Origin of the sequence: Candidatus Photodesmus blepharonis, from assembly GCF_000731795.2 — a bacterium.
GTDB classification, from domain to species: Bacteria; Pseudomonadota; Gammaproteobacteria; order Enterobacterales; family Vibrionaceae; genus Vibrio; species Vibrio blepharonis.
The window spans coordinates 1-112,242 of sequence record NZ_JGVK01000001.1 but is presented as its reverse complement, the minus strand read 5'-3'; the positions used below and the strand labels follow the sequence as shown (position 1 = coordinate 112,242).

91 protein-coding genes, 1 other RNA gene and 3 pseudogenes are annotated in these 112,242 nt (G+C 35.6%); 53 read left to right on the top strand and 42 right to left on the bottom strand.

Annotation, left to right across the window (positions count from 1 at the left end; all coding sequences use genetic code 11):
* Positions 1-203 precede the first annotated feature (203 nt).
* Positions 204-791, top strand: a complete 588-nt coding sequence (locus CF67_RS00475) for a TfoX/Sxy family DNA transformation protein (protein ID WP_034412976.1) — start codon at positions 204-206, stop codon at positions 789-791.
* Positions 792-849: 58 nt separating this feature from the next.
* Here the strand turns inward: CF67_RS00475 and glgA are convergent, their stop codons facing one another.
* Together glgA and lpxH are read right to left on the bottom strand one after the other, a co-directional pair.
* On the bottom strand, positions 850-2,316 hold the full coding sequence (gene glgA, locus CF67_RS00470) for a glycogen synthase GlgA (protein ID WP_034413002.1): 1,467 nt from the start codon (positions 2,314-2,316) through the stop codon (positions 850-852).
* Between the two features lie 44 nt (positions 2,317-2,360).
* Positions 2,361-3,092, bottom strand: coding sequence for a UDP-2,3-diacylglucosamine diphosphatase (gene lpxH, locus CF67_RS00465; RefSeq protein ID WP_034412974.1), 732 nt, complete (start codon positions 3,090-3,092; stop codon positions 2,361-2,363).
* A gap of 223 nt (positions 3,093-3,315) precedes the next feature.
* Here lpxH and cysS point away from each other — a divergent pair, with 223 nt between their 5' ends.
* Positions 3,316-4,713 carry a cysteine--tRNA ligase gene (cysS, locus tag CF67_RS00460; protein ID WP_034412973.1) on the top strand — a complete coding sequence of 466 codons (1,398 nt, stop codon included), beginning with the start codon at positions 3,316-3,318 and terminating at the stop codon, positions 4,711-4,713.
* A gap of 80 nt (positions 4,714-4,793) precedes the next feature.
* Here cysS and infA read toward each other — a convergent pair whose 3' ends face one another.
* Positions 4,794-5,012, bottom strand: a complete 219-nt coding sequence (gene infA, locus CF67_RS00455; RefSeq protein ID WP_034412971.1) for a translation initiation factor IF-1 — start codon at positions 5,010-5,012, stop codon at positions 4,794-4,796.
* A gap of 212 nt (positions 5,013-5,224) precedes the next feature.
* Between infA and aroA the strand changes: the two genes are divergently transcribed.
* Positions 5,225-6,505 (top strand): 3-phosphoshikimate 1-carboxyvinyltransferase, encoded by a 1,281-nt coding sequence (aroA, locus tag CF67_RS00450; RefSeq protein WP_034412970.1) that lies wholly within the window; start codon positions 5,225-5,227, stop codon positions 6,503-6,505.
* Positions 6,506-6,691: 186 nt separating this feature from the next.
* Entirely contained in the window at positions 6,692-9,316 is a 2,625-nt protein-coding gene (gene topA / locus CF67_RS00445; RefSeq protein ID WP_034412968.1) for a type I DNA topoisomerase, read from the top strand.
* 106 nt (positions 9,317-9,422) lie between these two features.
* On the opposite strand, the gene CF67_RS00440 is transcribed toward topA, so the two are convergent.
* Positions 9,423-10,034 (bottom strand): riboflavin synthase, encoded by a 612-nt coding sequence (locus CF67_RS00440; RefSeq protein WP_034412965.1) that lies wholly within the window; start codon positions 10,032-10,034, stop codon positions 9,423-9,425.
* Between the two features lie 381 nt (positions 10,035-10,415).
* Here CF67_RS00440 and CF67_RS00435 point away from each other — a divergent pair, with 381 nt between their 5' ends.
* The 18 genes from CF67_RS00435 (at position 10,416) to CF67_RS00350 (ending at position 30,159) form a co-directional block, all read left to right on the top strand.
* Positions 10,416-10,730, top strand: coding sequence for an STAS domain-containing protein (locus CF67_RS00435; protein ID WP_034412963.1), 315 nt, complete (start codon positions 10,416-10,418; stop codon positions 10,728-10,730).
* A 24-nt stretch (positions 10,731-10,754) separates the two neighbouring features.
* On the top strand, positions 10,755-11,597 hold the full coding sequence (locus tag CF67_RS00430; protein WP_034412960.1) for an OmpA family protein: 843 nt from the start codon (positions 10,755-10,757) through the stop codon (positions 11,595-11,597).
* Entirely contained in the window at positions 11,584-13,680 is a 2,097-nt protein-coding gene (locus CF67_RS00425) for an SLBB domain-containing protein (protein WP_034412958.1), read from the top strand. The genes CF67_RS00430 and CF67_RS00425 overlap by 14 nt, the downstream gene beginning before the upstream one ends.
* Positions 13,680-14,369 (top strand): AAA family ATPase, encoded by a 690-nt coding sequence (locus CF67_RS00420; RefSeq protein WP_034412956.1) that lies wholly within the window; start codon positions 13,680-13,682, stop codon positions 14,367-14,369. Before CF67_RS00425 ends, CF67_RS00420 begins: the two co-directional genes overlap by 1 nt.
* 175 nt (positions 14,370-14,544) lie before the next feature.
* Positions 14,545-14,970, top strand: coding sequence for an Hpt domain-containing protein (locus CF67_RS00415; protein ID WP_034412955.1), 426 nt, complete (start codon positions 14,545-14,547; stop codon positions 14,968-14,970).
* Positions 14,971-15,056: 86 nt separating this feature from the next.
* On the top strand, positions 15,057-16,511 hold the full coding sequence (locus CF67_RS00410) for a sigma-54-dependent transcriptional regulator (RefSeq protein ID WP_034412954.1): 1,455 nt from the start codon (positions 15,057-15,059) through the stop codon (positions 16,509-16,511).
* A complete protein-coding gene (locus CF67_RS00405; RefSeq protein WP_034412953.1) occupies positions 16,492-17,544 on the top strand; it encodes a glycosyltransferase family 4 protein in 1,053 nt (350 codons plus the stop codon). Before CF67_RS00410 ends, CF67_RS00405 begins: the two co-directional genes overlap by 20 nt.
* Positions 17,545-17,684: 140 nt before the next feature.
* On the top strand, positions 17,685-18,878 hold the full coding sequence (locus CF67_RS00400; RefSeq protein ID WP_034412952.1) for a glycosyltransferase: 1,194 nt from the start codon (positions 17,685-17,687) through the stop codon (positions 18,876-18,878).
* A gap of 10 nt (positions 18,879-18,888) precedes the next feature.
* Positions 18,889-20,043, top strand: a complete 1,155-nt coding sequence (locus CF67_RS00395; RefSeq protein ID WP_034412950.1) for a glycosyltransferase family 4 protein — start codon at positions 18,889-18,891, stop codon at positions 20,041-20,043.
* Between the two features lie 41 nt (positions 20,044-20,084).
* On the top strand, positions 20,085-21,527 hold the full coding sequence (locus tag CF67_RS00390) for a lipopolysaccharide biosynthesis protein (RefSeq protein WP_052538005.1): 1,443 nt from the start codon (positions 20,085-20,087) through the stop codon (positions 21,525-21,527).
* Positions 21,517-22,902 carry an O-antigen ligase family protein gene (locus tag CF67_RS00385; protein ID WP_420887584.1) on the top strand — a complete coding sequence of 462 codons (1,386 nt, stop codon included), beginning with the start codon at positions 21,517-21,519 and terminating at the stop codon, positions 22,900-22,902. Before CF67_RS00390 ends, CF67_RS00385 begins: the two co-directional genes overlap by 11 nt.
* Positions 22,903-22,999: 97 nt before the next feature.
* Positions 23,000-23,746 carry an acyltransferase gene (locus tag CF67_RS00380; protein WP_034412948.1) on the top strand — a complete coding sequence of 249 codons (747 nt, stop codon included), beginning with the start codon at positions 23,000-23,002 and terminating at the stop codon, positions 23,744-23,746.
* Positions 23,731-24,849, top strand: a complete 1,119-nt coding sequence (locus CF67_RS00375; protein ID WP_034412947.1) for a glycosyltransferase family protein — start codon at positions 23,731-23,733, stop codon at positions 24,847-24,849. Before CF67_RS00380 ends, CF67_RS00375 begins: the two co-directional genes overlap by 16 nt.
* On the top strand, positions 24,846-26,273 hold the full coding sequence (locus CF67_RS00370) for a GumC family protein (RefSeq protein ID WP_034412945.1): 1,428 nt from the start codon (positions 24,846-24,848) through the stop codon (positions 26,271-26,273). The genes CF67_RS00375 and CF67_RS00370 overlap by 4 nt, the downstream gene beginning before the upstream one ends.
* A 219-nt stretch (positions 26,274-26,492) precedes the next feature.
* Positions 26,493-27,602: a glycosyltransferase gene (locus tag CF67_RS00365; RefSeq protein WP_155994528.1), complete on the top strand. Its 1,110-nt coding sequence runs from the start codon at positions 26,493-26,495 to the stop codon at positions 27,600-27,602.
* Positions 27,599-28,786, top strand: coding sequence for a glycosyltransferase family 2 protein (locus CF67_RS00360; protein WP_034412942.1), 1,188 nt, complete (start codon positions 27,599-27,601; stop codon positions 28,784-28,786). The genes CF67_RS00365 and CF67_RS00360 overlap by 4 nt, the downstream gene beginning before the upstream one ends.
* 10 nt (positions 28,787-28,796) lie before the next feature.
* Positions 28,797-29,438, top strand: coding sequence for a sugar transferase (locus CF67_RS00355; RefSeq protein ID WP_034412940.1), 642 nt, complete (start codon positions 28,797-28,799; stop codon positions 29,436-29,438).
* Positions 29,439-29,580: 142 nt separating this feature from the next.
* Positions 29,581-30,159, top strand: coding sequence for a nucleoside triphosphate pyrophosphohydrolase family protein (locus CF67_RS00350; RefSeq protein ID WP_034412938.1), 579 nt, complete (start codon positions 29,581-29,583; stop codon positions 30,157-30,159).
* A gap of 309 nt (positions 30,160-30,468) precedes the next feature.
* Here CF67_RS00350 and asd read toward each other — a convergent pair whose 3' ends face one another.
* Both asd and rluC read right to left on the bottom strand, forming a co-directional pair.
* Positions 30,469-31,578 (bottom strand): aspartate-semialdehyde dehydrogenase, encoded by a 1,110-nt coding sequence (asd, locus tag CF67_RS00345; RefSeq protein WP_034412936.1) that lies wholly within the window; start codon positions 31,576-31,578, stop codon positions 30,469-30,471.
* A gap of 201 nt (positions 31,579-31,779) precedes the next feature.
* Positions 31,780-32,763, bottom strand: a complete 984-nt coding sequence (rluC, locus tag CF67_RS00340) for a 23S rRNA pseudouridine(955/2504/2580) synthase RluC (protein WP_034412935.1) — start codon at positions 32,761-32,763, stop codon at positions 31,780-31,782.
* 451 nt (positions 32,764-33,214) lie between these two features.
* On the opposite strand from rluC, the gene rne reads away from it, so the two are divergent.
* Positions 33,215-35,722, top strand: a complete 2,508-nt coding sequence (rne, locus tag CF67_RS00335; protein WP_034412933.1) for a ribonuclease E — start codon at positions 33,215-33,217, stop codon at positions 35,720-35,722.
* Positions 35,723-36,005: 283 nt separating this feature from the next.
* On the opposite strand, the gene CF67_RS00330 is transcribed toward rne, so the two are convergent.
* Positions 36,006-36,590 carry a Fe-Mn family superoxide dismutase gene (locus CF67_RS00330; RefSeq protein ID WP_034412931.1) on the bottom strand — a complete coding sequence of 195 codons (585 nt, stop codon included), beginning with the start codon at positions 36,588-36,590 and terminating at the stop codon, positions 36,006-36,008.
* Between the two features lie 249 nt (positions 36,591-36,839).
* Here CF67_RS00330 and grxD point away from each other — a divergent pair, with 249 nt between their 5' ends.
* Positions 36,840-37,160, top strand: coding sequence for a Grx4 family monothiol glutaredoxin (grxD, locus tag CF67_RS00325; protein ID WP_034412930.1), 321 nt, complete (start codon positions 36,840-36,842; stop codon positions 37,158-37,160).
* A 24-nt stretch (positions 37,161-37,184) separates the two neighbouring features.
* On the opposite strand, the gene ligA is transcribed toward grxD, so the two are convergent.
* Together ligA and zipA are read right to left on the bottom strand one after the other, a co-directional pair.
* Positions 37,185-39,191, bottom strand: coding sequence for an NAD-dependent DNA ligase LigA (ligA, locus tag CF67_RS00320; protein WP_034412928.1), 2,007 nt, complete (start codon positions 39,189-39,191; stop codon positions 37,185-37,187).
* A gap of 51 nt (positions 39,192-39,242) precedes the next feature.
* Positions 39,243-40,073, bottom strand: coding sequence for a cell division protein ZipA (gene zipA / locus CF67_RS00315; RefSeq protein ID WP_034412927.1), 831 nt, complete (start codon positions 40,071-40,073; stop codon positions 39,243-39,245).
* Between the two features lie 816 nt (positions 40,074-40,889).
* Here zipA and CF67_RS00310 point away from each other — a divergent pair.
* The 3 genes from CF67_RS00310 (at position 40,890) to crr (ending at position 43,616) form a co-directional block, all read left to right on the top strand.
* Positions 40,890-41,147, top strand: a complete 258-nt coding sequence (locus CF67_RS00310) for an HPr family phosphocarrier protein (protein ID WP_034412925.1) — start codon at positions 40,890-40,892, stop codon at positions 41,145-41,147.
* A gap of 129 nt (positions 41,148-41,276) precedes the next feature.
* Positions 41,277-42,998, top strand: a complete 1,722-nt coding sequence (gene ptsI / locus CF67_RS00305) for a phosphoenolpyruvate-protein phosphotransferase PtsI (protein ID WP_034412923.1) — start codon at positions 41,277-41,279, stop codon at positions 42,996-42,998.
* 108 nt (positions 42,999-43,106) lie between these two features.
* Positions 43,107-43,616 carry a PTS glucose transporter subunit IIA gene (crr, locus tag CF67_RS00300; protein WP_034412921.1) on the top strand — a complete coding sequence of 170 codons (510 nt, stop codon included), beginning with the start codon at positions 43,107-43,109 and terminating at the stop codon, positions 43,614-43,616.
* A 59-nt stretch (positions 43,617-43,675) separates the two neighbouring features.
* Here the strand turns inward: crr and CF67_RS00295 are convergent, their stop codons facing one another.
* Positions 43,676-44,827 carry a 2-octaprenyl-3-methyl-6-methoxy-1,4-benzoquinol hydroxylase gene (locus CF67_RS00295; protein WP_034412919.1) on the bottom strand — a complete coding sequence of 384 codons (1,152 nt, stop codon included), beginning with the start codon at positions 44,825-44,827 and terminating at the stop codon, positions 43,676-43,678.
* 217 nt (positions 44,828-45,044) lie between these two features.
* Here CF67_RS00295 and miaB point away from each other — a divergent pair.
* The 14 genes and pseudogenes from miaB to lipA form a co-directional block, all read left to right on the top strand.
* Positions 45,045-46,373 (top strand): annotated as a pseudogene (gene miaB / locus CF67_RS00290) (tRNA (N6-isopentenyl adenosine(37)-C2)-methylthiotransferase MiaB); the annotation flags it as partial.
* 236 nt (positions 46,374-46,609) lie between these two features.
* The gene (gene ybeY / locus CF67_RS00285) at positions 46,610-47,074 is read left to right on the top strand and encodes an rRNA maturation RNase YbeY (protein ID WP_034412917.1); all 465 of its coding nucleotides are present in this window, start codon (positions 46,610-46,612) and stop codon (positions 47,072-47,074) included.
* Positions 47,075-47,155: 81 nt separating this feature from the next.
* Entirely contained in the window at positions 47,156-48,055 is a 900-nt protein-coding gene (gene corC / locus CF67_RS00280) for a CNNM family magnesium/cobalt transport protein CorC (protein WP_034412915.1), read from the top strand.
* Positions 48,056-48,094: 39 nt separating this feature from the next.
* Positions 48,095-49,377 (top strand): annotated as a pseudogene (gene lnt / locus CF67_RS00275) (apolipoprotein N-acyltransferase).
* Between the two features lie 208 nt (positions 49,378-49,585).
* Positions 49,586-52,153 (top strand): leucine--tRNA ligase, encoded by a 2,568-nt coding sequence (gene leuS / locus CF67_RS00270; protein WP_034412913.1) that lies wholly within the window; start codon positions 49,586-49,588, stop codon positions 52,151-52,153.
* A gap of 68 nt (positions 52,154-52,221) precedes the next feature.
* On the top strand, positions 52,222-52,719 hold the full coding sequence (locus CF67_RS00265) for an LPS-assembly lipoprotein LptE (RefSeq protein WP_052538003.1): 498 nt from the start codon (positions 52,222-52,224) through the stop codon (positions 52,717-52,719).
* A gap of 86 nt (positions 52,720-52,805) precedes the next feature.
* Complete coding sequence (gene holA, locus CF67_RS00260; protein ID WP_034412912.1) at positions 52,806-53,825, top strand: DNA polymerase III subunit delta; 1,020 nt, start codon at positions 52,806-52,808, stop codon at positions 53,823-53,825.
* 345 nt (positions 53,826-54,170) lie between these two features.
* Positions 54,171-56,039 carry a penicillin-binding protein 2 gene (mrdA, locus tag CF67_RS00255; RefSeq protein WP_034412911.1) on the top strand — a complete coding sequence of 623 codons (1,869 nt, stop codon included), beginning with the start codon at positions 54,171-54,173 and terminating at the stop codon, positions 56,037-56,039.
* A 19-nt stretch (positions 56,040-56,058) separates the two neighbouring features.
* A complete protein-coding gene (gene rodA, locus CF67_RS00250) occupies positions 56,059-57,183 on the top strand; it encodes a rod shape-determining protein RodA (protein WP_034412910.1) in 1,125 nt (374 codons plus the stop codon).
* A gap of 3 nt (positions 57,184-57,186) precedes the next feature.
* Complete coding sequence (locus tag CF67_RS00245; protein ID WP_034412908.1) at positions 57,187-57,960, top strand: septal ring lytic transglycosylase RlpA family protein; 774 nt, start codon at positions 57,187-57,189, stop codon at positions 57,958-57,960.
* A 78-nt stretch (positions 57,961-58,038) separates the two neighbouring features.
* Positions 58,039-59,223, top strand: coding sequence for a serine hydrolase (locus CF67_RS00240; protein WP_034412907.1), 1,185 nt, complete (start codon positions 58,039-58,041; stop codon positions 59,221-59,223).
* 97 nt (positions 59,224-59,320) lie between these two features.
* Entirely contained in the window at positions 59,321-59,578 is a 258-nt protein-coding gene (gene ybeD, locus CF67_RS00235; RefSeq protein WP_034412905.1) for a DUF493 family protein YbeD, read from the top strand.
* A gap of 88 nt (positions 59,579-59,666) precedes the next feature.
* Entirely contained in the window at positions 59,667-60,302 is a 636-nt protein-coding gene (gene lipB, locus CF67_RS00230; protein ID WP_034412992.1) for a lipoyl(octanoyl) transferase LipB, read from the top strand.
* A 38-nt stretch (positions 60,303-60,340) separates the two neighbouring features.
* A complete protein-coding gene (gene lipA / locus CF67_RS00225; RefSeq protein WP_034412903.1) occupies positions 60,341-61,282 on the top strand; it encodes a lipoyl synthase in 942 nt (313 codons plus the stop codon).
* Between the two features lie 30 nt (positions 61,283-61,312).
* On the opposite strand, the gene glyA is transcribed toward lipA, so the two are convergent.
* The 3 genes from glyA to CF67_RS00210 form a co-directional block, all read right to left on the bottom strand.
* Positions 61,313-62,563: a serine hydroxymethyltransferase gene (gene glyA, locus CF67_RS00220; protein ID WP_034412901.1), complete on the bottom strand. Its 1,251-nt coding sequence runs from the start codon at positions 62,561-62,563 to the stop codon at positions 61,313-61,315.
* Positions 62,564-62,668: 105 nt separating this feature from the next.
* On the bottom strand, positions 62,669-65,782 hold the full coding sequence (locus CF67_RS00215; protein WP_034412899.1) for an efflux RND transporter permease subunit: 3,114 nt from the start codon (positions 65,780-65,782) through the stop codon (positions 62,669-62,671).
* Positions 65,783-65,784: 2 nt separating this feature from the next.
* Positions 65,785-66,846 (bottom strand): efflux RND transporter periplasmic adaptor subunit, encoded by a 1,062-nt coding sequence (locus CF67_RS00210; RefSeq protein ID WP_034412897.1) that lies wholly within the window; start codon positions 66,844-66,846, stop codon positions 65,785-65,787.
* A gap of 435 nt (positions 66,847-67,281) precedes the next feature.
* Between CF67_RS00210 and gmhB the strand changes: the two genes are divergently transcribed.
* Entirely contained in the window at positions 67,282-67,830 is a 549-nt protein-coding gene (gmhB, locus tag CF67_RS00205; protein WP_034412894.1) for a D-glycero-beta-D-manno-heptose 1,7-bisphosphate 7-phosphatase, read from the top strand.
* 58 nt (positions 67,831-67,888) lie between these two features.
* Here gmhB and thiI read toward each other — a convergent pair whose 3' ends face one another.
* The 3 genes from thiI to pomA are packed head-to-tail and all read right to left on the bottom strand — an operon-like array spanning position 67,889 to position 71,022.
* Entirely contained in the window at positions 67,889-69,337 is a 1,449-nt protein-coding gene (thiI, locus tag CF67_RS00200; protein WP_034412892.1) for a tRNA uracil 4-sulfurtransferase ThiI, read from the bottom strand.
* Positions 69,338-69,360: 23 nt separating this feature from the next.
* Complete coding sequence (locus CF67_RS00195; RefSeq protein WP_034412890.1) at positions 69,361-70,245, bottom strand: flagellar motor protein MotB; 885 nt, start codon at positions 70,243-70,245, stop codon at positions 69,361-69,363.
* A gap of 12 nt (positions 70,246-70,257) precedes the next feature.
* Complete coding sequence (pomA, locus tag CF67_RS00190) at positions 70,258-71,022, bottom strand: flagellar motor protein PomA (RefSeq protein WP_034412888.1); 765 nt, start codon at positions 71,020-71,022, stop codon at positions 70,258-70,260.
* Positions 71,023-71,320: 298 nt separating this feature from the next.
* Between pomA and CF67_RS00185 the strand changes: the two genes are divergently transcribed.
* From CF67_RS00185 to CF67_RS00170, 4 genes are all read left to right on the top strand, one after another.
* Positions 71,321-71,566: an exodeoxyribonuclease VII small subunit gene (locus CF67_RS00185; RefSeq protein ID WP_034412886.1), complete on the top strand. Its 246-nt coding sequence runs from the start codon at positions 71,321-71,323 to the stop codon at positions 71,564-71,566.
* A 3-nt stretch (positions 71,567-71,569) separates the two neighbouring features.
* On the top strand, positions 71,570-72,463 hold the full coding sequence (gene ispA, locus CF67_RS00180; protein ID WP_034412884.1) for a (2E,6E)-farnesyl diphosphate synthase: 894 nt from the start codon (positions 71,570-71,572) through the stop codon (positions 72,461-72,463).
* A 24-nt stretch (positions 72,464-72,487) separates the two neighbouring features.
* Positions 72,488-74,353: a 1-deoxy-D-xylulose-5-phosphate synthase gene (dxs, locus tag CF67_RS00175; RefSeq protein WP_034412882.1), complete on the top strand. Its 1,866-nt coding sequence runs from the start codon at positions 72,488-72,490 to the stop codon at positions 74,351-74,353.
* Between the two features lie 164 nt (positions 74,354-74,517).
* Entirely contained in the window at positions 74,518-76,236 is a 1,719-nt protein-coding gene (locus CF67_RS00170) for a proline--tRNA ligase (RefSeq protein ID WP_034412880.1), read from the top strand.
* Positions 76,237-76,335: 99 nt separating this feature from the next.
* Here CF67_RS00170 and purL read toward each other — a convergent pair whose 3' ends face one another.
* Entirely contained in the window at positions 76,336-80,226 is a 3,891-nt protein-coding gene (gene purL, locus CF67_RS00165) for a phosphoribosylformylglycinamidine synthase (RefSeq protein WP_034412877.1), read from the bottom strand.
* 331 nt (positions 80,227-80,557) lie between these two features.
* Between purL and tadA the strand changes: the two genes are divergently transcribed.
* Positions 80,558-81,034, top strand: coding sequence for a tRNA adenosine(34) deaminase TadA (tadA, locus tag CF67_RS00160; protein ID WP_034412875.1), 477 nt, complete (start codon positions 80,558-80,560; stop codon positions 81,032-81,034).
* 83 nt (positions 81,035-81,117) lie between these two features.
* On the opposite strand, the gene dnaJ is transcribed toward tadA, so the two are convergent.
* The 3 genes from dnaJ to grpE form a co-directional block, all read right to left on the bottom strand.
* A complete protein-coding gene (dnaJ, locus tag CF67_RS00155) occupies positions 81,118-82,254 on the bottom strand; it encodes a molecular chaperone DnaJ (protein ID WP_034412873.1) in 1,137 nt (378 codons plus the stop codon).
* Positions 82,255-82,479: 225 nt separating this feature from the next.
* Positions 82,480-84,402: a molecular chaperone DnaK gene (gene dnaK / locus CF67_RS00150; RefSeq protein WP_034412872.1), complete on the bottom strand. Its 1,923-nt coding sequence runs from the start codon at positions 84,400-84,402 to the stop codon at positions 82,480-82,482.
* A 306-nt stretch (positions 84,403-84,708) separates the two neighbouring features.
* Positions 84,709-85,299: a nucleotide exchange factor GrpE gene (gene grpE / locus CF67_RS00145; RefSeq protein ID WP_155994526.1), complete on the bottom strand. Its 591-nt coding sequence runs from the start codon at positions 85,297-85,299 to the stop codon at positions 84,709-84,711.
* Between the two features lie 135 nt (positions 85,300-85,434).
* Between grpE and nadK the strand changes: the two genes are divergently transcribed.
* Positions 85,435-86,319: an NAD(+) kinase gene (nadK, locus tag CF67_RS00140; RefSeq protein WP_034412870.1), complete on the top strand. Its 885-nt coding sequence runs from the start codon at positions 85,435-85,437 to the stop codon at positions 86,317-86,319.
* A 357-nt stretch (positions 86,320-86,676) separates the two neighbouring features.
* Positions 86,677-87,051, top strand: a complete 375-nt coding sequence (locus CF67_RS00135) for an outer membrane protein assembly factor BamE (protein ID WP_034412868.1) — start codon at positions 86,677-86,679, stop codon at positions 87,049-87,051.
* Here the strand turns inward: CF67_RS00135 and CF67_RS00130 are convergent, their stop codons facing one another.
* Both CF67_RS00130 and CF67_RS00125 read right to left on the bottom strand, forming a co-directional pair.
* Positions 87,052-87,363 (bottom strand): RnfH family protein, encoded by a 312-nt coding sequence (locus CF67_RS00130; protein WP_034412867.1) that lies wholly within the window; start codon positions 87,361-87,363, stop codon positions 87,052-87,054.
* Between the two features lies 1 nt (position 87,364).
* Positions 87,365-87,796, bottom strand: coding sequence for an SRPBCC family protein (locus CF67_RS00125; protein ID WP_034412866.1), 432 nt, complete (start codon positions 87,794-87,796; stop codon positions 87,365-87,367).
* Positions 87,797-87,912: 116 nt separating this feature from the next.
* Here CF67_RS00125 and smpB point away from each other — a divergent pair, with 116 nt between their 5' ends.
* A complete protein-coding gene (gene smpB / locus CF67_RS00120; RefSeq protein WP_034412990.1) occupies positions 87,913-88,398 on the top strand; it encodes an SsrA-binding protein SmpB in 486 nt (161 codons plus the stop codon).
* A gap of 55 nt (positions 88,399-88,453) precedes the next feature.
* Positions 88,454-88,820: a transfer-messenger RNA gene (gene ssrA / locus CF67_RS00115) on the top strand.
* 48 nt (positions 88,821-88,868) lie between these two features.
* Here the strand turns inward: ssrA and CF67_RS00110 are convergent.
* From CF67_RS00110 to guaB, 3 genes and pseudogenes are all read right to left on the bottom strand, one after another.
* Positions 88,869-90,350 (bottom strand): annotated as a pseudogene (locus CF67_RS00110) (alanine/glycine:cation symporter family protein); the annotation flags it as partial.
* Positions 90,351-90,703: 353 nt separating this feature from the next.
* On the bottom strand, positions 90,704-92,260 hold the full coding sequence (gene guaA, locus CF67_RS00105) for a glutamine-hydrolyzing GMP synthase (protein ID WP_034412865.1): 1,557 nt from the start codon (positions 92,258-92,260) through the stop codon (positions 90,704-90,706).
* Between the two features lie 177 nt (positions 92,261-92,437).
* Positions 92,438-93,901 carry an IMP dehydrogenase gene (gene guaB / locus CF67_RS00100; protein ID WP_034412864.1) on the bottom strand — a complete coding sequence of 488 codons (1,464 nt, stop codon included), beginning with the start codon at positions 93,899-93,901 and terminating at the stop codon, positions 92,438-92,440.
* A gap of 167 nt (positions 93,902-94,068) precedes the next feature.
* Between guaB and xseA the strand changes: the two genes are divergently transcribed.
* On the top strand, positions 94,069-95,397 hold the full coding sequence (gene xseA, locus CF67_RS00095) for an exodeoxyribonuclease VII large subunit (RefSeq protein ID WP_034412986.1): 1,329 nt from the start codon (positions 94,069-94,071) through the stop codon (positions 95,395-95,397).
* A 110-nt stretch (positions 95,398-95,507) separates the two neighbouring features.
* On the opposite strand, the gene der is transcribed toward xseA, so the two are convergent.
* The 17 genes from der to CF67_RS00010 form a co-directional block, all read right to left on the bottom strand.
* A complete protein-coding gene (der, locus tag CF67_RS00090; protein ID WP_034412984.1) occupies positions 95,508-96,848 on the bottom strand; it encodes a ribosome biogenesis GTPase Der in 1,341 nt (446 codons plus the stop codon).
* A 125-nt stretch (positions 96,849-96,973) separates the two neighbouring features.
* Entirely contained in the window at positions 96,974-98,119 is a 1,146-nt protein-coding gene (bamB, locus tag CF67_RS00085; RefSeq protein WP_034412862.1) for an outer membrane protein assembly factor BamB, read from the bottom strand.
* A 12-nt stretch (positions 98,120-98,131) separates the two neighbouring features.
* Positions 98,132-98,746, bottom strand: a complete 615-nt coding sequence (locus CF67_RS00080) for a YfgM family protein (RefSeq protein WP_034412860.1) — start codon at positions 98,744-98,746, stop codon at positions 98,132-98,134.
* Positions 98,747-98,787: 41 nt separating this feature from the next.
* Entirely contained in the window at positions 98,788-100,059 is a 1,272-nt protein-coding gene (gene hisS, locus CF67_RS00075; protein WP_034412858.1) for a histidine--tRNA ligase, read from the bottom strand.
* Between the two features lie 24 nt (positions 100,060-100,083).
* Positions 100,084-101,208 (bottom strand): flavodoxin-dependent (E)-4-hydroxy-3-methylbut-2-enyl-diphosphate synthase, encoded by a 1,125-nt coding sequence (gene ispG, locus CF67_RS00070; protein ID WP_034412982.1) that lies wholly within the window; start codon positions 101,206-101,208, stop codon positions 100,084-100,086.
* 14 nt (positions 101,209-101,222) lie between these two features.
* Positions 101,223-102,059 (bottom strand): RodZ domain-containing protein, encoded by an 837-nt coding sequence (locus tag CF67_RS00065; protein WP_034412856.1) that lies wholly within the window; start codon positions 102,057-102,059, stop codon positions 101,223-101,225.
* A 323-nt stretch (positions 102,060-102,382) separates the two neighbouring features.
* A complete protein-coding gene (gene rlmN, locus CF67_RS00060) occupies positions 102,383-103,459 on the bottom strand; it encodes a dual-specificity RNA methyltransferase RlmN (RefSeq protein ID WP_034412980.1) in 1,077 nt (358 codons plus the stop codon).
* A gap of 65 nt (positions 103,460-103,524) precedes the next feature.
* Entirely contained in the window at positions 103,525-103,950 is a 426-nt protein-coding gene (gene ndk, locus CF67_RS00055; protein WP_034412854.1) for a nucleoside-diphosphate kinase, read from the bottom strand.
* 51 nt (positions 103,951-104,001) lie between these two features.
* Positions 104,002-105,291: an aminopeptidase PepB gene (gene pepB / locus CF67_RS00050; RefSeq protein WP_034412978.1), complete on the bottom strand. Its 1,290-nt coding sequence runs from the start codon at positions 105,289-105,291 to the stop codon at positions 104,002-104,004.
* A gap of 142 nt (positions 105,292-105,433) precedes the next feature.
* Positions 105,434-105,637, bottom strand: coding sequence for a Fe-S cluster assembly protein IscX (iscX, locus tag CF67_RS00045; RefSeq protein ID WP_034412852.1), 204 nt, complete (start codon positions 105,635-105,637; stop codon positions 105,434-105,436).
* 67 nt (positions 105,638-105,704) lie between these two features.
* Positions 105,705-106,043, bottom strand: coding sequence for an ISC system 2Fe-2S type ferredoxin (fdx, locus tag CF67_RS00040; protein WP_034412849.1), 339 nt, complete (start codon positions 106,041-106,043; stop codon positions 105,705-105,707).
* Between the two features lie 9 nt (positions 106,044-106,052).
* Positions 106,053-107,906, bottom strand: coding sequence for a Fe-S protein assembly chaperone HscA (hscA, locus tag CF67_RS00035; protein ID WP_034412847.1), 1,854 nt, complete (start codon positions 107,904-107,906; stop codon positions 106,053-106,055).
* Between the two features lie 17 nt (positions 107,907-107,923).
* Positions 107,924-108,442 (bottom strand): Fe-S protein assembly co-chaperone HscB, encoded by a 519-nt coding sequence (gene hscB / locus CF67_RS00030; protein ID WP_034412845.1) that lies wholly within the window; start codon positions 108,440-108,442, stop codon positions 107,924-107,926.
* Between the two features lie 69 nt (positions 108,443-108,511).
* Entirely contained in the window at positions 108,512-108,835 is a 324-nt protein-coding gene (gene iscA / locus CF67_RS00025; protein ID WP_034412843.1) for an iron-sulfur cluster assembly protein IscA, read from the bottom strand.
* Between the two features lie 44 nt (positions 108,836-108,879).
* Entirely contained in the window at positions 108,880-109,269 is a 390-nt protein-coding gene (iscU, locus tag CF67_RS00020) for a Fe-S cluster assembly scaffold IscU (RefSeq protein WP_034412841.1), read from the bottom strand.
* Positions 109,270-109,301: 32 nt separating this feature from the next.
* Complete coding sequence (locus CF67_RS00015; RefSeq protein ID WP_034412839.1) at positions 109,302-110,516, bottom strand: IscS subfamily cysteine desulfurase; 1,215 nt, start codon at positions 110,514-110,516, stop codon at positions 109,302-109,304.
* A gap of 61 nt (positions 110,517-110,577) precedes the next feature.
* Positions 110,578-111,051: an Rrf2 family transcriptional regulator gene (locus CF67_RS00010; RefSeq protein ID WP_034412837.1), complete on the bottom strand. Its 474-nt coding sequence runs from the start codon at positions 111,049-111,051 to the stop codon at positions 110,578-110,580.
* 336 nt (positions 111,052-111,387) lie between these two features.
* Between CF67_RS00010 and CF67_RS00005 the strand changes: the two genes are divergently transcribed.
* Positions 111,388-112,185, top strand: coding sequence for an inositol monophosphatase family protein (locus CF67_RS00005; RefSeq protein WP_034412834.1), 798 nt, complete (start codon positions 111,388-111,390; stop codon positions 112,183-112,185).
* Positions 112,186-112,242 lie beyond the last annotated feature (57 nt).

Sequence of the window (112,242 nt, the reverse complement as noted above, 5' to 3'; positions counted from 1 at the left end):
TTTTTTTTTTTTTTTTTTGATGTCTATTTAGATTTCCAATTATTTTTATTTCATTGATGGCTTACTCGTAGTAGTTGTGTTTTGGGTACGAATGGAGATTATAGCCTATAATCCCGTCAATATTAGACGCCCTTACAAGATATAGATTCGCTGGTTCACTTAACCAATTCAACACATGTCGCTGAAAGAAAGAAGACACTAAAATGAAAAAATCACTAGAAGATTCGATACAACTATTCAAACAACTTGGTACAGTCAGATCTCGTTCAATGTTCGGTGGTTATGGTATTTTTATCGATGACACAATGTTTGCTCTATTTGTAAATGAAAAACTGCACATCCGTGCTGATAATGTGTTATCAAGACAATATCAAAAAAAAGGGTATAAGCCCTACATATACAAAAAACGAGGATTTCCTGTAATAACTAAGTATTTCGCTCCACCCAGTGATTGGCATAGTGATGTTAGCTCGATATTGCTTGAAGCAAAAAACGCCTTGCAAGCAGCTAAACTAGAAAAGAAATCTCAGATGAAATCGAAACCTGATCGTCTTAAAGATCTCCCAAACTTAAGATTAGCAACTGAACGAATGCTCAAAAAAGCAGGAGTTTTCTCTGTAAAGAAACTAGAAGAAACAGGCTCTGTCGAAGCTTTTAAAGCAATTCGAAAAACTCACACTACAGATGTTAATCTTGAACTGCTTTGGGCACTTGAAGGAGCTATCAAAGGGACCCATTGGTCCGTTATTCCAAAATCTCGACGAGAAGAATTAGTCAATCATCTAAACTAAAAAACACTATTTGATTTTACAGACTTATTCTATTACGACAACACAAGGTGCTGCTTTGTTAAGCGGACTCTGACAAAGCACTCCGATACATAGCTATATATTTTCTGGCCGAATCACTCCAAAAGAATCTTTGTTTCATAGCGTTTAACTTAAGTCTATCAATCTCTTTCGGATTTTGAATATACAAAATTAAAGAACGCGATATTGTGACTAACAAAGCTTCGCTAGAGGGTTTATCGAAAACAAATCCAGTCGCTTCAATGCTGTCTGAATCATAGTTTTTAACACTGTCTTTAAGTCCACCCACTCCTCTTACTATCGGCAATGTGCCATAAGCCATACTGTACATTTGATTTAAACCACATGGCTCAAATTCTGATGGCATTAAAAAAAAATCGGAACCTGCTTCTATCAAATGTGCAAGTCTATCATCATAAATCTCTAAAAAAGCGAATTTTGTGCAATGCAGGGTGGAAATAGTTCTTAACTGATCCACCCAAAATGGATCACCAACCCCTATAATTACTAATTGAACGTCGAATTCTAGAAAATTATCTAAAATTGGTAACAAATAATGTAACCCTTTTTGATTAGTTAGTCGACAAACCATACCATACATAGCAACATTTTTGACAGGTAAGCCCATCTCACATTGAAGTGCTTGCTTACATACTTTTTTCCCAAAACTCATACTTTGATAGGTAGCTCGATAATTTTTCGGTAAATATTTATCAATTTCTGGATTCCATACTGAATAATCGCATCCATTTAAAATCCCAATGAAATCTTTACTACGACTCCTAAACTCATTTTGCATACCATGGCTTCCAAGTTCAGTCTTAAGTTCTTCTGCATAAGTCGGACTCACCGCATTTATCTTATCAGCACACACAATCCCAGCTTTCAACATCGTAACATGTGTAGAGCTTATTTCTGCTTCAGGTACACAACGAAGACGAAATTCAGGCAAATATTGCAACTCCTCATAAGTAAACATTCCTTTAAATGCAGCATTATGAATAGAAATCACACAACGCATTGACTGAAAATACTCAGTCTCTGCATACCTCTTTTTTAAGAAATAGGCTACAAAGCCTGTTTGCCAATCATTGGCGTGCACGATATTAGGACAAAAGGCAAGTTTTGGCAAAATATCCAAGCAAGCAGCACTAAAAAATGCAAAACGCTCACCGTTATCCGTATAAGCTTCATTATTTTCTTCGTACATGTCAGAACGATCGAAATACTTAGAACAACGGATACAGTAAATAGGTACACCCTGCATCGACAGCTTAGCTACTGAATAAGCCGTATGAGGCCAATGCTCTAAGCGTGTGCTCAATACCACTTCTCGATTAAAATTATCTACAATTTTCCTGTAATCTGGAAGGACTAAACGGACATCTTGCCCAAGTTTTACAAGTGACTCAGTCAATGATTTAGCAAAATCAGCTAAACCACCGCTCTTAGCTAATCCATTTACTTCTGATACTGCAAATAGAATAGATAAATTTTTCTTAGACAATTTTGTTTTTTCCCCATCTTCTAGACCGAAGAGTTTGAAAAACATCACTTTTCATTAAATGGTCGAACTTGCAATTCGTACCCATGTTCAGTATAAGCTAAAACAGATCCCTGAGTATACCAATCTCCAAGAACTATTCTAATTCTATTACCTTGTTCTGTATTTAGTTCATGAATACCTGGATTATGAGTATGACCATGAATCATCAAGTTGACGCTATGAAAATTCAAAACTTTTTCAACCTCAGATAAAGTGACATCCATAACATCTAGTGGCTTGTTTTCTTTATGCTTTTTAAGGTTAGATTGGATCTTGGTAGCAATTATCCTCCTAATATACAAAGGAATATGAGTAAACATCCACTTTAACCAAGGCTTACGAACTTTTTTTCGATATTCAAGGTATTCTTCATCATGAATACATAAAGTATCACCATGCATAATCAAAACCTGACAACCATACAAATCTATAACCGTCTCATCCTCTAACAACTGCATTCCAGTATGCTTTAAAAAATGCTTACCAAGCAAAAAATCCCGGTTACCTTGAATAAAAAAACAAGGTACCCCCAATTCCGTCAGTTTCTTCAGTTCATATTGAATGAGTTTAGAGAAATCAGAGTTATCATCATCACCAATCCAAAAATCGAATAAGTCACCCAGCACGTAAAGAGCATCTGCTATAGACGCTTCTTCACGTATAAACCTAATGAAACGATCAGTAACCCTAGGTCTACAAGACGTTAAATGAAGATCCGAAATAAACAGAGTAGTCATAATAAAAACTGATGCGTCGAACACCCTCTTTCAGCACTGTCAAAAGCACTAATCCTACCAAAAGAATCAAGATGGTAAAATATTTCTTTGAATTAAATTTCAATTAAAACACGTCAATAGCAAATTACAATATTTTTATATTTTTTATTCCTCCTATCATTAACTATCAAAAGATTAATTGATAAACTTAAATGAATTTTTCAATATTCCGGTGATAGAGTGCATGCTTAAAATATATAATACGCTAACGAAGAAAAAAGAGGAGTTTAAGCCAATCTTTGCCAACAAAGTTGGTCTTTATGTCTGTGGAGTAACTATTTACGATCTTTGCCATATTGGCCATGGTCGTACATTTGCTTCCTTTGATGTAATTTCACGTTACTTACGCTACTTAGGCTATAAGCTAACATTTGTACGCAATATCACCGATATTGATGACAAAATTATCAAACGTGCATTAGAAAACAATGAATCCTGTAGTTCTCTAACCGAACGCCTAATTATTGAGATGCACACTGATTTTGATTCTCTAAATATACAACGCCCAGACTTTGAGCCGCGTGCAACTGACTATATTGCTGAAATCATTAAATTAATAAAAAAACTAATTGAAGGTGGTTTCGCTTATATCGCAAATAATGGAGATGTAGTCTTTGAAGTACGTAAGTACAAACAAAACCAATATGGCCAATTATCTAAACAAAATCTTGATCAGCTAAAAATCAGTAATCGTGCTAATATCAAAGCAATAAAGCATAGTGAACTAGATTTCGTATTGTGGAAAATGTTTAAACCTGGTGAACCTAGTTGGGAGTCACCATGGGGATTAGGACGTCCGGGTTGGCATATCGAATGTTCAGCAATGAGTTCTTCAATTTTAGGTCATCACTTTGATATTCATGGTGGTGGTTCTGACCTCAAATTTCCTCACCATGAAAATGAAATAGCACAGTCATGTTCTGCAAATAGTACTGATTACGTTAATGTTTGGATGCATAGTGGAATGCTCATCGTCAAAGAAGAAAAGATGTCTAAATCACTAGGCAACTTCTTTACTATCCGTGATATACTAAAGCATTATAATCCTGAGACTGTACGTTATTTTTTGACATATAAGAACTACCGCAGCCAACTTAAATACGATATAACAAAATTAAACCAGGCGCATGCTTCACTAGAACGTCTATATACTTCTCTAAGAAATTTAGATTTAACTGTGCCACCCGCAAACAATGAAGAATATAAATCTCGATTCATTACTGCAATGAATGATGATTTCAACACATCAGAGGCTTACTCAGTATTGTTTGATATAGCTCGTGAGATTAATCGTATTAAAACAAACAATATTCAGAAAGCTAGCGAATTAGGAAGTTTAATGCGTGAACTTGCGAATATAATAGGAATTCTTTACCAGGAACCAGAAACTTTTTTCAAAGGAAAAGACAGTAATAAGAATAAAATTAAGCAAATTGAAGCCTTGATTGAGCTACGTAACAACGCGCGTATTTCTAGAGATTGGAAAAATGCAGATATGGCTCGAAAAAAATTAAATGAGATGGATATTAAAGTGGAAGATGGTCCAAACGGAACTACTTGGCGTCGTTGTAAGCAGCCATGATTTACAAAATTAAGAAGACTAAACTACGAATAAAACAAAGGCAAACGGCTTCATTTTATTCGTGGTTAGAGCATCAAACATTAACGGGCACGAAAAACAATACGACCTTTTGATAGATCATATGGAGTCATTTCCACGGTTACTTTATCACCAGTCAATATACGAATATAGTTCTTCCGCATTTTGCCAGATATATGCGCAGTAACAATATGAGCATTTTCCAATTCAACACGAAACATTGTGTTTGGCAAGGTATCCAAAACAGTGCCTTGCATCTCAATCACATCTTCTTTAGCCATTTAATCGCCTTTAATTTAAGATAACAAATAGAATCCCAAGAACAAAACCGTTCTATATAAAATTCTAATATATAAAATTGTGGCACATTCTACTCTTGCTAGTAGTAATTTGCTAGCTTTTGGTATCAATCAAAACAGACTTTAAAATTTATGACTGCAACAATCCATCTGTTGAAACTATTTTACAAAAACCAAGAAACTTCGGGTTCTCAATGAAAAATCTTACATTACAAAGTATCACAAAAGTAAACGGTGAAATCACTTTACCAGGTTCAAAAAGTATATCTAGCCGAGTTTTGCTGATTGCTGCGTTATCTGAAGGAACCACTCGTCTAATTAATCTCTTAGATAGTAATGATATTACCTATATGCTCAATGCGTTATCTAAACTAGGTATTAAATATCAATTTTCTAAAGATAAAAAAACTTGTGAAGTTAAAGGCTTAGGCAAGCCATTCCAAACATTTAAAAAATCAGAATTATTTTTAGGTAACTCAGGTATAGCAATAAGATTGCTAACAGCAGTGCTATGTTTAAGCGAAGGTGAATACATTTTAACCGGTGAATCTCGTATGAAAGAACGACCAATTGGGCATTTAGTTCAAGCATTGCTTGAAGCAGGAGCACGAATTGAATATTTAGAAAATAGCCATTTTCCACCTTTGAAAATTGTAGGAACTTCTCTAAAAAAGAATTTTTTCTTACTAAACAGTTCAATTTCCAGTCAATTTTTAAGTGCACTTTTGATATCAGCACCTCTTCTGCAAAGCCACACAACCATCAAAATTAAGTGCAAATTAGTATCAAAAACCTACATTGATACTACTCTACATGTTATGAAACACTTTGGTATTAAAATAATTAATAACAATTACAAAGAATTTTTGATCCCAAAAGGGCAATATTACGTTACTCCTGGCGATTTTATGGCAGAAGGTGATGCTTCATCAGCGTCTTACTTTCTTGCCGCAGGAGCAATTAAAGGTGGTGAAATTAAAGTAAAAGGTGTAGATAAAAACAGTATTCAAGGAGATATCCAATTTGCTAACGTGCTCGAAAAAATGGGAGCTAAGATTGAATGGGGAGAAAATTATATTATTTCTCGCGTCGGTCCGCTTCAAGGAATCGATATAGACTGTAACCACATTCCAGATTCAGCAATGACTCTTGCCATTACTGCACTGTTCGCTAAAGGCAAAACAAAAGTTCGTAACATATACAATTGGCGGGTAAAAGAAACAGACCGGCTTTCTGCTATGACGAAAGAATTACGTAAGCTAGGAGCAAAAATTGAGGAAGGAAGAGATTACATTACTATTACTCCCGTGAACCAACTAAAGCATGCTACCATAAATACTTACAACGACCATCGCATGGCTATGTGTTTTTCTTTAGTCGCATTGAGTGATGCTGGTGTCACTATTAACGGTTTCCAGTGTATATCTAAAACTTTTCCAAATTACTTTGATAATCTAGCAAAACTAAGCAAGTGAACTAGAAAATAAGATTGCTATCCAATATCTGTAATCTATAAAGCAAGTTTATTGCGTTTGTAAAATACTTGAATTTATTTTTTTAAAAAAATGTTGATCTTCTTCAAATTTAGCTTGATATTCAAAGAAGCAGTAATATTTTAAGTGTGTAATATCCTATAACAATTAAGGACATTTGAATTAATTATGAGTAAATCACTTGTTGTGGTGGAGTCGCCTGCCAAAGCAAAAACTATCAATAAATATTTAGGAAAAGGCTTCATTGTCAAATCCAGTGTTGGTCATATTCGTGATCTTATAAAACAAGGAGTAAATAAAAACATAGCTAGCACTTCGACAAAAGGAATGAGTATTGAAGAAAAAACGCTAGTTAAAAAAGAGAAAGAACGAAGATCATTGATTCAAAAAATGGGTATCGATCCGTTTAGTGACTGGAAAGCTAACTATCAAATACTTCCAGGAAAAGAAAAGGTTGTTACTGAATTAAAAAAGTTAGCGGAAAACGTAGATAATATTTATCTGGCAACTGATCTAGATCGCGAAGGAGAAGCAATCGCTTGGCATCTTCGTAAAATCATTGGCGGTGATGAAAGACGGTACAAACGTGTAGTATTTAATGAAATCACAAAAAATGCTATCGAACAAGCTTTTCAGAATCCTGGAAAGGTTAATATGAATAGCGTTAACGCCCAGCAAGCCCGCCGATTTATGGACCGCGTAGTTGGCTTTATGGTTTCGCCACTTTTATGGAAAAAAGTTGCTCGTGGTTTGTCTGCAGGTCGAGTTCAATCCGTTGCTGTCAAACTTTTAGTTGAACGAGAACGTAAAATAAAAGAGTTCATTTCTGAAGAATTTTGGGAAATTTATGTAAATACAATCACTAAAAACAACGTTGGTTTACGTTTACAAGTCACGAAAGAAAATAACTCACCGTTTAAAGCTACCAACAAGCTTGAAACTCAATTGGTTGTTGCTAAGTTAAACAGCGTGGAATATAAGATATATAAGCGTGAAGATCGCCCAACTATAAGTAAACCATCTGCTCCGTATACTACCTCAACATTGCAGCAAGCAGCTAGTACACGCTTGGGATATAGTGTTAAAAAAACCATGATGCTTGCTCAAAAACTTTACGAAGCTGGTCACATTACTTACATGCGTACTGACTCAACCAACTTAAGCGCTGAAAGTCTAGAAATAGTTCGTAGGTATATCAATAGTAAATTTGGAGAAATATACCTACCAGATCAAGCTAATGTATACTGTAACAAAGAAAATGCGCAAAAAGCACATGAAGCAATTCGTCCTTCAAGAGTTACAGTACAAGCTGAAAGCTTACCAGGTATGAACCAAGATTCAATTAAACTTTACTCACTCATCTGGAACCAATTTGTTGCTTGTCAAATGACACCTGCTCGGTACAATCTGACGAAAATCACTGTTAAGGTAGCAGATTATACCCTAAATGCAAAAGGTCGCATTCTTAAGTTTGATGGTTGGACACGTGTTCAACATACACTTAGCAAAAATGAAGACAAAATACTTCCTGAAGTACAAATTGGTGACAAAATTAGTCTGAGCAATGTGGAACCAAAACAATGTTTTACCAAGCCACCTATCCGTTTTAGTGAAGCAGCTCTTGTTAAAGAACTGGAAAAACGCGGAATTGGTCGACCATCGACTTACGCCTCTATTATTTCAACAATTCAGGATCGCGGTTATGCAAAAATAGAACAACGCCGTTTTCATGCAGAAAAAATGGGAGAAATTGTAACAACTCGTTTGAATGATAGCTTTAATGATTTGATGGATTATGATTTTACAGCCAGAATGGAAGAAAAACTTGATGAAATTGCCGAAGGTAGAATGAATTGGAAAAATGTCTTAAATACTTTCTTCAATGATTTTACTAAACATTTAGAGAAAGCAAGTATGGATGAAAAATATGGAGGAATGAAATTAAATCGTATAGTTCAAACCGATATTGAGTGTCCAAAGTGCAAACGATATATGGCAATTCGTACTGGATCAACAGGGATATTTTTAGGTTGTTCTAGTTATACTCTCCAACCAAAAGAACGCTGCAAAACAACAATTAATTTAGAGGATGAGGATAATATTGTTAATATCATTGAAGAAGATACAGAAACAGAAGCCTTGCGCGCTAAAAAACGTTGTCCGGTCTGTAGAACAGCAATGGATGCATATCTCATCGATGAAAAACGTAAAATACACATTTGTGGAAACAACTCAAACTGTGAAAATTATGCGGTTGAGCTTGGTAAATTTAAAATCAAAAGCTACGATGGCCCTCTTGTCGAGTGCGAAAAATGTGGTTCTAATATGATTCTGAAAAACGGTCGCTTTGGGAAATACATGGATTGTGCCAACAATAGTTGCAAAAATACACGAAAAATTTTAAAAAATGGTCAGGTAGCTCCACCAAAAGAAGATCCTGTACACTTCCCTGAGTTACTATGCAAAAATTCAGATGCTTATTTCGTACTAAGAGATGGAGCTTCTGGCTTATTTATGGCGGCAAGCAACTTTCCTCAATCTCGAGAAACAAGAGCACCATTAGTAAAAGAATTAATCAGTTTCAAAGAACGCTTATCATCTAAGTTTCTTTACTTAACAGAGGCACCAACTGAAAACCCTGACGGACATCCCACTGTAGTTCGTTTCAACCGAAAATTAAAAGAAAATTATATTCGTTCTGAAATTGATGGAAAATTTTCAGGATGGATCGGCCTATACATTGACGGAAAATGGAAAATTACCGACAAACGTAAAAAACAAAAAGAGAAATAAGATCTTATGATGAACAAACCGTTTAGGTCCTGATTTTCCTATCATTTTAGAAAAATTATTATTTATTTGATCAATAGAATACCTAATCATCTAAAAGTCTTGAAAATTAAAGCTGTTTTCTTGCTAAAATACGTTCAATTGTATCCACAATAGCTTGGGTTTGAAGATCAAATTCAACGTTAATTCTATCACCTACTGTACGTTTGCCGAACAAGGTACTCTTTAATGTTTCTGGGATAAAATCCACTCTAAAACGCTGTTCTTCAATTTCTCCTATAGTCAATGAACAGCCATCCAAACCAATATAACCTTTTTCTAATATATATTTCATCAAATTAGGTAACATTGAAAACCAGATACTACAATTGTTTGTAGTTTTCACAATCTCATCCACTTTAGCTGTAGTTGAGATATGACCAGACATATTATGACCGCCAATTTCCCCACCAAACGTCATTGATCGCTCTACATTTACAAACATTCCTTCATTTAAGTTACCGAGATTAGTCAGTTTCAGCGTTGTCTGCATTAAATCAAAAGATACCAAATTGCCTTCAACACGCGTTACAGTTAAACAACAACCATTATTTGAAATTGAAGCACCTATCATAAGGCCATCGCTCATTCCTTTTAATAATTCAATTGTATAAGTTTGAAAATTTTGCTTTCTTTCAATAAAAATTAACTTTGCCATTCCTTGAACAATACCAGTAAACATTTAAAAATATCCGCTAATTTAAAATAGCGTTTAGTATTACATCTCTTTAGTGTTTTGAACAATGCTAATTAGCAAAAGATTCTGCTTCACTAGCTCTCACTCTTTCAATTTTTAACTATGTATTCCCTTTTAGTGCATAAAATCAAAATTAATATTTAAAATAATGACTTTATCAATGTCTTCTTAGAAAGTACTGAAAAACATAATACTTAGTTATTGAGCAGCTTTTCTCACCATGAAATTCACACTCTCAAATTGAGTAAATTATCTTCTCAATATAAGAATAAACAAGAGATGTAAAATAAGTATATGAATTTTAATATAAATAATTGCTGGCATAAATTCTGCTCAAAGATTTAAACAAAAATAGGAGAATTGCTTATGGAAATGCTTAAAGTGGAAAAAAATGAAACAGTTTTAACATTAGTAATAAACGGAAACTTAGACGCAAACGGAAGTCGTATTGCTCAAACATATATTGATGAAATCATTAATAAAGATACCCATAATGAAATTGAATTGGATTTCAGCAAAGTAAGTTTTTTAGATTCATCTGGCATAGGTGCACTAGTCTACCTATATAAGCGCCTCATTGAACGTGAGCGTAACATGCGCATTAAAAACGTAACAGGTCAACCGTTAGAAATAATTAATCTACTCCACATTGACCAAGCTATACCTATAAATTCGAGATAATATATGCATTGTACAGAAAAAACTATGAATAGGACATTTATGCACGTAGCACTAATAGTGTTAATCCTAACATGTTTTGGTTGCGCTAATTTCACAAAAAATATAGGCACTGGAGAACTGGTAAAAAATTATATTTCAGCTACATTTTCCCCCGTCATGCCTCATGAACCTTTAGGTCCGGAACATGGACTTCGATTTGATTGGCAAATAACTAAGCTACATCTGGATTCACTAGTTCAAGAAGGAGCTAAATGGTGTTTCCCTGCTGCCGTAACTCAAGCAATAGAAAAACAGAATAGAATAGCTCGTGAACTTGAAGCTGGCTTGCTGTTAGATGCAGCAAACGACTTACTTATTCAGAGGAAACGACTCAATGAATTGGACATCCAAATGAATTATGTCACATCTGAAATTCGCTGCACTCCACCTCCAAACCAAAGCGAATTTCATCAACACCTGGAGATTATTGATCAACTTTTTCACATGCTTAATATTGATAACCAGTTCGCTCATAATTCCATTGAAATTAATCCGAAATATATTGGTCAACTCGCTCAAGCAGTTAACCTGCTTCGGATTCATAAAAACTTGGAATTGTCTATTACTGGACATTCAGATTCAACTGGTGACGAAAAAAACAATCATAAATTGGCGATGGCAAGAGCTAACCAGGTAAAACGTTATTTAATAATATTTGGCCTTGAACCTTTGCGTATAACTACCAAGTCGGTTGGAGAAACATTACCATTATTTGAAGGAGATTCACCTGGAGTTCACTTAACAAACCGCCGTGTAAGTATAGAAATCCTCTCAATGAAAAAAAGTAATACTTCACTATTTCCAAGAGGTATATATGAACGGGAATAATAATATTCTTATTATTATCTTTTTTTCCTTATTTATAAATTTTGCAAATGCAAAGAATGAAAAAGTACAGATTGGAGATTTAATACAAATCAATTTACCTGGAGAAAGTACTTTAAATCGTACTTTCCAAGTTGATAAACGAGGTAGGATAAATTTACCTGAAGTTGGTCCAATTTATATTTTAGGTTACACTGAAAAACAACTTCAAAATAACGTAACTAAGGCATTAAAAACAGCATTTCGGGATCTTTCTAGCCTAAACGTATTTATCTCAAAACAGCAAATACTCATTTCCTTACAAGGCTATATAAAGTCACCCGGCGAGTATATACTTCCTAGCAATAGCGATGTACAAATGGCTATCCACGCAGCTGGAGGACTTCGTTCCGGTGCTCAGCTTGACAAAATGCTACTTAAACGAGGTAGCGTTAAGAAATATTTCAATTACAAAGATTTTTTAGATTCTGGTAATACCTCTCAATTACCCTCTCTACAGTCTTTAGATATAATATTTATTCCTGCCTCTCCTCTTGTAGGTAACATTGAGCAAGCTTTTGATTCGACTAAATTAGCAGATTCAGGTGATAGTAAAGATACTCGAAGCGCGATAAAAATATTTGGTGAAGTAAATGCACCAGGTTCATTCGCTTACAAAGAAGATATCGATCTAATAGATATACTAATGCGTTCTGGAGGTGTCACTCGTTATGCTTCAGTAGAACAAATTCGTATTATCAGCAATAATTCTCCCAAATTATTTAATTTAAAAAGTTACCTAGATAGTGGAAATTTAAATCTGCTTCCAGCACTTACTCCTGGTACAACAATTTTTGTACCTAAACAAGAAGAAGAAATAAAATCAGGCTTTAATACTGTGTATGTTATGGGAGAAGTTGCACATCCTGGTGCTTATGAAAGTAAAAAAGGAGCAACTTTCATAGATATTCTAGCTAATGCAGGTGGACCTACCCGATTCGCTGAATCAAGACAGATCCGAATTATTAAGGCAAATCAAAAAATTATCAGATTTGATCTTACAAACTACACTGAAGGATTAACGGATGCTCTTCCACCTATCATTTATCCTGGCGATTCTATTTTTGTTCCTGAAAAAACAGATATGAATGAAAAGTCTTGGTTGAAAGTTGCAGCAAACAGAGCTGTTAGTATCATTGGTCAAGTTACACGACCAGGTCGTATTGAATGGTCAGATGAAATGAATCTTATCGATTTGCTCGCTCACGTTGGTGGTCCAACTGATAAAGCTGACACAACTAAGATTGAAATTGTAACCACAGATAAAAAAATACATCTATTTAATCTAGATTCTTATATGCAAAATGGGGCATCTATATCAGATCTTCCTATTATTTCATCAGGTGCTATTATCAGAGTACATACTCTTCCGCAAGACCCAACAAATAATAAATCTCAATGGATAAAGCAAAGCTCAGATGCATCAATATACATTTTAGGTCAAGTAAACTCTCCAGGACGATATCGTTTTACAAAAGAAATGCATTTTCTAGATATTTTATCTGCAGCAGATGGACCTAATAAAGATGCGGATATTCACAATATACGCGTAGCTCATCGAGATAAGTCATACTCTCAAGTAAGTAAACTGAATCTTGCACTTTATTTCGAAACAGGTGATGAAAACTTACTTCCTAGTATTACGATGGGCGATACAATCTATATCCCAGAAAAAAATCGCAATTGGCTTGATAAATCAAAAGAGTCAACAGTCAGAGTACTAGGAGCAGTAAACAATCCAGGACGATATATGTTCAATGGCAGTATGACCATTTTGGATATTCTAGCAGAAGCTGGTGGACCCAGTAATACTGCTTATTTAGAAAAAATATCTATTATCAACATGTCATGTTGTCAAAATCAATCTCGTACCTTTAATTTTATTAAATTTGCTACAACTGCTGATATTCATCAGCTTCCCATTGTAAGATCTGGAGATACAATCTATGTTCCAGATCGTACAAACAGATTTTTAGAAAAAGTACGTATAGGACTAGAAAATATCGCTCGTCTAACCACGACCATTGCTTTAATAGGAACACTGTAATGACTATTCCTTCTACACATATTGAAATAGAACAAATATATTTAGCTGCGGAATTTAATAACTGTAGATCAGTATGTATTACAGCTTGTCAATCAGGAGATGGTGTAACTTCTATTGCAACCGCATTAACTGAACGTTATTTACTTGCAGGATACAAAACGTTACTTGTCGATCTAAATATGTTTCATCCGGCATTCTATGCATTAAAATTAAACCAAAGTGATGCAATGGAACATTGGATCAAACATAAGCATAGTCATCGTTTATTTAATGGTTTAGCGACTCCGAATGATCCATTAGCAGAACTAGCCTATAAAGATCCATTTATGATGTCTAGACGAATTGAACAATGGCTAAACAACTTTGAAAGAATAGTAATTGATACTTCTCCTCTACTAAAAATTAATCATAGAAATATTCCAGCTCAAAGTGTAGCTAGCGCCTGTGACAAAACAATACTAGTGGTCAGAGGAAACATAAATACAACTACCCAAATTGAAAGTGCCATGAAATTGCTTAGATTGAGAAAAATCTCTTTGCTTGGAACTGTGTTTAACGCAAAAGATCAGCCTTCTTTAAGTCATGAAATTATTCGTGGGCTTAAAAAAATTCCATTTATCTCAAAAAATTTACGTCATAAACTCGAAGTTCGCTTACTCAAAAGCCAGTTTCTCTCTCAATTAGCTTAAAAAAGGTTTTTTTGCATTTAAATACACGTCCTTACTAAACCGTACAAAATCAGTTTTTTCCTCCTCTAAAAATTTGAGCATTAAACAAAAACTACTGCAACTATCTCAACTAATTTTAGAAAATTAACTTATTCTTAATTAAAGAAAAGAATAAAATATTCAGTTGGAAATTAAAATGCCAAGTAAAACAGCCAAAAAAAAATGCTCTACTTCAAACACACAAAAGAATTTGGATCTTGTAGATGAAACTATTTTACAACAAGTCATCAAAGATACCAGTGTTGAAGTTATTCCTTTACTTATTGAGTGTTACTTAAGAGAATCGTATTCTTGTCTTGAAAAAATTCATGAAGCTTTTCATAGAAAAAATATCGCCATGCTACAATTCGAAACTCACAATCTTAGTGCTTCAGCTTTAGCTTTAGGCAATCGTCAATTATCTGAAATGGCGAAAAAAATTGAACTATTTTGTTTAAATAAACAACTTGATAAAGCATTTGAATCTGAATTTGAATTCCAATTACTCGCACGACGATCAATTCAATCATTAGCAGATAGAAAAAAACTAGGCTTCGAAACTCCATCTAGCTCAAAAATTTAGAGTGCAATTTTACCTTTTGTTTTAAAGCTATGCTAAATCAATTAAATAAAGTTTCATTTTCAGATCGATCATCAAGGATGAATTCCATGAAACCTAAAGTATTACTAGTAGAAGACTCAACATCTCTCGCAATTCTTTACAAACAATATGTAAAAAATGAGCCATTTAAACTATTTCATGTAGAAACCGGAAAAGAGGCTATTGATTTTATTGAACGAAACCTACCTCAGTTAATAATACTAGATTTAAGACTTCCAGATATGTCTGGTGAAGATATTTTAGATTGGATATCGGAAAACCAAGTACCAACTTCTGTTGTTATTGCAACTGCTCATGGTTCTATTAATACTGCTGTTAGTCTAATGCAAAAAGGTGCGAAAGATTTTTTAGAAAAACCTATTAAAGCAGATAGATTAAAAACGTCCATTGCTCTTCATTTAAGACAAGTAAAATTTGAGCATTTAGTTAAAGATATCGAAAATAAATTTGATCGTATCCGTTTTCATGGATTTCTCGGTTCATGCCTTCCAATGCAAACTGTGTATAAAATCATCGATTCTGTTGCTCCAACAAATGCAAGTGTTTTTATTAATGGTGAAAGTGGTACAGGCAAAGAAGTTTGCGCTGAAGCTATCCACAGTGAAAGTAAGCGTAAAAAAAAGCCTTTTATTACAATAAATTGTGGAGCCATACCGAAAGATTTGATGGAAAGTGAAGTTTTTGGTCACGTGAAAGGAGCTTTTACTGGAGCTACTGCAGATAGAAAAGGAGCAGCCTCTTTAGCTGATAAAGGAACACTTTTTCTAGATGAACTATGTGAAATGGATTTTGAAATGCAAAAAAAACTTCTGCGTTTCTTGCAAACTGGAACTTTCACCCCTTTAGGAGCAACAAAAGAAATCAAAGTTGACATTCGTATTATCTGTGCGACTAACCGTGATCCTTTAATTGAAGTTGAAAGAGGTCGATTTAGAGAAGATCTCTATTACCGTGTCCATGTTGTACCAATCGAAATGCCCCCTCTAAGAGAACGGGGTAACGATATAGCCATTCTTGCTAACCATTTTCTGAAAAAATATGCAAAAGAAGATGGAAAAAAATTCTCAGGAATTAATCAAGATGCAGAATTACTTCTCCAAAATTATGCATGGCCAGGTAACATAAGGCAACTGCAGAACATTATCCGTAATATTGTAGTACTCAACAATGAAACTAGATTATCGCTCAATCATTTACCAGAACAAATTTTACATCAAGGATCGGTAGTTAACAAATCCAAAATGATCTCAAAACCTATCGAAATTTCAGGCACTATTCCTATAAATCCAGCTACTAATCAATTTTCTAAATCTTCCTTATCCTTAGGGAAACCAATTGCTATTAGACCCATGTGGCAAATAGAAAGAGAAAACATCCAGAATGCCATCAATTACTGCGATGGCAACGTATTAAATGCTGCAATTTTGCTAGAATTGAGTCCCTCAACTATTTATAGAAAAAAACAAGCCTGGGAATCTGAGGATGAGCACGAAAGAACGTAGTTTTAGTATAAATCAAAAAAAAATATGGCTTTTAATTGACAGCTTAACTTACGGTGGTATCGAAGCTCATGTACTTCAATTGGCAAAAGGATTAAAAAAATATCGCGTCGCCGTGCAGGTGGTGTTTATTGCTCACTATTCTACCCCAACTCCTTTAGAAGAACAACTTCGCATTTCGTCTATCCCATACTTTTTCTCAAATATATCCTTCCCTTCATCAAACGAATTCAAATCACTAAGACTTGCAATTAAATTTACTAAGCCAAGCCTAATTCACACCCACGGTTATAAAGCAAATTTATACGGAAGGATTATTCGATGTCTATCGCCTACTATGAGAATAAAGCAAATTTCTACTTATCATGCAGGTGAGACATCTAAAGGAAAAATATGGCTATATGATTTTTTGGATCGTTATAGTTCTAATCTTTCTAATACATGTTTGGCTGTCAGTCAATCAATCCAAAATAAATTACCTTCTTCTTCATACCTACTGCACAATTTTATCTCGTTTGACAATATAACAAAAAGCCAAGGGGATGAAATAGCATTCGTTGGCAGATTAAGCTATGAAAAAGGACCAGACAAGCTAGTAAAAATTGCCAAATATTTTCCTAAAGAGTATTTTCATTGCTATGGAGAGGGCCCAATGAAGAAAAAAATACTCATTGATAAACCCCGCAATCTTATTCTTCATGGATATCAAAAAGATATGAATCATGTGTGGAAAAATATTGGAATCCTGATCATCTGCTCTCGATATGAAGGTATGCCTATGGTAGCACTCGAAGCTATGGCCAGAGGAATTCCAGTGTGCGCTGTTAACGTTGGTGAGCTACCTGTGCTCATTCAATCTTCATACAATGGTTTTCTTGCCACAAACGATCGAGAATTGGTTAATGGTATACAAAAGTGGATTACACTCTCTAAAACCAGAAAAATGTTTATTCGTCAAAAAGCTATAGAAACCATTCAAAAAAATTACTCTGTTAACAACATCATTCCTAAGCTTCTCCAAATTTATCAAAATTGATTCTCATTTTGAAAAAATTGTCAAAATAAATAAACGCTCAAACTAAATTACAAATAAATATATTTAATAGGCTGACAAGCATCTATTGGCCTTTCCTTTGCAGCTCTCCATAAAAAGTACTGTAGAAATTAACACTCACGATGAAAAAAAACAAACGTATACTATTTGTTCATTATGGTGAAAATTGGATTAGAGGTAGTGAACGGTGCTTGTTGGATTTGATGCTCAATATAGATAGAAGGCACTATACCCTTTTCTTATGGACAAACAACACATCTATATATCGTACAGCTAACAAAATAGGAGTCTATAGCAAACTTAGCTCTTTTTCTGTTTTACTGGGTTGGAAAACGCCTAGATTTGATCTTATATCCTGGAAAAAACAAATTGATTTTGCTAAGAAATATATTCTTGAAGCAAAAATAGATTTGGTGCACGTCAACAGTGCTGCACCTTGTCAGTGGATGTATCCGGCAACAAAACTTACTAAAATACGAATGATTACACACTTGCATAGCGACTATTCAGCATATGAAAGGCTTACTTTAGGTCTACATTTTTCTCCTAGAATCATTGCTGTAAGCAAAGCTATTACACACCAACTTATTTCTGATGGATATCCAGATCACCGTCTGTCTATCATTCCTAATGGAATAGATATTGAGCGTTTATCTCAACATAAAACAATCGATATTAAATCTAAACTGGACCTTCCAGAAAACAGCTTCATTTTTACCACTATAGGATCGCTTATCCATAGAAAAGGTATCGATCGAATTATTAATGCGTTATACCACTTAATATTTAAATATCCCTATATTCATCTAATAGTTATTGGTGACGGTCCTTTGCGTCATTGTCTCAAGCAACAAACCAATCAATTAAATTTAAAACAACATGTGCATTTTGTTGGTGTACAAAAGAACACTCAAGGCTGGTTAAAAAATACAAATGCTTTTGTTAGCGGATCTCACAAAGAAGCGTTTGGTTTAGTAATAGCCGAAGCTGCCTTAGCTGCACTCCCAATTGTCGCTCCCAATGAAGGAGGCATCCCAGAAATAATCACTCACAAAAAAAATGGGCTGTTATATAAAAATTCGGGAACTCTACCACTGATCAAAGCTATGCTCGATATACTCGAAAATCCAGAACTTTCGAAAATTATGGGAATTAAAGCAAGAAAACAAATACTAACTCATCATACAATTGCACGTAATATACAGCGAATTGAAACTATTTATCACAATATTCTATCTGAAAAACAACAAGAAAAAACTTCGTTCTTTCAAGCTATATCTCCGATAAAAACCTTTATTTTCAATAAACTAAGATAAAGAAATCAACATGCGTTCTAAACATCATTGCCTAGTATTTGATCCAATCTCTTTTAATGGGGGATCTAAAATTGCTACAAGAGATATACTTACATTGACTAATTCAACAAAAATTAAGTTCACTATCATAACTATGGATAGAAGATCTTGGGAAAACATACATTTTTTAGAACACCATGAAGTGTCAATATATTCGCTTCCTTACCTTAATTATTTAAGTAAAGATAACTCTGGTTGTATATTTTGGCTAAAACAGTTTTCGCTTGCTTTATTACTCTTTTATAAATTAATACGTATTCCCCGTGTAAGCTACTTTCTTGGAGCATCAGGTCCAGGAACAGATATGGCTCTGTATTTAATAAAACAACTTAAAAATATTTCTATCATCCAAATAATCCATGGAATGGTAGCACCATCACGTTCAATTGGTAATAACCTTACTCGTGTACAAAAAGCATTCTACTTACCTTCAGCAAAACAAAGTTTAATTAATGCTATAGCACATTACTTAGAAACCAAAACTTCTAAAGAAAAATCTATTTTTCAATGCAGCAAAATCTTAGAAAGCGAACAATTCCAAGAATTCATCAACGGTATTCCTCAATATCGCTGGCCATCCCAATGTCAATACAATCGGCCCATCATTTTTTGGAGTGCGTCTTTACTTAAATGGAAAGGTCTAGACTTACTTATTACAGCAACCAATATGTTAGAATCTTCTAGAACATTTACTGCAAATATCTGCTTTATTCGTCCAAATAACACCAATCTTCCAATTTCACATGCTCCAATTTTATTGAAGAATTTTAAATGGTATCAAGAACCCTTAGATTTGGATTCTATTCGAAAAAATAGCAATATATTTATTTCAACAAGTCAAAAAGAACCATTCGGACTATCTGTCCTGGAAGCTATGGCTGCTGGAATGTGTGTAATAATTCCAAAGGATGGAGCGTATTGGGACACTAAGCTAACTAACAATATTAATTGTATTAAGTATACTCCAAAAAACGCAAAATCACTGGCTAATGCTATTTTATATGCAAGTAATAACCAAAATGTCGTAAAGCGCATTGGACAAGCAGCTTTAAAAGTAACTGAGCTATACCACGCAGAACACTGCTATGAGGCAATCATTAATTATCTAAATAACTATTCCTGTTAAAGCTTATCTCAAGTTTATGAGGGAATTATAAGATTAATATCATGCATCTACACACTTTACCCAGATCTATTAAGAATATTTTGATTTATGCAATAAGCTTACTCTTAACCAAGGGTACATCATTAATTATGCTACCCATTATCACGAATCATTTTACACCTAATCAGTTAGGTAAGCTAGAAATCTTAGTTACAACATCAATGTTTCTTTGTTTATTGTCAGGATTTGCTATGCATGAAAATTTATATCGCTTCGTAGGTTGTTTAAAGGACCCTAAATATCGATTTGAAAAAGCCAGTGAAATTTACTCAACCTCATTAATTTTATCGACTAGTATGGCTATTTTAATTGCATCATTCTTATTCATGTTTCCGCATATAAATCGCATGCTAAGCAAAATAGAAATCCTACTCGTTTGCCTTGTACTCTGTTTTGAAACTGCACTTAGCATAAGTACTGCATGGTTACGTTTACAAGATAAAGCTTTCACGCTTTTGATCATTAACACGTTATCTTGTCTCATTCAACTAGCTGGTATATTTCTTATCCTAAGAATTTCTCCGAACATAACACTCTTCTATATGGTTGGTGTTGCATCTACATTCCTACAATTGGCATTACTTCAATTTATAAACCGTTTCCAATGGAATTTTGGGAAATTTGAGGAATTGAAGAAACTTTTATCCTATTCTACTCCATTGATGTTATCAACAATGATCACATTTGGATTAACTGGAGCAGAAAAATGGATAATCGGCTATAGTATCTCAATGGAAAGTCTTGGGTTATACTCCATTTCTGCCAAATTTTCGCTTGCAATGTGCATTCTTGTCCAACCTTTTTGTATGTGGTGGATACCTAAACGTTTTCAAGTATTATCAGAAAAAGGTAAGTCATACACAATCAAAATAACCCAATGTGGTCTTGTTTATATCGTTCTTTCCGCAATCTTTGTCACTTATATAAGTCAAATATTTATTCAATCAGCATTACCAAAAAGTTACTATGACGCTTGTTACTTAGTCATAGGTACCATTTTCATTTCTCTTTTAAAAGAAATTAGCAATCTCATTAATATTGGAATACTAAATAGTAAAAAAACACAGTGGATGCTTAAAATCGACCTCGTCTGCACTAGCTTAGGACTTTATTTGTGCTGGATAATGTCATTACATGGTGTTTGGGGCATTCTCCTTTCAATTATGCTCGCACAAATATTACGTGTTTCGTTGGTATTTTATTGCAGCCAATTATTGGAACCACTGCCGTATCAATACTGTGCACTTGCAGCAATTCTACTAGTTACTATAACTTGTCTATGGCTCAACTTTACCGTCAAAAGTTTTTTTCCGCTTACTGTAATCCTCATTTTTGGAATCGTTACAAATCTTGCTATTTCATACTATAGCGCTTTTTTTACGAGTATTAGCATAATTTCAATTCGCAATGCTTTTTCGAAGCGTTTAGAGGTCAATGATGTATAGTTTATCAAGATTATTGTTTATGAGTATTGTGCTTCTATGTTTCATTATTGCAACGGTATGGTATTTGATACCTAGTCCAATAGTACCTATCATGGTAAGCTTGATCCCTCTTGGAATTTTAATAACGCTCAATCAACCATTTTGGCTAGTGACTTTATTTGTTCTTTTTTCTTTCTTTCGAATTCATGAAGCTATTCCTACCTTATACCATTTAAAAATTCCTCTTGTATTATCGCTTGGGGCATTATTTGCCTTAATATGGCATACCCTATTAAGTCAGAAAATTAAAATATATGGACACCCTTCATTAACCTGGTTAGGAATTTTTTGGGGACTAACAACCATGGGAATGTTTACAGCTTCAAATGTTGAATTAGCACTTACTGCTTTCACAAATGTCTATTGGAAAATTATTGTAATGACACTTGCTATTATATGGGTTGTCAATAACGACAAACATATTGGACAAATTTCATTTTCTATAGTTTTGTCAGGAACTTTGATCGCTTCGATTACTCTCTATAATTTAGTAAATGAAATTGGATTAGTTGAGGGGACACGAGTTACGATTGGACGTGATATTGGATCAATGCTCGGAGATCCAAATGATCTTTCTTTAGTATTGATGTTTCCTCTTGCTTTTTCTATTAATTTAGGAACTACCAAAGGAATTTCCTTTTTAAAACAAGTTATCGCTATAATTACGACTGGATTATTCATAGGAGCGATTATGGCGACTCAGAGTAGAGGCGGTTTATTAGGCTCTCTTGCAGTAATTAGTATTTGTGCCTTAAAACTTATATATTCTAAAAATTTTTTTATTTTACTAGGGGTTATTGGATTACTTTATTTATACCTACTATCTGGAATTCTGAGCAAAATCTCAGGAAGATTTTTCGGAGAGATTATGATGGATGAGTCATCTATAGGACGAATCTTCGCTTGGAAAGCAGCTTATAGGATGGCTATGGATAATCCACTTACTGGAGTTGGACTCAATAATTTTTTCCCAAATTATTTTTTTTACAGTTCATATTGGGATGGCTCAAACCACGCAGTACATAGTACTTGGTTTGGTGTATTAGCTGAAATTGGAATACCTGGATTCATTGTATTCATAATTTTTATTTTTTCTGTTATTCATACTGCACGTGATACACTTCGTAGAATTTCTAAATCTCCCGAACTATTCTCACCTCACTTAACCGTAGTAGCGAATTCCGTCTATGCAGGTTTTATCGGAAGCATTGTCTCTAGTACTTTTCTTACTCAAGCTTTTAACTGGCCCATATATATTCTTGCTGCGTTAACAATAGCAGTCTCCAACTTAACGCAAAATAATTCTCAAAATAAGAATAACAATTTTGTTGATTAGTATAATTACTTAGCTAATTGAATACTAAAGCTATTTATTATTGGCATACTCTGTGAAGAGTACTTCAAATAAATTCGTAGATGAAGAAATGATAAATATGTTGTTCAACCTAATGAATGAATTGAAAATTTTTCTACAATCAAACCCAAATAAAAATTTGCGCAATCTTTTCTCTTGTTTTAAAAAAATAAGAACACTCGAAATACCTACCCCAAAAATACTGAATAAAGGATTTTATATATTGTACAAAATAACCACGAATATTTTGGAAAATATTGTACGAATTTTGTTCAATACACCAATTTTTAAAGGTCGCCTGAGCAAATATGGAAAAAATTTATACCTGTATGATGGGATTCCATTGATCACTGGACCGCTTGAAGTAAGTGTTGGAAATGATTGTCGAATATCGGGTCAAACAACTTTTAGTGGTCGTTCGTTATCCAAAAACCCCAAACTAAAGATTGGAAATAATGCAGATATTGGCTGGCAAACAACGATAGCAGTAGGTAAAACGATCATAATCGAAGACAATGTTCGTATAGCAGAAAGGAGTCTTTTATTTGGCTACTCTGGACATCCACTCAACGCACAACGAAGAGCAAATGGTGAAAGTGATGAAGAAATACAAACAGGAGATATTCATCTTAAGCGCGATGTTTGGCTGGGAAGTAACGTTACTGTTTTTCATAGTGTCACGATTGGTGAAGGTACGGTTGTCGCGGCAAGTAGTGTAGTTACAAAAGATTTACCATCCTTTGTCATAGCCGCAGGAAATCCGGCGAAAATTGTAGCTACAATTGAAAAAAATATTAATGGAAGGAACCAATGCAACGTGATTTAATCGTATTCGCGGAAGATTTTGAAACGCATCCATCTAGCACTCAACATATAGTAAAAAAACTCGCTTGCGATCGAAAAATTATATGGATAAATTCCATTGGTTTACGACAGCCGAAATTCAATTTAAACGACCTGAAACGAACGTTTAAAAAGCTTATAATTAGAAAATCTACTTTTTTTGAGAAACAATTAAATGTAGAGAAAAACAAGATTACGATAGTCAACTTAATAACTATTCCTGCACCAAACTCAGATATCGCTAGAAAAATTGCTAAAAAAATGATGCTTTATCAACTTAGATCTATTTTACACTGTGCACAATTGAAAAAACCAATTCTATGGTGTTCCTTACCTACAGCAGCAGATCTTTGTGGTTACTTGGGTGAATCTGCTGTAATTTATTACTGCGGAGATGATTTTGAATTCCTATCAGGTGTTGACCACCAATCCATAGCAAAGCATGAGAAAAAACTAGTCAAAAAGGCAAATCTTATTTTCACTGCAAGTAATATGCTATTGCATAAATTTCCACTTTGGAAAACACGGTTACTACCGCATGGAGTTGACGTGAAACTTTTTTCTACACCAGCACCAAGAGCTACAGATCTTCCACAGAATGGTAAACCTATCGCAGGATTTTATGGTAGCCTTTCTAATTGGATAGACTATAAAATGCTTAATGAAGTAGCTAGAGAAAAACAGGATTGGAATTTCGTATTTATAGGGCCTCAAAAATTGAGATATTCTAAACTGCCAACTTACGACAATGTATATTATTTAGGTACCAAAACTCATCAGCAACTTCCACAATATAGCCAACATTGGGATGTAAGTTTATTGCCGTTTAAAACAAATAAACAAATACTAACATGTAGTCCTTTAAAACTTATGGAATATTTAGCAGTTGAAAGCACTATTATCTCTACTCATTTCCCAGCTTTAGAACCGTTTAGGAATTATATAAATATCGTTAGAAATAGTAAAGAAATGTCTCAAGCTCTTTCAAATTTTCATAAACAAAAAAAATCTTCACGAAATGTAGTCGAAAAAGATACTTGGGAAAAGCGCAGCGCATTCGTCAATCAGATATTAGAGCAAATATGAATAAGCTTAAATTTCAATTGATCATTATATTTAGCGTTGCCTGGCGTAGACGTTATTTAATTTGTTTTCCAATATTTATTTTACCTTTTATTGGATTAGGTATCGCGCATTTAGCACCGACAACCTATCATTCTCATACCAGCATGCTTATCCAGGAAACAGCAAAAATGAACCCATTTTTAAAAGATATTGCAGTTTCCACCATGTTAAAAGAACGCCTCAGTGCACTAAGTACACTTCTCAAAAGTCGTCATATTCTTCATTCTGTCGCACTAGAACTTGAATTGATTAATGATGCGATGATCCCAAGTGAAATAGAAGAAGTAATGCGCAATATTTCTAAAAGTCTGACTATTACTCAACTAGGCAAAGATTTCTTAAAAATTGAACTTGAATCTACTAAGCCTGATGGAATGAAACCTCTATTACAATCAATAAGTAACCACTTTATTGAACAGCTTTTAGCCCCTGAACGTTCATCTATACAAGATTCTAGAGAATTTTTAGCGTTTCATATCAAAAAAAGAAAAGAGGATCTCGATGTTGCTGAAAATGCATTAGCTGAATATAAAAACACTAATGCCTTGCTTACACCAGAAATACAAGTGCAAAGCTTAAATAGGTTAGCTATACTCAGGCAAAACTTGTACCAAAAAAAAGCAGAGCTAGCTGGTGCTCAGAAAAATTTAGGCACTCTTGATCAACAGTTATCAAAAACCAATCCAGTTATTGGAAAAATAGAAGAGCAAATTATCAAAACACGTAGTGAACTTGCACTGTTGTACGCTAAATACACCAAGAATCATAGTTCTGTACAGGCAAAAGAACGTGAGATTAGAAGGTTGGAATCTGAACGTTCCGAGTTACTAAAAATTGCACAACCTAACTTTAATAGTGGACAATTATGGGATATAGCGAGTAGCAATGTACTAGGTAAAGCGAAAATAATGCAACCATTTTTATCCGAACAACTGCATAACTTACAAATGGCTCGTAGTAAATTTGAATCATTAAATGAAGAAACTAAAAGTTTGAATAACATGATTCTTGAACTAGAACAAAAAGCAAACAACTTTGGTAATAGTGCTAAAGAATTATATCGTTTGTTTAAAAATGTCGAAATCAAACGCCAACTTTATGATGAGCTAGTTAAACGTTATGAGATGGCTCAATTAACTGGATCTCTCGGTATCTTTGAACAAAAAAAACGCGTAAAAATTATTGATTTACCATTCACGCCAAGTAAACCATCAAATTTTCCTCCGATTATTTTTGCTATTACAGGATTTTTAGCCGGTATTTTTCTCGGTATTGGCCTTGCTACTATTGTAGAGTTATTTGATACATCAATCAGAAGGCCAGATCAATTAGAGATACTCACTGAAGTTCCAGTCATAACTGTCATTCCTAAAGTTCTTAATTAGCTAAAGGGATACACCTTAACAATGGCGATTACTACAGTAAATTACTAGCATTGTCTATAACAGAGTTTCTCAAACTGTTGTTCAATCCGATTCTCAGAATGAAATCAAAATTAATAACTATATGATTTAATTAAACTAAATTAGTTGGTATATTTAATGCCACAACTACATGAATTTCTCAAATTTTATCTTATAACGTATAGTAAAAACGAAAAATCTATGAATATATCAATTAATTCATGCAAATCTGGAATAAAAATTGTCCATGTTGTACAACATTTAGCCCTAGGAGGTCTAGAAAATTTAACGCTTGACTTGCTTACTTTCGCTCATCCATTAAATAAAGTCATGATTATTAGTCTTGAAGGAAACAAAGAAGAAGCTATCGCAAATTGGCCGCGTCTTGAAGCGCTTTCAGATCAAATTTTCTTCATTGAAAAAAAAACAAAAAACTACCTGTTTAGATTATCCATACTAATTAAAATATTCTTACATCTCAAACCAGAGATTGTACACACCCATCACATAGGCCCACTATTATATGCTGGAATTACTGCTCGCCTATTAAATATTCCAGTACGAATTCATACCGAACATGATGTGTGGCACTTTAATAATTACAAACACATTCAACTACAAAAATTGGCATTAAAAATCACAAAACCAATATTGGTCGCAGATGCAGAAAAAGTAAAATATACACTCAAAAAGCACTTTTTATACCCAGATATAATCACCATAAAAAATGGTGTAGATTGTAATAAATTTTGTCCAGGTAATAACTACACTGCTAGGAAACGACTTGGCTTCCCTCTACATAAAATTCTAATTGGTAGTGCTGGACGATTAGAAGTTATTAAAGGACATGACCTCATAATACAAGCAATGCGATTTCTACCAAAAGACGTTCATTTGATAATCGCAGGACAAGGTAGCCAACAAAAAAACCTTGAAAATTTAGTTCGTAGACTAGCTCTGGATAAAAGAGTGAGATTTATCAAGCTATTAACAAATATGCCTTCCTTCTATCAGTCACTAGATCTATTTTGTCTACCTTCACGTTTAGAAGGACTTCCTTTATCTCCTTTGGAGGCACAAGCATGTGGCGTTCCTTGCGCGATAACTGATGTTGGAGCCTCAAGTGAAGCACTTTGTCCAGATAGCGGAAAACTTATAAAACCTGAAAATATTTTAGATATCGCACAAGCATTGTTAAACATGTTAGCTAATCCTACAAAGATTAGTCCGCGTAATTTTGTACTAAAAAATAATAACATTAAACAAATGGTTAAAGAATACGAGTTACTAATGGAGGAAGCCTTAGCATGATTGAAGTTATTTTAATCAATACATGGATCATCAGTGTTCTTCTGATAGTTTACCATCATGTAGGATACCCTTGGCTTTTAAGATTGTATTCTAAATATCACCCTCCAATCCAAATTACTAATACTCTGCGAGGATACAAAATCTCTTATAAGGACAAAGTTCGTCCATCGATTACCATCATTGTTCCTGCTTACAACGAATCATGCTGGATAGCCGATAAAATACGTAATCTGGCTGTCTTAGACTATCCGAAAAAGCAGTTGAAAATTATTATTTTATGCGATGGTTGTCAAGATAACACCGTTGATATAGCACAAGATACAATACAAGAAGCAATCTGTTGTGATACCCATTTTGAAATTATTTCTTTCGAGAAAAATCGAGGAAAGACCACGTTAATCAATAAAATAATGCCTTCTATTTCAAGCGATATCACTGCTCTTAGTGATGTATCAGCACTGATTTCAATTGATTCATTATTGATTGCTGAACAAAATTTTTATGATAAAAAAGTAGGTGTAGTCAGTGGAAGCTACTCTTTACTTGATGACGATCATAAAGGTGCGTTGCAATATTGGCAATATCAAAATCAGATTAAACAAAATGAAGCAAACTTATGTTCTGTTCTTGGTGCGCATGGTGCACTTTATCTCTTTCGAACACACTTGTTTAAACCTTTTCCACCAAATGCTATCAACGATGATTTCATACTACCTATGGAGATAGTTAGAAACGGTTATCGTGCGAACTATGAAACTGGAATACGCGCAATTGAGCTTGAAGCAACAAGCAGAATTGAAGATTTTAAACGTCGCATTAGAATCTCTGCAGGTAACATGCAACAAGTAATTCAATTCCTAAATCTGTTGAATCCTCAAAATAAAGCAATCGCTTTTGCTTTTTTTTCAGGAAAAGGACTAAGGCTCGCTATACCCTATTTAATGATTTTTTGCCTAATTGCTTCAGCTGCACTCATAGAACATCCATTGTTCCTTGTAATCCTAATCACCCAGATTGCACTATATGGCATAATTTTGTTGAGCTTTTTATTTCCATATGTTTTTCATCATAAAATCTTTCAGTTAGCAACCTACTTCATAGTCGGACATTGTGCAAATTTTATTGGTGGCTTACGCTACCTACTGGGGCTTGAATCTGGACAATGGACCAGGATTAATCATTAAGGTACCTTATATGACTGCGAATAAATCTACTCGTATCTCAATATATTATGGAAAACGCATTTTTGATCTATTGACTGCATGCTCTTGTTTAATATTGCTCTCTCCAATAATATTATCAGTTGGCTTGATTATTAAAGCAAATTCAGATGGGTCAATATTTTATAAACAGTTACGTGTCGGAAAATCAACCTCTAAAAAAATAATTTTCTTTAAAATTATCAAATTCCGAACCATGTATCAAAATTCTGAAAGATATTCCGGAGCAATATGGGCAACAAAAAACGATCCGAGGATTACTTCTGTTGGACACTTTTTACGTAAAACTCGCTTTGATGAAATTCCACAATTAGTGAATGTTATTAAAGGAGAAATGTCTTTAATTGGACCAAGACCTGAGCGCCCAATTTTTTATAATAAGCTTGAAAATGCGATACCATTCTTCTCCGAAAGAACCTACGGTGTACTTCCTGGAATCACTGGATTAGCACAAATAAACCAAGGATATGACACCTGCGTTGATGATGTCAGGCACAAAGTTGGCTTCGATCATAGCTATGCATTGTCACTCTCTTCAATATACTCCTGGGTAGTAATGGATATAAATATCATTACTAAGACTATTGTTCTCATATTCGATAGGAAAGGTCAATAAATTTAAGACGCTTTTATTAAACTCACGATCATTAAATGCAATGCACTTCAAAATTTCTACTCCATATTCATGCATTACATAGAAATTCATCTTTTAATTTTCTATCATCTGGAATCTAAATCATGAAAATTTACCAGGATCGATGCGACTATCCAAATTTACTCAAGATATTTTTAATTCCCTTTACCGTGATGTTTTAGAGTTTCGTAATGCATTTGGTTTGCCGATTGCAGATCAAAAAAACTTAGATGATCAAGATGACATATTGCACACAGCTCTTGTCATTGAGGAATTAACCGAACTTGCAGAGGCAAAAAATAAGATTGAACAAGCAGATGCTATTGTAGATAGTGTGTATGTTTTAGTCGGACGTTTAGTCCACCTTGCCCAGAGTAAGGTAGAAGATAATTTAGCGGTTAGCTATTTAATAGATTTGTTATTAAACATATCGGCAAATTGTGATATCGACTTTATTCCTTGCTGGAATGAAATACATTCGAGTAATATGAGCAAAGCTTGCCGGAATCAAAGGGAACACGCTGATACTGAAGCATTTTACACCAAACAAGGCATTAAACTTATCTCAATACCAAAAAATGGTTGCATTATTGTAAAATGTGCTGAAGATTTCGTTTCTAATGTCAAAACTATCAATAAAAATAAGATACTTAAATCAGTTTATTATAGACCACCTAACTTGGAACCATTTCTGACTAAATAAAAATAGAAGCTATAAGTTTCCTAAAAGCAACCTAAACAATCTAAAAAAATTTTTGATTTTGGGTTTTTGAAGAACGCATTGAGATATTATAGCCTCGTATCGAAAACCGAAACAAACTTCTGAAAATATTTTGTATTTGATACATTAATAATTTTAAAAAAATAAAAATCTGAAAAAAATAAACTTAAAACTCTACGATAAAAACTCTCAGTATGTCACGATGCAGCTATCAACATGATTTGTTAGATTTGAATCTCATGCTAACAGCACGAACTAGCAGTTATATAGAGCTAGGCTAACAATCTCAAGTTAATCTTTTCTCTCAGAAAGAATAATTCTTAACGTACGACGGAGCACTTCAGCAGCACCCCATAGCAATTGATCACCGACAGTAAATGCGTTCAAAAAATTTTCACCTATTGACATCTTTCGTAAGCGACCTATAGGTAATGACATGCTCCCTGTAACTTTTACTGGCGTGAGTTCTCGAATAGTAGTATCATGGTCATTTGGGACTACCTTAACCCAAGCATTATGCTCTTCGATTATTTCTTTGATTTCATCAATTGGAAGAACCTGTTTTAACTTAATAGTTAATGCCTGAGCGTGACAACGCATTGTTCCGACACGTACACAAGTTCCATCAATTGGCACAGGTGAATCTCGTAACCCTAAAATTTTATTTGCTTCTAAAGCTATCTTCCACTCTTCTTCACTTTGACCATTTTTATTTTTCTTACCAATCCATGGAATTAAAGAACCTGCAAGAGGAACACAAAATTGATCAGTAGGAAATGACGATGATCGTGCAGTATCTGTCACTTTTCTATCAAAATCTAATATAGGGTTAACAAACTCTGATCTAACAGAGTCACTGAGAGCACCCATTTGCGAAATAAGCTCACGCATATTTTGAGCACCTGCACCAGATGCGGCTTGATAAGTCATCGTGCTTACCCACTCAATCATATCTTGCTTATATAAGCCAGCTAAAACCATAAGCATTAAACTAACTGTGCAGTTAGCACCTACAAATGTATTAACTCCCGAATGAATACCTTGTTGAATTTGGGTAAAATTAACAGGATCTAAAACAATAATTGACTCTCTTTCCATACGCAACGTAGATGCGGCATCAATCCAGTACCCTTTCCAGTTTGCTTGACGTAGCATTGGATATACTCTTTTTGTATAAACACTGCCTTGGCAAGTAATAATTATATCCATCCTCTTGAGACTATCAATGTGAAACGCATCCTGCAACACACCTATATCTTTACAAAAATTTGGAGCTAAAATACCACTTTGCGATGTGCTGTAGAAAACTGGTTCAATAAGAGCGAAGTCTTCCTCTTCTAACATACGTTGCATCAATACTGAACCAACCATACCACGCCATCCAATCAAGCCTACTATCACCTTATATTTCTCCACTCGCTCCTATACTAGTTAAAGATACAATACTCTAACTTTGAAACGAAATCATCATGTCTATTCCATTAAAGTTATCCAGGAATACTATTCCTCATCCTAAAACAAAACAGTATCCCTCCTACTGTACTAGCAATTGATTATTGAATCTACGCATTTAAATTTTTAATAAAACCATTAGCAAACTACTCACATTAATCTGCCTCCTGGTTTATTTAAAAGTCTAAATTTTCTCAAACCTATTAAAACTTTCTCAAGTTTCTCTTCCATAGGTGCGCTCACTTCTACTAACTTATTACTTGATGGGTGAATGAATTCAATTTTAGAAGCATGAAGGAACAAACGATTTAAACCAAGTTGTCTTGTATACATATCGAATTTTTTAGAACCATATCTCTCATCCCACGCAACAGGGTGTCCAACATGTTGGCTATGGACACGAATCTGGTGAGTACGTCCCGTGATTGGATTGACTTGAACTAATGTTGCATTAGGAAATTTTTCCATAATTTTAAAGCGAGTTTCTGACGATTTACCTTGCAAGCTAACGCGAACAAGACCACTTAATTCGTTTTTTAACAAGGGAGCTTTCACTATTTTATCATATTCTTTCCACTCTCCTTTTGTTAGTGCCACATAAAACTTTTTAACTACTTTCATTCTAAACTGAGCTTGTAAATGACGTAAAGCAGAACGCTTTTTAGCGATAAGTAAAATTCCAGATGTATCTTTATCAATGCGATGTACCAATTCTAAAAAACGCATACTAGACTTTAATGCTCGAAGACCTTCAATTACACCAAATTCAAGCCCACTACCACCATGAACAGCAGTACCTGATGGTTTATTAAGAATAAGTATATGCTCATCTTCAAAGACAATATTACACTCTAATTCTGAAATTTTTCTCAGTTTAGTATTAATCGTAGAACTTGCAGTGTCTTTCTGTATGGGTATAGTGACTGGTGGAATACGGACCAAATCTCTTGATTGCAATTTATACTTAGCCTGAATACGTTTCTTATTTACACGTACCTGTCCTTTTCGCAAGATACGGTAAATCATACTTTTGGGAACTTTTTTTAACCGATTAAATAAAAAATTATCAATACGTTGCCCAGCTGCACTACTACTGATTTCGATCAATTGAACTCTCCTTTTCATTTTGCTCATCTCTAGGATTGTTATCCTTATACCCCAACAAAAATTCTCTAAAAACTCAGCTTATCAACTCTCATCTCATTATGCTATATGCTTTTTTATGTTGTTTAACAATAAAGTCGATTGCTGTATTTTTAAAGTAGTGTTAAAATTTAAAGTTGCGGTGTGCGTTTTGATTAATTTCAAAACCGTCATTTATTACTAAAGAGTCAAATACTTAAGGTTATAGCGCCCTAGTATGGCCTGATACGTAATCGAACCGAGTCGTCTTGTTTCTCCGAATCATCGTATGTTCGTACCGAGTTTCCTCCGCCAAACTGCGGATCGCAAGCTAGCATAGTTTTGATTGTAAAATTGAAAGATAAAGTATCCTTGCAGCTAACTTATAAAGTTAAGCTATTTAATCTAGCAAACTACATACAACAAGAGTAATTAAAATAAAAAAGATAATGAGATTTTGTAAATGAAAAGAATGTTAATTAACGCAACTCAAAAAGAAGAGTTGCGTATTGCCTTAGTTGATGGTCAAAGGCTATTCGATCTAGATATTGAGAGCCCGGGCCATGAATCAAAGAAATCCAATATTTATAAAGGACGTATAACACGCGTTGAACCTAGCTTAGAAGCTGCCTTTGTAGACTATGGTTCAGAACGACATGGTTTTCTTCCTCTCAAAGAAATCGCTCGCGAATACTTTCCAAATGGTTATACGTATCAAGGTCGTCCGAACATCAAAGAAATATTAAGTGAAAATCAAAAAGTAATCGTTCAAATAGAAAAAGAAGAACGCGCCAGTAAAGGGGCCGCTTTAACAACTTTAGTCTCTCTCGCGGGCAGCTATTTAGTTCTGATGCCTAATAATCCTCGTGCTGGTGGAATTTCACGTCGGATAGAAGGCGATGAACGGACACAACTTAAGGCCGCACTTAATACGCTCGCATTACCGCAAGGTATGGGATTAATCGTTCGTACTGCCGGTGTAGGAAAAAGTGCTGAAGAGCTTGAGTGGGATCTAAATGTCCTATTAAATCACTGGGGAGCAATTAAACAAGCGTTTAACTCAAATCCTGTTCCCTTTTTACTTCATCAAGAAAGTAATGTTGTCGTCCGTGCAATTCGAGATTACTTGCGTCGGGATATAGGAGAAATTTTAATTGATAACAATGCTGTTTATAAAAGCGCTTTAAAATATATTCGTCTTGTCCGTCCTGATTTTGTTAAGCGCATAAAAAAATATGCAGGCGAAGTGCCCTTATTTAGCCATTATCAAATTGAAAGCCAAATCGAATCAGCATTTCAACGTGAAGTTCGATTACCTTCAGGTGGATCAATCGTAATTGACCCAACTGAAGCACTGACTTCTGTCGATATTAATTCAGCTCGTGCAACTAAAGGTGGCGATATCGAAGAAACAGCCTTAAATACTAATCTGGAAGCCGTAGAAGAAATTGCAAGACAATTACGTTTACGAGATCTAGGTGGTTTAGTCGTCATTGACTTCATCGATATGACACCCATAACTCATCAACGTGAAATAGAAAATCGTTTACGTGATGCAGTTCGTCTAGATCGCGCTCGTATACAAATTAGTCGAATTTCTCGATTTGGTCTATTAGAGATGTCACGTCAACGTTTAAGTCCTTCTTTATCTGAAGCAAGTCATCATATTTGCCCTCGTTGTACAGGTACTGGTGTAGTTCGTGATAATGAATCTTTAGCGCTATCTGTTCTACGTTTAATTGAAGAAGAAGCTTTGAAAGATAATACTGAAAAAGTCTTGACTATTGTTCCAGTTTCCATTGCGTCCTATCTTTTAAACGAAAAGCGTTCCTCTATTAACTACATAGAGCAAATTCAAGAAGTCAAGATAACAATAGTACCAAATTCAAACATGGAGACACCTCACTTTGAGGTTGTTCGTATTAGAGAAGGAGAAGGAGGTGATCTATTATCCTACTTAATACCTAAAAATATTGAGACCCTAAAGGAAAGTGAGCAGAAAGAAATCACTGAAATTGAAATGAAACCGATAAGAATTGATGGAAATGCACTTAAAAGACCTTCATTATCCTCTTCTCAACCAACCTTAAACGCAACAAGAAAAACTCGAAGCTTAAATTTTTTCGCGATTAAAACTGAAAAGGGCCAGCTAAATCCCTTCAACATTCTCTCAAAAATACTTGATAATTTCCTATTTAATAAAATTAAAGCAATGAAAAAAAAGAAAAAACAGGAGGAAAAAATCAAAAGTGAAAAAAACGATCAAGGTCCTCAAAATAAGGTTGATATACGAAAACGCAAGTTAGATTACAACGAAGAAATTTTAGAAATTGAAAATAAAAAAGAATACAAGCAGGAACGTTACAAGAAATACAACTATATAAAAAATAATAATTTTCTTGAACAAAAAGAATTAAAATGTGAAACTAAAATTAACCAATCAGAATCTCGGTCAGAAGAAAAAATAACTAAGGCAAAGGAACGTCGTCAACGTCGAAAATCAAATAATAAAAAAATCCGAATAAAAAATTCTAGTGTTGTTCAAAACAATACAATACAAACTGAAAAAATAGATAAAAATTCTCAACAACATTGTGATGAGCGTTCTTCTTATCACTTATCTAGTGGTTTGGTGCCAGAAACAATGACAAATGAAATGATCACACCACCTCGCAATTTAGGGATGCTGAGTGATGAATCGAAAAAGGCCGAACAATCCATTATTGATGAAAGAATAAAAAGTACTGAAACTTCAACAAATAAGAGAGTAAAAAAAGAAGCTAAAATTAAAGTGCCAACTAGATCTCACGTAACATCTCCTATGACCAAAGCACCTGGTTCTCAGAAACTGAAAGAAATTAAAATCGTTGCTGCTCCTTTACGCGCTAAACGCTACCAACCTAAAGGTGCAGGAAGCCAAGCAGCACAAAACCAATCTGGTTCCGCAATAGCTAAACCTCAAGATCGCTAAATGACACTTTAAGAAAGGGCAGCTATTTTGCTGTCCTTAGCGAAAGAGTCAACTCGATTATAAAAACAACAACAGCATTGAATATTACACCTAAGCAACGATTTAACAAAGTATCACACGTCGTCAAAGTGCATCAACAATAAGTGAAAAAAGCCAACACTCAAACCTGTACTGAAAGATAAGAGAATACTTACACAATAGGTTTTCTTAGAACTACCGAAAAAAGAAGGCCTACCACGGCGGAAACCATGTAGACCTTGATCTTAACTAAACGTCACACATCTCATTGCAGAAAATTTTTTTCAACAAACTTCCAGTTGACTAAAGCCCAGAAGCCATTCATATAATCCGGACGAACATTTCGATAATCAATATAATAAGCATGTTCCCAAAGATCAACAGTTAAGAGCGGGGTAACTCCCTCTTCTGTCAAAGGGGTCAACGCATTAGAAGTATTAAGAATTTCTAAAGCACTATTAGCCTTTTTAATTAACCACGTCCATGACGAGCCAAAATTACTAATTGCAGAGTCTGTGAATTTTTCTTTGAATATTTTAAAAGAACCAAATGCCTCATTAATGGCATCTAATACCAAACCAGTAGGTTGACCACCGGATTTTGGCGCTAAACACTGCCAGTAAAATGTATGATTCCAAATTTGTGCCGCATTGTTGAATATAGAACCAGTAGAAGTCTTAATAATTTCCTCTAATGTTTTATTTTCGAACTCAGTACCAGAAATAAGCGTATTCAACTTAACCACGTAGGTATTATGGTGTCTTCCATGATGAAAGTCCAAAGTCTCAGCTGAAATATATGGTTCTAGTGCATCTTTTACGTAAGGAAGGGCTGGTAACTCAAATGTCATTGTCCAATTCTCCATCTTGTTACGAATTATTTTAATGCTGTTAATCCGCCAGAAAGACTGGCTTCTTTCCATGGTAACAAATTTCCAATTTTTTGTAAAGAGTTTTATTAAAAGTAAAACTAACTTTGATTTTAACATACTAAAAAAACAAGAGTTGATCGTAAAGTCTCATTTATGCAATAATCAACCTTCTTTAATATCCAAATGATTAAGAACACAACTAAGTAATGTACGCATACTGGGCAAAAAATGGAAACTATCGATAAAATTAAAAAACAAATTTCAGAGAATTTAATTCTTCTGTATATGAAAGGCTCACCACAACTCCCTGCCTGTGGATTCTCTGCTCAAGCATCTGAAGCGTTAACAGCATGTGGTGAACAGTTCTCCCATATAGATATCCTACAGAATCCAGATATTCGTTCCGTGCTGCCTTCTTATGCTCAATGGCCGACATTTCCTCAATTATGGATTAAGGGCCAGTTAATTGGTGGTTGTGATATTATCCTTGAAATGTTTCGCAAAGGTGAACTTCAACGCTTAATTAAGGAAACAATACAGAATATTTGAAACATTTTATCTTTAGCTTAAAATTTACTGAATAATGTTTAGCAAATCTTCCTCTGTACGAATGTCTACACCAAGGTTTTTTGCTCTTGGTAGTTTTGAACCAGGGTTCTTGCCAACAAATAAAATGTCAGTTTTCTTTGAAAGCTTTTCCGACACTTGCGCTCCGAGCATTTGCAATGCTATCTTAGCTTCGCTGCGTGGTAAGCGAGATAAGGAACCAGTAAGCACGATGGTTTTACCTGACAATATTTGAGGTTTTAATTTCTTAATTAATCTTACATCCGGCCATGTTACACCTAATTCAATCAGTTCTTTTATAAATTTCTGATTACCTTGTTGCGCAAAAAAAGACACTATGCTATCAGCGACTCTGGAGCCAATATGAGGAACTTTAAGCAAAGTCTCATAAGAAGCTGCCTGGATTGCGTCTAGTGTATAAAAATGTTGAACCAAATTTTTAGAAGCAACTTCGCCCACTTCCTTTATTCCTAAAGCGTACACAAAACGAGCTAAAGAAGTCCTCTTGGATTTTTCTAATGCGTTTATTAGATTTTGTGCTGACTTGCTTCCTATACGATCTAACTTTTCTATAATGTTTGCTGGAAGCCTAAATAAATCAGCTGGTGTTTCAACAACTTTTAAATCAAGAAGTTGCTCAATAATTTTGTGACCGAAACCATCAATATTCATTGCTTTTCTTGAGACAAAGTGTCTCAATGCTTCTTTTCGCTGAGCTGGACATAACATCCCAGCACTACAACGAATAATTGAGCTACCTTTGACATATTCAACTGGAGCTTGACAAACTGGACAAGAAACTGGAAACACAATATCCTGCTCCCTGTTACTACGACGTTTTAAAAGAACTGAAACAACTTGAGGAATTACACCTCCTGCTCTACGTACTACAACAGTATCACCAATTTTTACCCCTAATCGCGTTACCTCATCGAGATTATGAAGCGTTGCGCTCTTTATTGTAACACCGTCGATAAAAACTGGTTCCAATTTAGCAACGGGCGTAATAGATCCAGTTCGACCAACTTGAAACTGAACACCAATCAGCAATGTTAACTCTTCTTTCGCTGGAAATTTGTAAGCAACAGCCCAACGTGGAGCACGAGCAACAAAGCCTAATCTTTCTTGAAATTCAATGTTATCAACTTTAACAACTATACCGTCAATTTCATAGTCTAAGTTATCCCGACGAAGCAAAACATCCTGATAATATGACTTTACTTTAGCTAAAGAATGAACTAAGCATACCTCAGAACATATAGGGAAACCCCAATCTTTTAGATGCAACAAACGTTGATAATGACTGCCGAACAACGATCCTTGAAAAAAACCTACGCCATACGCATAAAAGCTCAAGGGACGTTTAGCGGTTACTTTTGAGTTTAACTGACGTAAACTACCCGACGCTGCATTTCGCGCGTTCAAAAAAATTTTTTCGCCATTGCTAGCAGCCTTTTTGTTTAATTTACCTAAACCTACTTTAGATACAAACACTTCACCACGAACCTCAACTCCATTAGGCCAACCTTTCCCTTGAAGTTTGAGAGGTATAGTCTTAATGGTGCGTATATTCTCAGTAATGTTTTCACCAATAGCTCCATCACCTCGTGTTGCTGCTTGAACTAAAAAACCATTTTCGTATAATAAATTGACTGCTAACCCATCTAATTTAGGTTCACAGCAATATTCTGCAGCTACAACATTTAATCTACTGTTTACTCTATTACTAAACATTTCAAGTTCTTGATCATGAAAAACATTATTAAGAGATAACATCGCTGTTTTATGTTTTACTCTACCGAACTTATCTAAAACAGCACAACCAACCCTTTGGCTAGGAGAGTCAATAGTCACTAACTCTGGATTTTTTAACTCAATATCTAGAAGTTTTTTCATTAAACGATCATATTCAGCATCAGGAACTTCGGAGTCATCCTCAATGTAATAACGTCTTGCATAATAATTTAAAGCCTTTCTTAGCTGTTTTAACTTCTGCTGCATTGATTGAGACATAACTTACTCTAAATGAACATAAAAACGTAAGTTTAGAGCCTAAGACCCTAATTAATAATTAACTTTTACTTCATACCGTATTTTAAAATCTTGAATTTGTCGTCGATAAGCAAGCAGACGATCGGGAGTAATTAGGTTACGTGTATCATCCAATACATTACCACCCAAATCATTAGCAATTCTTTGAGCAGTTTTAAGCATAAGTTCAAAATTTTTTTCTGCCCGACCGAAACATGGTAATATCATGAATAAGGAGATACCTCTAGTTGTAAAATTACTAAGATCATCACACTTAAAAGCACCTGGTTTCATCATGTTAGCAACGCTAAACAGCGATTTTCCCATCTCAGATGAAGGCATATAACAATGGAAAATACCCATTTCACCATAAAATAGTCCATTCTTTTCCAAACTATCAAATAGCGTTGTGCCAACGAACAACTCCTCTTCTAAACAATGAACATTCAACACAATGACCTCTGACTGAGACTTTGAACTAGTATTTGGTAGCAAAATTTTATCAATTCTTGATGAGTAAGACGATACATTCAAGGTTTCTTTTTGAAAATCTGATGCTTTTGGCACTGTTGTAGAGCAGTACTTTGAAGAAATACCTCTTAATAACGGAGTAATCTCTGTGTTTTCAATCACACCAAAACTTGGTTCTTTACGCTCTTTATGCAATTTTTTTAAGTCAAAGACTAAGGTTTTCGATAACTTTTTTTGCGGTTTATTGCGTTTAGCACCTAGCCGATTAGGCAATTTTGGATTCAATTTAACCTTAATCTTCTCCTGTTGTTTGCTCGACCAATAACCGTGAAACAACAACGCCATTATAGCTAACAAACCAACAATAATAAGTACAAGCCGCAATTCCTGCATATTTTATTCTTAAAGTCCTTGGTATAAAACTCATCAGAAGTGGGTTACAAAACAAGTAAAACGGACAGCCCCATGATACTTATCACAAAACTCATTACCATGCTGTGAGCAATTAATACTAAAACTATTAGATAATAACGATATTGCTCATAACCTCCCTATTTTCAATTACTCGGAACAAAAATTTAAACAACGAACAGGCTTAATTATAGCAAAAAATTATCACTTACAAAACCTAGTTTTAATTACAGTGTTTCTGATTTCTGTAAGCTTTCAACCTAAGCTCCCGAATGTACTCCTTATCCTAACCTACTTCATAAAAAAGTGTGTCATAATATACGTATTTTAGTACTCTTTCTATCTATTTCAAATAAAAAACGATAATCCCAATAAAAAATTTTGCGAATAAATTAAGAACAAAGTTGATATAAATTGGGAAAATTCATACTGCAAAGAATTTAAAATTCTGTTCGTTGAATAAACTGGTATATACAACTACCTTCTAAATTGAAAGTGCAATCATATAATCGCATTCTTTCAAGTAACTCTAAACCCGAAAACTGATTAAGAATTGTTATTTAGCGTTTTTTTTGTTGATCCTTACCTCACCTTTGGTGGTAATATCAGTACTGTTTTATTTTAAACTTCAAAATTAAAGAATGAAATTGAAGAACGAAGATGATTTTGTGATATATAAATAACCCAGGGTGACGTTCTGATTCTAAGAAAAAAAACAACGTTGTTCTGCTAGCGAAAACTCGCTTAAGTAGTTAATCTTAACCAGTTAATAAACTAATAACTTCATGGGGGTGTAATATGTACGAAAAACAAGTAGAAATCACTGTAGAGAACGGTCTTCACACTCGCCCAGCTGCACAGTTCGTTAAAGAAGCAAAGGCATTCGACGCAGATATCACCGTAACTTCTAATGGAAAAATTGCTAGTGCAAAAAGCTTGTTTAAATTACAAACTCTTGGCCTTGTAAAAGGTACTGAAATAACAATTTCAGCTGAAGGCCCGCAAGCTCAACAAGCTGTGGAGCATTTAGTGGCTCTGATGAATAAATTACATTAATTTTGAGTTCAAAAATATTCTGTATAAAAGTTATAAAAAGCTTTTTACTAAATCAAAATTTAAGCTATATCTTGTTATTAACATTTAATTAAAGCTATCTTGCAGTTGACTAATTTTTAAGGTAAGGTCATGATCTCAGGCATCCTAGCATCTCCTGGTATTGCTTTTGGCAAAGCATTACTTATCCGAAAGGATGAAATTGTTCTAAATACAAATTTTATTTCAGACGATCAGATTGAAACTGAAGTTCAGCGTTTCTTTGATGGACGTCGTGAGTCTTGTTTGCAATTAGAAAATATCAAAAAAAAAGCACTCGAAAAATTTAGCAGAGAAAAAGGAGCAATTTTTGAAAGTCACATTATGCTTCTTGAAGATGAAGAACTTGAAAAAGACATCCTAACACTTATAACAAAAGATAAAATGTACGCTGATAACGCTATTCACCAGGTTATCGAGAAACAAGCCCGTACTCTAGAATCTTTTGATGACGAGTATTTAAAAGAACGTGCAACGGATATACGCGATGTCGGAACACGTTTTATAAAAAACGTACTAGGCATCAAAATCCTTGCTCTTGGTGATATCGATGAACAAGTCATCTTAGTGGCACATGACCTAACACCTTCTGAAACCGCACAAATCAATCTAAATTATGTGTTGGGCTTTATATGTGATATAGGTGGTTGTACTTCACATACCTCTATTATAGCTCGAGCTCTGGAATTACCCGCCATCGTCGGTGCTAACAATATCACTAGACAAGTCAAAAATAACGATGTGCTAATTCTTGATGCAGTGAACAACGAAGTTATCATAAATCCATCTGAAAGTGAACTGATGAAAGCAAAGGTTATGAAAAAGACCTTCATTTCTGAACAAAATGAACTGACTAAACTAAAAAAATTACCAGCACAAACTATCGATGGTTATCAAGTAGACATATGTGGCAATATAAGTACAGTTAAAGATTGTGATGGAATTCGACGAAATGGTGGTGTAGGTATTGGTTTATATCGCACTGAATTTTTGTTCATGGATCGCGACAAACTACCAACTGAAGAAGAACAATATTGCAGCTATAAAGAAATTATAAAAACAATGAATGGCGAATCAATAATAATCCGCACAATGGACATCGGTGGTGATAAAAATTTACCATATCTAAATATACCCAAAGAAATGAATCCGTTTTTAGGCTGGCGTGCAGTACGCATCAGTTTAAGCCGTCGCGAGATTCTACGTGATCAGTTACGTGCAATTCTACGTGCATCTGCACACGGAAAAATTCGTATTATGTTCCCTATGATCATCTCAGTTGAAGAAATTCGCGAACTTAAAAAAGCCATCGAGGAGTATAAGATAGAGCTACGCATTGAAAATTTCGCTTTCGACGAAAATATTGAAGTTGGCATAATGATTGAAACTCCAGCTGCCGCCGCTATTGCACATCATTTAGCAAAAGAAGTATCTTTTTTTTCGATTGGTACTAATGACTTAACACAGTATACACTGGCAGTTGATCGCGGAAATGAAATGATATCTCATTTATACGACCCATTATCACCCTCCGTATTAAGAGTAATAAAACAGATTATTGATGCTTCCCATTCTGAAGGGAAATGGACAGGAATGTGTGGTGAGCTTGCAGGTGATGAACGCGCAACACTTTTATTATTAGGAATGGGTTTAAACAAATTTTCAATGAATGGTATGTCCATTCCAAGAGTAAAGAAAATTATCCGTAATTCAAATTTTTTAGAAGTTAAAGCCATGGCACAAGAAGCGCTCTCTCTTCCAACTTCTTATGAAATCGAAGCTTGTGTAAAAAAATTCACAGAAAAAATTCAGTGAAATGATCTGCTGGTTAATGTTAAAGTACGTAGTCGGAAAACGAATATATTTCAACCATGTATATCAAAACTGATATGCTGACTGAGTTAAAGCTGGGAGTATGAGATAATGGTTTTTTTTGAAAAAATTAAAAAATTAGTGTCTAGTGGTAACATCAACGTAGATACATCGGAAATTATTGCACCAATTTCTGGGGAGATTATAAACATAGAAGATGTACCAGATGTTGTCTTTGCTGAAAAAATTGTTGGTGATGGCGTGGCTATCAAACCAGTTAGTAATAAAATGCTAGCTCCTGTCAATGGTACTATCGGTAAAATCTTCGACACCAACCATGCTTTTTCTATAAAATCTAATGATGGTTTTGAATTATTCGTTCATTTCGGTATTGATACGGTTGAACTGAGAGGAGAAGGATTTAAACGAATTGCCATAGAAGGGCAATCCGTTAAAATCGGTGATCTCATCATTGAACTCGATTTACCACTTCTAGAAAAAAAAGCAAAATCAACTGTAACTCCTGTCGTTATCTCTAATATGGAGGACGTCAAAGAGTTGAGTAAACTATCCGGTTCTGTGATTGCTAGCAAAACTCCTATTTTTCGTATAACTAAATAACACAGATAACACTACAAGAAAGCAACATTTCTAGTTTTTTATCCTTTGGTTTTTTCAGCTTATAAACCCAAAGCATATTTTAATACTTTTCGTTTGATGATTTCAGAACTGTCAACTAACTTGAACATTACATTTCGTGCAAGTTTTAACGGAAGGAAATCATTGCTAAATCCTTTATAAAGTAAATCAATTCCAGTTTGCATTAATAAATTATCGGGACGACGCCTAAGCTCGTACTGAACTAATAAATCATTAGATAAAATTTCGACTCCAGATGTTACCTCTAACAAAGCAACTACATCTTTAAAACTAATGTTCACTCCCTGCCCTGCTAAAGGATTTATTGTATGAGCGGAATCTCCAACCAAAACACACCTTTTATTTGAATACTTTTGAGCATGCCGCCTTGTTAGAGAAAATGCTCCTTTTTGCAACACTTTAATATCTCCTAGCTCCTTAGGGAAATGGCATAAGATTTCAGAACGTAACTGTTTTGAATTCATAGCACAAAGCTGTTTGATTCGCTCTGGTGAGTCATACCAAACTAGGGAACCTTGATTTCCGCATAACGGCAAAAATGAACGAGGACCAGTTGGAGTAAAGTGTTGCCAAGCAATATCTTGCTGTGGCAAATCAGTGTTTACACCAATTGATATGCAATGCTGACGATAGTCCCAAGCTGTAATTCCAATATTAGCTAACTGCCTGACTCGAGAATGCTTACCATCGGCGCCGATCACCCACATAGCCGAAAATTTTTCACCAGATTTTAAAAATAATATGTTACGATCTTCCTTAAATTGTATACCTTTTAGTTCATCTGAATAAACAACTAAATTTAAATATTTAGAAAATTGGCTTATCAACCCTAACTGAATCACACGATTTTCAATGATATAGCCAAGCTGAGACAAGCCCACAGCTTTACTATCAAAATGAATACGACACTCTGGAAAACACCACGTTTCTAGACGACGATAAGGACATACTCTCATTTTTGTAATTGAACTCCAAGCTCCAAGCCGATCAAGTAAATGCACTGAACATTGTGAAATAGCAGAAACCCGAATATCTATTGGCTGACTAGGAGAAAAATTACTTAAGGAATCGTTTTCAACTATAGCTACTCGCCTTCCCTGCTTAACAAATCCCAGAGCAACTGCAGATCCGACCATTCCTCTTCCAATGACAGCAACATCATAATTTTTCATTATAAAATTCTTAGTTATAATAACTGGCACTTCTACTGGACAAGTTCATAATCTAAAACGTAGTTTCATAGTCTCAACTAAACTTTCAGCATCGTACTAACATGAGAAAAATTGGCCAGGAACTATTGAAAAAAGTACAATCCGGTGTCAAATTATGGGGATTATAACATGAACATAGTTCTTCATAAATGAGAAAGAAGAAAAAAATGGAAACAAAATGAATAAAAAACTACTAATAAAAACATGGGGTTGTCAGATGAACGAGTATGATTCATCGAAAATATCTGATCTTCTGTACGTAACTCAAGGTTACAAGTTGACGGAAAATCCAGAAGAAGCAAACGTCCTCCTGCTAAATACCTGCTCAATCCGTGAAAAGGCTCAAGAAAAAGTTTTTCACCAATTAGGTCGGTGGAAAACGCTAAAAAATAAGAAAACAGAGGTTATTATCTGTGTTGGTGGCTGCGTCGCAACACAAGAAGGTGATTATATTCGAAAACGCTCTCCATTTGTTGATATTATCTTCGGACCACAAACATTACATCGCTTACCTGAAATGATCTCACAATTTCAAGAAAATAAGGTATCCATTATAGATATTTCATTTCCTGAAATTGAGAAATTTGATCATCTTCCTCCAGCACGTGCAGAAGGTACTACAGCGTTTATCTCTATTATGGAAGGATGCTCAAAATACTGTACTTACTGCGTGGTACCTTACACACGTGGCGAAGAGGTTAGTCGCCCAATAGATGATATACTCTTTGAAATAGTCCGATTAGCTGAGCAAGGAGTACGTGAAGTAAATCTATTAGGACAAAATGTTAATGCTTACCGGGGAAAAACGTATAATAATAGCATTTGCTCATTTGCTGAATTACTATATTTAGTTGCTTCTGTAGATGGTATTGATCGTATTCGTTTTACAACTAGTCATCCAGTAGAATTTACCGATGATATCATTGCCGTTTATGACGATATACCTGAATTAGTGGATTTTCTACACCTACCAGTACAAAGTGGTAGCGATAAAATTCTAACAATGATGAATCGTCCACACACTATTCTCGAATACAAATCTATTGTTCGGAAGTTACGTCAAGTACGTCCAAATATCCAAATTAGTTCAGATTTTATTGTCGGTTTTCCGGGCGAATCAGATAAAGATTTTCAGGAAACAATAGAGTTTATTAAAGATGTTAATTTTGACATGAGTTTTAGCTTTATTTTTTCACCTCGACCTGGAACACCAGCCGCAAATTATTCATGCAATGTACCTGAACAAGTTAAAAAAAAACGTCTGTACGAACTACAACAAACTATTAACATTCAAGCAATGCGCTATTCTCGCTTAATGCTTCATACAGAACAACGTGTATTAGTAGAAGGACCATCAAAAAAAAATTTGATGGAGTTACGTTCCCGTACTGAAAATAATCGCATTGTAAACTTCGAAGGTTCTCCGGAATTGATTGGAAAATTTGTTGATGTCAAAATTACTAACGTGTTTGCAAATTCTCTTCGTGGGCAAATCATTCGCACTGAAATAAAATAAGACCTAATCTTTAAAAAACAGAAATTTATAAACTCCTAGATAAATTTCATACTGAACAATTATAACATCAGTAGCATGTTGCTAAAATAAAATTGAGATGTATTGAAGAAGTGTATTTTATCCAAAAATCGAAAAATTCTCTTTATCTTCTTCCTGCAATTGTTCTCTGAGTTTAAATTTTCGTACTATATATACATAATTGATGTAACATTAGAGTTAAATGAGCAATGACAATCAAGCTTAATCTACAATTTTCTACTAAAGATAAGAATAATCTTCCTTCAAAAAAAAATATTCATCGCTGGCTAACACTTTCTTTAATGAGGTTTCAAAAACAAGCTGAAGTTACTGTTCGTATTGTAGATAAAAAGGAAAGTCAGCAATTAAATTATAAATACAGAAAAAAAAATAAACCAACCAATGTATTGTCTTTTCCATTTATTTCTCCTGTTAATATGAAACTGAATCTGCTCGGAGATCTAATTATTTGTCGGCAAATAGTCGAACAAGAGGCAATTAAACAAAATAAACCCTTAATTGAACATTGGGCGCACATGATTATACATGGCAGCTTACATCTGTTAGGTTATGATCATATCGAAAAAAACGAAGCTGATGAAATGGAATCTCTAGAAATAGAGATAATGCAAAATATGGGATATAAAGACCCTTATTTCCTTGAAATAATATAAGTACTTACCGTCTAAAAATAGCAAAATTTATATGTGAGCTATCACACTTCTGGTAGCATTGCTTACTAGTTAGAGTCAAAAATGAACGAAGATAATTTCCTCTCTTCTTTTAAAGGAAAAAAAAAGAAATCTAAAAGTTCAAATAGAAAATCCTTCTCCAAACTGCTAGGTCAATTTTTTCAAGGAAAACCGAAAGATCGCCAAGAACTGGTGGATGTCATTCGTGATTCAGAACGAAATAATGTAATCGATCGTGATACACGCGATATGTTGGAAGGTGTAATAGAAATTTCGGAAATGCGAGTTCGAGATATCATGATCCCGAGATCACAAATAGTTGCAGTAGATAAGAATGACAATTTGGATTTGTTAATTAATTTAATTACTGATGCTCAACACTCTCGCTATCCAGTAATTAGTGAAAACAAGGATCATGTTGAAGGAATTCTGTTAGCAAAAGATTTGCTCAAATACCTAGCTTCAGAAAACACAACTTTCAGTATAGAAGAGGTCATACGTTCTGCTGTCGTTGTTCCTGAAAGTAAACGAGTTGATCGTTTACTTAAAGAGTTTCGTGAAGAACGGTATCATATGGCTATTGTCGTGGATGAGTTTGGTGGAGTTTCTGGACTAATCACTATCGAAGATATACTTGAAGAAATCGTTGGTGAAATCGAAGATGAATTCGACAATGACAATGAAGCAGATATACGTAAGTTAAGTAGACGTGCATTTTCTGTAAAAGCGTTAACTACTATTGAAACTTTCAACGAAGTATTCAGCACTAATTTTAATGATGAAGAAGTTGATACAATAGGCGGTATGGTTATGACCGCTTTAGGACATTTACCATCTCGTGGTGAAGTTATAAAAATTAACAATTATAGTTTTAAGGTTACAGCAGCTAATAATCGCCGTATAGTTCAATTACAGGTTACGATTCCCGATGTAGAAAAGTTCGTAAAACAAACTGAAGAATAACTAAAATTTCCATGAATTTATAAGCATGTATGGATATTAATGATCAATAATTTTATTCATTACATACTAAAGCTGTTGATAGCGCTCTTCCTAGGTTCGTTAACAACCTTATCTTTTGCTCCATACAAAATTTGGCCAATCGCTATTCTGGGTCCTTTATTTTTGCTCTTGCTTCTTCATAAATGCTCTGCAAAATTTGCGTTTTTTCTTGGCTATCCTATCGATTTAGTTAGTGTTTGATTGGTTACACGGAATAATAGGTTTTCCCTGGTTATAGCTTAAGTGCAGTCAGGTCGACTACTCTCCGTTGGATCATTTTGCTCCACTAGGTGGTGTAGAACTCATCATTTTTCTGATTATGCTATGTGCCACGGCCACAGCATACACTATTATTCTACGTAATACTTGGATTTATCTACTAATTCTATTGATAATAATTACAGCTGGTTCAATTTTGCACAATGCAGACTGGCTGCTTCTCAGTTTACAAAGAAAGACAAAAGTTGCACTAATCCAAGGCAACATAGATCAAAATACCAAATGGTTACCCAGTCAATTTTGGTCAACAATTACAAAATATACTACTCTGAATAAAGAAAATTTGGATGCAGATTTAATTGTTTGGCTAGAATCTGCTATACCGACTTCTGAATTTATGATCTAATCGTTTCTTCATGATTTAGATTCCTTGGTAAAAAAATAACAGTGTAATTATCAGCGATATAATTAGACAAAGTGAGAAGAACGAGTTTTACAGTAGTATACTAGCTATCGGTAAAACACTAGATTAATACCGCTACGATCTTACTCAACGCTATCACAAGCATAATTTGATCCAATTTGGTGAATTTATCCCCTTTGAAAATATTTTAAGGCCACTATCACCATTTTTTAATTTTCCAATGTCATCCTTTTAAAAAGGCAATTTTGTTCAAAAAATATCTTTGCAAACGGAAAATACATAGCTCCAACGCTTTGCTACGAAATTATTTTCAATGAACAAGTAAGACGAAATGTTACTGATTAATACAGATTTCATCCTTATGCTCTCCAATAACGCTTGGTTTGGAGATTCAATCGGTCCCTTACATCATATTGAAATTGCTCGAATGCGAGCCAAGGAATTGGGTAAACTATTGATTCATTCTACCAATAATGGTGCAACAGACCATAAAAGAAAAATTATTAAACAAGTCCGCCAGTTTAAGACAGAAGCATTGAGAGCAGAATTAATTCCAACATACGGCAAAACACCTTATAGAATCATAGGTTCATATCCTTATATATGGATGGGCAGTCTTCATCTTACTCCTTTTTTTTAAAAAAATAGATTATTCAAAAAACTAAAACATATCACTACAAATAAATAACTAAAAGAATCGAAAAGCACACCTTAATCTAATTTCTCGACTCTAAATTGTACAACATAGGACTGGCTATTGTTGTATTTGATTACTTTATGTATCCTATAATGATTAGTCTCTTCCTATAATCAAACTTTTACAATTCCATAACAACTGGATCTCATCGATGCAAAACTACGACCATAAAGATTTAGAACAAAAGGTTCAGCAGCACTGGGAAAATAATAAAACCTTCGTTGTAACTGAAGATTCAGCTAAAGAAAAGTTCTACTGTTTATCAATGTTTCCATACCCAAGTGGAAAATTACATATGGGTCACGTACGTAACTACACAATCGGTGATGCTATATCCCGTTTTCAACGTTTGCAAGGTAAAAATGTGATGCAACCAATTGGTTGGGATGCATTTGGTCTACCAGCTGAAAATGCAGCTATCAAAAACAATACAGCACCAGCACTATGGACTTACGAAAATATTAAGCATATGAAAAAGCAGCTTAAACGCCTAGGGTTTAGCTACGATTGGAATAGGGAAATTACAACATGCACACCTGAATACTATCGGTGGGAACAGAAATTCTTTACTCAATTGTACAAAAAAGGTTTAGTTTATAAAAAAACCTCATATGTAAATTGGTGTTCGAATGATCAAACTGTTTTAGCAAACGAACAAGTAGAAAATGGACGCTGTTGGCGCTGTGATTCTAAAATTGTGCAAAGAAAAATTCCCCAATGGTTCATTAAGATCACCAAATACGCGCAAGAAATGCTTGATGACTTAGATCACCTTGATGGTTGGCCAAACATGGTTAAAGCTATGCAACGTAACTGGATTGGTCGTTCTGAAGGGGTTGAAGTCTTTTTTAGGATAGGTAAAATCCAACTTAGAGCATATACAACTCGTCCTGACACCATAATGGGCGTGACTTGTTTGCTTATCTCTGTAAATCATCCCATCGTGGAAAAAATAAAAAAAAATAACCCCAAATTAACCACATTCATTAATGAGCATCGCAATATTAAAATAACTGAAACAGGAATAGCCGGTATTGAAAATAAAGGCATGGCAACTAACTTAACTGTTACTCATCCATTGAATAACCGTGAACTACCTGTTTACATAACTAATTTTATTATGATGGATTATGGAACAGGTGTGGCCATGGCAGTGCCTGCTCATGATCAACGCGACTATGCATTTGCGACTAAGTACAGTTTAGATATAATTCCAGTAATCAAACCAGAAGATAAAAGTAAGCTAAATATTTCTAAAAAAGCATATACGGACAAAGGAATTTTGTTCAATTCCGATGAGTTCAATGGCCTTAAATTTCAAGATGCATTTAACGCTATTTCAAAAAAACTTGAAACAAAAGGCAGAGGCAGAAAAACTGTTAATTTTCGTCTACGTGATTGGAATATTTCTCGTCAACGTTACTGGGGAGCTCCAATTCCAATGGTAACCACTGAAGATGGCGAAATTCACTTAGTACCAAGTGAGAAGTTGCCAGTCATTTTACCTGAAAATGTAATGATGAATAGCGGAGGCAATCCAATAAAAACAAATCCTGAATGGGTTAAAACAACGTTAAATGATCAACCTGCTCTGCGTGAAACTGATACTTTTGACACTTTTATGGAATCATCTTGGTATTACGCTCGTTATTGCTCACCGAAAGCTGAAGACATTTTAGATCCAGGAAAAGCCAACTACTGGCTACCAGTGGATCAGTATGTTGGTGGTATAGAACATGCTTGCATGCATTTATTGTACTCTCGATTTTTCCACAAATTACTACGTGATGAAGGCTATCTAAAATCTAATGAACCATTCAAAAAACTACTATGCCAAGGTATGGTATTAGGTGACGCATTTTTTCATATTGATGAAAAAGGAAACAAAGAATGGATTGCTCCCACTGACGTAACAACTAAATATGACAATGAAGGTCAAATCGAAAAAGTTCTCGATAATCAAGGTCGCCAGGTTGATTACGCAGGTATGATCAAAATGTCTAAATCGAAAAAAAATGGTATAGATCCTCAAGCAATAGTGGACAAGTATGGTGCTGATACTATTCGATTATTTACGATGTTTGCATCTCCAGCAGAGATGACACTCGAATGGAAAGAATCTGGAGTTGAAGGTGCTAATCGTTTTTTAAAACGAGTTTGGAAACTTGTACAGGAACACTCAAAAAAAGGAGTGATTGAAACACTAAATATTTCTTCCCTTTCTGAAAATCAAAAGGAACTGCGCTTCTATATTCATAAAACTATTGCTAAAGTTAGTGACGATATAAATCGCCGTCAAACCTTTAATACTGCTATTGCAGCAATCATGGAATTAACAAACAAACTAGCCAAAGCACCTAAAAACGATACACAAAATCGGGCAATCCTTGATGAAGGTTTCAAAGCAATAATCCTCATGCTTTATCCAATTACTCCTCATATTTCTTATAAATTATGGACTGTATTAGGTGAATCAGATATCGATTCGGCACTGTGGCCAGTATTTGATCCAAAGGCTCTCATTACAAATAATAAAACTATTGTTATTCAAGTAAATGGAAAGCTTAGAGCGAAACTCTGTATTCCTGGAAACATAACTCAAGAGCAAATAAAAGAACTCAGTTTGAATAACAAGAACGTAACCAAATTTATTAGCGGTCAAACAATCCACAAAATAATTTACATCCCAGACAAACTAATAAACATTGTGATAAACTGATCAATAGTTAAAGCAACAATATCAAAATACAACGTTGAAGGATAAAATAGATATCCTAAAAATTTTAAATGCCATCAATTTTTAGAAAATTAAGACCTATTTATCTTTTTCTAACTGCAAGTTTCCTTTCTGCTTGCAGTTTTCATCTACGCGAGGATTTTTCTACGCTAAAAGAACTCAATAAAATATCTCTAACTAGTTATGATCAATACAGCACACTCACCCGTATGGTAAAAAACGCATTGCGTATTAGAAAAATACAAATCGTACCAGCCGAATCCTATGTGCCTAGCTTGTCTTTAATTGATGAAAGAATCAATAGAAGAACTTTATCTTTATACCAAAATACTCGTCATGCTGAGATTGAATTAACCTTGACAGTAACATACAAAATCAAGATTCTTAATCTGGAATCTAAAATTTTTTCTACAAACGTAACTCGTAGTTATCTAGACAATCCTTTTGCTGCTTTAACTAAATCTATAGAACGTAACATGATAGAAAACGAAATGCGTAAACTAGCTGCAACACAAATTATAGGGCAGATAGAACGTCTAAGATTGTAAGTAGAAGAAAAAAACTTTGGAATCATTATGAAAATTTCTCATGTAATATTTTAAAAAAATTAAATCACATTAAAACTTCAGTGCTAATGGACATATTTTCAGATAGACTTCCTGAACGACTAAACAAACAATTGCAATCTATTTACTTGTTGTTAGGCAATGAACCTTTATTGCGTCAAGAGGCTCGTCAAGCAATCAATAAAAAAGCTAAACAACATGGATTTAGTGAGCGACGTCACTTCTATATTGATACAGATGTTAATTGGGATCAATTGTATTACTGCATTCAGTCATTTAGTCTCTTCTCATCTAAACGAATCATTGAACTGGAAGTTTCTGAAATCAAAATAAACCCATATTCGACTCAAAAACTGATCTCATTAATCGAAATCTTGCACAATGACATTATATTAATAATAATTAGCAGCAAACTAAATACACAATGGCTAAAAGCGTTTAAGAATAGGAGCTGTTGCGTAAATTGTTTTGCGCCAGACACAAAAAAATTACCTCAATTCGTTCAAGCTAGATGTCAAAAACTTGGATTAAAGGCAGATTATGAAACCCTGAAGGTGCTAGCTCAATGGTACGAAGGCAACCTATTAGCTCTGTCACAAAGCTTAGAAAAACTCAATTTGCTTTATCCTGACCGTGAATTGAATCTTGTTCGAGTGAAAGAATCATTAAGCCGTAATAATCACTTTACTTCTTTACATTGGATTGATGCACTACTTGAAAACAAACCAAATCGTGCACAACGTATCCTTCAGCAATTAAGGGTTGAGGGTATGGAAGTAACTACACTTATTCGAACTATACAAAAAGAGCTACTAAAACTTCTTCAAATAAAATATGAACTTAACACCTCAACTTTCCTGCAACTCTTTGATAAACATCAAATACGGAAAATGAAACGATCCTCTTATTTTTCCACACTATCGAGACTTTCTTCAACTACGTTAAAAAAACAATTAAAACTACTCACCAAATGCGAAATTTTGGCTAAGACACGAGACGACACATCAGCTTGGCCATTATTATATCAGTTAAGCATGCAACTATGCTCTTCAGAAAATTACAAGAGAACAGTGCATAAAGATATATAATTTCATAACCTAAAAAAGCTATTTAAAACTAAATTAGTGAAAAATCCCAAACAACTCAAAAGCTTAAAAAAATATTTTTTCATTAAATAGCAAATCATGTATGATTCAGAAAGTTAAAACCTTAAATTAGAATCGTAATATTAACGAAGAAACAGTTAAGAACGTTTATCGACAGAAAACTCAAATATCACGTGAAAATATCAATTTAAAAGTTACCAACTTTGAAACTCAATCCAGTTTTTATATAAAAAGGCTAAGCCATGCCAGTAGCTCAACAAGAAAGATTTGTATCAGTACATGAAATGTTTGAATACAATAATCAGATATCTGAATGAGATAACTTATATGTCATATAAACCTAATAAAATTCGTGATTATGGAGCGGAGTTGCGCTTGTTCAAAAATCGTGCTTTAATCGCCTTTGTTTCTGTTGTTATTATGACAGGCATATTAATCGTAAATCTGTACGATATTCAGATCAATCAACATCAAAATTATAAAACACGTTCTAACAGCAACAGAATTAAAGTCCTTCCTATCGCACCAAACCGAGGCTTGATTTTTGATCGAAACGGCAATTTACTTGCTGAAAATCGTCCCATCTTCAACTTAGAGATTGTACCAGAAAAAGTTAAAGATATGGAGTGTACCATAACCAAACAACAACAGATGATACCCCAAATCACCACAAAACATATTGAAGCCTTCGAAAAAGAACGCTACCAAACTCGCCGATTTAAATCCATACCTTTACTCACTCAATTAAATCCAAAACAAGTTGCAAAGTTTTCTGTTAATCAACATAAATACCCTGGAGTTTCAGTGAACGCTTATCTGAAACGTTACTATCCATATGGTAAAGGACTTACTCATGTCATCGGTTATGTTTCTCAGATCAATGATCAAGATATGAAAAAATTAGTACTCGAAGGGAAAGAGACTAATTATCAAGCAACACAAGATATCGGAAAGCTTGGAATTGAACGGTATTACGAGGATCTTCTGCACGGAACTCCAGGTTACCAAGAAGTAGAAGTGAACAGTCGTGGACGAATTATCCGCACCTTAAAATACGTCCCTCCTATCCCAGGAAAAGATATTGTTTTAAACCTAGATATTGACCTTCAATTATATGTCTACAAACTACTCAATGGACGTAGAGGCTCCGCCATAATATTGGACCCCAAGGATAATAGTATACTAGCCATGGTTTCAAGTCCAAGTTATGATCCAAATTCATTTGTTCATGGCATTTCGAGCGAAACATATAACGCACTACTTAACAATAAAAATCGTCCACTAGTAAATCGAGCAACGCTCAGTATTTATCCCCCAGCTTCTACAATCAAACCATTTATGTCGGTCGCCGCATTACAAGAAGGCGTGATTACACCTAATACTACTCGTAACGATCCTGGTTATTGGCGTATTCCAAATTCAAAAACAAAACCATTTCGAGATTGGTTACGTTGGGGACATGGAAAAGTCAACGTTTCTAAGGCTATTGAAGAATCAGTGGACACATTCTTCTATCAAGTGGCTTACAGAATGGGTATTGATCGCATTTCTCAATGGATGATGATGTTTGGCTTTGGCAAATATACCGGAATCGATATTTATGAAGAAAGCAAAGCCAATATGCCAACTCGAGAGTGGAAAATGTCTCGTTATCATACACCATGGTATCAAGGAGATACTATACCTGTTGGTATTGGGCAAGGTTACTGGACTGCAACTTTAATACAAATTTCTCAAGCAACCTCAATATTGATTAATCATGGAAAAGTGGTGACTCCTCATTTGTTGCGGGCCACCATTGACCATAGCAATCATTTTGATTTTCAACAAGCTAATATCGAAATTGATACTACAATGACAGGAGTAGAAGAGCAATATTGGAATATTGCAGCTAATGGAATGAGACTAGTAAATCATGGAGAAAAAGGGACAGCTAGACATTCGTTTAAAGATGCAAAATATATCAGTGCTGGTAAATCTGGTACTGCGCAAGTATTTGGCTTAGGTGAGAATGGAGAATATAATGCTAAGGAGTTAAAAGAACATTTACGTGACCATGCTTTATTTACTGGTTTTGCTCCTTTTGATAAACCTCAATTTGTTGTTACTGTAGTTTTAGAAAATGCTGGAGGAGGCTCTACTCAAGGTGCACCATTTGTCAGAAAAGTGCTTGATCGTGCTATTTTAGGTATCTAGTCAAAAGGAAAAATAAATAATGCGATACAACTCATTAAAAATCCATAATCGAGTATTTTTTCAGCATCTACATATCGACTTGCCTCTGTTAATTGGAATTCTTACGCTTATGATTTTCGGTCTCATTGTGATATACAGTGCTAGCGGTCAAAATTCAGCTATGAGAGATCGCCAGATTGTACGTATGCTATTATCGATTGGGATCATGCTTTTCGCAGCACAAATTCCACCAAGAACTTATGAATCACTTGCACCATTAGTATTTTTCTGTGGTATCGCCCTGTTATTCAGTGTACTTTTTTGGGGTGAAGCTTCAAAAGGTGCTCAACGCTGGCTTAACCTAGGTTTTATTCGATTTCAACCATCAGAACTATTGAAGCTTGCAGTACCTCTTATGATTGCTCGCTTTATAGGAAATAAAAGTTCTTTTCCACCGACGTTTCAAACTTTGATATTTTCCTTAATGATGCTACTGGTTCCCACCATTCTAATAGCAAAACAACCTGACTTAGGTACTGCCATGCTTATCGCTACCTCAGGAATTTTTGTTATCTTCCTTTCAGGTATTAGGTGGAAAGTTATTTCTTTTTCCATATTGGCTATTAGCGCATTGATTCCAATTTTTTGGTTTTTCTGTATGCATGAATATCAAAAAGCACGCGTAAGAACTTTATTTAATCCTGAATCTGACCCTCTTGGTTCAGGTTACCATATCATTCAAAGCAAAATTGCGATTGGTTCGGGTGGTATTTCGGGTAAGGGATGGCTAGAAGGAACTCAATCGCAATTAGAATTTCTACCGGAACGTCACACAGATTTTATTTTTGCGGTAATTGCTGAAGAATGGGGACTCATTGGTATTTTAATTCTTCTATCAATCTACCTGTTTATTATCGGTCGTGGATTATCTTTGGCAAGCGACGTACAAACTGCTTTTGGTCGTATGATGGCTGGTAGTATAGTTTTAAGCTTTTTTGTTTACATATTTGTTAACATTGGTATGGTTAGTGGAATTTTGCCCGTTGTTGGTATTCCTCTCCCCTTAATCAGTTATGGAGGGACATCAATGGTAACTTTGATGGCTAGTTTCGGGGTTCTGATGTCCATACATACTCATAGAAAAGCCTTCTCAAAGGTCACATGATTGATGAAAAAACAGCATTTTTTATTTATCATTGGAAGTACTATCATACTAACGAGTTGTTGTTCTTCTGTAAGCCGTTATAATGTTAAACACGATTCTGCTCCTCAAAAAATTATTCCAGTAGCAAACACTAAAGATGCTACACCACGGTATGAACCATACAGCCTAGGTGGAAACCAAAATTATACTCTGCATGGTAATGATTATGTCATTGTTGAAAGTGTACAAGGTTTTAAAGAAAAAGGAAAAGCTTCTTGGTATGGAAAAAAATTTCATGGGCATTTGACTGCAAATGGCGAGATATATGACATGTATTCAATGTCTGCAGCACACAAAACATTACCGATTCCAATCTATGTGAAAATCATCAATACTGATAACAACAAAGTAGCTGTTGTACGTGTAAATGATCGTGGTCCATTCCACGACAACCGAATTATCGATTTAAGCTATGCAGCTGCGCGCAAATTAGATATAATAGGACCAGGTACTGCCAATGTGGCTATTGAAGTGATTACTGTAAGCAAAGCTTCTGAAGGGAACCAAAACGCCTTTAATTATGCGGTTCAGGTAGCCTCTCTAGAGTCTATAGATCGGTCTCAAGTTTTAGTTAAAGATTTAAATAAAAAGTTATCGGTAAATGTTTTTGTTAATAGTCAGAATAAAATTCACCAGGTACTTTTAGGCCCATTCTCAGATCTTACGCTAGCCAAAAAAAAATTAAAAAAAGCTAAACTACTAGGCTACAATTCTTCATTCGTCAGAATGATACAATAATTCAACATCCAATAAATAAACTATTTTGGGTAAATTTACTGGTAAATGTATACGATTCAATATAAACTTCTGCTTATTATGAAAAAAACGACGTTGATTATATCTTTTTTTACTGTTTTTATCTCCATTTGTAGAATACCGGAAACCCTTGCTATAAACCCTCCTATTGTTATTCCAGATGCTCCAAAAATTGGAGCAAAAGGCTATGTGCTGATCGATTATCATTCAGGTAAAGTACTAACTGAAAAGGAGATGCATCGCAAGCTATCTCCTGCGAGCTTGACTAAAATTATGACTAGTTACATCATTGGTCAGGAGCTTGTACATGGCAAGATCTCTCCTGAGGATAACGTTGTCATTAGTCAAAATGCATGGTCTAAAAATTTTCCTGATTCTTCTAAGATGTTTATCGAAGTTGGAAACAAAGTAAAAGTAAAAGAACTTAATCGTGGGATTATTATTCAATCTGGAAACGATGCTTGCGTTGCAATGGCAGAACACATTGCTGGTTCTGAAGATGCGTTCGTTAGTTTAATGAATTCTTGGGCTAACAGCATTGGTATGACCAACACTAACTTTACTAATGTACATGGTTTAGATGATCCAAAGCTATATTCAACACCATACGATATGGCGCTGCTTGCTTCAGCTTTAATTCGAGATCTTCCAAAAGAATATCCTATCTATTCAGAAAAAAAATTTACTTATAATGGCATAACTCAATACAATAGGAATAGCTTACTTTGGGATAAAAGTATGAATGTAGATGGCGTTAAAACTGGTCATACTAAAAATTCAGGTTATAATCTATTGAGTTCCGCTACTGAAGGGGAGATGCGTTTGATTGCTGTTGTTATGGGTAGCAAAAGTTCTAATACTCGTAAATTTGAGAGCAAAAAACTACTAAGCTACGGTTTTCGTTTTTTTGAGACAGTTTCACCACACAAGGCAGGTGAAGCTCTTGTTCAAGAAAAAATTTGGATGGGTAACGAAGATACCATTACTCTTGGCGTTAATCAAGACACTTACGTGACGTTACCTCGTGGTCAAGCGAAAAATTTAAAAGCAAGCTTCATACTTGAAAAAGAACTTGAAGCACCAATTTCGAAAGGAGATGTAGTCGGCAAGGTATACTACCAATTAGATGACAAGAATATTGCTGAATACTCACTTTTAGCTCTAAAAAGCGTAGAGGAAGGTGGATTATTTAGCTGTTTTTGGGATTATATTGTTCTTATATTCAAATCTTTTTTCCATTTCTAGAAAAAAACTTTATTCATTTTTGCTTACTATCGTTATAGTACTCTTAAAGGAAACTATTAAATGGAATTCTCCTAATAATAGACGTCAATAAAAAAATATGAAATTGAAAGACTTACTCCAATTCCCTTGTGATTTCACCTATAAGGTAATAGGGGATTCAAAACCTGCTCTAATAAAATTAATTTTAGAAATTACTCAACGGCACGCTCCAGGATCCTACAAACCAATAGTGAAATCAAGTGCCAAAGGTAATTACTATGCAGTTTCTATCAAGATTACCGCAACATCAATTAAACAGATAGAAACCCTATATGCAGAGCTAGCGGCAATAGATATCGTTCGCATGGTTTTGTAAAAGAAAAAAAACTTACATACTTCTTGTGAACTCATCAGAACTGTTCTATTTTACAATGATGCTTTCTTGTAAATAACAGATCATGAATATAGAAAACCAGCTTGTAATAAAAAGATTAGGTCAGCAGGAATACGAACATGTTTTACAAGCTATGCACACATTCACTAATAATCGTACAAATAAAAGTCGAGATGAAATATGGCTACTAGAACATCAACCTGTTTTTACTCAAGGTCAAGCAGGTAAAACTGAACATCTTCTCGATACGGGTAAAATCCCGGTCTTTCAAAGTGATCGCGGTGGTCAAGTTACTTATCACGCTCCAGGACAGCTAATCGTCTACTTTCTCATTGACCTCAATCGAAAAAAATTAGGTGTTCGGAATTTCATCACACATATAGAAAATCTAGTAATTAATACTTTAAAAACATACAATATCCACTCAGCGTCAAAACCTGACTCACCTGGTGTATATGTTAAGAACCAAAAAATTTGCTCTCTAGCTTTGCGTATTCGAAATGGGTGTTCGTTTCACGGGTTAGCACTGAATATTAACATGGACTTAGCTCCTTTTTTAGGTATTAATCCGTGCGGTTATCAAGGAATGAAGATGATACAGGTGAGTGACTTAGGTGGACCTAAACAAGTAAAATTAGTTGAAAAACAATTGATTAAGGAATTGATTTTATTGCTTGACTATAAAAATATTTTACAAATAAACTAATTAGTAACCGCCAAATTAATTACGAAAATAATTAAAGTATGAAAAAACCGATCGAAAGAGAAAAAAACGCTAAGGTTAAGATTCCAATCAAAGATCTATCAATAACAAAAGAAGTGCTTCGCAAACCCAAATGGATGAAAATCAAAATTCCTTCAGATAGTCAGCGCGTTCATGAGACAAAATTAGTCATGCGTAAAAATAATCTTCACTCAGTATGTGAAGAGGCTTCCTGTCCAAATTTAGTAGAATGCTTTAATCATGGTGTAGCTACTTTTCTAATCCTTGGTACTATTTGTACACGTCGTTGCCCTTTTTGTGATGTCGCTCACGGCCGCCCTATGCCTGCAAAACTCAGCGAACCCAGAAAACTAGCACAAGCTATCAAAGAAATGAAATTAGAGTATGTAGTGATTACATCCGTTGCTCGCGATGACTTGCATGATGGTGGTGCAGAGCACTTTTCTGATTGCAATCTAGAAATTCGCATGCTAAATCCAAGCATAAAAATTGAAATACTAGTACCTGACTTTCGCGGCTGTGTGAATGTCGCGCTTAATCTAATTAAAAAAAATCCACCAGACATCTTTAACCATAATTTAGAGACAATTCCCCGTTTTTATAAAAAAACACGCCCAGGCGCAAGCTATAAAGGATCACTGGAGCTTTTACAAAAGTTCCAAAAGCAAAATCCAAATATTCCAACAAAATCGGGACTTATGCTGGGATTAGGTGAAAAAAAAGAGGAAATTATTAAAGTACTTAAAGATCTGCGTGCCCATAGTGTTACTATGATCACCTTAGGTCAATATCTGTCCCCGAGTCCTGATCACCTTCCCGTCCAACGCTATATCCCACCATCAGAGTTCGAAGAGCTAAGAAAAATTGCTATTGATATTGGGTTTACTCACGCTGCATGCGGACCGTTTGTTCGATCCTCATACCATGCCGATCTTCAAGCAAAAGGCATACAAATTAGATAAATAAAAGATTGTTCAATAACTTGTATCGAATTAAAGGTACACTGGGAATCGCTTGCACATTTCTAGTACTCTCATCTTTATTCTTTTAATAACACGTTGATCTCCGATATTATCAAGAATATCGCACACCCAACCTGCTATTTTCTGAACATCTCTCTCTCTACAGCCACGACGAGTAATAGAAGAAGAACCAATACGAATACCAGAAGTAACAAACGGACTACGTGGATCGTTTGGTACGGAATTTTTATTTATAGTAATATTGGCTTCACCCAATGCTTTATCTGCATCTTTACCTGTAATACCTTTATCAATTAAATCAACGAGAAATAAATGATTTGTGGTCGATCCAGAAACAACGTTATAACCACGAGCTAAAAACTCACGAACCATCACTTTTGCATTTTCAACAACCCTAATTTGGTATTCTTTAAATTCGGGTTCCATGGCTTCCTTAAAGGCTACTGCTTTACCAGCGATAACGTGCATTAAAGGACCACCTTGAGTACCAGGAAACACAGATGCGTCCAGTCTCTTTTGTAATTTCTCATCTTCATTAGATAAAATGAGACCACCGCGAGGACCAGCTAACGTTTTATGTGTAGTGCTCGTTACTACATGTGCATACGGTACAGGGCTAGGGTATACTCCTGTCGCTACAAGACCAGCAACATGTGCCATATCTGCAAAGAAATAGGCACCTACCTTATCAGCAATTTTACGCATCAGCTTCCAATCACAAATTTGAGAATAAGCCGAAAAACCACCTATTATCATCCTAGGTTTATGTTTGATAGACAAGGCTTCTACTTCTTGATAATCAATCTGACCTTCCGAATTGACGCCATAAAAAATGACATTATAAAGTTTACCAGAAAAGTTTACAGATGAACCATGAGTAAGATGACCACCACACGCCAATCCCATACCTAAAATTGTGTCGCCAACCTCTAATAAGGCTGTGTAGACTGCATTATTGGCCTGAGAACCAGAATGCGGTTGTACGTTTGCGTATACTGCACCAAAGAGTTGACACGCACGTTCAATCGCTAACATTTCTATTCTGTCAACATATTCACAACCTCCGTAATAACGTTTCTTTGAATAACCTTCAGCATATTTATTCGTCAACTGCGAACCTTGCGCTTCCATTACGCGTGGACTTGTGTAATTCTCTGAAGCGATAAGCTCAATGTGTTCTTCCTGACGGAGAGTTTCCTTCTGAATAGCTGAAAATAACTCGGGATCATAATCGGCGATGTTCATATCACGTCTTAGCATCCTAGTACCTCCTAATATATATCGTTAACGTAAAATTTTAAAACGATAACTACTTTAAAAGAACTACAAATTCTGCGATTTTAACATAGAACCAGCTGAATTTCTTCACTTAAAAGGAAGTACTTCATGCTTTTGTATCATTTTTAACTCCTTTCGAAGCTTTGCTCCTATATGACCAGGTGATTGTGTAGATGCTGAGATCAAACTATACATTGTAGGAATAACAAATAAAGTTACCAGAGTGGCGAAACTCATACCGAAGAAAATAACTGTACCCACTGCAACACGATTCTCATAACCAGATCCTGTTGATAAAATCAGCGGAATGGAACCCGCGATAGTAGTAAATGCAGTCATCATAATTGGACGCAAACGACGAACTGCAGCATCAATAATAGCCTCCTCAAATTCAATTCCACGATCACGAAGTTGATTGGCAAACTCTACTATCAAAATTCCATTCTTAGTTACCATACCAACCAACATAATCATACCAATCTGACTATAAATGTTAAGTCCTTGCTTCATTAAGAATAAGCCTAAAAAACCACCAAATACTCCTGTAGGAACAGTGAACATAACAACCAATGGATTAATAAAACTCTCAAACTGCGCAGCAAGAACTAAATAAGCTACCAATAAAGAGATAATAAATATTGTTAAAACATTTGATTTATTCTCCTTATATTCCTTAGATTCACCAAAGTAACTCATCGAAATATCGCTTGGTAATACCTTAATAACCTGGTTATCTAAAAAATGCAATGCTTCCCCAAGAGTAAAACCATTAGATATATTAGCTGTCACTGTAATAGATTTTTGCTTGTTATAGTGAGGTAAACTAACAGGCGATGCTACCTCTTCCATACTAACTACTGTATTTAATACAACTAATTTACCCGATCTCGTACGCATATAAACTTTACTTAGATCTATAGCATTATTGAAATTCTTTTCATCACCACGTAAGTAAACATCATATTCCATGCCACGTTCAACAAAAGTTGTTTCATTTTTTCCACCAAGCATAATTTCTAAAGTAGAAGCAATATCAGAAACATGAATTCCTAATTCTGCTGCATGTATCTTGTTGATCCTTGCTACTAATTCTGGTGTTTTTTCTGAATAATGGACATTAACTCCTTCCAAAAAGGGAGAAATCTCTGCTTGATGCCTCAAAACTTCTGCTATCTCTTTCAATTCTACGTAATCAGAACCTCTAAGCACAAATTGTACAGGTTCATTGAAACTACCTCTAAATCCTGGTATGAAAGGGAATATACGTACATCAGGAATACCAATCAACGCTTTACTTACTCTTTCTAATACTTGATGTATTGTGAGATTACGTTTGTTTAAATCTTCCAAAAGTATGATAACAAAACCTGTTCCAGCGCTACCACCTAAAGCTGGTGATTGCAAACTAAACGATTTCAATAACCCTTGATCAAGCATAGACATTAAACGGTCTTCAATAATATCCATGTTGTTGGATATACGATTATTACTAGTAGCATCAGCTCCCTGAACAAACGCACCAATTACACCACGATCTTCTACTGGTACTAACTCAGATGGTACTTGATTCATAAAACTAAAACTTCCAGTAATACATAGCGCAACAAGCACTGGCGGAATCCATTTCCATCTAAGCATCACCTTTAATGATGAACGGTAAAAAAACTCTAATTTAGTAAATAATTGGTTAACAAGCGAATTTAATCGACTAACTTTCGCACTTGAACTTGACTTCAAGGTTCCGCTGCTAAGCACTGGTGTTAAAGTTAAAGCAATAAGAGATGAAAAAATTACCGATGCTGCCAGCAAAACAGAAAATTCTGTGAATAGCAGACCAATCATACCATCCATAAAAGAAATCGGTAAAAATACCATAACAAGTACCAAAGTTGTTGCTATAACTGCAAAACTTACTTCACGAGTACCCTTGTATGCGGCAACCAAAGGTGGTTCTCCTTGTTCAAGATGATGAAAAATGTTCTCTACTACAACAATTGCATCATCAACAACAAGACCAATAGACAAAATCAATGCCATCAATGTAAGCAAATTAATAGAAAATCCAAAGTAGTAAGCAACTATTAACGCCGATATTAAGGATACTGGCACTGTTATTGCGGGAATAAAAGCTACCCTTATCTGACCAACAAAAACATACAGCACTAACACAACGCAAATACCAGTAAATAATAATGTCTTATAAACCTCAAAAATCGAATGCTCTATAAAAACAGTTGAATCATAATGAATCGATAGGCTAGCTCCTTCTGGTAAAGAATTCTGAACTTTTTCCACTTCTGCACGAACTAAATGAGCAACTTCGAGGGGATTGGCATCAGATTGAGTCATAATCCCCATACTGACACTAACAGTACCATCACTCTTAAAAATGGATCCATCATCTTTGGCACCTACATAAATATCAGCGATATTTTTTAAATAAATAGGAGTATCATTAATACGTTTTATTACTAAATTCTCAAAATCTTGTACGTTATGATAAGAACGTGCAACACGAACAGGCATGACGGTTGAATCATTGCTAATTTCACCAGCTGGACTTTCAATATTTTCACTTCTCAAGACGCTAACGATGTCAGATACTACAACACTCAATCCAGCCATTAAATCAGGCTTAAGCTTGATATACATTACTTTATGCAGAGCACCAAATAAATCAACCGAACTTACACCAGAGATTAAATTAAACCGATCCATCAATACTCTATCAATATAATCAGTCAACTGCACTCGATTCATTTTGGACGAACTGAAACTGATGTACAGAGATGCTGCACCTAACCTATTATTTTTTAAAATGATTGGATCATGAGCACCATTAGGCAATAAAGGCCTAGCCCGAGAAACTGCATCACGTAACTCATTCATTCCAATATTAATGTCGTAAGCTGATTTAAAAGTAACAGTAATTAAAGATATCCCCTTTTCAGTAGACGAAACAATTTTCTCTACACCATCAATACCTGATAGCTGATCTTCAAGCACAGAGGTTACTTGAGTCTCAATAACAGTTGCTGATACTCCTTCATAACTAGTACTAATGGAAACTACCAAGTTCTTAATGTCTGGCATTTCACGAATAGAAAGCTTAGAAAAGGAAACTATGCCAAACACACAAAGCAATAAACTTAGCACAATAGCAGCTACTGGTCTTTTAACTGAGACATCGGATAACCACATGATTAATCAACTTCCTTTTTCTCTTGGAGATTATATTCATTTAGTTCCGAAACCGAAATACCATCACGCATGTTGACAGTACCCTGAACAACAACTTTCTGACCAATTTCCAATCCTCTCTCAACTACAATACTATTACCGATATGGGAACCTAAAATAACTTCAGTTCGAATAACTTTAGAGTCTTGAGAAATAACGTAAACAAAACGCTTATTTCCTGAGTATTCAATAGATTGAACAGGAATAATAGACACTTGCATAGGTGAGAAAATTATGTTTGCAGAAATCAACATACCAGGTTTTAGTTTTTTAGAACTGTTTTTGAAAAGGACGCGCACTCTAAAGCTCAGAGTATCGCGATTCATATGAGAATCAATACCAACTACTTCTCCGAAAAACTCAGTATCTCCCCAAGCTGCAGTTTTTGCGCTTACTTTCATACCTGCACTGATCATCGATAGGTAAACTTCTGGAACTTCTAAATCAAGTTTCATGATTGAAAGGTTATCTAAAGTCAACAAACGATCACCAACACTAACTAATTGGCCTCGATTTAAATCAACAAAGCCTACTGTCCCTGAAAATGGAGCTACCATATATAGCTTATTTAAATTAGCCTTCGCTATAGATAAACGTGCTACCGCAATTTCAAGACTCGCCTTTTGAGCATCTATTTCAGTTTTAGGAACAGCTCCTTTTTTAACTAATTCTTCCAATTCATTAAAAATGCGTTTTTGATTATTTAAATACGCTTGAGCCTCATCTACTAGTGCTTGTGCTTTATTATCATCCAATTGAATAAGTAATTTCCCATGCTTAACTACTTGATTTGCTGAAACTACGATTTTATCAACTTTTCCGATTACCTCAGAAGCAATAACAACAGATTCATTAGATTCAAGCCTACCTATCAGAGAAAGAGACTTGGAAATTTGTTGAACTTTTACTCGTTCTGCCAAAACGCTTACAACTTGAGAATCCTGCTCCATTTCTTTTGCGTGTATGCTTAATACTACAATCAAGACAGATAAAGCCAACCAAGTGATGTTTTTTTTATTTCTCATAAAACTTGTCTACAATAAATTGAAAAAATATCTTTACTGAATATAATTCAAGTAGAATTGAAATAACCCAAATTAGGGTTACATGATATCTTACCTACTCCACTAGATTTGCGAGATACGAACATGTGTCAATTGTATTTTTCAAGAAATTGAGTTTTTTCAATAACCCAAACAACCCCTAATTGCCATTAACTTTACATTAAAGATTTTGTTAGGTCCGAAGAATTATGATGACACTTTAAACAAAACTAAGGAATATCAAACTATATATGTATAAATTCATATATTCAACAAACTGAAAGAAAGAATGTTTATCTTGATATTAAGAGTGTTCCTTACTACTAACAAGGAGTAAAATAAACGATGAAATACTAACAAAAAGTCAGAATATATCCTGCTAATTCTATCCATGTCAGTCCTACTCTAGGAAAAAAAATGATTAAACCCGCTATATTTCTTGATCGAGATGGAGTCATCAATATTGACTACGGTTATGTACACAATAAACGCAATTTTGATTTTATTGAAAATGTATTTGAGGCAACACAAAATCTAAAAAAAATGGGATATATGCTTGTACTAGTTACTAATCAATCTGGTATTGCACAGGGTATATTTACTAAAGAGTCATTTCTTTCATTAACTTGTTGGATGAACAGATGTTTTTCTAATAACAATGTGAATTTTGACGCTATCTACTATTGCCCTCATCACGCTGAACGTGGTATCGGAAAGTATAAAAAAAATTGTTATTGCCGCAAACCAAATCCTGGAATGTTAATTGCGGCCTGCAAGTCCCTACAGATTGATATGAAAAACTCTGCTATGATTGGCGATAAAATTGAAGATATGATGGCTGCCAAATCTGCTGGTATAAACACCAGAATCTTAGTTCGAACGGGAAAATCTATAACAGATGCAGGAAAAAAATTAGCGACTGTGGTACTTGATAGTATCGCTAACGTGCCTACTTACCTGAAATGAAAGAGTACACTTCTCTCCTAATAAAATTTCAAAAAGGACTCTGTGTTGAAATTAATAACTATGGACGATAAATCTTCACGTTATCGAAACCATCTTCTTGAAGATGTAAGGCCTGAATACGACTCATAATACCATGAGCACAATATAACAAATAAGTCTTATTTTGATCCAAACTACCAAACTGCGTTGATAAACGAAAGAACGGGAGATGTTGCACTTTAGCACCATCTATCTTTAACGGCGTATTATCTTTTTCGTCAGGACTGCGAATATCCAATATGATTGAATGCTTTTCTACTGTTTTTACCTGTTCAATTTTTGAAACAACTCCAAAACTTTCTTTTTTAATATCTCGAATATCAACTACATGGGAGTTATTCACCGCATGTTCAAGAAGAGAAAAATCAAATTTTCTTTCTTCATCCTCTAATTTCTTTATTACGGCTTTAACTGTAGGCTTTTTAGAAATAACCCCACAATATTCTGGAATAAACCTAGAGAAAATTTCAGTACCAATATCACGCGCAACACGGATAATGTCTTCCTTATCCCAATTAATAAGTGGACGAAGAACCAAAATATCGGTCACACTATTAATACAACGTAAATTTGTTAATGTTTGACTAGATACCTGACCAAGTGCCTCTCCCGTTACTAATGCTTGAATGTTGTATTTTTTTGCTAACATAGTACCAGCACGTATGAACATGCGTTTAAGCACTACACCCATTTGACTATCTTCAATCTTTTCAAGAATTTCAGCAACTACAGATTCAAAATTGATTTCTAAAAATTTTACTTTTGCTGATGAACCATACTTTTTCCAAAGAAAATATGAAACTTGTTTTACACCTATTTCATGTGTAGAACCACCCAAATTAAAAAAACAATAATGTGTTTTTGAACCACGTTTTATATGTAAATAACTGGATACAGCAGAATCAAAACCACCAGAAATAAGGCTTAGTACATCCTCTTGAGTACCTAAAGGAAAACCACCTAATCCTTTATGACAAGATAGGACTTGATTCAATTGTTTATTAATAACCTCGATATTTATCGTCACATCAGGGTTAACTAACTTAACACATGCACTATTAACAGCTTGGTTTAAAACACCGCCTATCTGACATTCTAACTCAGTAGAAGTAAAATTATGCTTGCCGCGGCGCTTAACTCGAACAACAAAGGTTTTTCTTTCAATATTTGCACAATGTAAATCCAACACCTGCTTACAAATATCGTTCACATCTATAAAATTAGATTGCTGCACTTCCAGAATATAGTGAATACCAGGTATGTGAGTCAAGGCCTTAAGTATTTCATCAGAATATTTTTGACTCTGTAAGTTCACTTCAATGTGATCTCGACGATTAAAGACCTCAACAAACTTAGTACGACGTTTCAAAATAATCCGAATATTACATTCTAAAATTTTCGTGAAACAATTACGCACAGATTTACTTTTTATAAAAACCTCTGGATGGATCTTAACAATAAATTTCATAATCTACTTCACAAATTAATAAATCAATATACTGAAACCGTATCATTGCTATAAATAGGTGTTCCTTGAACGACGCTAATTTCAACTCTCCTATTTTCAGAGCGCTGTAACTCAGTATCATTAGGGCCCAATGGATCAGTATCTGCCATTCCTATAATTTTTAGTCTATAACGCAAAGATCTATGCTGTGCTTCCATCTCTTGAGCAACCGATACTGCACGCTGCGCAGAAAGATCCCAATTAGAACGATATAGATCAGAATATAAAGGTTGATTATCTGTATGACCAGAAACATGGATGATCCCGGGTACATCTCTAACAAAATCCGAAATTTTCTGAATCAAAGGACGGAATTTAGGTTGCAAAAAAGCAGAACCTTCAGGAAATGCTCCCCTCTCTCGAATTCGAATCACGATCTGCTGTCCCAAATTTTCAACTTCAATAGCTCCCTCTATAATTTCTTGTTCTAATACTTTCTTGATATTCTCCTCAATTCCCCTAGAAATCACTTCAGCTTGTTGTCTTTGAAATACAAAATTCTGAACATATTGCGATAAGGATAACTTATTTCCTATTTCTTCATTGCCTTCATGAAACCTAAGCGTCCCCTGAATAACGTCAGTAGTTCGTCTCATAATCAGATCAATTGAGCTTGAATCTGTTATGCCAGACCAAAATTCCTGTGAAATGTTATTTCCATTCGGAAGTTCTTGTGTATTCAAACGATGCTGCGCTCCGAAAGCAGACTTCATAGAACCTGCAATTTGCTTAAACTTCAATGTATCCATTTCAGAAAAAGAGAACAACAGTACAAAAAAACACATTAGAAGTGACATCAAATCCGCAAATGTTGCCATCCATAGAGGAAGAACACGAATGGAACGTCTACGTTGGGTTTCATTACCCATATTTCACCTTACTCATTCGCTATCAACATTAAAAGTACGTTTACTTTCATTAAGATAGTTTTTTAAATAATTATCTATCACACGCGGATTCTGACCATCTTGAATGGCTAGTATTCCATCCATAACCAAGCGACGATTCAATCTACCTTGTTCACGACGAAGAGAGAGCTTATCAGCAATCGGAAGAAATACCATATTAGAAAGAATTGCACCATAAAGCGTTGTTAAAAGCGCTATTGCCATCGCAGGACCTATAGCTTTTGGGTCATCCATATTGGAAAGCATCGCAACCAAACCAACTAAAGTACCAATCATCCCCATAGCAGGTGCCACATCGCCAAAAGCACGAAATACTGCTGAACCTCGCTCATGACGTTCATCAGTTAAAGCAATATCTTTTTGCAATGCTGATCGCACTACGTCAGCATCATAACCGTCAACCAATAAATCAATACCTTTCTGCATAAAACTATTGGTAATTTGTATTTCTTCTAAAGCAAGAAAACCGCCTTTTCTAGCTGAATCAGCCATTTCAATTATTCTGCTGATCAAATCTTCTGGTTCATCCATTTTAAATATAAATGCTTTGCCAGCAATTTTTGCTGCACCAAAAAACTGCCTTATAGTGAACTTCATTAGCACAACGGAAGTTGAACCGCCAACAACAATCAAAATTGATGTAACATCAAAAAACATCACAATGCTGCCACTCAAAATCATTGCTGTGATAACGAAAACCATACCACCTATAAATCCTAGCAATGTTGCTAAATCCACAAAATACTCCTCTGGTATATTTTTGAATATAAAACGTAAGTTAAGATATTCAACTAGCATTGCTAAAGCTGAAAGTAATCTCTATTCAAGCAGATTATAGAAAGTTTAATTTCTAGACTACAACGCTCCTGACATTCTACACTCAAAACTAACAAAATAAATCTGATGATTACTAAACACTTTGTTACAATCTGATTAAATCAGGATGAAGGTGCAAGATATAGAGCACTTGTTGCATTTTAACATAATTGCAACCAAGATAGCTTTTCTCTAATTTTCTTTAAAATATGGATGAATTATGACAAACGAAAAACTAAGAGATATGTCGTTTGAGGCAACACTTGAAGAACTTGATACCTTAGTTCATGAGTTGGAAAACGGCAACCTAACCTTAGATAATGCGTTAAAAAAATTTGAATACGGTATTTACCTTGCTCGGGAAGGTCAAAACAAACTTGCCGATGTTGAGCAACGAGTGAAAATTTTATTGCAAAATAATGATGAAAACCCGCGGCTTATTGATTTCAATAGCAATACAGAATAATAAATGAAAAGCAATTATGAAGAGATCTTGACCTCTTATCGCAAAAGAAACAATTGCCAGCTTAATATATGGCTAAACCGGTTTCCTCATCAACATCAATCTTTGATTAAAGCAATGCGTTATAGTTTGATCGGGGGAAAGCGTGCTCGACCATTTTTAGTATATATTACAGGTAAAATACTAGGCTGCTCCGCAGAACAATTAGACACTCCTGCATCAGCCGTTGAGTGTATCCATGCTTACTCTTTAATCCATGACGATCTTCCTTCGATGGATGATGATAGTTTACGTCGTGGACAACCAACTTGTCATATTAAATTTGACGAAGCAACAGCGATATTGACTGGAGATGCATTACAAACACTAGCTTTCACTATTCTTTCAGAAGGCAATTTGCACAAACAAGCAGAACAAAATCGCATCAAAATGGTTCAATTATTGGCACAAGCATCCGGTGCACATGGTATGTGCATGGGACAATTTTTAGATCTCGAAGCTGAAAGTCGAGAAATTTCTCTTAGTGAATTAGAAGAAATTTATCGCAATAAAACTGGTGCATTAATTAAGTGCGCCATTCGTTTAGGTGCCTTAGCAGCTGGAAGCAAAGGAGTTGATATTATGCACCAATTAGATAGGTATGCTGATTCAATTGGTCTAGCTTTCCAAGTGCAAGACGACATTTTAGATGTTATCAGTAACACAGAAACATTAGGAAAACCACAAGGTTCTGATCAGCAGTTAAATAAAAGCACTTATCCCGCTCTACTTGGTTTAAATAATGCTATTAACAAATCCAAGATTCTATTAGAAGAAGCACTCCAAGCTTTAGATGCAATTCCATACAACACAGAATTGCTTGAAAAGTTCGCTTGTTATATCATCGACCGCGACAGCTAGCGATCACTAATAAGCACATATTATATGAACTTTAATATTTCACAGTATCCAACATTGGCTATAGCAAACACACCTCACGAGTTACGTACTTTACCAAAAGAAGCACTGCCTCAGTTATGTGATGAATTACGCATGTATTTATTGAATTCAGTAAGCCAATCTAGTGGTCATTTAGCTTCTGGTTTAGGCACAGTAGAGCTAACTGTAGCATTACACTATGTATATCAAACTCCCTTTGACCAACTTATTTGGGATGTAGGACACCAAGCTTATCCGCATAAAATTCTCACTAATCGTCGAGATAAAATGTCAACTATTCGACAAAAAAATGGCCTACATCCTTTTCCCTGGCGCGAAGAAAGTGAATACGATACACTGTCCGTTGGCCACTCTTCTACTTCCATTAGTGCTGCACTGGGTATCGCTATCAGCATTGCTAAAGAAGGGAAAAACCGCAAAGTTGTTAGTGTGATTGGTGATGGCTCGATTACTGCAGGCATGGCATTTGAAGCGATGAACCATGCAGGGGATATCCACCCAGATATGTTGGTTGTTCTAAATGATAACGAAATGTCAATTTCAGAAAATGTTGGTGCACTCAACAATCATTTGGCACAAGTACTTTCTGGAAATCTATATACCTCCATTAGAGAAGGAAGCAAAAAAGTGCTATCTGGTATTCCATCAATTAAAAAACTAGTACGACGCACTGAAGAGCATCTAAAAGGTATGGTTGTTCCAGGCACGTTATTTGAAGAATTAGGTTTCAATTATATCGGACCAATTGATGGTCATGATATAAATGAACTTATCAAAACTTTAAAAAATATGCGTGATTTAAAAGGACCTCAATTCTTACACATCACCACTAAGAAAGGTAAAGGCTACGAGCCCGCAGAAAAAGATCCCATTGGTTATCATGGTGTACCTAAATTTAATCCTAACTCTCCGAACCTACCTAAAAGCAGCAATACAATACAAACTTTTTCAAAAATTTTTGGTGACTTCCTATGCGATATGGCAGCACAAGATCCTAAACTGATGGCCATCACTCCAGCAATGCGAGAAGGTTCTGGAATGGTACGTTTCTCAAAAAAATTTCCAGAACAATATTTTGATGTTGCTATAGCAGAGCAACACGCGGTAACTCTCGCTACTGGTATGGCAATTTCCGGAAAAAAACCAATTGTAGCCATTTATTCAACTTTCTTGCAGCGTGCATACGATCAATTAATCCATGATGTTGCAATTATGAATCTACCAGTAATGTTTGCTATTGATCGCGCTGGTTTAGTTGGCGCGGATGGAGAAACGCACCAAGGTGCGTTCGATCTAAGTTTTATGCGATGCATTCCAAACATAACTATAATGGTGCCTAGCGATGAAAATGAATGCCGACAAATGCTCTATACCGGCTATCAACATAGTGGTCCAAGTGCGGTTCGTTATCCTCGCGGCAATGGAGTAGGCGCTGAAATTCAGACTCAATTCAGTACATTTGAAATTGGAAAAGGTCGTATTCTTCGAAAAGGGAAAAAAATAGCTATACTGAATTTTGGTATTTTGCTATCTAATATATTAGAGGTGGCAGAAAAACTGAATACTACAGTTGCTGATATGCGTTTTGTTAAACCGTTAGATAAAAAACTCATTGAACAACTCTCTAAAAGTCATGATCTGCTCGTTACTGTAGAAGAAAATTCAATTTTAGGTGGCGCTGGTACCGCGGTGCTTGAATATATGATGAAAGCAAAACTTATAAAACCAGTGCTTAACCTTGGCTTACCAGACAAATTCATCGGACAAGGATCACAAGAAGAAATGCGTGCAGAACTTGGTCTCGATGCAAAAGGTATTGAAAAAACAATTAAGCACTATCTGCTTAAATAGTTAGAAATTTGAGCAATTTCTCAATTGAAAATAAACTATATGTAAAAATATGCGATAGGTTTATCTTATTTTTTTCAAGTTGAAATCTATTTTCACAATTTTGTTGTTTGCTGACAACTTTTTAGTGACTTTCTTTACATTAAAAACAAATGGATATACCATCAATGCGTACCAGTGAATATCTACTCTCTACTCTAAAAGAAACTCCAAGTGATTCTGAATTGATAAGCCATCAACTGATGATACGTGCAGGGATGATCCGTCAGTTAGCTTCAGGGCTGTATACTTGGTTACCCACAGGTCTACGCATTCTTCGTAAAATTGAAAAAATTATCCATGAAGAAATGGAAAATATAGGTGCTGTAGAAATCCTTATGCCTGTAGTGCAACCTTCTGAACTTTGGAAAGAAACAGGACGCTGGAACAAATTCGGCCCTGAACTGCTACGTATTTCAGACCGTCATAACAGACAATTCGTACTTGGACCAACTCATGAAGAGGTAATGACAAATATAGTGAGAAGGGAAATAAATTCCTATAAACAACTTCCATTAAAACTATACCAAATTCAAACTAAATTTCGCGATGAAATTCGTCCACGCTTTGGCATCATGCGTTCCAGAGAGTTCATCATGAAAGATGCCTACTCTTTTCACTTAGATAAAAAAAGCCTACTCGAAACATATGAAGCTATGTACCAAGCATACTGCAACATATTCACCCGTGTCGGCTTAAATTTTCGAGCAGTACTTGCGACAACAGGTTCTATTGGAGGTGATAACTCTCATGAATTCCATGCATTAGCAGAAAGCGGTGAAGATCTAATTGTTTTCTCTTCTCACTCTAATTACGCAGCAAATATTGAAAAAGCTGAAGTTTTAATACCTACTTCTAAATGCGGTGCTCCAACTCAGGATTTGAAACTGATTAACACCCAAAATATAAAAACAATTCCAGAACTCGTAAAACAGTACAACCTTACAAGCAATAAAATCGTAAAAACTCTATTTGTCAAAGCATCTGACAAAATTTCAAGTTCAATTATCGCGCTAATAATACAAAGTAATCATGATTTAAATCAAAGCAAAGCAGAGAATTTACCCGAAGTTGCTTCTCCACTGACTATGGCAAGCGAAAAAGAAGTTCGTAATTTAATCGGAGCAAATCCTAATTCAACCGGTCCTGTCGGACTCCAAGTACCATTCATTGTTGACCATTCCGTTGCAATAATGAGCGATTTTATCGCCGGTGCCAATATTGACGGAAAACACTATTTTGGTATCAATTGGAAACGCGATGTTGAATTAAAACGAGTAGCAGATTTGCGTAACGTGATAGAAAACGATCCTAGTCCATGTGGTCAAGGTAAACTACTAATTAAACGTGGTATCGAAGTCGGTCATATATTCCAGCTAGGTAACAAATACTCTAAATCAATGAACGCCTCTGTTCTTGGCCCCAATGGTAAAAAGAAAATTATAGAAATGGGTTGCTATGGTATTGGCTGTACCCGAATGATTGCGGCCATAATCGAACAGAATAACGACAACCGCGGCATCACTTGGCCAAAAAATGCAACTGCACCTTTCCAAGCAGCCATCATACCAATAAATATGCATAAATCTAAACACGTCAAAGATGCAGTTGAAAAACTTTATACCAGTCTCACTTTTGAAGGTATTGATATATTGCTAGACGATCGTAAAGAACGATTAGGCGTGATGTTCTCTGATATCGAACTTATAGGTGTTCCTCATATTATTGTTATTAGCGATGATAATCTTAACGAAGGCAACTTTGAATACAAAAACCGTCGCTCTGGTATAAAAAAATTAGTACCAATTTCTAATTTTATTGCGTACATAAAAACACAATTTTCTTGATAAAAACATCAAAGGTTGCAAGAATTTCACTCTTTATTAATATACGATTTTCCAGCACACTCTTTCTAATTCGTTGAAGCAAAAGTAACTGTTGCTTCACTAGCCAATGTATTTTCTCGCGTTTTGAAACATACGCATCCAAGCACCATTTTCTCCCCACCCATCTGGAACCCAAGAATTTGAAATTGTACGAAATACACGCTCTGGATGAGGCATCATAATTGTCACAGAGCCATCTTTTGTTGTTAAACCTGTAATCGCATTTGGCGAACCATTTGGATTATTAGGATACTGTTGTGTTGGATTGCCATAATTATCAATATAACGTAATGCTACAATACCTGAGTTTTCGATTGCATCTAAGTGCTCATCATTACGTACTTCCATACGCCCTTCACCATGAGATACCGCTATCGGCATATGAGATCCTTCCATACCACTGAAAAAAATGGATTCCGACTTCTGAATTTTCACTAAACTAAAACGAGATTCAAAACGCTCAGATTCATTACGTACAAAACGAGGCCAATTTTCAGCTCCAGGTATCAAAGAACGCAAATTAGACAGCATTTGACAACCATTACACACACCAAGAGAAAAAGTGTCCTTACGCTTAAAAAAATTTTCAAATTGATCGCTAGTGTTTTCATTGAATAAAATAGATTTCGCCCAACCTTCACCTGCTCCTAATACATCACCGTAAGAAAAACCACCACAAGCAACTAGGCCAATATATCCGTGCAATGTTACTTGCCCAGCAATGATATCACTCATATGAACGTCAATAACTTCAAAGCCCGCGCGATGAAATGCAGCAGCCATTTCAAGGTAAGAATTCACACCCTGCTCACGTAGAATGGCTACTCTAGGCTTAGCACTTATGTTTACCATAAATAAAATATCTTCATTTACATCAAAGCTTAGTTTTACACTCAAACCTGGATCTAAATTGTCTTTCTTTGCTTCATATTCTTGACGCGCACAAGCTGAGTTATCTCTTAAAGCTTGCATCTGATACGTTGTTTCTGCCCAAATACTACGTAATTTAGTACGACTACGCTGAATAATGACTTTTTTACCAGAAGTAATTGTAAACTCATCAGAACTTTCAACATGACCGATAATATGAAAACATCCTTCTAAACCATTATCCGTCAAAACAGAAAAAACTGAATTTATATTTTCATTTTTAATCTGAATTACTGCACCTAACTCTTCATTGAATAACACACTCAATGCATCTATACCCAACTCTTCAATATTTACTTTTATACCACAATGACCTGCAAATGCCATTTCAGCTAAAGTGATAAACAAACCTCCATCACCTTTATCGTGGTAAGCAATAATTTGATTATCTTCTATTAACGCTTGTATGCTAGAATAAAATCCTTTCAATTTTAGCACATCATCAACATCTGCTGATTCATCACCAAGCTGATTATAAACCTGAGTTAACGCTGTTGCGCCTAAACGATTCCTACCATTACTAAGGTCAATAAGAACAAGGGAACTATCAAGATTTATTCTCAATTGTGGAGTAATTGTCTTGCGAACATCTTCTACACGAGCAAAGGCAGTTATAATTAAAGAAAGCGGAGAAGTAACTTCTTTTTCTTTACCATTTTCTTCCCATCTAGTTTTCATTGACGTTGAATCTTTACCTACAGGAATAGTAAGACCCAGTGCCGGACAAAACTCTTCACTTATTGCCTTAACTGCTTCATAAAGACCGGAATCCTCGCCAGGATGATCTATTGAAGACATCCAATTAGCTGACAACTTAACACGTTTAATATCACCAATATTTGTTGCCGCAATATTAGTTATTGCCTCTCCTACTGCTAAACGAGCTGAGGCAGCAAAATCTATCAATGCGACAGGAGGACGCTCACCTATAGACATCGCCTCACCATAATAAGCATTATAACTTGAAGCAGTGACCGCACAGTTAGCCACTGGAATTTGCCAAGGGCCAACCATTTGATCGCGCACAACAAGACCGCTCACTGAACGATCACCAATTGTAACTAGGAAGGTTTTTTCAGCAACACTTGGAAGGCGCAATATACGATCTACTGCTTCATTGATTTCAATACCAACAAGATCAATGGTTGAACGTCTCGCCTTAAGTGTTTTTGCGTTATAGCGCATTTTAGGAGCTCTACCTAATAGAATGTCCATTGGCACATCGATTGGTGTATTACCAAAATATTCATCTTCCACTTTGAGTTTTCGTTCCTCAGTTATAGTACCGACTACTGAGTACGGTGCACGCTCACGTTTACAGATAGCATCAAATACTCCCATTTTTTTAGGAGAAACTGCCAGAACATAACGTTCTTGAGATTCATTGCACCAAATTTCTAATGGACTCATACCTAACTCAGCGTTTGCTATATCACGCAATTTAAAAAGACCACCACGTTTCCGATCGTTAACAAACTCTGGCAACGCATTAGACAGGCCACCTGCACCTACATCATGAATAAATAAAATCGGATTGGAAGTACCTAAGTGACAACAACGATCTATCACCTCTTGACAGCGACGTTCCATTTCTGGATTAGCGCGTTGAACAGAAGAAAAATCCAAGCTTTTAGACAACTTTCCAGACGCCATAGAAGATGCTGCACTACCTCCAAGACCTATATTCATAGCTGGACCACCTAAAACGATGACTCTTGTCCCTATTGGAACCTCCTTTTTATTTACATGCATTTCACGAATGTTACCCATACCACCAGAAATCATAATTGGTTTGTGATAACCACGGATCTCTTCACCAGCATGAGAGTTTACTTTTTCTTCATAGGTACGAAAATAACCAAGTAAGCAAGGTCGACCAAATTCATTATTAAATGCCGCACTTCCAAGTGGTCCCTCTAGCATAATGTCAAGAGCAGTAACAATACGATCCGGTTTACCAAAATCAACTTCCCATGGTTGCTCAAAATTAGGAATGCGAAGGTTCGAGGTCGTAAAACCTACTAAACCTGCTTTAGGTTTCCCACCAACACCGGTCGCGCCTTCATCACGAATTTCACCACCGGAACCCGTAGCAGCCCCAGGCCAAGGAGAAATCGCCGTTGGATGATTGTGCGTTTCAACCTTCATTAAGATATGTACTTTTTCATGACTATAATCATAGCGATGAGTTTCTGGGTTTGGAAAAAAAAGACCTACTTCTGAACCCATCATAACTGCAGAGTTATCTTTGTAAGCTGACAACATGTGCTCAGGAGTCGTTTGGAAAGTATTTTGAATCATTTCAAACAATGATTTCTTTTGCTTGATACCATCAACACTCCAATCAGCGTTAAAAATTTTATGACGACAGTGTTCAGAATTTGTTTGCGAAAACATCATTAACTCAACATCTGTTGGATTACGTTTGAGATTCACAATAAAAGTCTCTAATAAGTAATCAATTTCATCGTCAGAAAGAGCAAGGCCTAAAGCAACATTCACCTTCTCAAGTTCAAGACGACCACCGCCAAACAAATCTATATCTGAAACGGGTTTTGGTTGAGTTACTTTAAATAATACATTTGCTAGCTTAAAGTCTGATAATACAACCTCCATCATACGATCATGCAAAAAAGATTCTATCTTAAAAATTTGCGATTTTGTCAATACTGATGAGCTTTCAATGTAATAAGCTATCCCACGGTCTAGCCGTTTAATTTTTTTAAAATTGCAATTGTTAATTATATCCATTGAATTGGAAGACCAAGGAGAAATAGTCCCTGGACGAGGAATAACTAGTAGTAACAAACCGGAAGGTTGATACTTTTTAATTGTCGGACCATAAGCAAGTAATTTGTTTATTTTTTCCACCTCAGATATTTCTAGATCGGAAACTAGATCAACAAAGTAAATAAATTCAGCATAAATATCCGTCACAGGTAAATTCAATTCACGACAGAATTCTAAAAATTTATTAACACGAAACCTTGAAAGAGTTGGGGAACCACGAAAAATTCTCATGTACTTAAGTCTCTTTATGTCCAATTAACAAACGTTTTACGCTAAGGTTAAAGCAGAATAAAGCTATGAAAAACCCATCTTCATATTCTCTACCATGCTTTCATTATAAAGCAATTAATTTTTTGATGTAATAGCAAAAACAATTACAAAATCCGCTCTTTCTTTGAAAAAAGAAAAATATTTAAAGGTTATAGATCGGAAAATTATCGAAGACATCTCGAAATGTAGGATACAATCCTACTGTAAATACTTGGAATTTCACCCCATTTATGGATTTGCATTCAACATCTAGTTATATCAACTTAAAGATCAGAAATCAGGAATCTATATTTTGTCTAGCTTTCAATTCACTAAAGAAGATGAAAATTTTATGCGTCGAGCAATAGAACTTGCTTCTTACGCAGAACAAGAAGGAGAAGTACCTGTCGGAGCCATATTGATTCAAAACAAAGAAACAATAGCAGAGGGGTGGAACTGTTCTATCCGCAACCACGATCCTACAGCACATGCGGAAATCGAAACTTTGCGCAAAGCGGGACGATCACTAAAAAATTACCGACTACCCAACGCTACATTATACGTCACACTAGAGCCATGTTTAATGTGCACAGGTGCTATATTACATAGCCGAGTAAAACGTGTAGTGTATGCCACATCGGGTCTAAAATTTAGACCTGACGGAATAGTGCTCAGCCTATTTGCAAATAACATCCATCATCTCAGGGTAGAAAACGGCCTGTTAAAAGACGAATGCCAAAACCAGTTACAAACTTTTTTTAAAGAACGTAGAAAAAAAGATAAGGTATGACAAATGACTCACCATAACTAGTGGCACACTACCCTGAAAAACCTACTTAAGCAAGCACATTTTGCATTAAGTGACCTTCCGACTTAACTAGTCAAGTCATCAAAAAATTTCTTAACACCATTAAAAAAGCCTTCAGATTTCGGCTTATGCTTATTCGCTGCATCACCGCCACAAGATTCTTCAAATTCACGCAACAATTCTTTTTGTCGAGGACTGAGTTTGACTGGTGTCTCGACTACAAGTTTAACAATCAGATCCCCAACAGCGCCACCACGCACACTTTTTACACCTTTAGCTCTCATTCGAAACATACGGCCAGTTTGCGTCTCTTCTAAAACTTTAAGATTGACACGCTTATCAAGAGTTGGAACTTGAACTTCACCACCTAGCGCTGCCATCGCAAAACTAACAGGAACCTCACAATAAAGATTATTCCCATCACGTTCGAAAATATGATGCTCTTTTACATGAACCTGCACATATAGATCTCCAGCTGGTGCTCCTCTCTCTCCAGCCTCACCTTCACCAGACAAACGAATACGATCACCGGTATCAACGCCAATAGGAATTTTGACGTTCAATGTTTTATTTTTTTGCCTACGACCTTTACCATGACAGACAATACATGGATCCTTAATAATTCTGCCTTTTCCATGACAAGTTGGGCAAGTTTGCTGAACCGCGAAAAAACCTTGACGCATCTGGACTTGACCATGCCCCTGGCAAGTACCACAATTATTCGGAGACGAACCTTTCTTAGCACCACTACCACCGCATGAATTACAATGAACCAGCGTTGGTACTTCAATTTCTTTTGATACTCCGCGAACAGCTTCTTCCAAAGATAGTTCAATGTTATAGCGTAAATCAGCTCCTCGCTGTTGTGCACGAGATTGACTGCGACGACCACCACCGAAAATATCACCAAAAACGTCACCGAAAATATCACCGAAATCGCCCTGGCTGCTAAAACCACTTCCTCCTATACCACCTTGTTCGAAAACAGTGTGACCATACTGGTCATAAGCTGCTTTTTTTTGTGGATCGAGCAAGATTTCATACGCTTCTTTTACTTCTTTAAATTTATCCGCAGCATATTCATCACCTGGATTGCGATCAGGATGAAATTTCATTGCCAAACGCTTGTATGCTTTCTTAATATCACGCTCAGATGCATCGCGGCTAACTCCTAATACTTCGTAAAAATCACGTTTTGACATGTTATTTGTCACCAATTCCTTTCTGTAAACAACTTTAGTATCGCTTGACAACTGTATGTTCTAACGAAAAAACCTAAACCCTAGAACGATATTTAATCAGATACCAACCAAATTCTACCACCGTCCATAAACACACGGGCGTATGAGTAACCCCAAACGCCCGTATCAAACTGGAAAAAAGCCTATAAACTGAGAATTACAAATCTCTTGCTCCAAAACAAGAAATTACTTCTTCTCATTTTCTTGCACTTCTTCAAACTCTGCGTCCACAACATTGTCGTGAGAGGACTGTTTTCCAGCTTCAGGCTCTTTTACCTTCTCAGATTGGGCTTGCTGTTTCTGCTGAGATATTTCTATCAGCTTTTGAGAAGCCATCATAAGTGCTTGAATTTTAGAATCAATAGCTTCCTTATCGCTTCCTTTTTTAGCTTCTTCTAAATCTTTAATTATTGATTCAATATTCGCCTTTTCATTGCTAGGAAGGGCCTCACCGACCTCATTAATTTGCTTTTGAGTGCCATGAATCATTTGATCTGCTTGGTTGCGAGCGGAAGCTAGCTCTTCAAATCTTTTATCTGCTTCCCTGTTTACTTCAGCCTCTCGAACCATCTTTTCTACCTCATCATCACTTAATCCACTTGAAGCTTGAATAGTGATCTTCTGCTCTTTACCAGTTTGCTTATCTTTTGCGGAAACATGCAGTATACCATCAGCATCCAGATCGAAAGTCACTTCGATTTGCGGCATACCCCGCGGCGAAGGTTGAATACCCTCTAAATTGAACTGACCCAAGGATTTATTATGAGTCGCCTGCTTACGTTCACCTTGAAGCACATGAATAGTAACTGCACTTTGATTATCTTCTGCTGTAGAAAAAATTTGATTCGCCTTAGTTGGTATGGTCGTATTTTTCTCAACTAGCTTAGTCATAACTCCACCCATAGTTTCAATACCTAAGGAAAGAGGAGTAACATCTAGCAAAAGAACATCCTTTACATCACCTGCAAGCACACCACCTTGCACTGCAGCTCCCATTGCCACAGCTTCATCAGGATTTACGTCACGACGAGCTTCTTTACCAAAAAATTCAGCTACTTTACTTTGAACCATAGGCATACGCGTCTGACCACCAACAAGGATTACATCGCTAATATCTCCCACAGACAAATCCGCATCTTCTAAAGCTACCTTAAGTGGACCAAGAGAGCGCTGAACCAGTTCTTCAACCAAAGATTCTAATTTTGCACGCGTTACTTTAACGTTCATATGCTTAGGTCCAGAAGAATCAGCAGTAATATAAGGTAAATTGACGTCAGTTTGCTGTGCAGAAGACAATTCGATCTTGGCCTTTTCTGCTGCTTCCTTAACACGCTGCATAGCAAGAGGATCATTTTTAAGGTTCACGCCCTGCTCTTTTTGAAACTCTTTAACTAAATAATTGATTAAACGATTATCAAAATCTTCACCACCAAGATGAGTATCGCCGTTGGTTGCTAGAACTTCAAAAGTCTTTTCTCCTTCAACTTCGTCTATCTCGATAATAGAAATATCAAACGTACCGCCACCAAGATCATATACAGCAATAGTTCGATCTCCACCCTTTTTATCTAAGCCATATGCTAAAGCCGCAGCTGTTGGTTCATTGATAATACGTTTGACTTCAAGACCTGCAATACGTCCAGCATCTTTAGTGGCCTGACGTTGAGAATCATTAAAGTAGGCAGGAACTGTAATAACTGCACCAATTACTGCTTCACCTAAAAAATCCTCAGCTGTTTTTTTCATTTTTTTAAGCACCTCAGCAGAAACCTGTGGAGCTGCCATCTTTTGTCCCTGTGCCTCAACCCAAGCATCACCATTATCCGCTTTCACAATATTAAACGGCATAATTTCGATATCACGTTGTACTTCCTCATCTTCAAAACGACGCCCAATTAAACGCTTAATTGCAAAGAGTGTGTTAGTAGGATTTGTAACCGCTTGACGTTTGGCCGGCTGGCCAACTAATATCTCACCATCTGAATATGCAATTACCGATGCTGTTGTACGCTCACCTTCCGCGTTTTCTATCACTCGCGGCTTCTTGCCATCTAAAACAGCTACGCAAGAATTAGTAGTACCTAAATCAATACCAATGATTTTGCCCATCAGGCTATCTCCAAAATAAATTTATCCCTTGCCTCACTAGATCGCTCTCCTAAACAGGTTCCGGGAGAAAAAAATGCTCACACAACCCTTAACTGGCAAACGAAATAACTGTGTCGATCTCTACATGCACAATACATAAGGGCACCAAAACACTTTTCAAGGGGGAAACACCAAAAAAATCCATTTTTTATTGCAAAGACAAAAATAAAGCGATAGACCCGATCCGTGATTTGGAACAAAAGCACATCGATCATTATCCAGTGGGCTTGTAAATGATAGAATATCCCTAGTATAACTATATTGGTATTATTTCGCTACCATAACCATTGCAGGACGCACTACTCTACCGTTTAATTCATATCCCTTTTGCATAACTGACATAATTGTTTTCGATTCATGATCAGGACTATCTTGAATTGACATAGCTTGATGAAGTTCTGGATTAAAAACCTCACCTTCAGGATTAATCTCTTTTAAACCAAACCGAGCAATAACATCAATAAACGTTTTATGGGTTAACTCCACACCTTCAAGAATTCCTCTTGCAACTTCATCTTCGCTATTTGCTGCTTGAATAGCACGTTCTAAATTGTCAATCACTGGCAATAATTCTTCTGAAAATTTGCTTAGAGCGTACTTATGTGCTTTCTCTATCTCACTCTCAGTACGACGGCGTATATTTTCAACTTCAGCTTTTGCTCGTAAAACTAAAGCCTGTTGATCCTGCAACTGAGTTTTGCTTAAAAGCAAAGCCTCTTCAAGTTGAACAATTCTAGCTTCCTGCTCATCAAATTTAGATTTTTCACTCAATTCAACATCAGCGCCTTCAACTGCTTCTTCAGAGACTTCTTCTCGTTCTAACTCATCTTCTTTGATTTTATTCTCTTCGTCACTCATGATATCTCCTGAATTCAACCTATGCTATCATCTCGTTTATATTTTCAAATACAAAAAAATTAACATAAACAAATAACTTGCACTTATTATGGGGATAAAGATTCCTGATTCAAGCCTAATTTACCTAGAAAACGTATGAAAAAATCATTTAAAGTAATTGCTATTGTCGGTGAACCAAGAAATCAACAAGCGATACAAACTCATAAGGAACTATACCCGTGGTTAACTTCCATAGGCTATCAAGTTTTTGTTGATGATAGATTGAAAGAAATACTTCATAGTATTCCTAGAAAATATTTTGCTAACCTCACAGAGCTAGGAAAAAAAGCTGATCTTGCTATTGTTGTAGGCGGTGATGGTAATATGCTAGGAGCAGCGCGTGTTCTTTCACGCTTTGATATCTGTGTTATAGGAGTAAATCGCGGAAACCTAGGTTTCTTAACTGATCTAGATCCAGAAAATTTTCAGTCTGCATTAAAAAAAGTACTAAATGGTGAATATTTCCTTGAAGAACGTTTTTTGTTAGAAACTGAAATTCATCGTCATGAACAAATTAAAAGCCACAATTCAGCACTTAATGAAGCCGTCTTACATCCAGGTCAAGTCGCACATATGATCGAATTTGAAGTATATATCAACAACAGCTTTGCGTTTTCTCAACGTTCAGACGGTTTGATTGTCTCAACACCAACAGGCTCAACTGCTTACTCATTATCAAGTGGTGGCCCAATTTTATCGCCTAACTTAAATGCTATAACTTTAATACCAATGTTTCCTCATACCTTATCAAGCCGACCTTTGGTAGTTGACAGTAGTTATCAGATCAAACTGATTGTATCTCGCGATAATCATGGTCTCCAAGAAGTAAGCTGCGATGGCCAAATATCTTTACCAGTATCACCTGGCGATGAGATACTTATCTACCAAAACCCTAACGTTTTAAAACTACTCCATCCAAAAGATTACAACTACTATCACATCTTGCGGAACAAACTAGGTTGGTCAAATAAGCTTTTCTAGAGGATATGCAATAAAAGAACAACTTCAAAAAAGAAAAATGCCAACCCATTGAAATATTAATATCAAACTCAAGCCTTATCTTCTTAAATTAAGATGATCATCTATTGCAGGAAGGTAAAATTTCATATTGAAGTCGGTACTATGTTTTTAAACATAAAAATAACTCTCAATCCTCGTGCTATGATCAATGAGTCTCACCGATTCAATTGTAGAAACCAATATATTGCAGAAGTTGTACGACTATTTTGTGAAGAGTAAATCTTTTAACCTAACAAACAACCCAAAAGTTCAGGATTTTTTTACTTTACCTTTGAAGTATTTTAAGCTTATATAAAACTTTTGCTTAAGAATTTTAACATGCACCAAACAGTGAACTCTTTGACTACTATCTTATCATTATTAATGGCAACAATAACATTGATAGGCTGCCACTCATCGAAAAGTCTAGTCTATCGCATTAGTATAAGTCAAGGTAATTATATTGAACAAAATGATGTAAACCAACTCAGATTAGGGATGTCTAAAAAACAAGTTCGTTATATTATAGGCTCTCCAATGTTGATTGAACATAACCATCCGAACACTTGGTATTACATTCATTATACTTCTTCAGGCCAAGATAAGCCTATTCAAAAAAACTTAGCTGTTAACTTCAATTCATCGGAAGAGCTTACTAGTGTTACTGGTGACTTTCAAATTAGCAAAAGGTTCTTTGAAAAAATTCATCAATAACTAAGATCTATTAACTTTTTGCTTATTTCCTTCTCTTATCTTACGTCGAATTTCTTTTGGATCAGCTAATAATTCCCGATAAATTTCAATGCGATCTTTATCTCTCACAGTGGTATCTAATTTAACAATACGACTAAAAATACCTACTTTATTCTGAGATAAATCAATCTCTGGATATGAAACTAATACACCAGATCGAATAATAATCTCTTCTACGGTCATATCTTTACTAACTGTTAATCCAAATACTTGTTGCTCATGCGGAAGCGCATATACAACCTCAACTTGAATTGTATTACGATCAATACTCATTTTACTTGTACACCTGCTCCGCACGCTTGCTAAATACATTTATTATATCACTTGAAATTTGATTAAAAAACTGATCGAACACAGCCTCAGCAATTTTACTTGAAAATTCAAACTCTAGCTTTAATTCTATCTTGCAAGCCTGCTCATCAAGCAGAGTAAAATACCATCCACCTTTAAGATCTTTGAAAGGACCATCAATTAAATGCATCAAAATAGCCGAACTAGACATGAATTTATTCAATGTAATAAAAGTTTTGTGTACTCCCGCTTTAGAGACATCAATAGAAGCTAGCATGCTATTACTGAAAGATTCAATTACACGAGATCCCGAACAACCAGGCAAAAAATCTGCGTATTTAGAAACATCATTGACTAAACTAAACATTTGTTCAACACTAAACGATACCAACGCAGAAGTACTAATATGCTTCACACTTGTTACCTTAACAATCAAGTTATATTATCGGTGCAGTAATTTTACTTTTATTCCTTCCAAGAACCAATAAAAGATTTCCTATCCAAAATTTAAGCTATATAATGCATAATATTATGATAAAGAAGTCAAAGAATCGATCTAATAGTAGTAATACTATTATTATCAATAAAAAAGCTCGCTATGAATACTTCATTAGCGGCGAAATTGAAGCTGGTTTAGAGCTAGAAGGTTGGGAAGTGAAATCGCTTCGAAAAGGCAAGGTTAACATTACAGAAAGCTATGTTTTCATGAACAATAATGAAGCTTTTGTCAGCGGAATAAGAATTACACCTTTAAATCAAACATGTACACATGTACTTTTAAATCCAACTCGTATACGCAAGCTGTTGCTAAATCGTTATGAACTTGATAGCTTGCTCGTTTCACTCAGTCGTGAAGGAATGAGCTCAGTGACCTTATCACTATATTGGGTACGTTCATGGGTAAAAATTAAAATTGGTATAGCAAAAGGCAAAAAATTGCATGATAAACGTAATGATTTAAAAGAAAGAGATTGGACACGTGATAAAGCACGAATTATGAAGATTTCCTTATCTTAGCCTCAGTACTACTTGAATGGGTCGTCTTTCTTTGCTACCCTTTAATTAAAGAGATGGGGCTGTTCTAGGATTCGACAAGAATTCTGAAATCTGAGGTGCATGTCGTGGGGCGGTTGGCCACGTTAAAAGCCGCAAAAAATAGTCGCAAACGACGAAAACTACGCGCTAGCAGCTTAAAAAACTACTTAGTGCACTTCTGCTCTAGCTTCTGCACGTAAGACGGGGAAAAACGGAAGATAAAACAAAACGTGCTTTGCCTGGATTCTCCAACCTGAGAGATGAACGGTGAACAAATATTCAGGTTAGCTTTTTTCCAGTGTGTCGATATCACGGGTTAAAGTGAAAATTGAAAATCGACTAAGCATGTAGTACCAATGAGGGATGGTTTTTGGACGCGGGTTCGACTCCCGCCAGCTCCACCACCCCGTTGATTTTAGATAACGATACTGAGCAAATAAATAAAAATCTTATTTTTTATTCTTTTTTTCCCAGTAACTAGCACCTCTAATACCCAGCTTGATTGGATCAAACTTGTATTCAGTAACTCCTAACTTTTTCTGTTTATCATAATCAGCTAAAGCTTTTAACGCTGGTTTTGACATGAAAGAGATAACCAAAATACCTATAATGTTGAGCCAAGCCATTAAACCAACACCGATATCACCCATAGCCCAGGCCACATTTGCTTCCTTTATAGTGCCGTAAAATGCAGAGAATACTAATACCAATTTAAGTACAAAGATCGATCCGTTAGCCTTAATTCCACGAGCAACATAAGCAATATTAGTTTCTGCAATATAATAATAGGCAAGAATAGTAGTAAATGCGAAGAAAAATAGCGCTATCGCAATAAATAGTTTGTCTAATCCAGGCAAGGCACTTTCAACTGCTAATTGAGTGAAAACAGGTCCATGAGGATTAACATCTGCCGGAATATTCTGGAGTAAAAACAAATTTTCTGTACTGCTATGTACATTATATGAATCGGTAATGAGAATCATAAATGCCGTTGCAGAACAAACTATTAAAGTATCAATGTAAATTGAAGCTGATTGAACGAGACCTTGTTGGGTAGGATGCTCAACACTGGCTGCAGCTGCTGCGTGCGGACCAGTACCTTGACCAGCCTCATTTGAGTAAACTCCACGTTTAACTCCCCAACCAATGGCTGCACCAAAACCCGCCATTGGGCTAAAAGCATCTTTCAATATCATACTAAAAACCCTTGGCACTTCATTGATGTTCAGCAAAACTATGATAAGAGCTGTCATCACATAAGCTAATGCCATGAAAGGCACCACGACCTGAGTAAAATTCGCAATACGCTGTACTCCACCAAAAATAATAAAACCTAAGGTAACGGCAATAATTGTACCAGTGAAAATTTTAGTAAAACTAAACGTACCAATAGCACTGTTAATCATCATTACAGGACCAAGTGCAGCCTCTACTGCATTACCAATACTATTCGATTGCACACCCGGTAAAAGAACACCACAAGCAAAAATAGTCGCGAGAGCAAATATCCATGCATACCACCTTCCTCCCATCGCTTTTTCAAGATAGTAAGCCGGCCCACCACGAAACTCATTTCCATCTTCCTCTTTATAAATTTGAGCGAGAGTAGATTCTGCATAAGCTGTTGCAGCACCAAAAAAAGCAACAACCCACATCCAAAATATTGCACCAGGCCCACCAAATCCAATAGCGGCAGCAACACCAGCTATGTTACCTGTGCCAACACGACCAGATAACGATACCGCTAAAGCTTGAAAGGAAGAAATACCGCTTGAAGAATCTTTTCTAGAAAATAATAATCGCCACATTTCAAAAAAATGGCGAACCTGAACAAACCTAGTTGTTATTGAGTAAAACAAACCAACACCCAAGCATAAGTAAACCAATGCTGGACTCCAGATAACTCCATTGACAAAATCAATTAATGATGTCATAAACATTTTCCTGTTTTGTAATTTTATTATTTCGATACGCTGGTAAGCACAGACTACAACATTAGCCGCTAACTTTTTATTGCTTTTATTCTCAATTAGCTTTTATTGCTGCACTATCGATCTATGCATAGTTGAAGCGGCGTGCTCTCTATATGAAATATGCATTTACATACCATTTCCTTCAAAGATTTAAGTATTCTCAAAACAATCCTCCTCTATTATTCTTCAGTTAAAACAAGATACAAAAGTATCAGATACAAATTATATAACGCGAGCGAAGTGATTCTACAACAAAAATAATGAACAAGTGAAGATTAAAGAATAAACGTAAAGAATTCATCAAGTTATTTTCTTCACTCCCACTCAATAGTTGATGGCGGCTTTCCAGAAATATCATAAACAACACGCGAAATTCCTTCTACTTCATTTATAATTCGGTTAGAAACTTTACTCAGAAAATCATACGGTAAACATGCCCAACGTGCTGTCATAAAATCAACAGTTTCAATAGCACGTAATGAAATGACCCAGTCATACTTACGAGCATCACCCATAATACCAACAGAACGGATAGGTAAAAATACTGCAAATGCTTGAGAAACCTTGTAGTATAAACCCCAAGAATAAAGCTCTTCGATAAAAATAGCATCTGCGAGACGTAATAAATCACAATGCTCCTTCCTAATTTCACCGAGAATACGAACGCCCAAACCTGGACCTGGAAACGGATGGCGATAAAGAACATTATAGGGAACACCTAATTCTAGGCCAATTCTACGGACCTCATCTTTGAATAATTCACGTAAAGGCTCAATAAGATTCATATCCATGTCATCGGGAAGACCAGCAACATTGTGGTGTGATTTAATCATTTGCGCTTTGCCTGTTTCAGAAGCAGCAGACTCAACGACATCTGGATGAATCGTACCTTGGGCTAACCATCTAGCATTTTTTAATTTTTTAGATTCTTCATTAAAAATATCAATGAAAACTTTACCAATAATTTTGCGTTTTTCTTCTGGATCAAGCTTACCTCTTAAAGCCTCAAGAAAACGATTTTCAGCACTAACGTGAATAATATTCATAGAAAATGACTGGCTACTAAATATCTCCATTACTTTCTCTGATTCATTTAAACGCAAAAGACCATTATCAACAAACACACACGTCAATTTAGTACCGATAGCTAGATTCAAAAGTGCTGCTACAACAGAAGAATCAACGCCACCAGACAAGGCGAGAACTACTTCATCATCACCTACTTGGTCTCTAATACGGGCGATAGCATTATCAATAATAAACCTAGGTTTCCATTTACGCTCACAACCACATATACCTACCACAAAATTTTTTAGAATTTGGATACCATTCTTAGTGTGAGTCACTTCTGGATGAAATTGCACACCATAATATCTCCTCTCTTCATCTGCCATTGCTCCATAAAAACAAGTGTCAGTCTGCGCAATCTGGGCAAACTGAACAGGAATCTCAACAACTTGATCAGCATGACTCATCCAAACATCTTGAATTTCATCAAGATCTTTAAAAAGGGAAGACGTATTGGTAATTTTGATGGAAGCATGACCAAACTCACGTTCTCCAGTACCCATAACTTTTCCACCAAACTGTTTAGCTATAAGATGCATCCCATAGCATATACCAAAAATCGGAATACCACAGGAAAAAATATATTCCGGAGCACTTAGAGAATCTTTTCTTCCTACGCTATCAGGCCCACCAGATAAAATAATACCCTTCGGATCAAATTTACAGATATCTGACTTTTTTACATCACAATTAAAAACCTCGCAATAAACACCAATCTCACGAATACGACGGGCTATCAATTGCGTATACTGGGAACCAAAATCCAAAACTAGAATACGTTGCTTATAAATATCTTTAATCATTTTAAAAAGTTTATCCAGGCAGATGGAACTAAGAGCATTCTCTCTTCTTTTAATTAAATATTCAAGAAATTAAGAGCATTTGGCTAATATCTTAATATATTAAATTAAAATTAAGTGTTGACGTATCAAAAAATTGCACTTCAATAAGCAAAACAAACCGTAATCTACCAAAAATTATTAGCCCAAGCGATAGTTAGGCGCTTCTTTTGTGATTTGAACGTCATGTACATGCGATTCTTCCATACCTGCACCCGAAATTCGAACAAATTCAACTTTAGTACGCATCTCTTCAATGGTAGCAGAACCTGTTAAACCCATACTCGAACGAAGCCCCCCCATTTGCTGATAAACTATTTCTTTTAAATGACCTTTGTAAGCGATACGACCTTCAATACCTTCCGGAACGAGCTTCTCAGTTAAGTTACTAGACTGAAAATAACGATCTGAAGAACCCTGAGACATAGCACCTAGTGATCCCATACCCCGATATACCTTGTAAGACCGACCTTGATATAGAGTAATTTCTCCTGGAGCCTCTTCAGTACCAGCAAACATTGAACCCACCATTACAGATGATGCACCTGCCACTATCGCTTTGCAAAGATCTCCAGAAAATCGAACACCACCATCTGCTATAATAGGCACACCATATTCATCAGCTACTGATGCGGCATCAGAAATAGCTGTAATTTGAGGGATTCCAACACCAGTCACAATTCGAGTAGTACAAATGGAACCAGGTCCGATACCAACTTTTACTGCATTTACACCTGCGTCAATCAACGCCTTAGTACCAGAAGCTGTCGCAACATTACCACCGATAATATCCAAATTTGGGTAGGCAACACGTATTTCGCGAATACAGTTCAAAACACCTTCAGAATGCCCATGTGAAGAATCGATTAATAACACATCAACACCTGCCGCAACTAACGCCTCAACACGCTCTTCATTACCTATACTTGCGCTAACTGCTGCACCAACACGCAGACAACCTTGCGAATCCTTGCAGGCATTTGGTTTACGTTCTGCTTTATGAAAGTCTTTCGCTGTTATCATACCAGTTAGTTGAAATTTACCATTGACCACTAAAACTTTCTCTACGCGCGCACTATGCATTTTTTCTTCAACATTTTTTCGAGACGCGCCTTCTTTGACGGCTACTAAAGATTTTTTAGGTGTCATAACTGCTTCTACTTTCTTAGAAAGATCAGTAATAAAACGAGTATCACGACCAGTTATAATACCAACCAACTCATTGTTTTTAGTGACAACGGGAAAACCTGCAAAACCATGTCTTTTGGTTAAGGCTATAACGTCTCCAACTGTGGCATTCGGAGGTACAGTTACAGGAGAAGATACCATACCAGCCTCAAAAATTTTCACCAAATGAACCTGTTCTGCTTGGCGTTCAATTGACATATTCTTATGAATGAAACCGATACCACCTTCTTGAGCAAGCGCAATCGCTAAGCGCGCCTCTGTAACGGTATCCATCGAGGCCGAAATTATAGGAATATTTAACAAGATGTTTTGAGTAAGCTGCGTTCGAAGATCAGCAGAAACTGGAAGAACAGCAGATCGCGCTGGGACAAGTAAAACATCATCAAAAGTCAAGGCTTCTTTTACGATTCTTAGCATTTGCAACATCCCACAACAAAGCTGCCGTTTAAAACTTCACATTGATTATACATACAGCACGATTCCTTTGCTATAATTTTTTAAATTTTTATTTGTGTTTTATTGCCATATGTTAGAGAATTCCCCTTCGCATTTAGATGAAATCTATTGAGGATAACGAGTTTGTGCTGCCTGCGATAAAAAATAAAAACATCTTCACTGTTTCGCAATTAAATTCTAAAGTTCGCTCATTGATTGAAGAAATAGGAACTGTTTGGTTGGTAGGAGAAATATCAAACTTTTCTATACCAGTATCCGGTCACTGGTATTTTACACTCAAAGACTCTAATGCTCAAGTCAAGTGCGCTATGTTCAAAGGAAATAACCGAAGTGTTACTTTCAAGCCTAAGAATGGCAAGCAAATTTTAGTTAAAGCTCATCTTTCTCTTTACGAACCTCGTGGAGATTATCAGTTGATAATTGAAAATATGCAACCAGAAGGTTATGGTCAATTACAACAGCAGTTTTATGAATTAAAAATAAAGCTAGAGAAAGAAGGGCTTTTTGCCCAAAGCAATAAAAAACCTTTTCCCAAGCATCCCAAATGTATTGGTGTAGTAACTTCAAGTACTGGAGCTGCACTCTTTGATATACTTGATATACTAAAGCGTCGTGATCCAAGCTTATCTATAGTGATCTATCCTACCATGGTACAAGGAAATGGTGCAGAAATACAAATAGGAAAAATGATCAAACAGGCTAATATACGTAACGAGTGCGATCTAATTATTCTTGGACGTGGTGGTGGTTCCCTAGAAGACTTATGGTGTTTTAATAACGAAGCCTTGGCACGTATCATTGCTTCTAGCCAGATTCCAATAATCAGTGCAGTTGGTCATGAAACAGATATTACGATCACCGACTTTGTTGCTGATATGCGAGCTCCAACTCCCTCTGCAGCAGCAGAGTTAGTCAGTTCCAGCAAAGATAATAAAAATGAAATGTTAGCTCACTTATGTCATAAATTGTCAAATACAATTCATCACTACCTATCGATTAAAAAGCAGCTGTTAACACAATCCACGCATCGGATTGAAAAACAACATCCGAATTATCAAATCCATAAACAAAATCAACAACTAGATATCCTAACAAATCGTTTAGAGAACTACATTAAGCAATATCTTTCTTACTGTGAACAAAAAATAAAACATAGACAGTACCTTTTACAACTACATACTCCGAGCAAACAACTTGAACAACAGAAAGTTCGGTTAACTCGTACCGTACAAAGGTTGCTGGGCAGCATGGATAAAAAGTCGCTCAATATCCAGCATAAGCTGTCTTTGACTTTAGAAAAATTGGAAGCACTCAGTCCTCTAGCAACACTAAGACGTGGTTATTCAATTACACAAACAGCACAAGGTGATGTAGTCACCTCTTGGCAAAGTTTAAAAACAGGAGACAAACTGAGGACACAACTGATAGACGGAGAAATTAGATCAACTGTAAATTGACTTTTAAAAAAACAAACTGAGTCTTTAAAAACAAGAAATTGAAACAATAATTAATTCAGCTTTTTTCTTAGCTCCGATAAAATCTTTCGTACTTTTCCAACGTCTCCCTCCTACTTACTTGCTCTAACATTAAATGGGTTTTTACTATTTTTGAATTGAACACGAATTGGCGTACCTACAATATTCAATGACTTACGATAATAATTCATTAGGTATCGCTTATATGATAACGGTATAGTATCAACTAAATTACCATGAATTACTATAATTGGTGGATTATAACCGCCAGCATGTGCATATTTTAGTTTTACACGACGACCACGTACCATAGGCAATCGATGATTATCAATTGCCATTTTCATAATGCGAGTCAACGATGCAGTTCCAACACGAGTCGTTGCTACTTCATAAGCCTCTCGCACGGATTTAAATAAGCTTGTGAGTCCTGTTCGGTGTAACGCTGAAATAAAGTGAATACGAACAAAATTAACGAAGCGTAAACGACGTTCGAGCTCTCTTTTAACATGCTTCTTCATATCAGTATTCAAAGTATCCCATTTGTTCATAACGATCACAATTGAACAACCAGTATTCAACGTAAAACCAAGTAGACTTAAGTCCTGATCGGAAATGCTCTCATAAGCATCAATAATAAACAAAACAACATTAGCACTTTCAACTGCTTTCAGTGTCTTAATTACTGAAAACCTTTCAACTATCTCATTGACACACTTACGACGACGTACACCAGCAGTATCTATCAAAATATACTTACATCCATTATAGCACATTGGGATATAGATAGAATCTCTTGTGGTTCCTGGTAAGTCGCAAACAACTACACGATCTTCTCCTAAAATACGATTTATCAAAGTTGATTTACCTACATTGGGACGACCAATAACAGCCAGCTTTATTGGCTGATCTTGTTGTAAGTTTTCAAGCTGACTCTCTTGGCACTCTTTAATAAATAGACTTGAGAGAGAATCAACAAGTTTTTCTATACCATGAGATTGACTAGCAGAAATTGGGTATATATTCTGAAGACCCAATTGACAAAACTCTGTTATTGCTACCTCAACATTCACACCATCTACTTTGTTTGCCACAAGCATCACTCTTTTTCCGATACGACGCAAACGCTGCAAAATTTCTTTATCTTCTACCATCAAACCTGAACGCACATCTACCATGAAAAGTACAATATCAGCTTCATTTATTGCAATAAATGATTGCTCTGCGATTTTAGTTTCCATACTTCCTTTGCTATCAACACCTCCAGTATCAACTACAATAAATCTATGTTCGCCAAACTCAGCTCGACCATACTGACGATCACGTGTCAAACCTGGAAAATCAGCAACTAATGCATCGCGAGTATTAGTCAATCGGTTGAATAGAGTAGATTTACCTACGTTTGAACGTCCAACAAGAGCCACAACAGGTACCATACAAAACCTCTATAATTTTCCGCGTTAACTAACGATCACTCCTATTTGATCATAAAATTAAACTTTAATTTTTTAAAGCTCTCTCCCCCACTTTCTTTATTCGAGGATAGACAGAAAAAAATTTATTAGTTAATCGCCAATTTCTTTAAGTTCCCATTACGAGTAATCAGCACATAACCACCAGGAATTTCAATCGGCCCTACTGCGAAACCACTGTCATCAACCATCTGTTGAGCAATTAATTCACCATTTTTCCGATCGATCCAATGTAAATATCCTTCATTATCACCAACAACGAGATATCCGTTAATAATTTTAGGAGATGTCAACAAACGATTACTTAGTTGATGATTTTTCCAAATCTCTGCCCCGCTTTGAGGATCGACCGCCACCAGGCGATCTATATCCGTTACAATAAATATTCGGCTACCATCGCTCACTAAATCAATCGCAGAAGAGTAAGTGCGTTTCCAGATCAGCTGTCCAGAATATAAATCAACAGCAACCAACTTTCCGTTGATACCAACTGCAAATAAATTGTTGCCCAAAACTAATGGTAATGAATCTACATCTACAAGACGGCTAATTTCTGTACCTCCCTGAGGCAAACTGACAATTTTCCTCCAGATTAACTCCCCTTGTTCAAGCGTAGCCGCTGCTAAATAACCATCAGCAGTTCCCCAAAAGACAGTTCCCCAAATAGCCACTGGAGTACTATCTCCGCGCAAAGTTAAACTTGGAACATCAGTCTGAACTGTCCACTTTTTTTTACCACTATCTTGCTCTAGTGCAACTAAAGCGCCTCTGTTCGTATTTACTATAACCATATTACTATCAGTTACAGGACTAGATAACACTTCACCACCAACATCAGTAAACCAGATCAATTTACCGCATTCTACATCTAATGCTATCAGCTGACCATTTTCAGTACCGATAAATAATTTACTGTATGCCGCGCTAATACCACCAGATAGACGTGCTGAAATATCTCTCTCAAGATTATTTTCCCACAATGTAGCACCATCTTCAGGGTTTAACGCTTTGATCAAACCCGACCGACTTGCAACGTAAATTTTACCATAAGCATACTTAGGGGTTAATTTAGAAAAGTGATGCCCTACACCCTGACCAACAGAAACTGTCCATTCCTCAATTGGGATAAAGCTACTTTGTACTTTTGGAACAAATGTACCCTCTGTGCCAGCACATCCCACAATTACTTGAAGGAAAACTACGAAGATCAGCTCATTGCTAAACAATTTTCTCATCAACGAATACCCTTACTTCGCTAAATCATCTAACTTCATTTTTAAAATTGGATTCATACCCCCTAGACTTTGAGCTTTTCTATACATTTCATAGGCAGCCCCTCTATCACCTTTACCTAAAAAAATATCGCCATGAAGCTCTTTCACTCGACTTTTCCAACTAATATCTTTAATGTTTTCTAACTCCATAATAGCAGAATCAAAATTCCTCTGTTCAGTTTGAATACGAGCAAGACGATATGAAATTATTGATTTTAATAATGAATCTCTAGTATTAGCCTTTGCCCACTGCAATTCTGATAACGCCTTAGGTAGATTAAGTGCTTCAATTTGCAACTTAGCTGATTTAAGTGCCGCTAACACTGAGTATTCAGAATTTTTATTAGCATGAATAAAACTTTTGATTTTTGTCTCTGCGTTCGCATTTAAAGGTTCTGGTAAAGTAATCACGTTCATATATGCTTTAGAAATATTTTTTTGTTCCATACGTGCTGAATCTAGATAAATAAACCAACTAAATAAAACACCTAGAATAACTATCAGGCTAAAAAACACTATTTTTCTATATTTTTTCAAAAAATACTTGATTACTTCAATATTTTTTCCCCGACAATTGTCAAGATCCACCGTCTTCTATACCTCTTAAACAAGCACTTTAGGATTTATACTTACCGACTTAACTTAGCCAAGTACTTTGCTACTTCGCTTTGAGAATATATATTTTGTGCACCATTAATAAGATCCTTTACTACTACTGTTTCTTTTTTTATTTCTTCTTCGCCAAGAATAAGGGCAATAGTTGCACCAACTTTGTCTGCACGTTTCAACTGTTTCTTAAAACTACCACCACTAAAATGATTCATTATTCGAAGAGCTGGTAATTCTTTACGCAGCTGTACAGCCAGCTGCATACTTACTACCATAGAATCTTCACCAATAGTTACGATATACACATCAACACTAGGACAAACCTGAGTCAACTCCAGCTTCTTTAACATTAAAATTAGACGCTCAAGTCCCATAGCAAAGCCCACAGCACATGTCGATTTACCTCCAAGTTGCTCAACTAAGTTATCGTAACGACCACCACCACAAAGAGTACCTTGCGAACCTAAGGTATCAGTTATCCACTCAAAGACAGTACGATTATAGTAATTCAATCCGCGAACTAAACGTTCATTAACTGTATATGCAATACCTGCTGCATCTAGAAATTTACATAAACCAATAAGATGTTGTTTAGAACCTTCATCTAAATATTCAGAAAGACAAGGAGCATCACCTAAAATTTTTTGAACATCAGTATTTTTAGTATCAAAAATACGTAGCGGATTAGTGTGCAAACGACGTTTACAGTCCTCGTCTAACATATCAACATGTCTTTTAAAATATGAAACTAATGCGATCCTGTGTTTCTTACGCACTTCTAAAGAACCGATAGAATTCACTTCTAAACGCACATGCTTATCAATACCCAACTCACGCCAAATATGCGCAGATATCATAATCAATTCAGCATCAATATTAGGACCATTTAGACCAAATACCTCAACACCAAATTGATGAAATTGACGATAACGACCCTTTTGCGGACGCTCATAACGAAACATCGGTCCAATGTACCATAATCGCTGTTCCTGATTATATAATAAACTGTTCTCTATAGCGGCTCGCACGCAACCAGCAGTACCTTCAGGACGTAAAGTTAAATTTTCACTGTTCAAATCTCTAAAAGAATACATTTCTTTTTCAACTACATCAGTAACTTCACCGATAGCGCGTCTGAATAAATGCGTTCTCTCAACTATTGGTATACGCACTTCGCTATAGCCATAGGTACCAATTATATTTTTAATTACATCTTCCACTTTTCGCCAAAGGGGGCATTCTTCTGGAAGACAATCACTCATACCTCGAACCGCTTGGATAATTTTTTCCACAATACTTACCGTAATATAATTTAATTAACTGGATTCGATCTGATTTATATTGATGCGGTTATTCTGATCAAGCATTAAAGCTTTAATACGGATCTTCTCTTCTAACTTATCGACAAGATCGCTATTATCCAAGCGCTCTCGTTGATGTTTTCCATCCTCGTAAAAAGCGCTCTTTTTACTGTTGCCTACTATTCCTAAATGCGAGATTTGTGCTTCACCTGGACCATTAACTACGCAGCCAATAATAGAAACATGCATCGAAGTGATAATATCTTCAAGACGACGCTCCAACGCACTAACCGTTTTAACTACGTCAAATTCTTGACGAGAACAACCTGGACAGGCGATAAAATTAATACCACGTGAACGAATATGTAATGATTTTAGGATATCAAAACCAACTTTTATCTCTTCAACAGGATCCGCCGCTAATGAAATACGCAAGGTGTCACCGATTCCTTCAGCAAGCAGTATACCTAAACCAACGGAAGATTTTACAGTACCAGCACGCAACCCACCAGCTTCCGTAATCCCTAAATGCAGCGGTTGATCTATTTCCTTCGCTAATAAACGGTATGAATCAATAGCTAAAAAAACATTGGACGCTTTTACACTGACCTTAAATTGATTAAAATCAAAACGATCAAGCATATCAACATGCCTCATTGCTGATTCAATTAAAGCAGATGGTGTTAGCTTTCCATACTTCAGGTAGATATCTTTTTCAAGCGAACCTCCATTTACGCCAATTCGGATCGGAATATTTTTATCGCGAGCACAATCGACAACAGAGCGAATACGTCTTTCATTGCCAATATTACCAGGATTAATACGTAAGCAATCCGCACCATATTGCGATGCTTTAAGAGCAATACGATAATCAAAATGAATATCAGCAACCAATGGAATAGAAACTTTTTGCTTAATTGTTCTAAAAGCCTCAGCCGCATTCATTGTAGGTATAGAAACACGAACAATATCTGCACCAGCTTTTTCTAAAGCACAAATTTGAGAAATAGTTGCATCAACATCTGTAGTTTTTGTATTGGTCATAGACTGTACTGCAATGGGAGCATTATCACCAATTGGAACACTACCAATATAAATGCGCCTCGATGGACGACGTTTAATACACGGGTTATATTGCAACATAATTTAAGTTTCTAAGGTAGAGTAAAACGAGCAACAGTACCCACAGCGTACTTTGACAAGTCAATAGATTCATTTGCAAATGTCATAGAAACGCCTTCTGGTACACCTAAAACAACACTAAATGGTAGGGATCCAATTATTTCCAACCTTTGTCCAGCTTTTTTAACACCTGTTGATAACACTTTGTTCTGAGAATCTTTTATTTGAATCCAGCAATCTTTTTGAAAAGATACAATAAGTGCTTCTTCATCGTATTCAGAAATTATAGGAACCTCTTTAATCGTAGTGTTTTCGATTGAATAAGAAGGAATAGTTCCATCAGAAAGAACCTGAGAAAGTAGTTCCAGATTTTTAGTAGAATTTAAATTCTCATCAACCTTCTGTAGTGCGAGTTCTCCATTTTTGCTAATGCTGATGGGTTTATCTTTATCATCTTGTTGATTTTGCCACCACCAAAAAACTGAAATGCTAATAACGACAATAGATATTCCCCACGTAAGACTCATGATCCGAGTATCATGACGTTCTCGCCTAGTTTTCTCCGAAAAACTGAACATTTCATACTCTTGATATTTAATATCAGTACAATCATCTAAAGCGTTCAATACAAGAGATTCATTCAACCCTACAACTTTAGAATAAGAACGTAAGTAACCACGAATAAAAGTGAACACCTGACCAAAGTTAAAATTATTTTCTTCAATATTTTTAATAACAGATAAACGCAACCGCAAGCGATCAGCAATTTGTTTTTGAGATAATCCAAGCTCTTTACGACGTACTTTTAGTAAAGTTCCAGGTCTCACTTTTTTTTGTTCTTCGCTTACAACTACTTGCTCATTACTCATTATTTTGCATGCTTCTTTTTGTATTTTTCTTACTCATTCTATAAGTCTAATTTATTCACTGAATCATTGCCTCCGGCTACTCAAATACTAAAAAACCAATATTTTTTCAGGATACTTTATCTATCATTGACGAAAATAGACTATATTAGATTAATTTTAAATTTAAAATAGATTATTAATACTTAAACAATAAAGATTAAAAATAAACGTCAAATTTTTTCAAACGATTAAAATAAGAGCCGTGTTCTGGCCTTAATTATATGAACTCTATATAACGAAAAAGAACACGTCAAAACCTAAGTCAAACCTAGTAGTCATTTAGCCTACTTCGTTTTATCAATCACATCTCCAACTAATTGACCACATGCGGCATTAATATCATCACCACGAGTTTTTCGTACCGTAACTATATAATTATGCTCCATCAGCTTTTTTTTAAAATTCGCAATACGAGAGTTACTTGTTTTATTATAACAAGAACCTGGATATCTATTAAACGAAATCAAATTGATTTTACACGGAGTGTCCTTCATCAACAAAGCAAGCTCATGCGCATGCTCTACACTGTCATTTATAGAATTCAAAAGTACATATTCAACTGTCACCTTACCACGATTAGCATTTGAAAATGCAATATAACGACGAACTGATGCAAGAATATGCTGAATGTTCCAACGTTTATTAACAGGCATGATAGTACTACGTAACTTGTTATTGGGCGCATGCAACGAAATAGCTAAAGCCACATCTACTTTACCAATCATTTGATTAAGACCTGACACAATACCAGAAGTTGAAACCGTTACGTGACGTTTCGATAAACCAAAACCAAAATCGTCCAACATTAAACTCAAGGCTGGAAAAAGATTTTTAACATTGAGAAGAGGTTCACCCATACCCATCATGACCACATTGGTGATCGGTTGAAATCTGAACTTCTTCTTTTTCTTTACGCTAATTTCCTGCGTTGCACGCCAAACTTGTCCAATAATTTCAGATACTTTCAAGTTGCGATTAAATCCCTGCTGTGCTGTCGAACAAAACTTACATCCCAGTGTACAACCTACCTGAGAAGAAACACATAACGTAAAACGATTATTTTCTGGAATATACACAGTTTCAACACACTGATCACCTACGCTCATCATCCATTTTATAGTACCATCACGAGAGTGTTGCGTTTTAGAAATAGAGGGTGCTTGAATTTCACATCTATAACGTAATTTCTCACTCAGTTTTTTACCAATGTCAGTCATTTCATCAAAATCATCCACTCCGAAATGATAGATCCATTTCATCACCTGTTCAGCTCGAAACGCCTGCTCACCAAGCTCTTTAACGAAAAAAGCACGCAGAGCTTCTCGATCAAAATCAAATAAATTGACCTTATACAAGCATATATCCCCTATTTGGCAAAACGAAAAACTACTTTGATAACACGCAACATAACTAAACGTTAAGTAAATTAATGTGGATAAATTTCAGATACAGGAAAAAAAAATTCAATTTCACGAACAGCAGATTCTAGATTATCTGATCCATGTACAGAATTACAACGTGTACTCAAAGCATAATCGGATCGGATAGTACCACATGCAGCCTCTTCTGGATTCATTTTTCCAATTAACTCACGATAGCAAGCAACCGCGTTTCTACCTTCCAAGATTTGAACCATAATAGGACCAGAAATCATGAACTCTTTAAGTTGAGGATAATAAAATTTATCTTGATGCTCAGTATAAAAGCCAAGTACCTGTTTCTCATTTAAACGAAGCATTTTAGCTGCAATAATACACAAACCTGCTTTTTCAATACGATGATAAATTGCACCAATTAAATTCCTTTTTACTGCATCAGGCTTAATTATAGACAACGTTCTTTCCAAATTCACAAGATATCCTTTTCTTCTACCATAAACAAACCTCAAAAATAATACTGATGTTTAACCGTTTGTGATAATCTGAGCAATAGTTCTCACCCCCATACCTGTTGCACCTGCAGCCAAGATATCGCTCGCCACTTTACGATAAGCTCCAGAACAATCAAAATGCAACCACTTTTTTTTATAATTATCAACAAAATAAGAAAGAAATGCTGCTGCAACACTTGCATCTTGAAAAAAATTATCACCGTTAATATTAGACAAATCAGCAAAATTAGAAACAAGCATCCCACGATGGAAATCAGCCAATGGTAAACGCCACAAGCCCTCTTTTTCCTCTTGAGCTATAGTTAAAGCTCGATCCGAGAATTCCTCATCAAAACTCAATAATGCATGATAATCATTACCCAAAGCACTTTTAGCAGAACCCGTTAAAGTTGCACAATCGATAATCATCTCAGGATTTTGTTCGCTAGCATACAGAAGACCATCAGCCAAAACCAAACGACCTTCTGCATCCGTATCCATAATCTCGACAGTTTTACCATTTTTATAGGAGATTATATCACCTAGTTTAATAGCTTTACCAGATATCATATTTTCTGCGCAACATAAAATAAGCTTCACTCGCTTCTTTAAACCACGCATAATTGCTAAAGCAAGAGCACCAGCAATTATTCCTGAACCTCCCATATCCGCTTTCATACTACTCATAAGAGCAGAGGATTTTAAACTATAACCACCTGAATCAAAAGTAATTCCTTTTCCAACTAAACAAGAAAAAACAGGAGCATTTACATCGAAAGTAGGATTATAATCAAGTTGCAACATTACAGAAATTTGTTTTGAACCTCGACCAACTGCGTAAATACCTTGCCAATTCTCAATTAGTAAATTTTTGTCTTTCACCATTTTTGCTGTAACCATACCCTCTGGTGCAACAGACTTAATAAATTCAACAACCATAGTTGCCAATCTATATGGAGTCACCTCTTCTGCACTCTTATTAGTAATATCACGAGTCCAATTAGTTACTTTTATTCGAGATTCAAGTTCCTTTTTTTCGACTTCCGAGAATAAATTCCATTTTAGAAGATTCCTATTTTGAGGACTATAATAGCTTTGATGAAATATCCAAATATTTTCTAAATCCCAACCTTCTCCTCGAAGAGAAACAGATAAAATACCCAAATTACACAACTTACGAGCAGCAAGTTGAATAACACTGTAATTATGATGCTTATTCAAATGAATTGTTGCACTACTCTCAGAAAACGACAAAAAAGCATTTTTCCCCCACTGAGGCTTTGCAGGCCTGCAAGTAATATGCACAGGCATTGTTGTTAACATAGCTACTTCCCTCTTTAGAATAAAACAAGAAACAGTGAATGAATCAATGCGATCACGCGTAAACTGTAACACAGTAAATTCGTCAAAGAGCTCTAAATTAAGTAATCATCCTCGCATTCCAAATCCAAAACTCATAACCTTACTAAGAATTAGATTTTTCCAGCTTCATCCAACATAACAAAATTGCCTCTAAAATTTTTTCGCTTGAGTGATCAGGTTTGCCATCAAAATCATTTAAGTCTAGAACCCACTGATATAGATCAGTTAAACGAACTGTTTTAGGATCAACATCAGGAAACAAATTGTGTAATTCAATCGCAATATCACGTGAATCTTTCCAGTTCATTATGGTACCTCCCTCCCTTATTTGTACAATTCTTACAAAAAATGCACTTCACAAGAATTTAAAATGACTAATAGTTATCTAACACATAATTCACTGTATATTTTGGAATTTCTATAACAAGATCCTCGTCCAATACCTTAGCTTGACAACTAAGTCGAGACTCTGGTTCAAGTCCCCACGCTCTATCCAGCATATCATCTTCTAATTCATCACTTATCTCTAAAGAATCAAAACCTTCACGAATCACAATATGGCATGTGGTACATGCACAAGACTTTTCACAAGCATGCGGAATATCTATAGCGTTTTCTAAAGCCACATCAAGAATACTTTCGCCTGACTTAGCTTCTAAAACTGCACCTTCAGGACAAAGTTCTGAATGCGGTAATACAATAATCTTAGGCATATTTGCCTCTCAAATATCATCAATCGAATGACCTAAAAGAACTGATCGAATCGATTGTTCTATACGACTTGAAGCAAACTTTTGACTTGCTTTATCTAACTCCTTAATACCTCTCTCAATTTCACTAGCATTACCATTATCACAAAGCGTGATTAACTTTTGAATCTGACACGATAAGTGTTTCTTTTCTTCGGATGATAACAATACTTCAGCATCAGCTTTCATTGCTGCAACAAGGGCTTCAATAATACCTCTAGCTGCTACCCTTTGTTCAGCAAACGCACGGGCATCCGCATCTTCTTTAGCGTTAATTACCGAATCTTTTAGCATACTTATTGCTTCCGTATAACCCAGACCATAAGATGGCTTAACTTGAATATCAGCTTTTACACCACTACTTTTTTCCGTAGCTGTTACAGACAACAGGCCATCAGCATCGACTTGGTAAATCACTCGAATCTTCGCAGCACCTGCCGTCATAGAAGGAATCTTCTTTAAGGTAAATCTGGCTAACGAACGACAACCGTCAGCCATTTCGCGCTCACCTTGAACGACATGAATCGTCATCGCTGTTTGAGCGTTTTTATACGTCGTAAACTCTTGTGCTCGAGCAACTGGAACTATTGTATTACGTGGAATAATTTTTTCAACTACACCTCCTACAGTTTCAATGCCAAGAGATAGAGGAATGACATCCAATAACAACACTTCTAAATCAGATCGATTACCTACTAAAAGATCAGCTTGAATCGCAGCACCAATCGCTACTGTTTCATCAGGATTAATACTAGTCAACGGGACACAATTTAAAAAATCACCAACCATTTGAAGTACTAATGGAATGCGAGTCGAACCCCCAACCATAACTACTTCTATTACTCTACTGATATCCACTTCTGCGTCTTTCAACGCTTTAGAACACAAAATTAAGGTTTTTTTCACAAGGGGTTGAATGAGAGCATTAAATTCTTCGCAAGTAAAAGTTCCAATCCACCCGAAAATCGATACTTCAACAAAATCAACATAAGATAAACGCGTTTTTGCATCAATTGCAATATCAAGCAATTCACGCTTTTGTTCAGAGGATAGTTTACCTTTTAAATTTGCTTTAGCTTGAAAATATTCAGCAACCAAGTTGTCAAAATCATCACCACCTAAAGCAGAATCACCCATTGTTGCTAAAACTTCAAAAACACCTTTGGATAAACGCAAAATAGAAATGTCAAATGTACCACCACCGAGATCATAAACAGCTATAACACCTTCTCGGCCTGAGTCTAAACCATAAGCAAGCGCAGCTGCAGTTGGTTCATTGAGCAAACGTAATACACGAAGACCAGCTAAATTAGCAGCATTTTTTATACACATACGTTGAATATCATCAAAGTAAGCTGGCACAGTAATAACAACGCCAGAAAGCTCACCACCTAATCTCTCTTCAGCACGCTTGCCAAGAACTTTAAGAATTTCAGATGAGATCTCGACTGGACTTTTATCACCCTGATTTGTTTCTAAAATAGGCAACCCACTCTCACCTTTTTTCAAAGTATAAGGCAATAATGGATAACAATTCTGAATATCATCAAACGATCGCCCAACCAAGCGCTTGATGGAAAAGATGGTATTTTTAGATTCAATTTTAGCCCTTTCTTTTGCGTTATGACCAACTAACAACTCTCCCGAAGCGTAATTAACTATTGAAGGTAAGATACCTCGGTTTTCAGAATCCAAAAGAACCCTAGCCTCACCTTCCTTTACAGAAGCAATCAAAGAATTTGTTGTGCCAAAATCAATTCCTGCAGCAAACTTGTGCCTACGTAAAATACCACTTTGATTTGGTTCTTCAATTTTAAGTAACACAATAACAAATCCTTATTTAGTCAATAACCAAATGATTTATCTTCTATTCGTTGTTCAATCCTACTTTTAAACTTAGCAATAAACTGAAGTTTTTTTAAACTTTCCATAGCATTTATCCACAAAGCAGCATCTAACTCTTTCTCCATTAACATCAAATGCTGTTTGTAACTCTTACTAACTTTTCTATAGAACTCAAGCAAAGCGTCCTTACCTTCCGGATTAAGAAGTACCTCTTCCAGTTCTTCGTATAATTCCGTTTGTTTTATTAAAAATGCGGGATTTTGGATCATCTTCCGATCATTGATTCCAAAACCATTCTGCAACAACAAGTACTCAGCACGCGAAAGCGGATATCTCAACACTTGATATGCGTCATTAATTTGCAAAGCTTTCTGTAAAGACTTCAGACGTTCTTGTTCCGAAGCAAGCACAAACTTATCCGGATGAAAACGCTTCTGCAACATCCTAAATTTTGAAGAAAGAAGAGCATTGTCTAAACGAAACTGAATTGGCAAATCAAACAACTCAAAATAATTCATTGACAGAACAACCCTATCTTATGAATAATTTAAAGTGTAGTTAGCTTACTGTTTAAAAAATAAGAAAAACTAAACTCTAAAACTTTCACCACAACCACATTCGTCTTTAACATTTGGATTGTTGAATTCAAAACCTTCATTTAATCCCTTTTTAACATAACTAAGCTCAGTACCATCAAGATAAATTAAACTTTTAGGATCGACTATCACTTTAACTCCCATATGTTCAAAAATTTTATCCTCCACATTAAGCATATCGGCAAACTCCAAAAAATAAGCCATACCAGAACAACCAGTCGTTTTTACTCCTAAACGCAAACCTATGCCCTTACCTCTGTTTTTTAAAAAAGCCTTAATTCGTGTTGCTGCCGTTTCTGTTATTGTGATAGCCATGGGAGAACGTCTTACCTTAAATTTATAAAAAAATCAGTTGCTTCTCAATTATCGATCATACGTTTTTTTCTATAATCTGCAATAGCTGCTTTAATTGCATCCTCAGCTAAAATAGAACAATGCACTTTCACAGGAGGCAGTTCTAGCTCCTCAGCAATCTCAACATTTCTAATTGAAATCGCTTCATCAATACTTTTTCCTTTTACCCACTCTGTAACTAACGAACTAGAGGCAATTGCACTACCACAACCATAAGTCTTAAACTTTGCATCTTCGATAATACCTTCCGGTGTTACCTTGATTTGCAACTTCATAACATCACCACAAGCTGGAGCTCCAATCATACCACTACCAACATTTGGATCTTTCTTATCAAGGGAACCAACATTACGCGGGTTCTCATAATGATCAATTACTTTTTTACTATACGCCATAACATGCACCTAGAAATTAAATTCTTAAGAAATTAGTGATGAGCCCATTTTACAGCACTCAGATCAACGCCGTCTTTATACATATCCCATAAAGGTGACATATCACGCAATTTGTCCACTGCAACACGAATTTGAGATACCGCATAATCGATCTCTTCAATTGTCGTAAAACGACCAAAGGAAAAGCGAACTGAGCTATGCGCAAGTTCATCATCTAGACCTAAAGCACGTAATACATATGAAGGTTCTAGACTAACTGAAGTACATGCGCTACCAGAAGAAACAGCCAGATCTTTTAAAGACATGAGCAAAGATTCACCTTCTACAAAAGCAAAACTAATATTTAAATTATTCGCTAAACGTTGTTTTAAATCACCATTAATAGTCACTGCCTCTATATCTTTAATGCCGTTAAGCAAACGATCACGTAACTCTTTCGCATGATTTAAATCTTTACCCATATCCTTTGCTGCAATACGAAAAGCTTCTCCCATTCCAACAACTTGATGAGTAGCCAAGGTACCAGAGCGAAAACCACGTTCATGACCACCTCCGTGTATTTGAGCTTCTAGACGAATACGCGGTTTACGACGAACATATAATGCACCAATGCCTTTTGGTCCATAAATTTTATGTGCAGATAACGAGATTAAATCTGCTTTTATTTTCTGTACATCAATAGGGAGTTTTCCTGCAGATTGTGCAGCATCAACATGGAAAATAGTATTATGCTCACGACATAGATCACCAATAGCGGCAATATCTTGAATTACACCTATCTCATTATTTACATGCATAATAGAGACAAGAACAGTATCTTTACGAATAGCAGCCCTGAGCTCGTCTAAATCAAGAATACCATTCGCTTTAGGCTCTAGATAAGTTACTTCGAAACCTTCATGTTCAAGCTTACGACATGGATCAAGAACAGCCTTATGTTCTGTTTTAGATGTAACAATATGCTTACCTTTTTCAGAATAGAAATGAGCGATACCTTTAATGGCAAGATTATCAGATTCAGTCGCACCTGATGTAAAAATAATCTCACGCGGATCAGCATTTAATAAATTAGCAATTTGCTCACGAGCCACGTCAACTGCTTCTTCAGCCTGCCAACCATAACGATGAGAACGAGAAGCAGGATTACCAAAAGCACCATCAATAGTCATATATTGAACCATTTTTTCAGCTACACGCGGATCAACAGGACAAGTAGCTGAATAATCGAAATAAATAGGAAACTTCATTTTAATACTCCAAAGTAAAGACTATTGTTAGGAGCGAATATTAGTGTAAAATAAATCAGTACTATATACTACTGCCCGAAAAATTGCGATTGGCTATCAAATCGACATTTTGACGTTCCGAAATCTTCAATACTTCATTATTGGTCATAAGTTCACCAATCGTAATACTGTCTAAAAATCCATTTATACGTGAGTTTAAATTTAACCAGAAAACATGCGTTAAACAAAGAAGACCATTTTGACAATCGCCTTTCCCGCTACATTTCGTTACGTCAAGAGATCCATCCACTGCGAGAAGAACGCTTCTAATTGCAATTTTACGTCCATCAACACCTAGCTGATATCCTCCAGCAGGTCCACGAGTACTAACAACTAATCCCGCCTGACGCAATCTTAGAAATAATTGCTCTAAGTAAGAAAGAGAAATGCCTTGACGGATTGATATATCTGCTAAAGGAACTGGAACTTCTTCTGAATGTAAAGCCACATCTAACATGGCCGTTACAGCATACCTTTCCCTGGATGTAAGTTTCATATCACACTATGCTAAAAAATTATATATTAATGATAATTGCATACCTGATTAAAATAGTCAAGTATATGGCTAGAGAAGATCGGAAAAAGAAGAATTTTATTAAGAATGATTATAGCTTCAAATTAATCCTGGTATAGAACAGTCCAGTTAAGTTAAAGTTCATTACTTATTCACCTTCTGAATTTTTATAAAATTTCAAGGAAAATTATCGGGATATCAAATACATATTCACCGATAAGTAGCATTTCAAAATAATTTCTAGTCTATTATCTTTAAAATTTAAATTCTGATAGACTACTCCTATTTTTTCGTTCTTTAAAATGCTGGGAAAAATATATGCATCCAATACTCAACATTGTAGTACGGGCTACACGAAAAGCAGGTAATTACATTGCTAACTCATTATCAGAACATGAAAGAATTGAGCTAACTCAAAAAAACATAAAAAAATTGATTTCTGAGAAAAAAGCAGAAGCGATCATTGTAAACAACATCAAAAATTCGTACCCTGAACACTCAATTTTTAGTGAAGAAAGTGGTTTCCTTAAAGGTAAAAAAAAGCATGTGTGTTGGATTATTGTTCCAATAAGTGGAAGCAAAAACTTTGAAAAAAAATTACCACATTTTTCTATATCCATAGCAGTTCGCATAAAAGATAGAACAGAGTTTGCGTGTGTTTATGATCCAATACGTAACGAACTATTCACAGCCCAGCGTGGTTGTGGCGCCCAATTAAACAATACACGTATTCGCGTTAAAGAGTTTAAAAAAATCAAAGGAAGTATAATTGCTACCGGTTTTTCATTTGAGAAACAAAAATATTGTGAATCATATATAAAAACAATATCATCCTTAATGATAAACTCCGCGGATTTACGTTGCACTGGTTCATCTGCTTTAGATCTGTGTTATCTTGCAGCTGGGCGTTTTGACGGGTATTTTCAACTAGGCTTAAAATTTTGGCAAATCGCTGCCGGCGAATTGATAGCAAGAGAATCTGGAGCTATTTTGACTGATTTTTCAGGAGGCACTAAATATATAGAATCAGGCAACTTAGTTGGATCAAATTCAGGCAACATCAAAAATATACTTAAGCATATCATTCACTACAACAATATCTCATTAGAGGAATAAGAATAAGAGAAGCCCGTTCACAAGTAAAGTGGCGGAGTGGACGGGATTCGAACCCGC

What these genes read in the sequence shown, in the direction of transcription:
- CF67_RS00390 (WP_052538005.1), top strand. Translation starts at nt 20,085, where the DNA reads ATGCATCTACACACTTTACCCAGATCTATTAAGAATATTTTGATTTAT.
- corC (WP_034412915.1), top strand. Translation starts at nt 47,156, where the DNA reads ATGAACGAAGATAATTTCCTCTCTTCTTTTAAAGGAAAAAAAAAGAAA.
- CF67_RS00135 (WP_034412868.1), top strand. Translation starts at nt 86,677, where the DNA reads ATGCACCAAACAGTGAACTCTTTGACTACTATCTTATCATTATTAATG.
- CF67_RS00410 (WP_034412954.1), top strand. Translation starts at nt 15,057, where the DNA reads ATGAAACCTAAAGTATTACTAGTAGAAGACTCAACATCTCTCGCAATT.
- ybeY (WP_034412917.1), top strand. Translation starts at nt 46,610, where the DNA reads ATGACAATCAAGCTTAATCTACAATTTTCTACTAAAGATAAGAATAAT.
- CF67_RS00405 (WP_034412953.1), top strand. Translation starts at nt 16,492, where the DNA reads ATGAGCACGAAAGAACGTAGTTTTAGTATAAATCAAAAAAAAATATGG.
- fdx (WP_034412849.1), bottom strand. Translation starts at nt 106,043, where the DNA reads ATGCCTAAGATTATTGTATTACCGCATTCAGAACTTTGTCCTGAAGGT.
- holA (WP_034412912.1), top strand. Translation starts at nt 52,806, where the DNA reads ATGGACATATTTTCAGATAGACTTCCTGAACGACTAAACAAACAATTG.
- CF67_RS00065 (WP_034412856.1), bottom strand. Translation starts at nt 102,059, where the DNA reads ATGAGTAATGAGCAAGTAGTTGTAAGCGAAGAACAAAAAAAAGTGAGA.
- CF67_RS00010 (WP_034412837.1), bottom strand. Translation starts at nt 111,051, where the DNA reads ATGAAACTTACATCCAGGGAAAGGTATGCTGTAACGGCCATGTTAGAT.
- CF67_RS00365 (WP_155994528.1), top strand. Translation starts at nt 26,493, where the DNA reads ATGAATATATCAATTAATTCATGCAAATCTGGAATAAAAATTGTCCAT.
- CF67_RS00375 (WP_034412947.1), top strand. Translation starts at nt 23,731, where the DNA reads ATGCAACGTGATTTAATCGTATTCGCGGAAGATTTTGAAACGCATCCA.
- CF67_RS00265 (WP_052538003.1), top strand. Translation starts at nt 52,222, where the DNA reads ATGCCATCAATTTTTAGAAAATTAAGACCTATTTATCTTTTTCTAACT.
- aroA (WP_034412970.1), top strand. Translation starts at nt 5,225, where the DNA reads ATGAAAAATCTTACATTACAAAGTATCACAAAAGTAAACGGTGAAATC.
- CF67_RS00130 (WP_034412867.1), bottom strand. Translation starts at nt 87,363, where the DNA reads ATGAGTATTGATCGTAATACAATTCAAGTTGAGGTTGTATATGCGCTT.
- CF67_RS00475 (WP_034412976.1), top strand. Translation starts at nt 204, where the DNA reads ATGAAAAAATCACTAGAAGATTCGATACAACTATTCAAACAACTTGGT.
- bamB (WP_034412862.1), bottom strand. Translation starts at nt 98,119, where the DNA reads ATGAGAAAATTGTTTAGCAATGAGCTGATCTTCGTAGTTTTCCTTCAA.
- CF67_RS00355 (WP_034412940.1), top strand. Translation starts at nt 28,797, where the DNA reads ATGACTGCGAATAAATCTACTCGTATCTCAATATATTATGGAAAACGC.
- CF67_RS00015 (WP_034412839.1), bottom strand. Translation starts at nt 110,516, where the DNA reads ATGAAGTTTCCTATTTATTTCGATTATTCAGCTACTTGTCCTGTTGAT.
- ispA (WP_034412884.1), top strand. Translation starts at nt 71,570, where the DNA reads ATGAAAAGCAATTATGAAGAGATCTTGACCTCTTATCGCAAAAGAAAC.
- iscX (WP_034412852.1), bottom strand. Translation starts at nt 105,637, where the DNA reads ATGAACTGGAAAGATTCACGTGATATTGCGATTGAATTACACAATTTG.
- cysS (WP_034412973.1), top strand. Translation starts at nt 3,316, where the DNA reads ATGCTTAAAATATATAATACGCTAACGAAGAAAAAAGAGGAGTTTAAG.
- der (WP_034412984.1), bottom strand. Translation starts at nt 96,848, where the DNA reads ATGGTACCTGTTGTGGCTCTTGTTGGACGTTCAAACGTAGGTAAATCT.
- iscA (WP_034412843.1), bottom strand. Translation starts at nt 108,835, where the DNA reads ATGGCTATCACAATAACAGAAACGGCAGCAACACGAATTAAGGCTTTT.
- rluC (WP_034412935.1), bottom strand. Translation starts at nt 32,763, where the DNA reads ATGAGCAAAATGAAAAGGAGAGTTCAATTGATCGAAATCAGTAGTAGT.
- CF67_RS00185 (WP_034412886.1), top strand. Translation starts at nt 71,321, where the DNA reads ATGACAAACGAAAAACTAAGAGATATGTCGTTTGAGGCAACACTTGAA.
- CF67_RS00435 (WP_034412963.1), top strand. Translation starts at nt 10,416, where the DNA reads ATGGAAATGCTTAAAGTGGAAAAAAATGAAACAGTTTTAACATTAGTA.
- lpxH (WP_034412974.1), bottom strand. Translation starts at nt 3,092, where the DNA reads ATGACTACTCTGTTTATTTCGGATCTTCATTTAACGTCTTGTAGACCT.
- dnaK (WP_034412872.1), bottom strand. Translation starts at nt 84,402, where the DNA reads ATGGGCAAAATCATTGGTATTGATTTAGGTACTACTAATTCTTGCGTA.
- rodA (WP_034412910.1), top strand. Translation starts at nt 56,059, where the DNA reads ATGCGATACAACTCATTAAAAATCCATAATCGAGTATTTTTTCAGCAT.
- grpE (WP_155994526.1), bottom strand. Translation starts at nt 85,299, where the DNA reads ATGAGTGACGAAGAGAATAAAATCAAAGAAGATGAGTTAGAACGAGAA.
- CF67_RS00005 (WP_034412834.1), top strand. Translation starts at nt 111,388, where the DNA reads ATGCATCCAATACTCAACATTGTAGTACGGGCTACACGAAAAGCAGGT.
- CF67_RS00360 (WP_034412942.1), top strand. Translation starts at nt 27,599, where the DNA reads ATGATTGAAGTTATTTTAATCAATACATGGATCATCAGTGTTCTTCTG.
- gmhB (WP_034412894.1), top strand. Translation starts at nt 67,282, where the DNA reads ATGATTAAACCCGCTATATTTCTTGATCGAGATGGAGTCATCAATATT.
- dnaJ (WP_034412873.1), bottom strand. Translation starts at nt 82,254, where the DNA reads ATGTCAAAACGTGATTTTTACGAAGTATTAGGAGTTAGCCGCGATGCA.
- CF67_RS00195 (WP_034412890.1), bottom strand. Translation starts at nt 70,245, where the DNA reads ATGGGTAATGAAACCCAACGTAGACGTTCCATTCGTGTTCTTCCTCTA.
- CF67_RS00440 (WP_034412965.1), bottom strand. Translation starts at nt 10,034, where the DNA reads ATGTTTACTGGTATTGTTCAAGGAATGGCAAAGTTAATTTTTATTGAA.
- leuS (WP_034412913.1), top strand. Translation starts at nt 49,586, where the DNA reads ATGCAAAACTACGACCATAAAGATTTAGAACAAAAGGTTCAGCAGCAC.
- CF67_RS00240 (WP_034412907.1), top strand. Translation starts at nt 58,039, where the DNA reads ATGAAAAAAACGACGTTGATTATATCTTTTTTTACTGTTTTTATCTCC.
- crr (WP_034412921.1), top strand. Translation starts at nt 43,107, where the DNA reads ATGGTTTTTTTTGAAAAAATTAAAAAATTAGTGTCTAGTGGTAACATC.
- mrdA (WP_034412911.1), top strand. Translation starts at nt 54,171, where the DNA reads ATGTCATATAAACCTAATAAAATTCGTGATTATGGAGCGGAGTTGCGC.
- ybeD (WP_034412905.1), top strand. Translation starts at nt 59,321, where the DNA reads ATGAAATTGAAAGACTTACTCCAATTCCCTTGTGATTTCACCTATAAG.
- smpB (WP_034412990.1), top strand. Translation starts at nt 87,913, where the DNA reads ATGATAAAGAAGTCAAAGAATCGATCTAATAGTAGTAATACTATTATT.
- zipA (WP_034412927.1), bottom strand. Translation starts at nt 40,073, where the DNA reads ATGCAGGAATTGCGGCTTGTACTTATTATTGTTGGTTTGTTAGCTATA.
- lipA (WP_034412903.1), top strand. Translation starts at nt 60,341, where the DNA reads ATGAAAAAACCGATCGAAAGAGAAAAAAACGCTAAGGTTAAGATTCCA.
- CF67_RS00295 (WP_034412919.1), bottom strand. Translation starts at nt 44,827, where the DNA reads ATGAAAAATTATGATGTTGCTGTCATTGGAAGAGGAATGGTCGGATCT.
- glyA (WP_034412901.1), bottom strand. Translation starts at nt 62,563, where the DNA reads ATGCTAAGACGTGATATGAACATCGCCGATTATGATCCCGAGTTATTT.
- CF67_RS00380 (WP_034412948.1), top strand. Translation starts at nt 23,000, where the DNA reads ATGTTGTTCAACCTAATGAATGAATTGAAAATTTTTCTACAATCAAAC.
- CF67_RS00245 (WP_034412908.1), top strand. Translation starts at nt 57,187, where the DNA reads ATGAAAAAACAGCATTTTTTATTTATCATTGGAAGTACTATCATACTA.
- CF67_RS00420 (WP_034412956.1), top strand. Translation starts at nt 13,680, where the DNA reads ATGACTATTCCTTCTACACATATTGAAATAGAACAAATATATTTAGCT.
- hscB (WP_034412845.1), bottom strand. Translation starts at nt 108,442, where the DNA reads ATGAATTATTTTGAGTTGTTTGATTTGCCAATTCAGTTTCGTTTAGAC.
- nadK (WP_034412870.1), top strand. Translation starts at nt 85,435, where the DNA reads ATGAAAAAATCATTTAAAGTAATTGCTATTGTCGGTGAACCAAGAAAT.
- iscU (WP_034412841.1), bottom strand. Translation starts at nt 109,269, where the DNA reads ATGGCGTATAGTAAAAAAGTAATTGATCATTATGAGAACCCGCGTAAT.
- guaB (WP_034412864.1), bottom strand. Translation starts at nt 93,901, where the DNA reads ATGCTAAGAATCGTAAAAGAAGCCTTGACTTTTGATGATGTTTTACTT.
- CF67_RS00210 (WP_034412897.1), bottom strand. Translation starts at nt 66,846, where the DNA reads ATGAGAAATAAAAAAAACATCACTTGGTTGGCTTTATCTGTCTTGATT.
- CF67_RS00215 (WP_034412899.1), bottom strand. Translation starts at nt 65,782, where the DNA reads ATGTGGTTATCCGATGTCTCAGTTAAAAGACCAGTAGCTGCTATTGTG.
- topA (WP_034412968.1), top strand. Translation starts at nt 6,692, where the DNA reads ATGAGTAAATCACTTGTTGTGGTGGAGTCGCCTGCCAAAGCAAAAACT.
- rne (WP_034412933.1), top strand. Translation starts at nt 33,215, where the DNA reads ATGAAAAGAATGTTAATTAACGCAACTCAAAAAGAAGAGTTGCGTATT.
- ligA (WP_034412928.1), bottom strand. Translation starts at nt 39,191, where the DNA reads ATGTCTCAATCAATGCAGCAGAAGTTAAAACAGCTAAGAAAGGCTTTA.
- CF67_RS00415 (WP_034412955.1), top strand. Translation starts at nt 14,545, where the DNA reads ATGCCAAGTAAAACAGCCAAAAAAAAATGCTCTACTTCAAACACACAA.
- thiI (WP_034412892.1), bottom strand. Translation starts at nt 69,337, where the DNA reads ATGAAATTTATTGTTAAGATCCATCCAGAGGTTTTTATAAAAAGTAAA.
- grxD (WP_034412930.1), top strand. Translation starts at nt 36,840, where the DNA reads ATGGAAACTATCGATAAAATTAAAAAACAAATTTCAGAGAATTTAATT.
- guaA (WP_034412865.1), bottom strand. Translation starts at nt 92,260, where the DNA reads ATGATTAAAGATATTTATAAGCAACGTATTCTAGTTTTGGATTTTGGT.
- purL (WP_034412877.1), bottom strand. Translation starts at nt 80,226, where the DNA reads ATGAGAATTTTTCGTGGTTCCCCAACTCTTTCAAGGTTTCGTGTTAAT.
- pepB (WP_034412978.1), bottom strand. Translation starts at nt 105,291, where the DNA reads ATGTTAACAACAATGCCTGTGCATATTACTTGCAGGCCTGCAAAGCCT.
- CF67_RS00395 (WP_034412950.1), top strand. Translation starts at nt 18,889, where the DNA reads ATGCGTTCTAAACATCATTGCCTAGTATTTGATCCAATCTCTTTTAAT.
- ptsI (WP_034412923.1), top strand. Translation starts at nt 41,277, where the DNA reads ATGATCTCAGGCATCCTAGCATCTCCTGGTATTGCTTTTGGCAAAGCA.
- CF67_RS00385 (WP_420887584.1), top strand. Translation starts at nt 21,517, where the DNA reads ATGATGTATAGTTTATCAAGATTATTGTTTATGAGTATTGTGCTTCTA.
- CF67_RS00350 (WP_034412938.1), top strand. Translation starts at nt 29,581, where the DNA reads ATGCGACTATCCAAATTTACTCAAGATATTTTTAATTCCCTTTACCGT.
- CF67_RS00310 (WP_034412925.1), top strand. Translation starts at nt 40,890, where the DNA reads ATGTACGAAAAACAAGTAGAAATCACTGTAGAGAACGGTCTTCACACT.
- CF67_RS00170 (WP_034412880.1), top strand. Translation starts at nt 74,518, where the DNA reads ATGCGTACCAGTGAATATCTACTCTCTACTCTAAAAGAAACTCCAAGT.
- CF67_RS00330 (WP_034412931.1), bottom strand. Translation starts at nt 36,590, where the DNA reads ATGACATTTGAGTTACCAGCCCTTCCTTACGTAAAAGATGCACTAGAA.
- CF67_RS00400 (WP_034412952.1), top strand. Translation starts at nt 17,685, where the DNA reads ATGAAAAAAAACAAACGTATACTATTTGTTCATTATGGTGAAAATTGG.
- CF67_RS00370 (WP_034412945.1), top strand. Translation starts at nt 24,846, where the DNA reads ATGAATAAGCTTAAATTTCAATTGATCATTATATTTAGCGTTGCCTGG.
- dxs (WP_034412882.1), top strand. Translation starts at nt 72,488, where the DNA reads ATGAACTTTAATATTTCACAGTATCCAACATTGGCTATAGCAAACACA.
- CF67_RS00430 (WP_034412960.1), top strand. Translation starts at nt 10,755, where the DNA reads ATGAATAGGACATTTATGCACGTAGCACTAATAGTGTTAATCCTAACA.
- CF67_RS00425 (WP_034412958.1), top strand. Translation starts at nt 11,584, where the DNA reads ATGAACGGGAATAATAATATTCTTATTATTATCTTTTTTTCCTTATTT.
- infA (WP_034412971.1), bottom strand. Translation starts at nt 5,012, where the DNA reads ATGGCTAAAGAAGATGTGATTGAGATGCAAGGCACTGTTTTGGATACC.